Source organism: Streptomyces sp. NPDC005784, from assembly GCF_042871525.1.
In the GTDB taxonomy this organism is placed as follows: domain Bacteria; phylum Actinomycetota; class Actinomycetes; order Streptomycetales; family Streptomycetaceae; genus Streptomyces.
Map to the genome: position 1 here is coordinate 57,672 of NZ_JBIAIQ010000014.1, position 115,343 is coordinate 173,014.

Below are 115,343 nucleotides of genomic sequence, written 5' to 3' on the forward strand. Positions count from 1 at the left end.
CGACGGTCAGCGTGTCCGTGACGGCCGACGTGGTCACCACCTCCACCGTCCGCGCGACCGTCGACGGGTACTCGCGCGCCACGGTGCGGAAGAAGCCCCGCAGCCCCGCAGCCGCCGTGTTCGGCGTGTCCTCGCCCACTGCCCGCAGGGCCACCAGCCGGTGCGGTCCCAGGGCGAGGGCGGCCTTCAGGACGGGGAACGCGTCCGGAAGCACCGGCGCGCCACCCGTGGCGAGGTAAAGGACCCCGTCCACCCGGCCGTCGTCCTGGGTGAGCAGATGCTCCCGGTCGCGTGCGACGACGTCGGCGCCGTACGAGGCGAGCCGGGCGCCGATCTCGGGGGCGTCGCCGAGGACGGCCCACCGCGTCCCGGACAGTACGGCCGCCGGATCCGCGGCGTCGCCCTCCTGCCCGAGGGGCACCGACCGCAGCAGGTACCGCTTGGGCGCCTCGCCGCTTATCGTCGCGGCGTTCACCACATCGCCGTTCGCCGCTTGCACGGCCTCGACCGTCCCGGACGCCTCCGATGCCTCGACCGTCTCGAACGTCTCAGCCGACTCGGTAGCCGCGGAGGCCTCGGCCGTGTCGGCCGTGTCGGCCGCCGGGATCGTCCCGGCGTCCTCGGCGGGAAGCGTGGTCGGCTCGGCGGGGCCGGAGAGCCGCGCGGTCAGCCAGTCGGTCACCGCGGCGGCCGTCCGTGCCTTCGCGAGATCCTCCAACTCGGCGTCGTCGAGACCGGTGAGGTCGGCGCCGTCCCCGGCGCCGAGGCGCCGGGCCAGTTCGCCGGCTATCTCGGCCCGCTTGATGGAGTCGATGCTGAGATCGGCCTCCAGGTCGAGATCGGGCTCGATCATGTCGAGGGGATAGCCGGTCCGCTCGCTGATGATCTCCAGGACCACCTGCTGGACGTCGACGTCCTGAACCGATGCCGACCCGGTGGCGGGTGCCTGGTCCGCCGACAGCCCTGTGGCCCGGAGCGGTGGTGACATCGGCGGCTCCGCCTGCGGCGCGGCGGCCGTCGCGTCCCGCGGTGACGGCGGGGCGACGGGCGCGGGTGGCGCGGCCGCCCGTTCCCCGGCCACCGCTCCGAGGTAGGTCATCAGCACGTCACGCTGGGCGGCGACCATCTCGCGGCTGGTGCGCAGGAATTCGGTGATCACCGCGTCCTGGGCGTCCTGGCGGTCCTGGTAGTGCACGCCGTTGCTGCCGTTGCTGCCGTTGCTGCCGTTGCTGCCGTTGCTGTCGTGCATGCCGTGGCGGCCGTCCCGGTCGGACGGGACCGGGTGCGGGGGGTTCGTCGGCACAGTGGTCTCCACGACTCGTCGGGCCGGTGCGAGCGCACCGGGAAGGAGGTCTCCGGCGGCGGTGCGTACCAACTGTCCGTCGACCGTCCAGCCGGGCCGCTTCGGCACCGGCGAGCGCACTGCGTCGACGGCGTCGCGGCCCCGTAGCAGCCAGCCGGTGCGCACCGGCAGCCCGGCGACGGCCAGTCGGGCCAGGGCGTCCAGCCAGCCGCGCAGGCCGCTGTCCGGGCGCGGCTCACAGGCGACCGTCCGGTGCGGCCGGTCGCCGAGGATCTGTCCGACCAGCCCGCTCAGCACGGATCCGGGGCCGGCCTCGACGAAGATCCGCGCGCCCGCCTCGTACATCGCCTCGATCTGCTCGACGAACCCGACCGGGGCGCCGATCTGCGCGGCGAGTTCGGCCCTCACCGCGTCCGGGTCGGCGGCGTACGGCGTCGCGGTGCGGTTGGCCCACACCGGGAACTCCGGCGCGCGTACCGGACGGGCCGCGAGCGCCTCGGCGAACCGGGCGCCCGCACCGGCGACCAGAGGGCTGTGGAAGGCGCAGGCCACGGGGATGCGCCGGGCGTCGTACCCGGCCTCGCGCAGCAGACGCACGGCGTCCGTGACGTCGTCGGCCGAGCCGGATATCACCGTCTGACGGGGCGCGTTGCGGTTGGCGACGACCACGGCGGCCGGGGCCTCCATGGCCCGAAGGGCCCGAGCGACCTCCGCGGCGCCGGCCGTGACCGCGGCCATGGTCCCCGGATCCGCTCCGCGGTCCGCCCCGGCGGCCGCGAGGATGGCTGCCGCCCGTTCGGAGCTGAGCGCGAGCAGCGTCTCGGGGCTCAGGGCGCCCGCCGCGCTCAGGGCGACCAGTTCGCCGTAACTGTGCCCGGCGGCCATGTCGGGCCGCACCCCGGCCGTGGTGAGCAGGGCGTGGGCGGCGAGTCCGGTGATGCCGAGCGCGGGCTGTGCGGCCCGGGTGTCGGTGAGCGCCGCCCGCTGCCGGTCGCGTGCGCCGTCGTCGAAGGCGGCGGGCGGGTACAGCCGGCCGACGTGGTCGGCGCCGAGTTCGAGGTAGTGGCGCAGCTCGGGGAAGGCGACGAACAGGTCGGCGAGCATTCCGGGGCGCTGGCTGCCCTGACCGGGAAAGAGAAAGGCGACCTTGCCCTCGGCCGGGCCTTGGGCGAGATGGACGCCGTGCGCGGGATCGTGCTCCCCGGCCAGCGCCTGGCGCAGCCGCCCGGTCAGTTCGTCCACGTCGGCGGCCACGACCGCCACCCGCGCCGGATCCGGACAGACATCGGCCCGGCGGGCCGCGCTCAGGGCCAGGTCGCGCAGCCGCCACGGCCGGCCGTCGGCCTCGGCGGCCCCGAGTAACTCCTCGACGGCCCGGTGTGCCGCCGCCGTGTCCCGGCCCCGGAACACGAACAGTTCGGCGGGCCATTCGTCCAGCGCCTGCGCCGGTGCCCCGCCGTCCGCGTACGCGCCGAGCACCACATGGAAGTTGGTGCCGCCGAAGCCGAACGCGCTGACGCCGGCGAGCCGTTGCGGGGCCGGAGCCGCCCAGGGCCGGGCCCGGGCGTGGAAGACGAACGGGCTGCTCTCTTCGTCCCAGGCGGCGTTGGGGTGCTCCAGATGCAAGGTGGGCGGCCGGACGCCGGTGTACAGCGCCAAGGTCGCCTTGATCAACCCGGCCAGCCCGGCGGCACACTTGGTGTGCCCGATCTGCGACTTCACTGAACCGAGCACACAGCTCCCCGGTTTGGCCCCGGCCTTGCCGAACACCTCGCCCAGGACGGTCAGTTCGGTGCGGTCGCCGACCACGGTGCCGGTGCCGTGCGCCTCGACGAGACCGACGTCCGCCGGTGAGACACCCGCGTTGCGGTAGGCCCGCTCCAGCGCCGAACGCTGCCCTTCGGGGCGGGGCGCGGTCAGGCCCAGGGAGCGGCCGTCGCTGGAACTGCCGAGGCCCTTGATCACCCCGTAGATCCGGTCGCCGTCCCGTTCGGCGTCCGCGAGCCGCTTCAGGACGACGCAGGCGACGCCCTCGCCGAGCGCGATGCCGTCCGCCGAGGCGTCGAAGGAGCGGGAGCGCCCGGTGGGGGAGAGCGCGTGCACCGAGGAGAACAGGACGTAGTCGTTGATGCCGTTGTGCAGGTCGGCGCCGCCGCACAGCACCACATCGCTGGTGCCGCCGGTGAGTTCCTTGCAGGCCACGTCCACCGCGGCCAAAGAGGAGGCGCAGGCGGCGTCGACGGTGAAGTTGGCGCCGCCGAGGTCCAGCCGGTTGGCGATCCGGCCGGAGATCACGTTGGCGAGCATGCCGGGGAAGGAGTCCTCGGTCAGCCGGGGCAACTGGCCGTCGAGGCCCTCGGGGACGCGCCCGTGGTACGACGGGAGCACGGCGCGCAGCGTGGCCGCGTTGGACAGGTCGCTGCCCGCCTCCGCGCCGAACACCACCGAGGTGCGGGAACGGTCGAACTCCCTTCCCCCGTCGCCGTATCCGGCGTCCTCCAGGGCGCGCCGGGCGGCCTCCAGGGACAATAACTGGACCGGCTCGATGCTGCCGAGCGACGTCGGCGGGATGCCGTAGCGCAGCGGGTCGAAGGGGATACGGGGCAGGAAGCCGCCCCACTTGGAGGGAACGGCACCGTTGGAGGGGGAGGCGCCGTTGGAGGGGATGGCCCCGTCGTCGCCCCGCCCGTAGTGCACGGCCGGGTCCCAGCGCTCGGGCGGGACCTCACCGACCGCGTCCCGGCCACCCACGACGTTCGCCCAGAAGGTGGGGAGGTCGGGCGCCTGCGGGAACATGCAGGCCATCCCGACGACCGCGATGTCCAACGGAGGGGGCACCACCGGCTCGCGGGTCCCGGACCCGCCCGGCCGCTCGCCCAGCCGGTCGCGCAGCCCCGCCGCCCGCCGCGTGAGGAAGCCGGCGGCGCCGGAGGTCACCGACTCGTGCAGTGCCGCGACGGTGGTGGTGGCCGAGCGCAGCACGGCCACCTCCCCGGCCATGAACATGCCGTCGGTGAGCTGGCGTGCCTCGCCGACCGGCCTGAGCGCCCCGCCGCCGTCCCGTTCCACGCCCTTGCTCGCGAGGCGCAGCCGTCCGATGTTGAGCTGCTCCAGTTCCTCCCAGATCCGCCGGTCGGCCACGCCCGCGGACCGCAGCCGACTCTCGTGCTCGCGGTACCCCTCGGTGAACGAGCTCGGCAGGCAGCGGGTGGCGTGACCGGGGGCGGTCTCCAGGAGTGTGGTCCGCTCGGCGGCCCGCACCTGGCGCTGGAAGAGCGGCTGGATCGCGCCGCGCGCGACCGCCTCCTCGGTGAACAGGTACGCGGTGCCCATGAGGACCCCTACGGCGGCCCCGCGCGAGGTCAGCGCGGCCGCGAGCGCGGCGACCATCGCCGCCGAGCGCTCGTCGTGGACACCGCCGGCGAAGAACACCTCCAGCGCCTCCGCCGTGTTCCCGCCTTTCCCGGCGCCCGCATCCTCGCCGCCGCCCTTGCCGCCCGCGTCATTCCTGCCGTTCCTGCCGCTCTCGTCGGCCGCGTCGTCCAGGAAGTCCTCCAGGACCGCGAGTTGCGCCTCCCAGAGCGGGAAACTGCCGCGCGGACCGACGTGCCCGCCGCACTCGGAACCCTCGAACACGAACCGGCGGGCCCCGGCCTCCAGGAACTGCCGCAGCAGCCCCGGCGAGGGCACGTGCAGGAAGGTGCGGATCCCGTCCCGCTCCAGCGCCTGCGCCTGGGAAGGCCGCCCGCCCGCGATGACGGCGTGCGTCGGCCGCAGCTCCCGTACCGCCTCCAACTGGGCGGCACGCACCTCCTCCGGCGCGAAGCCGAGCACGCCGACGCCCCAGGGCCGCCCGGCCATGGCGGCCCGGGTCTCGGTCAGCATCGCCCGGGTGCGCGCGCCGTCCGCCAGCGCCAGCGCGAGAAACGGCAGCGCGCCGTCCTCGGCGACCGCCGCCGCGAACTCGGCGCGGTCGCTGACCCGGGTCATCGGTCCCTGCGCGACGGGCAGCCGGGTGCCGAGCGCCCGGCTCATCGGGGAGCCCGTGCCCAGTGCTCCGGCGGCCGTGTCGTCGCATGCGACGTCGCGCACCGCGTCCGTCAGAGCGCGCACCGTCCGGCGCACGTCCCCCCAGCGCCGCGCGAACCGGGCGGCCAGGAAACCGTCCTGACCCACCGGCAGCAACTGGGTACGCGGATCCTGTGCGCCCAGTGCCGCCGCCACCGTCTCCGGGTCGGTCCCGGCGATGCGCGGCGCGTCCGGGCCCCGCCGGAGCAGCACCCGGTGACCCGCCAGCACCGTCGTCTCCGAACCGTCCAGGGGACGCAGTTGCGCCGCGGCCGCCTCCGGCAGGGAGGACTCGGCCAGCAGCGCGAGCTGGCTGTCCAGCACCACCCCGGCCGCCCCGCCGGCCATCGCGGCGGCCGCCGTCCGGGAGCCGATTCCGCCACAGGCCCAGACCGGGAGCGGCATGTCGGGTGCGGCGAGCAGCCGCTGGAGCAGGACGAAGGTGCTCAACTCCCCGATCCGGCCACCGCATTCACTGCCGCGGGCGATCAGCCCGTACGCCCCGGCGAGCATCGCGGCCCGCGCCCCGTCGAGGTCCGTGACCTCGACCAGCACACGGTGGTCGGCGGTCACGTCGCCGGCCTGCCACGGCGCGTCGACCGCGAGGACCACCGTGTCCGGCCGACCGGCGTCACCGGTCCCCGGCGTGAGGTCGGCGGGGTCCAGCCGGCAGCGGGCGCCGATCCGCACCCCGAACGGGCCCGGTATCAGGCGGTGCAGGCGTTCCAGCGCGTCACGGGATCTTCGGCCCCCGTCACCCAGGTCGAGAACGCCGAGCCCGCCGGCCCGGCACACCGCCGCGGCGAGCCGGGCGTCGGGTTCGCCGAACGGGGTGATGCCGATGATCATGTCCTCGGAACGCACAGCAGACGTCATGATTCTCCGAATCAAGCTGAGACTGCATGGTGGGGGATGCGGTACGACAACGATGGCGGCGCGTCGGATTCCAGCGGGACCTGCGGAAACCCGGGAACATTGATCTATTGGGCCTGCTCGAAACGCGTTGAAAGGTAGCCCTGTTGTTACTGGCTGGTCAATGTTGAACCAGTGGGACGGTGTGCGGGCGTATTGATTCGGTCAACCGTGGACGCCGGAAGACGTGCCGGGATTCGGATCAATTCCTTGATGGTGGCGTCCCGTTCACTCCCCTCACACATCATCGAAACGTCAATAGGTGAATGAGAAACTTTCTCCGGTGCGGCATGTCCGAATCGAGGCGCACTTTCCCTTCGGGCGGCGGACACAGGAAAATTCCATGTGTCGATCTTGAAGTGACCGGGAAGGGTGCGTGCGGGGTTCCGCGGGCACCGTACGGGTTTCGCGCGGCCTCTTACGGACGCCGTACGCGTGGAGGTCGGGCGTACGGCGGGGTCTCGGCTTGCAGCGCGCACCGCCTTCCGGGTGTTTCCGCGGGCCTCGCCGCTCACACGCTGTGCCGCCCGCCTGGTCGACTCCGGGGAACTCGACAAGCGGCCCCTCGCCCTGAAGGGCGTTGCAGAGGGCTGTGAGCTGGGCGGTTTGGGCGGTTCCTCGCGTTCGGGCCGGCCGCACGTCCCGTCGATGCCGGGGACCGGCTGTGGATCGTGGACGGCAGGCTGGTCCCTGCCAGCGACCGCAAGGTCGGTGCCTTGAGCCACAACTCCCGGTTCTCCGCAAACTTGCAGGTCGTCATCGACGCCACCGTTCCACCCAAGAGATACCGCCAGGTGCGTGGCTGGATGGACGCCGGTGTCGCCCCCTCGGACATCGCGGTGCCGAAGTCGTCGCATGCGGCCGACTGTGGGCGTCTGCCGGCGTCTACCGCCTCCCCGACCGTGAGCTGGTGAGCCGTCACTACACCGTGTGCAGCACCTGCGGGCGCTAACGAGTTGGGGAGCGATTGACGTCAGGGCGTCCTCGGCCATTGCGTGCCGGGGCGCGAAGCCCGGTCCTGGTCTCTGAGCCAGCCGCTCGCGTGGCGTGGCGGCGAACTTAGACTCGGTGCAGTCCACACGTGCGCGTAGGGGAGACCGGGTGCCTGACAGCCGACCGAGCGTCCATATCGTCATTTTGCGGCTGCGCCCTGAAGCGAGCCGCGAGGCGTTCCTCGACGTCACGCGCCGGATGGTGGACTGGCTCCGGCTGCAACCCGGCTTCGTGGGCTACGAGCTCTACGAGGCGGAGGAGAATTGGGCCGACCGTCTTGAGTGGGAGAGCACCGTCCACGCCGAGCAAGGTAGGCGGGCGTTCGTGGGGACTGACATTTACGCCGAGATGATTGGGTACGTGGAAGACGACCACCACGGCATCATCGGCCGCAGCGTCCCGCTCTGATGCCCCGACCGCTCACGCCGTGGTGCCGAGAGGCGCGTGCGCGGCTCAGCGCTCCAACGACTTGGATGCGGAATCGCCGACTTGGCCGTGACGTGACAAGGGCCGCGCGGGTTGGGGATGTTGTGACGCATTCTCAGGCCCGCGCGGCCTGCTCCCATATTGCCCTGACGGGCTTGTCCCGCGCACGTCTCGGCGAGTTGATCGAAGAACTCGCTCCGAAGTGGACAGCTCGCTGTGACTCGGCCCTGCACGAGCGTCGGGGCGGGGCACGGCGTCGCGCCGTCGGCGCTGGACCGGATCATCGACTGGTGTTCGTGGACCGGGTGCTGGTGACGCTGGTGGTGCTGCGGCTCGCAGTGCCGCACGCGGCGCTCGCCGTGCTCTACGGCGTGGACCGCTCCACCGTCTCGCGGGCCGTGCGCGAGGTGCGGCCCCTGCTCGCGGCGCGGGGCTTCGCCGTTCCCGACCGGCCGGGAGTGCGGCTTCGCACTCTGGACGACCTGTTCGCCTACGTCGACGCGGAGCAGGTGCGCCTGCGGATGGACGGCACGGAAGTGCAGGTCCGCCGCCCCAGGGTCAACCGTGCCGGACGCCGCTCCTTCGTCTCCGGCAAGCGCAGGCAGAACACGATCAAGACCACGACGTTCTGCGACGAGCAGGGGCGCACGCTGTTCAGCGGGGTCGTGCGGCCGGGACGGATGCACGACCAGACCGCCGTTCGCACCGAGGGCATCGGCGAGCAGTTCCGTCTCCACCCCGAGGTGGCAGCCGACGTCGACGAGGGCTACCGGGGGCTGGCGAACGAGTTCCCGGACCAGGTCGGCGCCCCTCCGCGCAAGCCGAAGAAGGACTCCCCGGAGGGCGACAAGCTCGCCTGGCGCGAGCATCGGCGGCGGCAGTCCTCGCGACGTATTTGCGTGGAGCACGCCCAGGCCGAACTCAAGCAGTGGAGACCTCTCCAGCGGTACACCGGCCGCCGGGACGCCTATGCCGAGACCCACCTGGCCATCGCCGGGCTGGTATCCGACCGGGCAGCAGCCCGAGCCACCCGCCGCAAGACGAGCACCGAACTGGTGCTCGCCCGACGGGCCGCCTGCTGATCACACACCAGCCGAACCGCCAGGTGAGCACACCCCGACGTCAATCGCTCCCCGACTCGTAAGCGGAGGCCACCGAGCCCGTGGATCCCACCTGCACTGCCTGCGGCTCGGTGTCCACATCCTCGCCGCGTCGCTGTGTCGAGCCCGTCTATGGCTTCGTCGCCGCACGCGGGCCCCAGCGCCGCCCGGGCCGGACGCCGCCGCGCCGGTCCTGGTACGGCGATGTCCACATGTCCACATGTCCACATGTCCACCGATACCGCTGATGTGCAGGACGGGGCGACTGCCTTCGACTCCGGCCACACCACGCTCCGGTCGGCGGGAGCACGTGGCGTGATGGTCGTTGTCTCGGAAGGGCCGGGCGGTGCCGGTTACGAGATCTGCGACTGGTGCGGCTGGGGGCGACCACATGCCCGGGCGGGAAACCGGCGAGGTGGTCACCCACACCTGCTGAAGGACACGCAGTGCACCGGCCCGCTGCGGGTCGTCTCCCTCGCACACCGTTACCAAACCGACTTCCTTCAGGTTCACCTCGACCCGCTCACCGCCCTCTCGGCACCACCGGAGCGTCTCCGTTCCGGGGCCTAAGCCCTGCTGGAAGGCGCGGCCACGCATCTTGAGATCAGCCGTGACGACATCGACGGCACGGTCCACACGGGAACCGACGGGATGCCGTCGCTGTTGTTCTTCGACACCACGCCGGGCGGCGCGGGAAACGCGATCCGGGTTGGAGAGCATTTCGCACCGGTCATCGATGCCGCGCTCGCCCGCGTGGACGGTTGCGAGTGCGGCCTGGAGAGCAGCTGCTACGCCTGCCTGCGGACCTACCGCAACGAGCGCTTCCATGAACTGCTGAGTCGCCGTGAGGCCGTTGCGCTGCTCGATGCCTTGGCAGGCCGGATCGCCTGATGAAGGAGGGAGAGAGGTTTGCCTTGAGGCATGCTCCACCGGCACGGACGAGGGAGAACGCGAATGACACGTCATTGGGCAGCCGGAGTTCAATGGCCAGCTGGCGCGGCCCTCTGCGCCTACTCCAGGGCATGCTCACGTGACAGGGCTCTCAGTGTGCTTCTGAGCGCCGTTCCGTAGCCTGGTTCCGTCTGTTGCCCTCGCGGGCAGAGCCGATGTTCTGGGACACTTCCCCCTCTGCTCGGCGCTGGATCATGAATGACAGCAGCGGGAAATCAGTCTGAAACCAGCAGTTGTAGAGTGAAGACCGCCCTTGACCTGTACGAGCAGGCAGGGAGCCGACACTCCGGAGTTGCCCAATGCTGCGCACCATGTTCAAGTCCAAGATCTAGCATCTGGACATTTGTGCAGGTCAGGAGCCTTGTGGGGTGGCTCAGGTCAGCAAATGGTCAGCATCGGGCGCGGGAGCGTTCCGGTTTGCTGACTTGGTGGCTGCCGTGGCGGGGGCCTGGACACAGGTGCCTGGCTTCCGCCTGGGACGTTCACTGCGTTACTCGACAGCTCGTCCGCGGCGCGGGTCCTGAGTGAGTGGGCTGCGTTCGGGGCCGAAGCGGCGTGCCTTGTGGATGCCGCCTGCCCCCTCCGGTCGCTACTGCGACCTCGCCCGCCCTGGTGTCCTTCTCGTCCACTGTGCTGGCGTCATGGGCCTCGGCTTCGGCACCGTCGTCATTTCCGACACCGAGACCGAAGCCGCAGCCGACTCCACTGCGTCGGCCCTTCGCGTGACCTGCTGCGTCATGGTCACCCGCGCCCTCGAGCGGGGCTGGTCCCGGTCTGCAGGGCAGCGGCTGCCGCGCCACCCGGGGGCCTGCGCGGGTGGGTGATGACGTGCTGAGCGCGCCCACTGGGTGAGATGTCCGAGGGAAGGGCGGGCGGCGCCCGCCCCGTACGTACGGCAGGGACCCCTGTATCCGCCATGCCGCCGCCTCCCAGCAGCGATACTGGATGCATGGACACGAGGATCACCGCCCCCCGCGCCGAGGTGCTGCGGGACCGCTACCGCAGCCGACTGCCCGAGCGCCTGCAGGAGCTGGTCGGCCCCGTCGAGGGCAACGTGGACCTGCCGCTCCACATCGTCTGGTCCGGGCGGACGAGCTACAGCCTGGACCGTCCGAAGTCCCGCATGACGCTCTACCGGACCGTCCTCGCCGAAGGACTGAGTGAGGACCTGGTGGCCTTCCTGCACCATCGGTTGCTCACCGAGCAGTGGTCCGTGCTGCGACGCTTGATCAGTCCCTACATCCGCGAGGTCTGGGAGGACGCCTTCCCCGAGCTGCTCCGCACCGCTCCGGCCGGCACGACCGCCGCGTGAAGCTCACTCCGCTCCACGAGCGTCTCCTCGCCGACATCCTCGACCTCGGCTCCCCCTACCCTCTGGTCCTCACCGGCGGATACGCCGTGCAGGCCCATGGCCTGGTCGAACGCTTCAGCCGTGACCTCGACGTCGCCACCGAGAACCCCGCTCCGATGGAGGAGATCGTCGCCTCACTCACAGCAGGCCTCAGCGCACGCGGATGGCGGACCACGCACGTCCAGACCGATCCGCTCAGCGGTCGGTTCCTCGTCACCGATCCGGACACCAGCGAGGAGTGCGAGGTCGACATCCTCAAGGAGGCGTTCTGGGCTCCGCCTGCCCAGACCCCCTACGGTCCCGTTCTTTCCCTCGACGACGTGATCGGCACCAAGGTCCGTGCCCTCGCCGACCGCGGCACCGTCCGCGACCTCATCGACGTCCAGGCTGCCTCCCGCCACCGTTCCACCGCCGACCTTGAATCCCTGGGCCGCCGTCGCGCCCACGACGAGTTCAGCCTCGAAGACCTCCGGGACCGGCTGATCGGCGCGGACTGGTACGAGGACGAGGATTACACCGCGTACGGGCTCACCTCCCGGCAGATCGAAGAACTCAAGGCGTGGGCGCTGGAGTGGGCGGAGGATCTGGGTGCGCGGATCCATGACGAGAACGCCTGAGAGGCGGTCCTCGCGTCCATCCCCTCTACCGCCGTGGCAACGAGAGGACGCGGTGCAGCCGGCAGGTTCCAACCCGGAGCCGTCCACGGCGGGTGGCTGCCCTGCACGGCAGCCGAGGGGTATCCCGCAGTGGACTCACGGCGAAACCGGGCTGCGGTAACGGTCAAACACTGCATCCCGCTCCCACGTCCAGTCCGGGGCCCGACGGAGGAAGGGGCAAGGCCCAAGAACGACTCGGCGAAGGCGGCCGCGTTGTATTGGGCGCCCCTGTCCATGTGGAAAACGAGGCCGTGAACCCGGCCACCGCGGGCGGACACGGCCATTTCGATCGCGTCGGTTACCAGCGAGGTGCGCATGTGGTCGGTGATTGATCAGCCCACCATCTTCCTGGAGCAGATGTCGATCACCGTGGCGAGATAGAGTCGGATCGGGCCGACGGCTATGTAGGTGATGTTGCCGCACCACCTGGTATTCAGCGTGTCCGCGGTGAAGTCGCGCATCACCAGGTCCGGCGCGGGCGGCGCGGTCCTGTCCGCGATCGCCGTCCGCTTTTTCTGCAGGTGCCGGCCGACGACGTGGTTGATCCGTATCAGCCGGGTGACGCTCCCCCGCAAGCGGGGGTACTCCCAGCGGTTGATCCTCCGTCCCCTCGCACGCAGTTCGGCATGGACACGCGGGGCACCGTAGGCGCCATGATGCTCGACGCGGATGGCGCGGATCTCGCTCACGGTCCGCTTCTCCTCGGCCTGGCGCTCGGCGCCGGGGAACGCGCGGGTGAACCGCACCCGGGCCGGGTTCGGTTGTCGAGCGCATCTGCGGCTGGCTGATGCCCCACCGCCGTCTCGCACGCGACTGCCGGGTTTCACTTCTCCGCCCGTCGCAGGGTTTCACACACTTCGCCGAGCAGGAGGCCGATCGTGTGACGGTCGGGGTCATGGGGGCCCAGGGCGAGGTGGGCCTCGGTGAGGACGCGCGCCGACTCGCGGAGGTCGGCCGGGCGCGGGCGGGGCGCGTCGGTCCAGCGGCGGTACAGGGCGGAGCCCAGGTTCGCCAGGTAGGCGCCCCGGCGAGGGTGTGGCTGGGCGGTGCCGCGCCGCAGGTGCTCGATCGCCTCGTCGAGCAACGGGCTGTCACCGGGACCGCACTCGTACTGCCGCACGAGGGCGCAGCCGAGGTTGTTGCGGTGCGTGGCGAGGAAGGGGTGCCCGCCGGGGATGGCGGCGACCGCCCGGCGCAGCAGTGACACGGCCTCGGCGAGCTCGGCGGGCTTCCCGGTGTGCTCGTTCAGGACCCGGACGGTGGCCCCGAGCGCGCCCAGGACGAGCGGGCGGTCGGCGGCGTCGGCGGGGCACGCGGCCAGGGCCCGACGGCCGGTGTCGACGGCCCAGTGGATGTCGGCGGGCAGGCCGAAGTGCTCGAAGCGGGTGCGCAGGGCGAGAGAGACGTTGTTCAGCGCGCTGGCGCGGCCCACGTCCAGCGGCGGCCGACCGTCCGCGCCGCGCAGTCCCGTTTCGACGGCCTCGTCGAGGTCGGCGCGGTTTCCCCGGAACGTGTAGCGCGAGAGCAAGGCGCCGCTGAGGCCGACCAGGGCGTTCGAACGCTGCTGGTCGCCCGGAGGCAGGTGCCCGGCGAGCCCGCGGTACCAAGCGATACCGCGGTCCTCAAGGCCGGTGTCGCCATGGGCGCGGCCCTGGCCGCAGAGCAGGGTGGCGTACGACCGCCACAACTCGGCGGATTCCTTGGCGAGTTCACCGGCGCCGCCCCGCCACTTCGGGGGCACCGACCCCGGCCGCGTCCGGTGCACGAGCGCGAAGAGCACCACCGAGGCCTGGGCGGCTTCCACGGCCAGCGGTGCCTCGGGGCCGCGGCCGGCGTACTCCTGGGACCGGTAGGCGTGGAAGCGGGCGAGCAGGTGGAAGGCGTCCAGCACCGGTTCGTCCAGGCGCACTCCGGCAAGACCGCCCGTGCTCAGCGTGCGGTACGGCACGGGCGGTGCCGCCGCCGACAGCAGGGCCGCCGCGTGACCGGACGCCTCGGGGCCGATCAGGGCATCGGTGTCGCCGTCGACGTAACGGTCCATCAGCCGACGCAGCCGCGCGCTGCCGTCCAACTCGGCCATGGCTTCTCCCTCGGGTGCGCGTCAGGCGCCGACATGGACATGGGCGGCCCAGGCGGCTGGGTGCGCGGGCCGCCGGCCGCGCAGTTCCCGTACGGCGGCGTGCAGGGCGTACGGGCAGCCGCCGCTGTCGAGGTCCACCGCCCCGCCGGACGTCAGCATGTCGTAGACGGCGGCGGCGACCCGTGGGCCGGAGGCGTCGGTCATCTCCCACAGGGTGCCGACCACGTGCCGGTACCCGGCGAGGACCAGGGCGTTGGCGATGGTGAGGCACTCGTCGGCGAGCAGTGGGCCGCCGCGCGAGGTCGAACAGGCCGAGGCATAGGCGAGGTCGGCGTCCGCCAGGTCGAGCCGGGCGATCCGGCGCAGCGGCAGGAGCCCGTCGTACAGGCGCAGGGCGCCCTCACCGGGCCGACTCCGGTCCTGCTCGCCGTGGCAGGCGAAGTGGACCCAGGGGCGGGTGGCCACGAGCTTCACGACCTGCTCCACGACCGCGTCCGCTCCGACGAGGAACCGCCCGTCCGACCTGAGCCTCCTGAGGTGCTCCAGCTCGCGCCGGGCACCCGCCAGCGGCCGTGCGCCCGGGGTCGTCGGCAGCGCCACGACCAGGGGCGCCCCGTTCGCCGGGGAGCACCAGGCACGCGCACGCCTGCTGTGCACGAGGGCGCGCAGGGTCGGCGTGTACGACGACACGACGAGGTCGAGCGCACCGATACCCGTCCCGTCCTCGGCGTAGGGTCCGGCGGCGTGCAGGGGCAGCAGGGTGAGAAGGCCGGTGGGACACCACCACAGCCGGGGTCCGGGGTGGTCGGCCGCAACGGTTTGCGTGCACCCGATCGCGGTCAGCACCGGTTCGGCGACCGCGGTCCACAGCCAGGTGAGGGTGCCCAGGATCTCGCGTTCGGCGACCGCGAGCAGGTGGTCGTCGGCCGTCGTGTCCGCGGCCGTGCCCACGGCCTGCAGGAAGAGGTCGGTGCGGCGGTTGACCGCCGACCGGGTCAGGACGGGCAGCGGTACGGCGGTGACGGTGTCCGCCGTGACCACGAGGGCGTCGCAGCGCAGTTCGCTGACGTTGACGAGGACGACCGGGCCTTCGCGGCCGGCGGAGAGGAGTTCCGCCACGGCGGGCGGCCGTTGGAAGCGCTCCTGACCCGGCAGGGCACGGATCTCGCGCAGGACCTCCTCGCGTCTGCGGGCGAGTTCGGCCCATGCGCCGGCGTCCTGGGCCGCCGTACGGCGTGCCGTCACGTGCCCGTCGCCGGAGCCGGCTTCGGACGGGTGCTCCAGTTCCCTCGTCAGCTCGGCGTAGGCATCCGCGAGCGCCGGGTGCGCGGAGCGCAGGACGTCGAGGGAGGAGGCCGCGTCCAGGGTCTGCGTCAGCAGTACGCCACGGCCTTGTTCGAGCAGTTCCACGGCCCGCTCCCCGTGACCCTGGGCGATCACGCACGCTGCCGCGTCGCACGCCACACCCCCGAACTCCGACAGCAGCCGCTCCCGGTCCGGCCTGCCGAGCCCACGCCAGGCCACCTCGTCCAGGAGTTCCACGGCACGGGCGAAGTCCTCGCCCGCCGCCGGCACGTCACCGCACCGCAGGGCCAGTCGCCCCGCGCTGACGGCGGCCCGGGCCCGGTCCGGGGGCGCGGCGGACAGCGTGTCGTACGCCGCGCGATAGTGCCGTAGTGCCTCGGCCCGGTCCTCTGCGCTGTCCCGGTAGTTCAGCCTGTAGCACAGCGCCCCGCCCAGGCCGGACCGGACTGCCACCCATGCCGCACTGCCAGGAGCGTGATCCGCGAGCTCGCGCAGCCGCTCGATGGCCTCGTCCAGGGCCGCGGGGTCGGCCGTACGGACCGCGTGCTCGACGCGCGCGCCGGCGGCGTTGACCCATTGGGCGTGCCGGTCGGGGTCGTCCGCCGCCATGGCGGCGGCGGCCCGCTCGTGGACGTCCACGGCCTCGGCGAGGCGGTTGAATCCGCCGTCGAGGTCGCTCCACGTGCGCAGCGCCGAGCCAAGTGTGCTGAGCAGCCTGGTCTGCAGCATCGAGTCCGCCGGGGCCAGTTCTGCTCCCTCGCGAAGTACGGTAACCGCTGTCTCCGCGACCCTGGGGTCGGATGTGCGGCGGGCCAGCCGAAACAGGGCACCGCCGAGGTTGTGCCGGTGCCCTGCCCCGTTCGGATGCCCCTCGCCGGTGAGGCGGACCGCCTCCAGCAGCCGGTCCACGCCCTCGCGCAGGGCCTCCGTGTCGCCGGTGCGCTCGTACCGCCGGGTGAGCGCGTTGCCCAGGTTGGACAGCCGGGCAGGACGGGACTCCGGGTCGTCGGTGTCGTCCACGGCGATGCGGTAGCTGCGCACCGCCTCGTCGAGGGCCTCGTCGTCGTCAGCCCGCTCATGGAGTTCCAGCAGCGCGTTGCCGAGGCTGTCGGCGCACCAGGCCCTGATCATCGGTTCGGTGTCCGACGGCAGTTCGGCGAGGGCGGTCCGCAGGACCGTGACCGCCTCGTCGGAGGCTGCCAGGTCGCCCGCGCGGATGCCACGTGACATGAGGATGGTGCCGAGGTGGATGCGGGCGTGGATGTCGTCGAGTCGGGTACTGCCTGGCGGCTTCCGGTCCACCGCAGCCTGCAGCAGAGTCCGGGCACGCTCGAAGTCGGCCGGGTCGCCGTCGAGTTCGTAGCGCCGCTTGAGAGCATCGGCCAGGTCGGTGCGCAGGCCCGGTTCCGGGACGTCGCCGGGGCCGGCCGGCAGTTCCCGCTCCAGCGCGGCGACGGACGCGTCCAGGGCGGTGCGGTCGCCCGTCCGGTCGTAGTGCCGGCACAGGAGCCTTGTCAGCAGGGACACGAGGGCGGTGCGAGTGCCGTCGTCGTCCGGGTCCGCGGTATCGGGGGGCGCGCTGGGCCGGAGAACGTCGAGGGCTTCGTAAAGCAGTGCCGGGTCCCCTGTCGGACCGCCCGGGGCGGGGGCGAAGAAGCCGCCGGGCGGCAGGTCCGGGCCCGGCGGGCCGTCCCAGTCGAACCAACCGGTGTACCTGCTGACCACCATGGCGGCCAGCAGGAGCCCCGGGACGGGGTCCGGGCCGCCGGGCAGGTCCCGGGCGGCGGCGATCCGTACGGCCACCCGGCACTGGGCGATGGCGCGATCGAGATCGGCCGGGTCACGGGTGCGGCCGTGGCGGGCCTGCAGCGCGTGGACGAGGGTGAGACGGGGGCCGGGCTGTTCGTCGGGGTGTGCGTCGGCCGGCAGCGCGGCGGCGAGGAGACCCACCGCCTCGTCGAGGGACGTCTCGTCGCCGTCGTCCAGGAAGCGCTGGTACAAGGCTTGGCCGAGGATGATCCGGCTGCTGTCGAGCCGGTGGGGTGAGCGGCTGGGTCCGGTCGCCCGCAGGAGCGCGATCGCCTCGTCGAGGGCTTCCCGGTCGGGGCTGTGGCCGTGGCGGCGGCACAGCATCTCGCCGAGGGAGATGTGTACGTCCCTCAGCGCCTCGGAGTCGTCGTCCAGCTCCCGCAGCGCGGCGCGCAGGAGATGGATCGCGCGGTCGACGTCGGCGACGGCGCCCGTCCGGCCGGCCAGCTGGGCGGCGAGCAGGCCCAGCCCCAGCATCAGCGGTGGGCCGTCCGGGTCCGGGGGGCTCGCCGCGAGCGCCTTTTCGTGGACGTCGAGCGCCTCGCCGGCCGCCCCGTCGTCGCCCCGCTCACCCAGCGCACGCAGGGCCCCGGCCAGGCCGGTCAGCCACTCGGAGCGGAACGGGTCATCGGAGGGAGCCTCGGCCACCGCAACCCGCCGCGCGTCGACGGCGGCCCGTACATCGGCCGCGCCGCCGCCCCGCTCTGCGCGCCGCAGCAGTGCGCCGCCGAGGTTGGACAGCCGCAGGGCGCGGTCGTGGCTGCCGGGTTCCGCGGCGTCGGCGGCGCGGCGGAAGGCGGTGACGGCGTCGTCGAGGTCGGTGCCCTCCGGGCGGAACTCCACCCGGGTCACATGCACTTGGCCCAGGTTGTTGAGGGCGATGCCGCGGTTGCCGTCGTCCTCGACGGCGCTCGCCGCAGCCTCGCCCAGGGCTTCGGCCGCCTCGTCGAGCTGAGCCACCACCCGGGTCGACGCGGCCGCGGCGTGCAGGACGGTACCGAGTCCGGTGAGGCAGGAGGTGCGGCGGGGGCCGGGTCGGGCATGCCGGAGTGCCCCGCGCCAGAGGGCGATCGTCCCGGCCAGAACGTCCATGGCCCCGGTCGTCTGCCAGATCCCGAACAGCGTTCCGGTGAGCCGGTCATAGGCGTCCTCCAGGCCGCCGGGGTCCGCCGTGCCAGGCGGGGGATCGAGTACGGCGTCGAGGAGGATGTCGTACAGCGGTGGCAGCTCCCATGCGGATACCCCGTGCAGGTGTACGGCGAGACCGAGGCCGAGTGCGTGTTCCTCCGCCGTCGCCCGCTCCGCCGGCCCGGCCACGCTCTCCAGCGCACGGGCCCGTACGAAGCAGGCCCAGGACGCGAGGTGGGCGGCCCCGACATCGATCCCGAACCCCGCGCCGGGCCGTATTCCGACAGCGAGTGCGCGTACCAGACCAATGTCCTCGACGCACGCGGGATCGAAGAGTTCGGACGCGTCGCCGCTCCGCATGGCCAGGGTGAGCCGGGTCCCCAGGTCGGTGAGCACTCGTTCGCGGGCAGCGTGATCCGTCATACGGCATGTCCCCGTTAGGTCCCCAGGCGCCCGGACCGACCGCCCGTGAGCTGAATGGTAACGATCTGTCATGGGTAGTCAGCCATGCGTCAGATGGCGTATTCAGGATCCGAACAGCCGTCTTACGACCGTGAGGAGACCGATGGCCCCGCTCGACGCCGAGGACAAGGCTCACGCCCAGCAGGCCGTGAGCAGTTTGACCGAGCCGGACCCGGACACCGGGGAACTGCTCACCCTGACCGTCGAGCAGTGGCGTCGGCTCGGCGACCACCTCGCCGAACTGCGCAGGGCCGGGGAACGGGGTGACGTCTTTGGCTTCCGTTTCCACCTGGGCAGGATCGAGGTGCTTTCCCGGCGCGTCTCGGAGGTGCCCGGTCCGGGGGAGCTGCCCGCTCCGCCGGACCTCGTCGAGGAGCGCAACGCGCTCGTCACCGACCTGGATCTGGTTCTGGAGCCGGGACGGGGGGCCGGGAGCGGGGATGCGTCGCGTTCCGACGACCAGTAGGCCCGCGCTGCTCGTGGCCTGCTTCGCGCCCGCTCGTGCCGGGTCCGATGCGGCGCGGGCTCGCCTCGGCACGCTGTGGCAGGGCTGCCGCGCCCTCGGTATGACGGAGGCGCTGCCTGGCGCGGCCGTTGGCCCGGACCTGACCCTCGGGGCCGTACCACGCGTCGGCGTTCCGGCTCATCGCCACGGCGTGTCGGCCGCTCGGTGGCGGCGAGGTGTACGCGGCGTTCGTGTTCGTCGAGCACGATGTGCTGGGCCTGGTCGCGATGCTGGCGCCCAACGTCGAAGGCGGCGTGCTGGCCGACGGCTGGGCGGCCCTGCGTGACGAGTGGCGGGGGGCGGTGCCAAATCCTGCGGCGCCCATGAAGGGCTTACTCGGTGAAATCTTGCTCTACCAGGCGCTGTTTCGGCGGGGTCGTGAGGCGACGGCGGGCCGCCTGGACGCGTCGGTGCGTGCGGCGATGCCGGTCGCGCCGGGCTCCCTGCACGCGGGGCACGACCGTACGCGGGACGACTTCTTGCTCTGGGAGGCTACGGACACCGATGGCGTCGCCGTCCGCCGGACCCTCGCGGTGCTCGCCCCGGACACGGCGGAACGGGCGCTGGACCGGTGGATATGGGCCACGGCCGGGCACAACGGGCTGATGCCGTTCGCCCGGTACCTGCTGCACGCCTCCAAGGCCAGGCACGCGGCGCGGGTGCACCGGGCGTCGGCCGCCGCCGACGAACTCGTCGCATCCTCGGACGACGCGGTGCGCTCCGTCCTGGTCGGCGTACGCCCGGAGGACGCTGACTGGGCGCCGTCGCTGCCGGACCTGTCCCGGTCCCAACGGCGCCTGGACGCAGAGCGCTTGCGTCCGACGGGCCTGATCTGGCGGACCACCCGGCTGCGTCAGCTGCGGCGGACCGTCGACACGGCACTGGAGAACATGAGGCGCTACGTTCCCGAGGTCAGCCGGTACGGCGAAGGGCCCACACTGTTCGCCCGCGACAGCGGCGCCGCGCAGGCTCTGGCCCTCCAAGTGGACGGAGACCTGGTCCACTTGGAGGCGGCGCGGGAGCGGTCGGATGCGGCGCGGGGGGTGGTGGCGGAGGCGATCGACCGTGCCGTCCGTGAGCACCGCGAACGCATCACGCTGATCCAGACGTCCGTGCTGAGCGCGGTCGTCACCGCCCTCACCACCGTGCAGGCCTTCGCTTACCGGCTGCCCGTGCCGGCCGCGCTGCAGACCTGTCTCGTCGCCCTGTCGGCGGCACTGGCGTTCGCGCTCCCGCTGGTGCTGCTGCGCTGGGTCGGCGGCGTGCCGGCCGGTGCTCCGTACCGGTGGGTGGACGCGCTGGCGGGCGGCGCGCTGGGGGCCACGGCCGCCTGGACGGCGGTCACGCTGGCCGCCCGGCTGGCGGGGGACGGGGTGGCTCCGCCGGGGGTGAGCGTGCCGACGGCGCTGGGGGTCGGCGCCGGGGCGTGGGTGGTCACGTGGCGGAGGGGGCGGGCCGGATGAGCGAGCCGATCGCCTCCGTGTCCGCCGGAATCGGTTCGGCCGGACGGGGGCGGCCCTCCGCGCCGCGGTTCCGGGCTTTCACGGCCCGTGATCTCGACACGCTGGCGAAGCGCGCCGGCTTGTCCGCCATGGACCAGCTGGCTCTGCGGGCGGTGGCCGCGGTGCTGCCCTTTCGCACCAACTCCTATGTCGTCGACGAGCTGATCGACTGGTCGCGGCCGCTCGCCGACCCGGTCTTCCGCCTGACCTTCCCCCAGCCCGGCATGCTCTCCGCACCCGACCTGGCCCGAATGACACGGCTCGTGGCCGGGCAGGCCCCGTCGGCCGAGGTGCGGCGGGCCGCGAATGCGGTCCGGGCCGGGCTGAATCCACACCCCGCCGGACAACTCGACCTCAACGGAGCCACGTTGGACGGCAGGCCGGTGCCGGGAGTGCAGCACAAGTACGCCGAGACCGCGCTGGTGTTTCCCCGGCAGGGCCAGACCTGCCACGCTTACTGCACGTACTGCTTCCGCTGGCCGCAGTTCGTCGGGCAGCCGGAGCTGCGGATCGCGACCGACGACGCCGACGACGCCCTCGCCTACGTGCGGGCCCACCCCGAGATCACCAGCGTGCTGCTGACCGGCGGCGACCCTCTGGTGATGACGGCCGAGGTGCTGCGCCGGTACATCGAGCCGCTGCTGGAGATCGACTCGGTGCAGTCGGTGCGGGTGGGCACCCGGGCGCTGACCTTCTGGCCGTACCGTTTCGTCACTGATCCGGACGCCGACGCCCTGCTACGGCTGTTCGCCAAGGTGGTCCCGCGGGGTCGGCACCTGGCGGTGGTGGTGCACCTCACCCATCCGCAGGAACTGCGGCCGGAGATCGCGCGCACCGCGCTGCGTCGGATCCTCGACACCGGTGCCGTCGTGCGCTGCCAGGGCCCGGTGGTGCGCGGCATCAACGACGACCCGGCCGTGTGGGCGGAGCTGTGGAACACCGTGACCCGGCTGGGGGCGGTGCCGTACTACCAGTTCGTGGAGCGCGACACCGGCCCCCGGGACTATTTCGCGGTGCCGCTGGTCCGTGCCTACGAGATCTTCCGTGACGCCTACGCCCAGGTGTCGGGACTGGCCAGGACGGTCCGCGGACCGGTGATGTCGACGACCGCGGGCAAGGTCTGCGTCGACGGCGCCGCGGACATCGCGGGCACCCGGGTTCTCGTCCTCCACCTGGTCCAGGCACGTGTCCCGGACCTGGTCGGCAGGCCCTTCTTCGCCGCGTACGACCCCACAGCCATCTGGCTCACCGACCTCCGCCCGGCGTTCGGGGCGGAGGAGTTCCTGCCGGGGTTACCGACCGCCTGACCGCCATGTCGCTGGACGGGTGCATCGCGGACCCGGAGGCGGGGCGCGAACGCGGCTTCCCCCAAGACCGGGGAGTAGCCGCCGTCACAGCCCTGTCAGCTGGACGACACATCCGTCGGCGGAGCGCAGGATGGGTGGCCTCCCACCGCTGACCTCCTTCACCGACGGCCCCTTGTCGGCCGCGGCAGGCCGGCCAGCACGCGGCGCAGCCGCGCCGGGCTCCGTGCCCACGCCGGTGCTCAGCCGCCAGGGACAGCTCGACCAGCGTCTTCACCGGCCCGTCCGCGCACAGCACCGCGTCGGCGAGCTCGAAGAGCGCGTCCGCCCGCTTGTAGAGACACTCGTAGAACTCGACCCGAAAGCGGGACAACCGCCCCAACGCCTCGCTTCCGGGCACATCGACGGGCAGACTCATGGGCAGCGGCCGTTCTCTCGTGCTTTGTGACTCGACATCTCGAAGCGTGGAGAACGGCCGCCTTCGCTGTCCCGGGAAGAACCGCAGGTCAGCAGGCCGAGTGACCCGCGATGTTAAACGCCAACCTGAGTCCAGGTGATACCGACGCTTGGGTAGACCCCAGCGCGTCTGCTCACCGCGGCGATACCAAGTGAGTCCACCTCTCGGTCCCGCTCCAAGCTCGCACTCGTCTACGGGCAGGGGCCGAATCAACTCTGGGCGGGCCGCGTGCTACCGATCCCCAACTCGCCTAACGAGACGTCAGGTAAGTCAGCGTCCACTCAGCATCAGTCCCGCACGGTTCTTCGTATATGGCCGAGTCGGTGGTCCCGCGGCAGCCTGGTCGGCGCAGAAATGCGCAGGCGGGGTGCCTGGTCGCAGCAGCACACGATGTTCCTGGAAGTCTTCGAGTTCAAGGCGTGTCGATGTACAGTGTGGGACGCCTTTGACCTGCAAAAAGTGGGCAGGGAGCCGTCTTCCAGGAGTTCAACATGCTGCGCACCATGTTCAAGTCCAAGATCCACCGTGCCACGGTCACCCAGGCCGACCTGCACTACGTCGGATCCGTCACCATCGACGCCGATCTGCTCGACGCCGCCGATCTGCTGCCCGGTGAGCTCGTCCACATCGTCGACATCACCAATGGCGCCCGCCTGGAGACGTACGTCATCGAGGGGGAGCGCGGATCGGGGGTCGTCGGGATCAACGGAGCCGCGGCCCATCTCGTGCATCCCGGTGACCTGGTGATCATCATCAGTTACGCTCAGGTCGCCGACGCCGAGGCTCGGGCGCTGCGGCCGAGCGTCGTGCACGTGGACCGCGACAACCGGATCGTGTCCCTCGGCGCCGACCCGTCCGAGCCGGTACCGGGCTCGGACCAGCAGCGCAGCCCGCAGGCCGTCACCGCCTGATCCGCGACGGCAGCATCGCAGGACCCCTGGAACCGAGGACCCGAGGAGTGCCCGTGAGCGACATCGAGATCCGCGACGACCGGCCGGCCGGCCGCCTTGAGGCGTTCGCCGGTGACCAAGTGGTCGGGCACATCGAGTACTTCGTCCTGGAAGAGCCCGCGCGAGCCCTCGTCCCCGTGCACACCATCGTGGAACCGGCGCACGAGGGTCAGGGCATCGCCGGCTCGCTCGCCCGAGAGCTGTACGGCATCGCCGCACGCGAGGGCGTCGTCGTCGCGCCGCTCTGCCCGTACGTCGTGAAGTGGGCGGCGCGGCACCCCGAGGAGGCTCCGGCGGCCGACCCGGCGCTGCTGACCGCCGCGATGGAGTGGCTTGCGGCGCATCCGGGACGTTTCTGATGGCCGGGGCGCCGATCCCGCCCCGGTCCGGACCGCTCGCCCTGCTGCACACCTCGCCGACGCATGTCCCCGTCTTCGACGCGCTGCGCGACGAGGCCCATCCGGGCCTGGAACTGCGCCACTTGGTCGATGAGGAACTTCTCGCGAGGGCCCGGCGGGAGGGGCCCGAAGCGGTGGCCGACGACGTGCGGTCGCTGCTCGCCGGGGCTGTCGCCGACGGCGCGCGGGTCGTCCTCTGCACCTGCTCGACCATCGGCGCGGTCGCCGAGCGGGCCGACGCTGGGGTGCCCGTGCTCCGCGTGGACCGTCCGATGGCCGCCGCCGCGGTGGCCGCGGGCCCGCGGGTCGTCGTCCTCGCGACGGTGACGAGCACCCTGGAACCGACCGTCGCCCTGGTCGAGGAGGAGGCCCGCCGGGCCGGCCGCCCCGTGGACGTCCGTACGGCGCTGGTCGAGGACGCGTGGTCGCTGTTCGAGGCGGGTGACACGGACGGCTGCGCCCGCGCGGTGGCCGACGCCGCCGACGCGGTGACCGACGCCGATGCGATCGTCCTCGCCCAGGCGTCCATGACCGCGGCCCAGCGCTTCACCACCACCTCGGTGCCGGTGCTGTCGAGCCCGCGCCCGGGGCTCGCCGCGGCGGCGGAAGCGGTCCGCGCGGCGCATGCGGTGCACGCCGGGTAGGTGCTGCCCCGCCCGGTGGTGGGCCTTGCCCCACCACCGGGTTGTGGTCCGCGTGGTGCATGCGGCGCACGCCGGGTGGGCCCTGCCCCACCAGCTGGCGGGCTCTGCCCCACCACCGGGTTGCGCGCCGCGCGGCGTATGCGGCGCACGCCAGGTAGGCCCTGCCCCACCAGCAGGCGGGCCCTGCGCCACCACCGGGTCGCGCGCCGCGCGGTGCACGCCGGGTAGGTGCTGCCCCGCCAGCGGCTAGACCCCGTCCCACCAGCAGGTACGCCCGACGGCCCCACCAGCAGGTGGGCCCAGTCCCATCAGCGGTTCGCGCGCATCCCCAGTGGGCCGACCACACATTCGTGGTGCCGTTCGTGGTGCACCGGGTTGGCCCACCCGGTCGCCGTCTCTCGTACGACGGGGTGAGTGGGTGCGCCCGGGCCGGGTACGCGTGGGACAAGTCCAGAGCCGACGCATCGACTGGCTGGAGGACCACCATGACGCATCCGTATCCCGACCCCGTGAAGCCGGGACCCACCCCTGGACCGAGCCCCGACCGCCCGGAGCCCTTCCCGGACCCGACGCCGAAACCGGGCGGTCCCGATCCCGTCCCCGGTCCCAACCCGGATCCCGCCCCCGGGCCGGAGCCCGTCCCGTCGCCCTCCCCGATCCCGAAACCGCCGGGCCCCGACCCGGTACCGGAACCGCAGCCCCGGCCCGGACCGCTGTCCTGACGGACGTCCGGCGTTCGGCCTCTACGGGTGCCCGGCCGGAGGCGTGAGCGACAGGGGTTCACGCGCCCGGCCGGGGGCGCCGCCCGGATGCCACGCCTGCGTGCGAGTTCGCGGCCTGTCCGTCACGCGGGACGAGGGAGAGGGGGAACCGACCCCGATGACCAGGGCCCGCACCTGTTCAATACACTCCGCCGGTGAACAACATTCGGTGCACTCAGTGCGGTGTGGTGGGGCTGGAGCCGGGCTTCGTCGAGGACTCCGGACAAGGCGCTCGCGGGTTCGCCCGGTGGATCGAGGGCGCCCTTGAGCGAGGCCCGCTCGGTGGTGCCAAGAGGATGGGCCGACCGCACTGGCAGATAGATGCCTTTCGCTGCCCCAACTGCGCACACCTGGAACTGTTCGCCGCCCAGCGGGACTAGGTTCGCCCGACTGCACGTTCTGGAGGTGGCGAGGCCCCCGCCCCTGCCCGCTCTACCGCTGAACGGCGTCCCCTCTCCAACGGCCGGCGCGGTCGGCTCGGCGAGTATCTCAGCTCGGTGCCGCTCGACCGGCTTGTCCCGGCAGCGCCTGCCCAGTTCTGCAGCGACTCTGGGTTGACCGGCTGGTGACAACGTCCCCGGCTCGTCCGGCACCATGTCGGGAACCTGGCCCGGCGGCCGTGGGGAGCATGTCTCCGTGGCGGGAGGGGTGAGGGTGGTGCTGCGGTGGCGACGACGGCACGGTCGTGCCCCAATGGACTCATGGGTGAGTTCTCTGTGGCTGTCCATCGCGCCCACGATGCAGCGAGCCACACCTGGCGGAGTGTGCGGAAGGTGATGAACACCGCGGGGAAGCCATTGGAGGTCCCCGTGAGGCGGGACATGGAGGCGCGCTTCGGAGCGGACTTCTCCCGGGTGCGCGTACACACCGATGAGGCTGCGGCCGCGACGGCAGGTGGCCTGCGGGCCGCGGCGTACACGATCGGAACGCACATCGTGTTCGGCGCCGGCCATTACCGGCCCGGCTCGGCGGACGGCCTGCGGACACTCGCGCATGAACTCACGCATGTTCTCCAGCAGCGCTCTCCGGCTGCCGACGTGAGGACACCATTGGGTGTCAGTCATCCGCAGGATCCTGCTGAACGCGAAGCCGAGGCCATTGCGGAACGGATGGCCGGCAGCAGACGGACCACTCCGGCCGGGGCTGGCGTCAGTTCATCCGGCAGCCATGCTGTGACGGCCGTGTCGACCGACTGCAGAAGTCGGAACACGGTGCAGCGGTGCGGCCCGGTCCCGTGCGACTGCGCAACGGAGTTGCGGGTAGCCGCTGAGGCGCCTTCGGTGGTGTCTCGGATCGCGGAGGACGCCGCTACGCCCGTCGGGGAGAGTTCGGACACGGCCGACGCGGACCGGGAGGATTCAGTCCACGACGGGGACACCCCACCGGGCGGCCCGATCCTGCCCGTCCCCGACAGCCCCGATGAGCTCGTGTCACCCGAGCCCCTGACCGCCGAGGGCGGTTCCACGGCAGGACAACGCACGTCTCTGCCCGCGGCTCATGACCGGCACCACGACCCGGTCCCCTCAACCCGTAACCCGTGGATCAGCCGAATCGCGATCGACCTCACGAGCCAAACCATCCGGTACGAGTGGAACAACGGATCCCCGGGGAGAGGCAGTTCCATCTCGTCCGGGCGCGGACAGCCATGTACAGTGCACGATCCTTGCGCCGATCAGAACAACCTGAATTGCACTCCGACCGGGACCTTTTCTCCTGCATTCCTGGGCGGCCCTGGCTACACGAACAGCAAGGGCGATGCAATGGCCTGGTATGTCGATATCGGCACGGGCCGTGGCATCGGCATCCACGACTCCCAGCCAGTCCTCGGCCGGCCCGCCTCGCATGGCTGCGTGCGCGTGCCCATGGACGTGGCGCAAACCATCAACCAGCACGTCATCAGGCGTACCACGATCGTGATCTCAGGAAAGGCAGCCACTGTCCCCTGGCGGGACCGGACGTGCAGGTCGGGACCCCACCGGTGGCGATGAGTGAAGTGCAGCGGCTGTGGGCGGAGTGACATCGGTATCTTCTTGGTGGAAGGTCCTCACCTGCCCCGTCCCTGTGCCTCGGACAGGTCGGCCAGTTCGTCGAGGGAGGGCTGCAGGCATGCCGACACTCTGCCCTCCTCGCACGCCAAGGCCGCCACGATCCCCGCTCCGGGAACGTGACGGCTTCGGCAATGGTGGGGGGTCCGGGCCCGGCGACAGTCCTACGGCCCGGGCGGCAGCCCTACGACACGGGCGGCAGCCCTACGCCTCGACCTCCGACCGGTCGCCGCCCCACAGCGTGTGGAACGAACCCTCGCGGTCCGTCCTGCGGTACGTGTGCGCCCCGAAGAAGTCCCGCTGCCCCTGGGTGAGGGCGGCAGGCAGGCGTTCGGCGCGGAGGGCGTCGTAGTAGGCGAGGGCCGCCGAGAAGCCGGGGGTGGGCACGCCCTGGCGGGTCGCGGCGACGAGGACCTCGCGCCAGTCGTCCTGGGCCGCCGCGATCTCCCGCGCGAACGTCTCGTCCGACAGCAGGCTCGGCAGGTCGGGCCGGGCGTCGTAGGCGGCACGGATGCGGTCGAGGAAGGCCGCCCGAATGATGCAGCCGCCGCGCCAGATCGAGGCGACGGAACCGAGGTCGATGTTCCAGTCGTACTCGTCGCTGCCCGCGATGATCTCGTGGAAGCCCTGCGTGTACGAGACGATCTTCGACGCGTACAGCGCCTGCTCGACCCGGTCCGCGAAGGCCCCGGCCTCGGACGCGTCGAGCTGCCGCGCCTTCGGGCCGGCGAGGTCGCGCGAGGCGGCGCGCAGGCCGGCGTGTCCGGACAGGGAGCGGGCAAAGACGGCCTCGGCGATACCGGACACCGGCACGCCCAGGTCCAGCGCGATCTGCACGGTCCAGCGGCCCGTGCCCTTCTGCTCGGCCCGGTCCTGCACCACGTCCACGAACGGCTTGCCCGTCGCCGCGTCCACGTGCGACAGCACCTCGGCGGTGATCTCGATCAGGTAGGAGTCGAGCCGGCCGGTGTTCCAGGTGCGGAAGATGTCCGCGATCTGCGCGGGGGAGTACCCGGCGACGTCGCGGAGCAGCTGGTAGGCCTCGCCGATCAACTGCATGTCGGCGTACTCGATGCCGTTGTGGACCATCTTCACGAAGTGCCCGGCGCCGTCGGGACCGACATGCGTGACGCAAGGCGACCCGTCTGCCGCCTTCGCGGAGATCTTCTCCAGCATCGGGCCGAGCGAGGCGTACGACTCGATCGAGCCGCCCGGCATGATGCTCGGCCCGTGCAGCGCGCCCTCCTCGCCACCGGAGACGCCCGTGCCGACGAAGTGGATGCCCTGCTCGCGCAGCGCGCGCTCACGGCGCCGGGTGTCCGCGAAATGCGCGTTGCCGCCGTCGATGATCATGTCGCCGGGCTCCAGGAGCGGGGCGAACTCCTGGATCACCGCGTCGGTCGGATCGCCCGCCTTCACCATGATCACCAGACGTCGGGGCCGCTCCAGCGCCGCCACGAACTCCTTCGCGGTCTCGGCCGCCACGAACGTGCCCTCGTGGCCGAACTCCTCCACCAGCGCGTTCGTCTTCGCCACGGTGCGGTTGTGTACGGCGACGCCGTAACCGTTGCGTGCGAAGTTGCGGGCGAGATTGCGCCCCATGACCGCGAGACCCGTGACGCCGATCTGGGCTGAAGTGCTCATTCGGTTGGCTCCTAAGAAGTGCGGTAAGTCCGGTGGCCGATACGAAAAAATCCCGGTATCGGCGCCACCGGTCGTACTCGTCCGTGCTGCTCGCCAGTATTGCCCCAGGCCATCCTGACGTGTCGGAGGTGTCCACGCAGGAGAACGTCACGGCGCCGCGAGGGCGGATTTCGGACAGGCCGTACGGCGCGGCTGCCGCCGGCGAGGGACTCGGGCGCCCCGGACGCGGGTCCCGCTCACGCGAAGTCCCTTCCGCCGACTCGACCGGCTGCCCGTCGCCGGACAGGGGAATCCGATGTCGACAGGGGTCGGAGGGGCGCGCGGCACACCCCGGTCCCGCGGCGGCCCGGTCACCCACCGTGCGGAGCGCGTTCGCGCCGACGGCCGTACGGGAGTCGGCCAACTGCCGTTTCGGAGCGACCGGTTGCCGCCTTGTCCTGGCCAGTTCCCAGCGCTTACTTTTGCCGCTCCTGACGCATGTCTAGGGGGCTCCCTCATGGCCGTACGCGGTCGGCACCGCCGGTACCAGCCGAACAGGATCAACCGCGCCTCACTCACCGTCACGGCGGGCGGCGCCGGGATCGCGCTTCCGCTCGTCGGAGCCGGAGTCGCCCACGCGGCCGATGTCGGGACCTGGAACAAGGTCGCCGCCTGCGAGTCCAGCGGCAACTGGAGCATCAACACCGGCAACGGCTATTACGGCGGACTGCAGTTCACCCAGTCCACCTGGGAGGCGTACGGCGGCAAGGCCTACGCCCGGCGCGCGGACCAGGCCACGAAGGACCAGCAGATAGCTGTCGCCGAGAAGGTGCTGAAGGGCCAGGGGCCCGGCGCCTGGCCGGTGTGCTCGGTCCACGGCGGGCTGACCAGCGGCGGCGCGAGCCCCGACATCAGCCCGGCGGGGACCGCACCGCAGACGGCGAAGCAGCGCTCGGTGCGGGACGTGAAGCCGCAGACCACGCCGCAGTCGCAGGCCGGGACCGCCGAGATGTACACCGTCGTGCACGGCGACACGCTTTCCGGCATAGCCGACTCCCGGCATGTCCAGGGCGGCTGGCAGGGGCTGTACGCCGCGAATCACACCACCGTCGGCTCCGACCCGGACCTGATCCTGCCGGGCCAGCGGCTCACCCTGCGCGGCAAGGCCCAGGCGCCCGCGCACACGCAGCACGCGCCGACGAAGGCGCCCTCGAAGACCCCCACGCGGACGCCGGCGAAGAAGACCTCGACCCACACGACGTCCCCGCACAGGACCACCCCGCACCGGACCACCCCGGACAAGGCCGAGACGCACTCCCTCGTGGCCCCGGTGCAGGCGGCGACCGGCACGCCCTACCGTGCCACCGGCTCCCACTGGTCGAAGGGCTACCACACCGGCGTCGACTTCCCCGTGCCGACCGGCACCTCCGTCGCGGCGGTCGCGGCCGGTCATGTGGTCAGCTCGGGCTGGGGCGGGTCGTTCGGCTACCAGGTGGTGATCCGGCACGCCGACGGCCGCTACACGCAGTACGCCCACCTCTCCGCGATCTCCGTGAAGGCGGGGCAGAGCGTGGTGGTCGGCCAGCGCATCGGCCGCTCCGGGTCCACGGGCAACACCACGGGCCCGCATCTGCACTTCGAGGTGCGGACGGGGCCCGGCTTCGGCTCGGACATCGACCCGGTGGCCTACCTCCGGGCCGGCGGCGTCAGGGTGTGATGCGAGTGCGGTGCGTCAGGATTTGACGCGGGTGCGGTGGTGGTTGACGAACGGCATCGGCACGTAGGGCACACCGAGCATGGCGGTCAGGAAGGGCAGCTCGTCCCCGGCCGCGGGGTCCTGCGCGGCGACGACCTCCAGCGTCGGCACGGCAGCCGTGAGTGGAGCCGCTACGAACACGCCGCCGACGACAGGTTGCGGAGCCGGCACGAAGACGCCGCCGACGGCAGGCTGCGGAGCCGCCAGGAACACGCCCTCTCCGCCCGTCTGCGGAGCCTGTGGCACGACCCGTCCGGCACCCGGTTGCGATGCCGGTACGAACCCGTCGTCGCCCCCGGCGGGCTTGGGCAGCCCGGCCAGCAGCTTCTCCACGGTCGCCTCGGTGGCCGTGAGGACGCCGAGGTCGGACACGACCGCGACGGCCGGCTCCGGGAGTCGCGGGTCCGAGACGGCCGGGGCGACCGGCTCGACCGGCTCGGGGAACTGCGGCTCCGCGACGGCCACCGGAGCGTTGTCGGCGGGCCGGTGGGCGTTGTCGCCCGGCCGCCCGGCGTCCGCCTCTGGCGCGGCCGCGAGCTCCGGGGGAGCGGTCGCGGGTCGGTCGCTGCTGCCGATCCGCTCGATGGTGAGCAGGATCAGACCGCCCGCCGCGACGACGCCGCAGCCCAGCGCGAGCGCGGTGCCGGTCGCGCCGTAGCGGAAGGTCTCGCCGAACATCGTGATGCCGACCGCGGCCGCCACGACGGGGTTCACGACCGTCAGCGTGGCCAGCGGCGCCTCCAAGCCGGCTCCCCGGTAGGAGGCCTGCGAGATCAGCATGCCGGCCGTCGCGAAGACGCCTATGGCCGCGAGGCTCGACAGGTCGGCGAGCGACACGTGCTGCGACCAGTCCACCGCGACGGTCTTGGTGAACACGGACGACATGCTGAAGGCGATGCCCGCCGCGACCGCCAGCAGCACACTGCGCACCGCCGCGTGCCGGTACGCCGCGCGGCCCGCTGCCATGAGGGCCGCGACCGCGCCGCCCGCCACCACGGCCAGCGCCAGGCGCTGGGCATTGCTCAGGGACTGCGCGTCGGACGCGCCGACCAGGGCCAGCAGACCGGCGAGACCCACCGTGGCCATGATCGCGCCGCGCCAGGCGCTCGCCCCGGCCCTGCGGCCGACGAACAGGGCCGCCATCGGAAGCGCGAAGACTATGGTCAGCGCACCGAGCGGCTGTACGAGGCTCAGCGGGCCGAACGCGAGGGCGACCACATGCAGCAGCCCGCCCAGGCCCGTCAGCGCGACGGCGGCCCACCAGCCCGGCCTGTGCAGCGGTGCGTAGGTCTGGCCGGGAGAGGTCACGGCGACCTGCTCCTGAATGATCGCCCCGCCCGCATACGCGACGGCTGAGACGAACGACAGCACCACGGACAAAGCGAGGGCACTCATGAGTCCCTCCTCTGCGTACGGCGCGGAGCAGCACCCCGGCGCGACGAACGGTCGGCTTCCATGGAAACAACGATGCCGTGCGATTTAGTTCTCGTCGTCGTCCCTGAGCAGTCATTGGGTCCTACTGCCGATGGAGTACGAATCGCCCCTTGTCCTCCCCAGGGTGGGCGACACCACGGCCCGATCCACTGGTGGTTACCCTAGGGGGCTTGGTACTACTGCTCTTCGTGGACCTCGACCCCCAACTCGCGGCGCTCGACGCGCTCGGCGGATTCTTCGTACTACGCACCGGCGTACCGCCGCGCGGCCCCCTCCCCACCCTCGCGAGCGCCTGTGCGAACCCGCGATCCGAGACACCGGGAGAGGTTTACGGGGATCCGATAACTTTTCGCGTTCAGAATGTCGCGGAGAGTATCCGGGCGTCCGAGGCGCGGGTCGCCGCGTCGGTGGCGCAGCAGGGTCTCGCGGCCCGCTTCTGGTCGATCGCGCTCGGCGCCGCGGCGCTCTGCGGCCGGCTGCCCGACCTCGATCCGGAGCTGCTGCGCTGGGACCCGGACGCCAGTGCTCCGGACGACCTCTGGCTCACCGAGGTCCGCACCCGGCCCGTGACCGATCTCGACTCGGTCGTACGCGCCGGACTTCTCGTCCCGCTGAACGCGGCCCTGCGCTCGCGCCACCGCGTCTCACCGGGCCTGTTGTGGGGAAACGCCGGCTCCGCCCTGGCCGGTACGGTCCGTCAGCTGGACCGCTGGGCGCTCGCCCACGCCCGCCCGGACGTGGGGGAGCGGGCCAGGACACTGGCCGGTCGGCTCTTCGAGCACCCCGACCTCTCCGGCACCCTCGACCCGAGGACGCTCCGGCGCCGCAGCTGCTGCCTCTACTACCGGGTGCCCGGCGGCGGAGTCTGCGGCGACTGCTGCTTCGACCGGCCGCCGCGGCCCGCGCCCCGCCGGACCTGAAACAGGGGCGTCCCGCGTGGTCTTCCGTATCGGCTTCAACTGAGTGACCATGAGGGGCACCAGCCGGGCTACGACGGGGGTTCTGTGTGCGCGTGGGACTGCTGACCCGGGAGTACCCGCCGGACGTGTACGGCGGTGCGGGCGTCCATGTCGAGTTCCTCGCGCGGGAGTTGCGCGCTCTCACCGAGCTCGATGTGCACTGCTGGGGCGAGGGCGGCGCCGGCGGAGTCGTCCGGCACCGGCCGTGGAGCGCACTCGACGGCGCCAATGACGCCCTGCGCACCTTCTCCGTGGACCTCTCCATCGCCGCCGCGCTCGAAGGCCGCGAACTGGTCCACTCCCACACCTGGTACGCCAACCTCGCGGGACACTTCGGAAAGCTCCTGCACGGCATCCCGCATGTGATGACCGCCCACTCCCTCGAACCGCTGCGCCCCTGGAAGGCCGAGCAACTGGGTGGCGGCTACGCCCTCTCCAGCTGGGCCGAGCGCACCGCCATCGAGGCCGCGGACGCCGTGATCGCCGTCTCGGGCGCCATGCGTGAGGACATTCTCGGCTGCTACCCGGCCCTGGACCCGGCCAGGGTGCGCGTCGTGCACAACGGCATCGACACCTCCCTCTACCGGCCCGACCACGGCACCGACGTCCTGGAGCGGATCGGCCTGGACACCGGGCGCCCGTACATCCTGTTCGTCGGCCGCATCACCCGGCAGAAGGGCGTTCCCCATCTCCTGCGCGCGGTACGGGACATCGACCCGGCGGCGCAGGTGGTGCTGTGCGCGGGCGCCCCCGACACCCCGGAGATCGACCGGGAGTTCCGCGAGCTGTACCAGGAGCTGAGTGGGGTGCGTGACGGCGTGCACTGGATCCCGCAGATGCTGCCCCGGCCCGATGTCATCCAACTCCTCACGCACGCCGCCGTGTTCGTCTGTCCCTCGGTGTACGAGCCGCTCGGCATCGTCAATCTGGAGGCGATGGCCTGCGGGACGGCGGTGGTGGCCTCGCGCGTCGGCGGTATTCCCGAGGTGGTCGAGGACGGTGAGACCGGCCTTCTCGTGCCGCTCCAGGGCGACTTCGAGGCGGGGCTCGCGACGGCCCTGGACTCCGTGCTCGCCGACCCCGACAGGGCCCGTCGCATGGGCGAGGCCGGACGGCTGCGCGCGGTAAGGGAGTTCGGGTGGGACGCGGTGGCCCGAAAGACCGTCCAGTTGTATGAGGAAGTCCTCAAACCGGGGTAACCATCGGACAGGTGAGCTTCAGAAACACGGGGCGGGCCCGGGTGTCCGGGCGTGTCCCGACCGGGCGTAGAGGGGCGGCGGCATGCGGCGCGGTGGGCGCGGTGGACCTTCGGTGCTGGGAATCGTACTGGCGGGCGGTGAGGGCAAGCGGCTGATGCCGCTCACGGCGGACCGGGCGAAACCGGCGGTGACCTTCGGCGGCACGTACCGCCTCGTGGACTTCGTACTTTCCAATCTCGTCAACGCCGACATCCTGCGCATCTGCGTGCTCACGCAGTACAAGTCGCACTCGCTGGACCGGCACATCACCACCACCTGGCGGATGTCGAGCCTGCTCGGCAACTATGTGACGCCGGTACCGGCCCAGCAGCGGCTCGGGCCCCGCTGGTATCTGGGCAGCGCGGACGCGATCCTCCAGTCGCTCAACCTGATCCACGACGAACAGCCCGAGTACGTCGCGGTGTTCGGCGCCGACCACGTCTACCGGATGGACCCCCGGCAGATGCTCGCCCAGCACATCGAGAGCGGCGCGGGCGTGACGGTGGCCGGGATACGGGTGCCGCGCACCGAGTCGTCGTCCTTCGGCGTCATCAGCCCCGGCTCCGACGGCCAGAGCGTGCGGGGATTCCTGGAGAAGCCCGCCGACCCGCCGGGCCTCGCGGACGACCCCGAGTGCGTCTTCGCCTCGATGGGCAACTACCTCTTCACCACCAAGGCGCTGATCGAGGCGCTCCAGCGGGACGCAGAGGACGAGAACTCCGTGCACGACATGGGCGGTTCGATCCTGCCCGCGCTCACCGAGCGGGGCGAGGCGCAGCTGTACGACTTCAGCGACAACCACGTGCCCGGCGAGACCACCCGCGACCAGGGCTACTGGCGCGACGTGGGAACCCTCGACGCCTACTACGACGCCCACATGGACCTGATCGCCGAGCGTCCCGCCTTCAACCTGTTCAACCGCAGCTGGCCGGTCTACACGAGCTCCGGCCAGCTCTCGCCCGCGCGCTTCAATGCCGGAGGCATCGCGAGCGAGTCGATCATCAGCGCGGGGTGTCTCATCCGCGGGCAGGTGACGCGCTCGGTGCTGTCGCCGGGCGTGGTCGTCGATCCGGGTGCGGTGGTGCAGGGCTCGATCCTGCACGACAACGTCAAGATAGGCCGGGGTGCCGTGGTGCGCGGCGCGGTGCTCGACAAGAACGTCGAGGTACCGCCGGGCGGGACCATCGGCGTCAACCCGGAGCGCGACTCCGATCTCTACACGGTCTCCAAGGGCGGCGTGATCGCCCTGGGCAAGGGCCGGCTCGTGCCCTGACCGGCCGCCGCGGGCGGACAACGGCCTCGGAGACCCGGCCCATCGGGCAGGGCGACTCCGGGGCCGTTCGTCATGGCGTTTGTCATGTCCCTGGACAGTGGGTGGAATCCCGTGTTGTCATGCCAACTGCCGTGGATGACAACGTTGTACAGCGCTGACAACGATGTCATCGGCTGCGGCGGTATCGGACGTGCCGTGCCCGGACGCGACGCGTCCGGCGGGATCCCCTCCGGTTGCCCGGAAAGCCGGTCTCCCGCCCCGACCATGCATGAGGACAACGTTGTCGATCACCCACCGGAGGTCTCCCGCATGAGATGGACCCGGCGCCTGCGCCTGTGCACGGCCGGGCTGGTGACAGCCTCCGCGCTGTTCGCCCTGCCCACCGCACACGCCGCCGAGCCGCGCGACGGCCGACTCACCGATCTGGTCAACCCGTTCATCGGAACGGAGAACGAGGGCAACACCTATCCCGGCGCCGCCGTGCCCTTCGGCATGGTGCAGTTCTCGCCGGACACCGGCCACAACACCGGCTACGACCACTCCCAGAACCACGTCCGCGGCTTCTCCCTCGTTCACCTCTCCGGCGTCGGCTGCGGCCTCGGCGGCGACCTTCCCGTGCTGCCCACGACGGGGGACGTCACCCGGACGGACGACGCGCAGTACGCGGCGGAGTTCGGCCACGACACCGAGGAGGCGCACCCCGGCTTCTACCGGGCGGACCTCAAGAGCGGGATCGAGGCCGAACTGACGGCCACCGCGCGCACCGGGGTGCAGCGCTACACGTTCCCGGCCACCGACAAGGCCAACGTGCTGCTGAACGCGGGCCAGTCGCTGCACCGGACGGTCTCGACGAAGGTCGAGATCCTGGACAACCGGACCGTCCGCACGGCGATCACCGGCAGCGGCTTCTGCCAGGCCACCAAGCCGTACACGGTGTACACGATCACCCGCTTCGACCGGCCGTTCACCACCGCGGGCACCTGGAACGGCGACACCGTCACCGGCGCCAGGGTGGCGGCCGGCACCACCGGGCGCACCGGGGCCTTCGTGCGCTTCGACACCACCGAGGACCGCACGGTCGAGGCGACCACCGCACTCTCGTACGTGGACGCCCGCGGCGCGGCCGTCAATCTCCGCTCCGAGGGCGGCCGTTCCTTCGACGAGGTCCGCGAGGCCGCCCGCCGCGCCTGGGAGGACCGGCTCGGCGACGTACGCGCGCAGGGCGGCACCGACGCCCTGCGCCGCACCTTCTACTCGTCGCTCTACCGTTCCTTCCTCGCGCCCAACATCGGCAGTGACGCCGACGGCCGCTACACCGGCTGGGACCAGCGGATCCACCGGGCCAAGGGATTCACGTACTACCAGAACTGGTCGCTGTGGGACACCTACCGCACCCAGTCGCAGCTGCTCGCCCTGCTCGCCCCGCGTGAGGCGCGCGACATGGCGATCTCCGTGATCAAGATCGACGAGGAGAGCGGCTGGCTCCCCAAGTGGGGCTACGGCATGGCCGAGACGAACATCATGACCGGTGACCCGGTCACCCCGTTCCTCACCAACGCCTACCAGCAGGGTCTGCTCAAGGGGGCCGGCGGATACGCTGAGCGGGCCTACCGCGCTCTGAAGAAGAACGCCGACGGCGTGCCGTCCGCCGACTCGCCGGCGGTGGGCCGCGAGGCCAACAGGGAGTACATCGCGAACGGCTTCGCCCCCTACATCAAGGGCCGCCCGCACGCGAAGCCCGGCGACTCGGACTACGACCACGGCGCCTCCGTGACCCTGGAGTACGCCCTGTCGGACGCCGTGCTCGGCGAGATGGCACGGGAGCTGGGCCACGACGAGGACGCGGCACGCTATCTGGCGCGGTCCCAGAACTACCGCGCGATCCACGACCCCTCGACCGGCTTCTTCCGCGCCCGGGACGCCACCGGGGCCTTCACCGGCCCCGTCGACCCGGCGCAGAGCGTCGGCTTCCACGAGGGCACGGCCTGGCAGTACCAGTGGCTCGTGCCGCAGGACCTGCCGGGCATGATCGGCATGATCGGCGGCAAGCAGGCCGCGAACGACCGGCTCGACTCGTTCTTCGCCTACGGGCAGTTGCTGCGGGACCCCGCGAAGACCGCCCGCGAGGTGTGGGTCAACGGCCCGTACGCGTACTACAACGCGGACAAGTACAACCCGCAGAACGAGCCCGACCTGATCGCCCCGTACACCTACCTGTCGACCGGCCAGCCGTGGAAGACGACCGACGTCGTGCACGCGGCGCTGACCCTGTTCACGGACGCGCCGACCGGGATGACCGGCAACGACGACCTCGGCACGATGTCCGCCTGGAACGTCCTGTCCTCCATCGGCATCTTCCCGGTGCAGCCCGGCTACGACACCTGGGGTCTGTCCACGCCCGTCTTCGAGCGGGTCGACCTCACGCTCGACCGGCGCTACTACCCGCTCGGGGCGCTGACCGTCACGGCGCCCGGCACGTCGGACACCGATCGGTACATCCAGTCGGCTCACGTGGACGGATCGTCGTACGGTCGTACGTATCTGACGACCCACACCCTGCGGCGCATCCACGCGATCCGTTTCACGGTCGGCGCGGAGCCGTCCCAGTGGGGAACGGCGGCCTCCGCGGCACCCCCGGTCCTGAAATGACGCCCGGCGTGACATGAGGTGAGCGAGTCCCGTCCCTCCTCCGAGGGGCGGGACTTAATCCGCTGTTAACTGTGCGTAACTTGATCGTACTTGACCGTAATCACCAGTCCGGGTTTGACTGCAAGTTCACCCGTCGTCGACGCGAGAGCAAGCCTTTGATCTCCGACCTCCTCGCACCACTCGACCTGGCGTTCTGGAACATCGAGTCCGACCGGCACCCGATGCACCTCGGCGCCCTCGGTGTCTTCGCCGCGCATTCGCCCACCGCCGGCGCGCATGCCGCGGACCTGCTCGCGGCCCGCGCCGCCGCCGTCCCCGGGCTGCGCATGCGCATCCGTGACGTGTGGCAGCCGCTGGCACCCCTCGCCTTCGGCGGTGCGGCCCGCGAGCCCGCACCCGACTTCGAGCCGCTGGACCACGTCCTGCTGCACAAGCCGACCGCCGACTTCCACTCCGAGGCCGGTCGGCTGATGGAACGCCCGCTGGAGCGCGGCCGGCCGCCGTGGGAGGCGCACGTGCTGCCCGGCGAGGACGGCGTGTCCTTCGCGGTGCTCTTCAAGTTCCACCACGCGCTCGCCGACGGGCTCAGGGCGCTCATGCTCGCCGCCGCCATCATGGACCCGATGGACCTGCCGGAACCCCGCCCGCGCCCCGCGGAGCCGCCCCGGGGGCTCTTCCCGGACGTCCGCAAGCTGCCCGGCCTGGTCCGCGGCACGCTCTCCGACATGGGTCGCGCCCTCGACATCGGCACCTCGGTGGCCCGCGCCACACTCGGCGTGCGGTCCTCGCCCGCCCTCACCTCCGAGCCGACCGGCACCCGGCGCACCGCCGGTGTGATCATCGACCTCGACGAGGTGCACGTCGTCCGCAAGACCGTCGGCGGCACCGTCAACGACGTCCTGATCGCCGTCGTCGCCGGCGCCCTGCGCCGCTGGCTCGACGAACGCGGGGACGGCAGCGAGGGCGTCTCCCCACGCGCCCTGATCCCCGTCTCCCGGCGCCGGCCGCGTACCGCGCACCCACAGGGCAACCGGCTCTCCGGCTACCTGATACGGCTTCCCGTCGACGACCCGGACCCGCTCGGCAGGCTGCGTGCCGTACGGACGGCGATGGACCGGAACAAGGACGCCGGACCCAACCGGGGCGCCGGCGCCGTCGCGCTGCTCGCCGACCATGTTCCGCCGCTCGGGCACCGGCTCGGCGGTCCGGTCGTGGGCCAGGCCGCCCGGTTGCTGTTCGACATCCTCGTCACCAGCGTGCCGCTGCCCAGTCTCGGCCTGAAGCTCGGCGGCTGCCCGCTCACCGAGGTCTACCCGTTCGCCCCGCTGGCCCGTGGCCAGGCCCTCGCGGTGGCCGTCTCGACCTACCGGGGGAGCGTCCACTACGGGCTCGTGGCCGACGCGGAGGCCGTGCCGGACCTCGATCTGCTGGCCCGTTCCCTGACCGAGGAGGTGCGCGCACTGATCACCGCCTGCACGCCTTGATCATCACGGGTTTGGTGCCGCGCCGATTGGTCCGTAAAATTCCGCCTTCGAAAGCGAGCGCGGTTCGAACGCGGCGCACAACCCGAGGAACGGCAGCAGCGATGACGGTGACAGAGGACGGCCGGGCGACCCCCGCCGTGGACACGACAGATGTGGCGGCCGTCGCGTTCGGTCCCGGTATCGACCCCGAGCGACTGGCCGTCTGCCTGAGCGTGCTCGACGAACTGGAGAAGATCGACGTCGACCACCCCGACGCGATCGCCGTGCGACGCGCCACCGCGGGCGTCTACCGGACCGTGAAGCAGCGCCGTCGCCAGGAGCGCCGCGCGGCCAAGACGGCCCACGACAAGCAGGTCACCGAGTCCACCGCGACCGGCTCCGCCCAGCGCATCGACGACGAGACCGAGGGCATCCTGCCGTCGTCGGTGACGGAGGAGGGCAAGATCGCGGGGATACTCCAGCGCCCGCGCTCCTGCTACACCTGCAAGACGAGGTACGTCGAGGTCGACTACTTCTACCACCAGCTCTGCCAGGACTGCGCCGCCCTGAACCGCGACCGGCGCGACGCCCGCACCGACCTCACCGGCAAGCGGGCGCTGCTCACCGGCGGCCGCGCCAAGATCGGCATGTACATCGCGCTGCGCCTGCTGCGTGACGGTGCGCACACCACCATCACCACCCGCTTCCCGAAGGACGCCATCCGCCGCTTCAAGGCCATGGACGACTCGGCGGACTGGATGCACCGCCTGGAGGTCGTCGGCATCGACCTGCGCGACCCGGCCCAGGCCGTGGCGTTGGCCGACCAGGTCGCCGGGCAGGGCCCGCTCGACATCCTGATCAACAACGCGACCCAGACCGTGCGCCGGCTGCCCTCCGCCTACGCCGCGCTCGTCGAGGGCGAGAGCGCCCCGCTGCCGGCCGGCGAACTGCCCGCGAGCCGCGTCATCGGCGCCTTCAACTCCGGCGCGGTCGACGGACTGACCGCGCTGCCCGTCGGCGTCTCGGGGCTGGACGCGCAGAAGGTGGCCGATCTCGCCCTGGTCGCCGGCAACGCCAGTGTGGTCCGCCACCGCGACGGCACCGCCATCGACGCGGGCGGTCTGGTCCCCGACGTCGTCGACAGCAACACCTGGGTGCAGACCATCGAGCAGATCTCCCCCGTGGAACTGCTGGAGACCCAGCTGTGCAACTACACGGCACCGTTCATCCTGATCAGCGCGCTGCGGCCGCAGATGGCCGAGGCCGCCCGCAAGGCGCCGGCGGGGCGCGCCTACATCGTCAACGTCTCGGCGATGGAGGGTGTGTTCGGCCGCGGCTACAAGGGCGCGGGACACCCGAACACGAACGCGGCGAAGGCCGCCATGAACATGGTGACCCGCACGAGCGCCCAGGAGATGTTCCAGACCGACGGCATCCTGATGACCTCGGTCGACACCGGCTGGATCACCGACGAGCGCCCGCACTACGACAAGCTGCGCCTGGCCGACGAGGGCTTCCACGCCCCCCTCGACCTCGTCGACGGCGCGGCCCGCGTCTACGACCCGATCGTCCGCGGTGAGCTGGGCGAGGACCTGTACGGCGTCTTCATGAAGGACTACGCGCCCGGCAAGTGGTGAGCGGGGGACGGGAGGGGAGCACGCGCGAACCAGGTGCTCCCCTCGTGCGCCCTTGTGCGCGACAGGCAATCCCGCCACCCTCGGTTTTCTGACGACGCTTCAGGGTCGCCGAGTAGCATGGCGCCATGACCGAGTTGTTCGCGTTCATCGATGACGCCATGTCCCGCTCGCAGGATCCGGAAAAGATCATCGTGACAGTGTGCGAGAACGGCTGGCTGCGCGAGCACCTCATGGCAGCGTTAAAGGACAGGACGCTTCTTTCCGGAACGCTTTGTTATCGGCACCCGAACGGCTTCTACAAAATAAAGCTGCTTTCTCCGGGCGCTGATTCATGGGCCCTCCGGCTTCACCTCTGGGACGGTCCCGTGGCGCAGTCCGACGTTCATGACCACCGGTGGGACTTCTCTTCGTACATCGTGTGGGGCGGATTGCTGGAGTCGCAGTTCGTTCTCGAACGCGGCGCGGGTTCGACGCCGGTCTTCGAGCTGGCGCAGCGTCCGTCGTCGGGGGAGTACCGCTATACGCCCGACGGGGTGGGGCGCCTGCGGGAGACCGCCCGCACCCGGCGGGTCGCGGGTGAGTCGTACACGCTCGACCACCGTGTCCTTCACCGCGCCGACCCCGATGGCACGTACCCCGTTGTCACGGCTGTGCTGCAAGGACGGGATCTCAGGACCAGTACCGTCGTCGTCCCCGCGGCCGAGCGCGACACATCGGCCGCGGTCGGTCTGCTCGATTCCGACGGCGTCGCGAATCTCATGGAACGGGTGGCAGAAAGGCTGGCCGCATGACCAGTTCCGCTTCCGGCGGCATGGACGGCGTTCGAATATTCGCAAAGTACGCGCGGCTCTGGGCCGTTGTTGTGATGCTGGCCTCCACCGTGGTGGGGGTTCTGCTCATTTTATGGGGGGTCTTCTTCGATCTGGACAAGGATCTCTCGACTGCCCTGGCGGCGATCGGTGAATCCGTCATCGCGTCGGTTCTCGTCTATGTCATGGTTTCGCTGTTCCTGGATCCCGTGCGGCAGCGGCTGCAAGCCCAGGAACTCGCCGGTTATGCGATCGACGTAGCGCATTCCCAGTTCCAGGAGCGCTTCGAAGTCTCTTTGCCGAGCGAGGTCTTCGAGTCGGCCGATGTGCCGAAGGTGGCCTTCCGCGAGGCGTTCGAGGCGCTCCTCGTCACGTCCACGCGCTACGACAGCAAGGGTTCGGCGGCCGAGTTCGCGACCTTTCGCCTTGCTCTGGGCAGTCAGAAGCGCGCCTTTCGCCGACTCGACCAGATCAGGCTCTGCCTTCTCGATCCGCGGGCCGAGGACAGCCTTCGGGCCCACGTGATCATGCGCCAGCGCGAACACCACGGCAGAAGGCCACTGCCCACCGTCGACCAGGGTATCGAGGCCCTTCAACGGCAGATCTTCATCTCGCTCACCGCCCTGCACGACCTGCGCTCGTCGCTCCCGACCCATGTGTATCTGCACCGTGACCTGCCGTTCTTCCGGTGCGAGATGTTCGACGGGGGCATGTTCCTCACCTACAACCTCGACGGCACGGAATACCCCGAGAACCTGCAGTTCTCCTCGCGGACCCGTCCCTATCGGGCCTATCACGCGAGCCTCGACATGACGCGGCGCTTCGCCTCCAGGGAGATCCGCTTCGGATCGGAGTCGGCGCTCGGTGTCGACTCCGATCCCCGCTTCCTCGAGCTGCTGGCGGAACTGGGCTGCCGGCTGCCCCTGGACGAGCTGCGAGCGGCCCGCGACGAGCGATTCCGCCGATTCCGCGCGCAATTGCGCGCTGCCCGGATAGACGAAGGGGACATTTTCTGAGGCGCCGGCGTGGCGAGGTGTTGAGGAGCAGGAGCAGGAGCTGAGGCGGCGAGGTGGGCGAGGTCTTGAGGAGCTGAGGCGGAGCAAGGCGGGCGAGGTGGTGAGCGCTGAGGCGGTTCGGTGCCAGGTGCTGTGCGTCCGGCCGAGCGTCCGGGATCACCGGCCGGCGCGCGGACCCCAACCGTCGGGTTTCCGTGCCCGCAGACGTTCGTGGACGGCGTGCGCGGGGGAGCCCGGGTACGCCGCCCTCACCCGCGTTCCCCCGTCGACCAGCAGGTCGGCCCCGGTGATCCACTCGGCCGCGTCGGACGCCAGCCAGGTCACGGCACGGGCGATGTCCTCGGGTCGTCCGACACGGCCGAGCGGGAGTCCGGCGCCCAGTTCGTCCTCGGAGTGCTCCCATACGAAACGGGCCATCTCGGTGCGGACAAGACCGGGGGAGACCGAGTTGACCCGTACTTTCGGGGCCAGCTCGCCGGCCAGCTGCTGAGTCAGATGGAGCAGGGCGGCCTTGCTGGTGCCGTACGCGCCGACCTGTGGCCCGACGTGTCCGGCGCCCTCCGTGCAGACGTTCACCACAGCCCCGCCGTGCTCGCCCATCCAGGCCCGCCAGGCGCACTGCACCAGCCGCAGCGGCGCCTCGACGTTGACGGCGAACGCTTCGCGCCAGCGCTCCGGTTCGGCGTCCATCAGGGGGCCGTAGGGCAGGTTGGTCGCCGCGTTGTTGACCACGATGTCGACGCGCCCGAAGGTGCTGAGCGTCAGCGCGGTCAGTTCCGTCAGATGCGCCCCGTCGGCGACGGAGCCCGCGAGCCCGATGCCGCCGACCCGCTCGGCGGCGCTTCGTACCGCGTCCGGATCCCGCGCGGTCACACACACCCGCGCACCCGCTCCGGCGAGCGCCTCGGCGACGGCGAGACCGATCCCGCGCGAGGCCCCGGTGACAATGGCGGCCCTGCCCTCGAGTCCGTACGGCGACATCATCCGCGTACCGTCTCATGACGGACCGTCAGCCGACAGACCCCGGCGACGACCGCTGCTGCCGCCCGCCCGCCGGGCGTGACGGGTGAGGGGTGAGCGGAATCGCTCCCGTGCGGAGTCCGTGCGGAGTCCGTGCGGGGTGGGGATGGTCTCGTGCCGTGGTCCGTGCCGGAGGAAGCCGCCCCGCCGTGCTGCGGACGTTCCGGAGCGAGACGTCGGTTTCGGCGGTGGCGCCCGTAGCGAGCGGTCCGGCACGGTTGGCGCCAGGGCCTGTCCGACAGTTCCCGCCGGGACCGCGGCGCCTGGCGCCGCACTCCCCCAAGCTCTTCGAGCAGGGGGGACCCCCACGCGGCGTTGTCGGGCACGCCCGAGTACGCCCAGTACGAGGGCGACCCTCCGCCTTGCGATGCACGGCACCGGACGCCGCGGCCTGATCCGACGCGAATCGGCAGACGGGCCCTAGTCCACGGCCCCGAGTCGCGAGGAACGTTCCGCCACCAGTTCCAGCACTGTGCGCCAGTCCTCCATGACCCCGGCGTACAGGCCGACGACCTTGCCGGCGTCGTCCGCCTGCCGCAGGGTCACCGCGTCCTCGGCCAGCGGGTCGTGCTCGAACGCGGCCGCCTCGCGCGGGGTCATCGCGCCACCCTGAGCGGTCAGGGTGAGCGTGCTCTGCGGTGACAGCCCGCGGCCCGGCGACGTGGTCGCCAGATAGCGCTTCGCCGCCACGTGCAGGCGTACGAGACGGGCGACCCGCTCGCCGAGCAGCGGTCGTACCGCGTCGGCCGCGTGGTCGGCGTGCCCGGCGTCGTCCCCCGGCCTGAGCAGATGGCCGATGTCGTGCACCAGGCCCGCGACCTGGAGTTCCTTGTCGCTGGGATGGCCCCTGCGCAGCAGCGCGGCGGTCTGCAGAGCGTGGTCGTGCAGATCGACGGGGTCTCCAATGGGGGTCCCCCCGCTCGAGCGAAGCCGAGAGTGGGGGAGATCCGGGGTGTCCCAGGCGCCCCGGCAGGCGTGCAGTAGATCCATCAGCTCCTCGACGCTGCGCAGCTCCATGCGTCAGTCCTCCCGCGAGAAAAGCCGTTGCCGCGCGACAGCAGATCATGGCCTCCTTGCGAACCGGCCAACGGGAACTGAACTGCGTGCCGTCTTCGGTGCCGGACGCGTGCGACGACCTTCGGTCCACGGTGACTTCAGCCATACCTGTGGCCGGTCCCGACGGCCCGCCCAGGGGCGATATTGAGCCGAATGGGTGGTCGCGAAGAGGGCATCATGTTTCAAATCGCCGCAGATCGGGGCCTGATGAGTCCTGGATGACGTGTGACAGTAACCTCAAGTTTTCAGCCCCATAGAGCGGGGGCATGCTCATTTGGTTACGCTGTAGCCGACGGGCAGCCTTACTGGGGGTCCACCCACACCCACGGTCCGTCCCGGGACAAGCCGGTCACCACGGCCTGCTCTCACATGAGTTACCGGCGCCACCGCGTCCCTAACTGCTTCGACTCAAACCCGAGCGGACGTCAGGCGACCCGAGAGCACCGGGCCCTAGCGTCCCGAGGGTGACCCGACACATAAGGAGTGCGCGGTGACACCAGAGAAGACGAATCTCGATCAGGGCCCCAAGGAACACACGGAGCGCCTGGGCGGTGGGTCCGACACCAAGCTCGGAAGCCTGGACGTGTGGGCCAGGTCCGCCCCCATCCGCCTCGCGGGCTACGAGGACGACCTCGCCGAGCCCCACATCCTGCCCAGCGTCGACTGACCGACGCCAGGATCCGGCACGATCGACGACGGCATGGGTGTGCCGGACCGGCGCCCATGCCGAGCCGAAGAAGCCGCGGCCGACGACCGGCCGCGGCTTCGGCATGTGACGACAGCCTCCAGCCGGACGGCAGGCCCTAGCCGAGCGGTGCGGTACGCCGCCACGGGTGCAGCACTTCCAGCTGTCCGGCCACGTCGAGCAGCGCCGCCTCGGAGCCGGGCAGGCCGACGAGCTGGACGGCACACGGGGCACCGTTCGGCAGTTTCCCGAACGGGACCGACATCGCGGGCCAGCCGGTGAGGTTCCACGGCGGAGTCATCGGCGAGTAGTTGGTGTTGGCCAGAACATTGCGCAGCCAGCCCCGCTTGTGCCAGTCGACGGCGGCGGGACTGCGCCGGGCGAGCGCCGGGGTGAGCAGCACGTCGTGCTCCGCGAAGAACACCGCCAGGCGCCCGCGCAACTGCTCGCGGCGCGCCCCCTTGCGTACGCCGGTCACGAAGCGGCGTCCGACCGTGGCATGCACCCGGGTCCGCCGGGCCAGTCTGCGCGGGTCGAGATCCTCCGCGTCCACCGCTGTGCCCGCCGTCCAGTGCGCGAGTGAGGTCGTGCTCAGCCAGAGCGGGTACGGCGGGTTCGCGGACCGCACCTGATGGCCCGCCTCGGCCAGTAGGGCGGCGGCCTCCCGGGCCGCGTTCGTATACGGCCGGGTGACGCGAATACCGGCCAGGGGGCTGCGTACCGACACGGCGATTCTGCGGGTGGCAGGCTCCGTGTGCGGTGCCGGCTCGATGTCCGCGAGGAGCGAGAACATCAGCCGGGCGTCCTCGACCGTCGTGGCCAGCGGGCCGTTCTCCGACATCCCGAACCAGTCGCCGTGACCGATCCCGGCGGGGATCACGCCGTGGCCCGGCTTCAGGGTGACCAGACCGCAGTTGGCGGCGGGGATGCGCAGCGACCCCATTCCGTCGTTGCCGAGCGCGATCGGCACCATCCCGGCGGCGACCGCCGCCGCGCTGCCGCCCGAGGAGCCGCCCGCCGTGCGGGACAGGTCCCAGGGGTTGCGGGCGTTGCCGTACACGCCCTCCGTGGTGCCGAAGACGCAGAGCTCGGGCACGTTCGTCAGGCCCACCACGATGGCGCCCGCCGCACGCAGCCGGGCCACGGTGACGTGATCCTCGGCGGCGGGCGTGTCCGGGGTCGCGGCGGAACCGTTGCGGTTCGACTCGCCGCGCACCGCGAGGTTGTCCTTCACCGCCACCGGCACGCCCGCGAGGGGGAGTTGGCCAAGGTCCCTGGTGGCCAGTTCGTCGGCCTCCGCGAGGGCGGCCTCGGCACGGACCGTGCGGAAGGCGCCGACCCGCTCGTCGAGGCGTTCGATCCGCGCGAGGTGTTCGGCCACCACCTCGCGGGGTGTGACCCTCTTCTCGCGTACGGCTGCGGCGATCTCGGTGGCGGTCCGGCCGGCCCAGGTGGTCACGGGCGCTCCTCACTCGTGTCGTACTGGTGAGTAGTTACGGGGAGCACTCTGCCCGCAGTGGGGCGCCGCGTCGAGAGCCGTCCGGCGTGGACATCGGGTCAGGCACTCGGTCGCGGCCCTCGTCCCGCCCCGCAGGGCCCGGTGCTCTCCCGCTCGATCAGCCGCGGCACCGGCACCCGCACCGTCCGAGCCGGGCCGCCGTCCAGGAGCGCGGTCAGTTCCTGGGCCGCAGTGCGGCCGAACTGGACCGTGTCGCGGGAGAGCGCGGACAGCCAGGGCCTGACCATGCGGCACAGCGGGGAGTCCTCCCAGGCGACGACACTCACGTCACCCGGGACGGTGTACCCCAATTCGGTCGCGGCGGCGACGCCGGCGAGGGCCATCACGTCGTTGTCGTAGACCAGGGCGCTCGGCGGGCGGTCGCCCTCCAGCACCCGGCGGGTGACCGCGGCGCCCTCGGCGTCCGAGTAGTCCGTGGTCACCGAGCGGACCTCGGCCAGGCCCCGCCGCTCCGCCTCCGCCCGCAGCGTCCGGATACGGCGCTCGGTGTGGGAGAGGCCCGGCAGACCGGCGATGTGCACGATCCGGCGGTGGCCCAGGGCGTACAGCTCGTCGACGACCGCGGCCATCGCACCGGCGTCGTCCGCCCAGACCGTGGACAGTCCCGGATGCCGGGCGTCCGGCGCCCCGCCGATGACCACGGCGGGCAGACCCAGTTCGTCCAGGAGCCCGGGACGTGGATCGTCCACGCGGGGGTCGACGACCAGCACGCCGTCCACGCGGTGCTCGGCCCACCAGCGCCGGTACACGGCGCACTCGGCGTCGACGTCCTCGACCACCTGGAAGAGCAGGCCGAGATGACGCTCCGCCAGCACCTCCTGGTTCCCCGAGATCAACTGCAGGAAGAACGAGTCCACGCCCAGGGTGTCCGCGGGGCGTGCCACCACCAGACCGACGGTGGCCGCGCCCTCGCCGGACAGCTGGCGGGCCGCCGTGCTGGGCCGCCAGCCGAGCTGTTCGGCGACCCTGCGCACCCGGTCGCGGGTCAGCTCGGAGACTCCGGGCCGGTCGTTGAGCGCGAAGGAGACCGCGCTCTCGGAGACCCCGGCGCGGCGCGCGATGTCCTTCATCGTCGGGCGGCGCGCCGGGGACCGTTTGGCCGGCATGGTGGCTCCCCATTTCTCCGAGACATGCACTAATGCGCTTGAGCGATGGAAGCCTAAAGCGCATTAGTGATCGTGTGCAAGCAGTAGTTGATAATGCTCTGACCTGCACTAATGTTAGGCGGATTCCTTTAGTGGGGCCGAATGCATTGACTTCCCCGAAGCTCGCCGGGCATGGTCGCTGGCGCCACCATCTGCCGACGCAGCAAGGGAGCCGTGTCACCGTGCCCATACCCCGCAGAGCACTTGTCGCCGCCGCCGTCGCCCTCGTCCTGCCGCTCAGCGCCTGCGGCTCCGGTGACGGCGGCGGATCGACGGACGCCTCCGGCAAGGTCGAGGGCGACATCACCTTCCAGACCTGGAATCTGAGGGCCAACTTCAAGGCCTACTTCGAGGGGGTGATCGCCGACTTCGAGAAGAAGTACCCGGGAACCCACGTGAAGTGGATCGACCAGCCCGCCGAGGGCTACGCCGACAAGATCAGCGCGGACGCGGCGGGCGGCACCCTGCCCGACGTCGTCAACGTCTCGCCCGACCTCGTCGCCCCGCTCGCCAAGGCGGGCCTCGCCCTCGACCTCGACAAGTCGGCCGCCCAGTACAAGAAGGAGTACCTGGACGGCGCCTGGGCCGGCCACCGGATCCCGGGCATGACCGGCACGTACGCCTTCCCCTGGTACCTCAACACCGGCCCGCTGTTCTACAACAAGTCTCTCTTCAAGGAGGCCGGCCTCGACGCGTCCCGGCCGCCGACGACGTACGACGAACTCTTCTCGGACGCCCTCCAGTTGGCGAAGGAGAGCGACGGCGAGGTCGCCACCCTCGCCAACGTGCCCACCGTCGAGGACTTCGGCCGCTACGGCGTCGAGCTGATGAACGAGGCGGGCACCGCGTTCTCCTTCAACGACGTCAAGGGGGTCGAACTCCTCACCAGGTACAAGGAGTTGTACGACGCGAAGGCACTCGACGCGCAGGCGCTGACCGCCACCCCGGAGTCGTCCGGCAAGAAGTTCCTCACCGGCGCCGTCGCCATGAACCCGGGCAGCGCCCTGGACCTCGGCAACTTCAAGAAGCAGGCGCCGAACCTCTACAGGAACATCGGCATCACGGACCAGATCACCAGCACCGGAAAGGTGAACATGTACGTCATGGGCGTGATGGTCAACTCGCGCACCAAGCACACACCGGCCGCGGTCGCCTTCGCGCACTACGTCACCGACGCGCGGAACCAGATGTCCTTCGCCAAGAAGGTCGCGATCTTCCCGAGCACCGCGGGCTCCCTCGACGACCCGTACTTCACCCAGGAGGACGGCACCGACGAGACGCGCGTGCGGATCGCCGCCGCCAAGTCGCTGAAGAACGCGGTCAATTACACACCGGTCCTGTTCAGCGAGCAGATGAAGACCGCGCTGCGCAACGAGGTCGCCAAGGCGCTCCAGGGCAAGGAGAGCCCCAAGGCGGCTCTTGACAACGCTGTCAAGGCCTGTGACACGCTGCTCCAGCAGCAGGGCTGAGCGGACGTGGCGAGTTCTTCCGGCACCGTGCGGGAGCCCAGGTCCCATGCCCGGGGGTCGCGGCCCCATGGCCCGGGGCGCCGGGCAGCTGCCCGGGGACGACGGCCCGACACCCGAGTGAGGCGCCAACTGGTCGGCAGTCCCTGGCTGTTCGCCGCTCCGGGACTCCTGGTCGTGGCCGTGTTCATCCTGTATCCGTTCGTGTCGACGGTGATCAACTCCTTCACCGACCGCCGCACCCTGATCCCCGGCGAATTCGTCGGCCTGGCCAACTTCCGGGAGCTGCTGCACGACGAGATGTTCTGGACCGGACTGCGCAACAGCACGCTGTACGTCCTCGGGGTCGTCCCCGCGCTCGTCCTGCTGCCGCTGCTGCTCGCCCTCCTCGTCCAGAAGAACATCCCCGGCATCACCTTCTTCCGGTCGGCCTTCTACACCCCGGTCGTCGCGTCGATCGTCGTGGTCGGGCTCATCTGGGTGTGGCTCCTCGACGAACGCGGCCTGGTGAACTCGCTGCTGGAGGCGATCGGGATCGGCAAGGTCGGCTTCCTGAGCGACCAGTGGCTGCTCCTGCTCAGCGCCATGGCCGTCACGGTCTGGAAGGGCCTCGGCTACTACATGATCATTTACCTGGCCGCGCTTGCCAATGTGCCCCGCGAACTGCACGAAGCCGCCTCGGTGGACGGCGCGGGCGCGGTGCGCCGCTTCCTCACCGTCACCGTGCCCGCCGTCCGCTCCACCATGGTGCTGGTCGCCGCGCTCTCCTCCGTCGCCGCCTTCAAGGTGTTCTCCGAGGTGTACCTGATGGCGGGCCCGGACGGCGGTCCGGCAGGCGAGGACACCACCCTCGTCATGCTCGTCCAGCGCACCGGCACCGGACTGACCGGCCGGGTCGGCTACGCGTCCGCCATCTCGGTCGTCGTCTTCGTCGTCACCGTCGCACTCATGCTGCTCGTGCTGCGCGCGGACCGGAAGGAGGACGCGTGAGCGTGCTGGAGAAGGTACGTCCTGTCGAGCGGCGACCGGAGACGGAACGCCGGCCGCGCCGCCGCGGTGTCACCGACGAACACGGACGCCGTATCCGCGCATGGGAACTCGCCCTGCGCTACCTGTTGTTGCTCGGCGTCCTCGCCCTCACCGTCGGCCCCTTCCTGTGGCAACTGTCCACCTCGCTCAAGGGACCGACCGAGGACGTCTTCAGTTCGCCGCCGAAGTTCCTCCCCGGCCGTCCGACCCTGCACAACTACCAGCGGGTCGCCGACACCATCCCCGTGTGGGACTACGCCCTCAACTCGCTCAAGGTCGCGGGCGCAGGCGTCGTCAGCAACTGCGTGGGCTCGGCACTCGCGGGCTACGCCCTGGCCCGGCTGCGCTACCGGGGCCGGCGCGTGGCCACCCTGGTGTTCATCCTCGCCATGCTGGTGCCCGTCGAAGGCATCATCATCGCCCAGTTCACCACCATGCGGGAACTCGGCCTGAACAACACGCTCATCGGGGTCGTCCTGCCCGGCTGCGTCGGCGCGATGAACGTCCTGCTGATGCGCAACGCCTTCCTCAACCTCCCGTACGAGATCGAGGAGGCGGCCTTCGTCGACGGGGCCGACGTCTGGCAGCGGTTCCTGCGGATCGCGCTGCCCTCGGTGAGGGGCACCCTCGCCGTCGTCGCGATCTTCGCCTTCATGGGCGCGTGGGACGACTTCCTGTGGCCGCTCATCGTGCTCAGCGATCCCTCGAAGTTCACCCTGACCATCGGACTCAACTATCTGCACGGCACCTTCGCCAACGACGAACGGCTCGTCGCCGCGGGCACGATCATCGCCGTGGCACCGCTGATCGTCCTCTTCGCCTGTCTCCAGCGGTACTTCTTCCGCGGGGTGGGCGAGGGAGCCGTGAAGGGCTGACGCGGGCCGGCAGTTCGCCGCCGGTCCTGTCCCTCCGTATCTCCGTGATGCCGTATTCCCGCATTCCCGTACTTCCGTATTCCCGCATTCCCGTACTTCCGTAGTCCCGCACTCCCGTACTTCCGATTCGCAAGGATCCTGTATGCCCTCTGCCGTGCGCTTCGGCGTCAACTACACCCCGAGTGCCGGGTGGTTCCACCACTGGCTCGACTTCGACCTGGACTCCGTACGCGCCGATCTCGACTCCGTCGCCGCGCTCGGCCTGGACCACATCCGGGTCTTCCCGCTGTGGCCCTACTTCCAGCCCAACCGGACGCTGATCCGCCCGCGGGCCGTCGAGCAGCTGGTCGCGCTCGCCGACGCGGCCGGCGAGCGGGGACTCGACGTCGACGTGGACGGTCTGCAAGGACATCTGTCGAGCTTCGACTTCCTGCCGGCCTGGACCCAGACCTGGCACCGGCGGAACATCTTCACCGATCCCGACGTGGTCGAGGCGGAGGCGCGATACCTGCGGATCCTGGCCTCGGCCCTCGCCGACCGGCCGAACTTCATCGGCATGACGATCGGCAACGAGGTCAACCAGTTCGCGGCCGGACCGCACCCCGACCCCGACCGCATCACGCCCGCCCAGGCCGAAGCGTGGCTCGCACGCCTGCTGGCCGCCTGCGAGGAGGGCGCCCCGGGCAAGGCGCATCTGCACGCCTCCTACGATGCCGCCTGGTACCAGGACGGCCAGCCGTTCACGCCGGAGCACTCCGCCCGGCTCGGCGCGATGACCGCCGTGCACTCGTGGGTGTTCAACGGGACGGCACAGCGCCACGGCCGTACCGGCGTCGCCACCGAGCACCACGCCGCCTATCTGATCGAGCTGTCCAAGGCCTGGGCGGACGACCCGCACCGGCCGGTCTGGCTCCAGGAGGTCGGCGCGCCCGCTCCGCTGATCCCCGCCGAGCACGCCGCCGCCTTCACCGAGGCGACGGTCGCGGGCGCCCTGGACTGCCCCGATCTGTGGGGCGTGACCTGGTGGTGCTCGCACGACGTCAGCCGTGACCTCGCCGATTTCCCCGAACTCGAATACAGCCTGGGCCTGTTGACCAACGACCGGCGGACCAAGCCGGCCGGGGAGAGCATCGCGAGGATCGTCAAGGAGGGCCGCCCGGACGCACCCGCCCAGCGCACCACCGCGCTGGTCGTCGACACCACACCGGGCCGCTCGGTCTGCGCGCCGGGCGGCCCCGTCTTCGAGGCCTTCGCCCGGCTGACCGCCGACGGCGTCCGCCCCACCACCGTCCTCGCGAGCCGCGCCGCAGACAAGGAACACCTCGCCGCCCGCGGCATCACCGAGGTCGTCACACCGGGTCAGGCCACCGCATGACCCCGGCACCGAAGTCCGTCCCCCGGGGCCTCACATCTGGTCCCCGGCACCGAAGTCCGTCCCCCAGGGACTTACATCCTGACCCCAGCACCGTAATCCGTCCCGCAGGGACTCACCGCACGACCCCAGCACCGTAATCCGTCCCCCAACGATACGGAGCACACCGTGAACCTCAGCAGACGCACCGTCCTGCTCGCCGGAGCCGGCGCCGCCGCCGGACTCCTCCCCGGCCTGCCTGGCACGGCCGCGGCCGCCACCCGCGACCTCCAGCCCTATGCCTCCTACTGGTACCCCGACTCGCTGCCCTCGGGCACCCCGGGCGCCGGCATCACCTGGCGCGGCCTGACGGCATGGAGCGCCGAGAGCGACGCGGACCTGGCCTTCAACGCGGCCACCGTTCCGCTCGCCACGCGCTTCACCCCGGTCCCCGCGAACACCACGGCCCGCTCCGGTCAGGCCCGGGTCCAGTCCCTGGTCTCCTTCGGCCCCACATCGAGCAACCCCGCCCAGGGCGCGGCCACCGCCGACTACTACGCGCTCACCCACTGGTCGTACGTCGACGAACTCGTCTTCTGGGGAGGCTCGTCGGGCGAGGGACTGATCCTCGCGCCCAACGCGCCGATCGTCGACGCCGCCCACCGCCACGGCGTACCCGTCCTCGGCAATGTGTTCCTGCCGCCCGTCGCCTACGGCGGCCAACTGCGGTGGACCCGCGACCTGGTGCAGAAGGACTCCGCCGGGCACTTCCCGCTCGCAGCGCAACTCGTCGCGGTCGCCGCCGCGTACGGCTTCGACGGCTGGTTCATCAACGCCGAGACCGGCGGCGGGAACACCGCGCTCGCCACCGACATGCTCGGCTTCGTGGGCGAACTGAGGTTGCTCGGCGCGGCCGAGGGACAGCGCGTCACCTGGTACGACGCGATGACCGTGAACGGCGCGGTGAGCTGGCAGGGCGCGCTGAACAACCAGAACAAGGCGTTCTTCCAGGCCGCCGACACGATGTTCCTCGACTTCCGCTGGTCCCGGAGCAGCCTCGCCTCGTCCGGGACGACCGCCCGGCAACTCGGCCGCGACCGCTACGAGTTGTGGGCCGGCGTCGACGTCGAGGCGAACGGCCCGAACGCCTCGGTGAACTGGGACGCCATCGTGCCGACCGGTACGGCGCACATCACCTCCATAGGCTTCTACCGGCCGGAGTGGACCCGCAACCACCTCCCGGCGAGCCGCACGCCCGGGGACTTCCACGCCGCCGACGACGCGTTCTGGACCGGCGCCTCCCTCGACCCCGCCGCACCCGACCCGACGGCGACCTGGCGCGCACCCGCCGTCTCCGTCGCCGACCGCTCCACCGTCACCTCCGTCCCCTTCGCGACCGTCTTCAACACCGGCCACGGCCTGAAGTGGTACGAGGACGGGAAAGCCACGTCCGACACCGCCTGGAACCATCTCGGACTCCAGGACCGGCTGCCCTCGCGCCGCTGGGTGGTCCGCACCACCGGCCAACGACCCTCGGTGACCTTCGACTTCGCGGACGCCTGGCGCGGCGGCAGCAGCCTCCTCGTCTCCGGCGACCTCGACGAACCGGCCACGCTGGACCTGTACGCGACGCGGCTCCCGCTCGGCCCGGACACGGTCGTCGAGCTGACCCACCGCACCGACGCGGGCGACGCGTCCCTGGAACTCGCCGTCGCCACGGCCGACCCGGACGCGGCCGGCACGGCGCCCCCGTACACGTACTTCCCGCTGACGTCGGTCGACGGGCTGCCGTCGGGCGACGGCTGGCAGACCACCACCGTGCCGCTCGGCGGGCTGTCGGGGACCGTACGGGCCCTGGGCGTCCGGCTGACCGGGGCCGGAGCCCCGGTGCGCTGGCGGCTCGGCGGTCTCGCCGTGCGCGACGCGGTCGTGACCCCCACCGAGCCCACCGGCCTGCGCGTCACCGACGCCGAGCCCACCGGCCTGCGCCTCGCCTGGCAGGCCGCCCCCGGTCCGGCCGACGACGCGACGGCGGGAGCCACCCGCCACTACGAGCTGTACCGGATCCTCCCCGACGGCACACGCCGCTTCCTCGGCGGAACCTGCCAGAGCGCCTTCTACGTCGGCGGTCTCGCCCCCGAACAGGACGAGACGGCCGCTGTGTTCGAACTGCGGTCGGTGGGGGAGCTGTTCACCGTCTCGACCCCCGCGACGACCACCCACACCTGGTAGCCCTCACCCCTCACCCCTCACCCCACGGAGCACTCGCATGCATGACGACCGCACTCTGGTCGAAGCCCGTCTCAAGCGCGTCCTGGACGAACGCGTCCGTCCGGCCGTGTACCCCGAGTCGATACCGCTGGACGTGGCGGTGTGGAACGCGCCGGACGAGCCCGTCCCGGTCGCCGAAGGCCTCGCCGCCCCGCCGAAACCGATCGAGGTGGGGGCGCGCTGGGGTGCTCCGTGGGGCACCAGCTGGTTCCGGGTCACCGGCACCGTCCCCGAGGCGTGGGCCGGCCGGACGGTGGAGGCCCTGCTCGACCTCGGCTTCGACGAGAACATGCCGGGCTTCCAGTGCGAGGGCCTCGTCCACCGGCCCGACGGCACTCCCGTGAAGGGCCTCAACCCGCGCAACCAGTGGGTCCGGATCGGCGCCCCGGTCGAGGGCGGCGAGCGGGTCCAGCTGCACATCGAGGCCGCCTCCAACCCGGTGATCCTCGACTACCACCCCTTCCTGCCGACCCGGTTGGGCGACAAGGAGACGGCGGGCAGCGAGCCGCAGTACCGGCTGGGGCGGATGGATCTCGCCGTCTTCGACGAGACGGTGTGGCAACTCGTCAACGACCTGGAGGTCCTCGGCGAGCTGATGGCCGAACTTCCGGTGGAGTCCGCGCGGCGCTGGGACATCCTGCGCGCGGTGGAACGGGCCCTGGACGCGCTGGACCTCCAGGACGTCAACAGCACGGCGGGAGCGGCGCGTTCACAGCTCCGGGACGTCCTGGCGGCGCCCGCCGTGCCGTCGGCGCACCGGATCAGCGCCGTCGGGCACGCGCACATCGACTCGGCCTGGCTGTGGCCGCTGCGCGAGACCGTCCGCAAGGTGGCCCGCACGACCTCCAACATGACCGCGCTGCTGGAGGACGAGCCCGACTTCGTCTTCGTCATGTCCCAGGCCCAGCAATGGGCGTGGGTCAGGGACCACCGGCCCGAGGTGTGGGCCAGGGTGAAGAAGGCGGTCGCCGACGGGCGGTTCGTGCCCGCCGGAGGCATGTGGGTCGAGTCGGACACCAACATGCCGGGCTCGGAGGCGATGGCCCGTCAGTTCGTGCACGGGAAGCGGTTTTTCCTCGACGAGTTCGGCATCGAGAACGAGGAGGCCTGGCTGCCCGACACCTTCGGCTTCGCCGCCGGCCTTCCGCAGATCATCAAGGCGGCCGGCTCCAAGTGGCTGCTGACACAGAAGATCTCGTGGTCGCAGACCAACAAGTTCCCGCACCACACCTTCCGCTGGGAGGGCATCGACGGCACCAGGATCTTCACGCACTTCCCGCCCGTCGACACCTACAACTGCTCGATGAAGGGCAGCGAGATCGCCCACGCGGCGGACAACTTCAAGGACAAGGGCGTCGCCCGGCACTCCCTCGCCCCCACCGGCTGGGGCGACGGGGGCGGCGGCACGACACGCGAGATGGTCGCCAAGGCGGCCCGGCTGCGCGACCTCGAAGGCTCCGCGACCGTGGTCTGGGAGACCCCCGAGGAGTTCTTCAGGAAGGCCGAGGCCGAATACCCCGACGCCCCCGTGTGGGTCGGTGAGCTGTACCTGGAGCTGCACCGCGCCACCCTCACCAGCCAGGCGAGGACCAAGCAGGGCAACCGGCGCAGCGAGCACCTCCTGCGGGAGGCCGAACTCTGGGCGGCGACCGCCGCCGTACGCACCGGATTCCCCTACCCGTACGAGGAGTTGGACCGGCTGTGGAAGACGGTGCTGCTCCACCAGTTCCACGACATCCTGCCCGGTTCGTCCATCGCCTGGGTGCACCGGGAGGCCCGCCGCACCTACGAGCGGGTCGCCGTGGAGCTGGGCGCCGTCATCGACGCCGCCCAGCGCGCACTGGCCGGCGACGGCTCGACCGCGCTGGTGTTCAACTCGGCCCCGCACAGCAGGGACGGGGTCCCGGCGGGCGGCGCCGCAGCGCCACGCGTCGAAGGCGAGGTGAGTCTCGCTCCGCGTACGGGCGGCGGCCACGTCCTCGACAACGGCCTGCTGCGCGTGGAGATCGACGAACGGGGGCTCGTGGTCTCGGCGTACGACCTCGAAGCGGACCGCGAGACGATCGCACCCGGCCGGGCCGCCAACCTGCTCCAGATCCACCCCGACTTCCCGAACATGTGGGACGCCTGGGACGTCGACGAGTTCTACCGCAACACGGTCACCGATCTGGTCGACGCGGACGAGGTCGCGCCCGCCGAGGACGGCGCGGCGGTCCGTGTCGTCCGGTCCTTCGAGGCGTCGCGGGTCACCCAGGTGCTGTCGCTGAGCCCGGGGGAGCGTCGGCTCGGCATCGACACCGAGGTGGACTGGCACGAGACCGAGAAGTTCCTGAAGCTCGCCTTCCCGCTCGACGTGCACGCCGAACGGTACGCGTCCGAGACCCAGTTCGGGCACTTCCACCGGCCCACGCACACCAACACCTCATGGGAGTACGCCAAGTTCGAGGCGTGCAACCACCGCTTCGTGCACATCGAGGAACCGGGATGGGGCGTCGCCCTCGTCAACGACTCGACGTACGGCCACGACGTCACCCGCGCCGTGCGGAGCAGCGACTCGGGTACGACCACGACCGTGCGTGTCTCGCTGCTGCGCGCCCCGCGCTTCCCCGACCCCGAGACCGACCAGGGGACGCACCGCTTCCGGCACGCGCTGGTGCCGGGCGCCGCGATCGGCGACGCGGTGCGCGAGGGCTGGCGGATCAACCTGCCCGAGCGGCGGGTGACGGGTGCGCGGGAGGTCGCGGCGCTGGTCACCGTCGACCGGGACGCGGTCGTCGTGACGGCGGTCAAACTGGCCGACGACGGCAGCGGGGACGTCGTCGTCCGCTTCCACGAGTCCCGGGGCGGCCGTACGAGGGCCACTCTGACGGCCGGGTTCAGCGTCCGGGACGTCACCGTGACGGACCTGCTGGAGCGACCCCTCGCGGACGTTCCGTCCCCGGCCCGGGAGGGCGGCCGGATCAGTCTGCGGCTGCGCCCCTTCGAGCTGGTGACACTGCGGCTGAAGCGCGCCTGACGCCCGGAGGCGGCGTCGTTCCCGGTTCGAGCCGCTACGGTGCGAGGTGGGACCGCAGCCACTGCTCCACCTCACCGATGTGCCCGACGAGGACCGACCGAAAGGCCTCCCGTGTCCCCGAGCCCCGCCCGTGTCACCGCGGTCGACACCTACGACATCCGCTTCCCCACCTCGCGCGAGCTCGACGGCTCGGACGCGATGAATCCGGATCCCGACTACTCGGCGGCGTACGTCGTCCTGCGCACCGACGCTGCCGACGGAGCCGAGGGGCACGGCTTCAGCTTCACCATCGGGCGGGGCAATGATGTCCAGGTCGCCGCGATCGACGCGCTGCGGGGGCACGTGGTCGGACGGTCTCTCGACGAGCTGTGCGCCGACCCCGGCTCCCTCTCCCGGGACCTGGTCGGCGACAGCCAGCTGCGCTGGCTCGGACCCGAGAAGGGCGTGATGCACATGGCGATCGGTGCCGTCGTCAACGCCGTGTGGGATCTGGCCGCCAAACACGCCCGCAAACCGCTGTGGCAACTGCTCGCGGACGCCGACCCCGGCTGGCTCGTCGGCCAGGTCGACTTCCGCTACATCACCGACGCGCTGACGCCCGAAGAGGCGCTGGAACTGCTGCGCCGGGGCCGGGAAGGGGCCCCGGGACGCGCCGCGACCCTGCGCGCACGGGGCTATCCCGCGTACACCACCTCGCCCGGCTGGCTCGGCTACAGCGACGAGAAGCTCACCCGTCTCGCCGTCGAGGCGGTCGCGGCGGGATTCCGGCAGATCAAGCTGAAGGTGGGAGCGGACCTCGCGGACGACCTGCGCCGTTGCCGCGTCGCCCGTGCGGCGGTGGGCCCGGACATCCGCATCGCGATCGACGCCAACCAGCGCTGGAACGTGGACGAGGCGATCACCTGGACCAAGGCGCTCGCCGAGTGCCGGCCGTACTGGATCGAGGAGCCGACCAGCCCCGACGACATCCTCGGCCATGCCGCCGTGCGCAGGGCGGTGGCCCCCGTCAAGGTCGCCACCGGCGAACACGCGCAGAACCGCGTCGTCTTCAAACAGCTCCTCCAGGCCGGCTCCATCGACATCCTCCAGATCGACGCCGCACGCGTCGCAGGTGTCAACGAGAACCTCGCCATCCTGCTCCTCGCGGCCAAGTTCGGCGTGCCCGTCTGCCCGCACGCCGGGGGAGTCGGCCTGTGCGAACTCGTCCAGCACCTCTCGATGTTCGACTTCGTCGCCCTGTCCGGCACCACCGACGACCGCGTCATCGAGTACGTCGACCATCTGCACGAGCACTTCACCGAACCGGTCGTGATCCGCGACGGCCACTACACGGCACCCACCACGCCCGGCTTCTCCGCCGAGATGCGGCCCGAGTCCATCGCGGAGTTCACCTACCCCGGCGGCGCCTTCTGGGCCGCCGACCTCGCCCGGCGGAACGTCGACGACCCGAAGGGAAGGACAGCATGACGGACTCTCAGGACTTCGACGGACTCAGGGCGCTGGTGACGGGAGGCGCCTCCGGGATCGGCAGGGCCACCGCCGACCTCCTGGCCGCCCGCGGCGCCCGGGTCGCCGTCCTCGACCTCGATCCCTCGTCCGTCGACAAGCCGCTGACCGGCCACCGCGCCGACGTCACCGACGACGCCTCCGTACGGGCGGCCGTCGCCGCCGCGGTCGCGGACCTCGGCGGCCTCGACATCCTGGTCAACAACGCGGGCATCGGCGCCCGCGGCACCGTCGAGGACAACGACGACGAGGAATGGCACCGGGTCCTGGACGTCAACGTCCTCGGTGTGGTGCGGACGACCCGCGCCGCTCTGCCCCACCTCCGGGAATCCGCGCACGCGGCGATCGTGAACACCTGCTCGGTCGCGGCCACCGCCGGCCTGCCCCAACGGGCCCTGTACTCGGCGTCCAAGGGCGCCGTCCACGCCCTCACCCTCGCCATGGCCGCCGACCACGTCCGCGAAGGCATCCGGGTCAACTGCGTCAACCCCGGCACGGTGGACACCCCGTGGGTCGGCAGGCTCGTGGACGCCGCTCCCGATCCGGCCGCCGAGCGCGCCGCCCTGGAGGCCCGCCAGCCCACCGGCCGCCTGGTGTCGGCGCCCGAAGTCGCGGGAGCCATCGCCTACTTGGCGAGCCCGCTGTCCGGCTCCACCACCGGTACCGCCCTCGCGGTGGACGGCGGGATGCACGGGCTGCGGCTGCGCCCGGCGGGCCGGTGAACTCCCTCGGCAGGAGCGGTGTCCCCGTCAGCGCGCTGTCCTTCGGCGCGGCAGGCATCGGCAACCTGTTCTCCGAGGTCACCGACGAGCAGGCGTACGAGGCGGTCGACGTCGCCTGGACGAGCGGCATCCGCTACTTCGACACCGCCCCGCACTACGGCCTCGGCCTCTCCGAACGGCGCCTGGGCGAGGCCCTGCGCGACCGGCCCCGCGCCGAGTACACCGTCTCGACCAAGGTGGGCCGCCTCCTCGAACCCGTGGAGACGGGCGGCGACGACCTGGCCGACGGCTTCGCGGTGCCCGCCACGCACCGCCGTGTCTGGGACTTCGGCGCCGACGGTGTACGCCGGAGTCTGGAAGCCAGTCTGGAACGGCTCGGCCTCGACCGCGTGGACGTCGTCTATCTGCACGACCCCGACGACCATGCCGAGCAGGCCTTCCGCGAGGGCTACCCGGCGCTGGAGGAGCTGCGCTCGCAGGGCGTGGTCGGCGCGATCGGCGCGGGCATGAACCAGACGGAGATGCTCACCCGGTTCGTCCGCGAGACGGATGTCGACGTGGTGCTCTGCGCGGGCCGCTACACCCTCCTGGACCACAGCGCCCTCGCCGAGTTGCTGCCCGCCGCCCTGGACCGCGGCACCTCCGTCGTCATCGGAGGCGCCTTCAACTCCGGCCTGCTGGCCGACCCGCGTCCGGGAGTGACGTACAACTATGCCGTGGCGCCCGGAGAGTTGTTGGAGCGGGCCGTGCGTCTGAAGGCGATCGCCGAGCGGCACGGCACCACCCTGCGCGCCGCCGCCCTGGCCTTCCCGGCCGCCCACCCGGCCGTGGCGAGCGTGCTGGCAGGCGCCCGCTCGGCGGCCGAGGTCCGCGACTGCGCCGAGCGGTTCGCGACGCCCGTGCCTCCGGAGTTCTGGCGCGAACTGCACACGGAGGGCCTGCTGCCCGCCGCCGCCCCCCTTCCCGTACGGGAACTGCCGTGACGGTCGACGCCCACCACCACGTCTGGGACCTGTCGGTCCGCAACCAGGACTGGATCACCGGACCCGAACTCCGGCCCCTACGACGGAACTTCGGCATCGCGGACCTCACCCCTGAGGCGGACTCCACCGGGGTGGACCGCACCGTCCTCGTCCAGACGGTCACGGTGGCCGAGGAGACCCCGGAGCTCCTCGCGCTAGCGGAGCGCAGTGCGCTGGTGGCGGGCGTGGTCGGGTGGACGGACCTCACCCGGCCGGACGTCGCCGACGACCTCGCGCGCCTGCGGGAGATGCCCGGCGGCCGTCGTCTCAGGGGCGTCCGTCATCAGGTGCAGGGCGAGCGCGACCCCCGATGGCTCCTGCGTCCGGACGTGCGGCGCGGACTGGCCGCCGTCGCGGACGCGGGGCTGGTCTACGACCTCGTCGTGCTGCCGCGCCAACTGCCCGCCTGTGCGCGGGCGGCCGCCGAACACCCCGGACTGACCTTCGTGCTGGACCACTTGGGAAAGCCGCTCGTCGCCACCGGTGCCCTGGACCCCTGGGCGGGCGCGGTCCGCGAACTGGCCGCGCTGCCCAACACGGTGTGCAAGCTCTCCGGGATGGTCACCGAGGCGGACCCCGCGCGGTGGACCGTCGACGACCTGCGGCCGTACGCCGACACGGTCCTGGAGGCCTTCGGTCCCGACCGGACGATGTTCGGCTCCGACTGGCCGGTCTGCACACTCGCCGCGACCTACGCCCAAGTCGTCTGGACGGCCGAGGAGTTGACGGCTGCCCTGAACGAGAACGAGCGCCAGGCCGTCTTCACCGGCACGGCCACCCGCGTCTACCGCGTCTGATCGGTGGAGCCCGTCGCGGGGCGGCATCTCCCCGGTCTCCAGAGCCTTTCGACGATTCCCGCCATTCCCATACCCGTCTGAGTCCGGGAGGAGTCTGACCCACCCCATCGCCCACGCACAGTTCGGATCGCGGCCTCTGGCGCGATGGCCACCGGCTCACTCGCCGCCCGTGATCACCGATCGCTTCGGAACCAGGCGGCTAGTACGGGACCCGCCGCTCGGCCCCGCCGTCCAGCCGGGTCGGCGGAAGGAAGTCGCGCACATACGTCCGGTGCCAGCACGCGCCCGTCTCGCGGAGTTCGCGCCAGGTCGTGTACCGGTAGCGGAAGAGGCGGGCGCGAATGTAGCGGGGCGGCGCGTCGGCGGGGAACGGGGAGCGGCGGAGCAGTCGCAGGGTGTCACGGTCGTTCTCCAGGAGTCGCTCCACCAGACCCGAGAACCATGTTCCGGCGTATCCGGGAGAGAGCGCCACGAACCACATCAGCCAGTCGAGCCGCAGATGGTACGGCGCGAACTGGCGCGGCCAGTACCGCGGATCCCCCGGTTTGCCCTTGAACTCGTACTCCCGCCAGTCCGCGTCCTCGCGCGGCACCTCGTCCGCGGTGCCCTCGACGACCACCTCGTGACGCACCCGGCTGACGCTGCCGAACGCCCCGTAGGTGTTGACCAGATGGAGCGGGTCGAAGGAGCGGTTCATGACCTGGCGCGGGGAGATCAGATTGCGTGCCGGACGGTAGCTCAGGGCCAGCAGGCCGGCGGCCACCACGAGGACGACCACCTCGTACCAGAGCGGCGCGGCGGCGACATGCGGCGCGGTGGTGGGCAGTTCGGTCACGCTCAGGGCGAGCACGATCGTCGTCCAGTTCAGCCAGGAGAAGTTGCCGGACAGGACCAGCCACAACTGGGTCAGGATCATCAGCGAGGCCGCCGCCGTCGCGACCGGCTGCGGGGTGAACAGCAGAACGGGCAGCACGAGTTGGGTGAAGTGGTTCGCGGCCACCTCGACCCGGTGGAACGGCTTGGGGAGATGGTGGAAGAACCAGCTCAGCGGACCCGGCATCGGCTGGGTCTCGTGGTGGAAATAGAGGCAGGTCAGCTTCCGCCAGCAGGCGTCGCCCCGCATCTTGATCAGCCCCGCGCCGAACTCGACGCGGAACAGCACCCAGCGCATGAGGAACAGCACGACGACCGGCGGTGCCACCTCGTCGTTGCCGAGGAAGACCGCGAGGAAGCCCACCTCCAGGAGCAGGGACTCCCAGCCGAACGAGTACCAGGTCTGGCCGACATTGACGATCGACAGATACAGGGCCCAGGGGACCAGCCACAACAGCATCGCCCCCCAGAGCGGCAGCCGCCCGTCGAGGCCCGCGATCAGCGCCACCGACACCGCGCAGCCCGTCCAGCACCAGCCCGCGAAGAAGCGGTCCGAGTAGCGCAGATGGAACACGCTCGGCGCGTCACGGAACGCGACCCGCCGCACGAAGCGGGGCACCGGCAGCATCCCGCGCTCCCCGATCAGCGCACGGAACTGCAGGGCCGCGCCCAGGAACGCGACGAGATACAGCACGGCGAGCGCCCGCTGGAAGACCAGCCGGCTCAGCCAGTAGTCGGGTGCGACGAACCACTCCATGGCGCGTGCTCCTCTCCCCTCCATTGTGACGCTGGGTGACCGATCTCCGCTTGCGTGCGCCAAGAGGGTGACGCAGAGAATGGTGCACGAATTGCCCGGGACGAACGGGAGAACGTGGTGCACATACCCACCAGGACCCACGTCGCGGCCTGCGCGCTCGCGGCGGCACTCCTCGTCGTCGCAGGGTGTGGCGGCGGCGACAGGGGCAAGGCATCGAACGGATCGACCGGCGGCGAGGTGTTCCTCCAGCCCGCCGCGGTCCAGGGCCCCGACCCCTTCACGGAGTCCACCGACATCTCCACCAGGACCCGGCCACCTGTCACCCGAACGCCGCAATCCACGCCCGCCGGAACGCAGGAGGTACGCTCGTTCTCGGGCGCCACACCGGGCCTCTACGGCGGCACCCGGAACGCCGGCAGCTGCGACATCGAGAAGCAGATCCGGTTCCTGGTCGCCGACCGGGACAGGACCAGCGCCTTCGCCGAGGTCTCCGGCATAGCGCCGGGATCCGTGCCGGACTACCTGCGCCAGCTGACCCCGGTCGTGCTGCGCGCCGACACCGGCGTCACGGACCACGGATTCGGCGACGGACAGGCGACCGGCTTCCAGGCCGTGCTCCAGGCCGGTACGGCCGTCCTCGTCGACAACCGGGGCGTACCCCGGGTCCGCTGCGCCTGCGGCAACCCGCTGGGCCGCCCCACCCCGCTCGACGGGAACCCGGACACCCGGGGCAGGCCCTGGAGCGGCTACCGGCCCGCCCGGGTCGTCGTCGTGACCCCGGCACCCGTCGTGATCACCGACATCACGATCGTCGACGTCGCCGACGACACCTGGATCGAACGGCCGGTCGGCCACGACGGCCACCGTCACGACCAGGTCGTACCGCCGCCCGACGGCCGGACCCCGACCCCGGGGCCGCACGATTCTGCGGCCCCGCACGACCCCTCCGCCAGCGCCTCGCCGGGCGGGCGGAGCCCGTCCCCGGACGCCTCCGCCACCGACTGCGTCACGCCCACCGCGACGGAGACCGCGACACCGGGGAACGGGGAGAGCACCCCGGGCGAGACCGCCGGGTCCGGCACCGCGCCCACCGGCACGCCGACGGACGGCGCCGCCATGGACGTATCCCGGCCGGACCGGTCCTCGCCCCCGACGACCGAGCCCCCGCACTGCCCCACGGCCACCGTCACGGCACCGCCGACCACGGAACCGGGGACCACGCCGGCCCCCTCGGGCGGGAACACCGCCCGCTCCGGCTCCCAGGAGCCCTCGTCACCGCAGTCCCGGTCCGACGAACCGGGCACGCCGGAGGACACCGCCCCGGACAGCCCCGACGCCCCCGACGGCGGCGGCTTGATCCCCGACGAGCCGACCGGTCCGGACAGCGTCTTCGACGTCTCGACCGATGTCCTCGACGGCTGAACGCCCGCTCTTCCGGGGAGCCCGGAAAGGGGCTCCCCAGAAGTCGAATAATCGGGCAAATGCTGGCATGGTTGCCCCATGGTTGATCGGGGAGCGAGCGCCCTGTCACTCCCGGACGACTGGCCCGCCCACCCGGATCCGATCCTGGCGCTCAACCGCATGGGCAGCTTCGACTGGGACCTGGACACCGGTCTGATGCAGATGGACGCCCAGGCCCACGAGGTCTTCGACGTGCGCCCGGACGAATTCGACGGGAACCCCGCCACCCTGGGCATACGCGTCCCGCAGGCCGAGTCGCTCCGTCTCGACACCATGGTGTCCCACGCCCTCAAGGACGGCAGCGAGAACTACGGTGCCTATTTTCGCATCCGCCGCCGCGACGGCACCCTGCGCTGGACCCACACCCAGGGCTATATCCGCCGCGACGAGACCGGCCGGCCGCGCCGGATCATCGGCATCGTCCGCGACGCCACCGACGAGCTCGACGACAGCGCGGCGCGCCGTGAACAGGCCGCCCAGAACGAGGTTCGGCGCCAGCAGACCAACGTCGTCCAGCTGACCACGGCCGCGCTGGCCCACGCCCGCACGGTCGAGGACGTCATCGACGTCCTGCAGGACACCCACGGCCTCACCCATCTCGGCGCGGCCAGCCTGGTCATGGGCCTGGTGGAGGCGGGCCGCATCCGCATGGTCGCCACGGGCCCCCAGCACAGCTACGTCCCCGGCACCCGGGTCACGCGGCTGGACGCGCAGTACCCGATGAACGAGGTCGTACGTACCCTCGCGCCGCACTTCATCGAGTCGCCCGAGGAGTTCGCCGAGTCGTACCCGCTCCTGTGGCCGAACATCACCGGCCTGAAGATCACCTCGGCCGCGTATCTGCCGCTCATCGTGCAGGCCCGCCCGATCGGAGCGATCGGCCTGCTCTACAACGACCGGCACGGCTTCTCGGAGGACGAGCGCAACGTCCTCGTCGCACTCGGCAGCAGCATCGCCCAGAGCCTCCAGCGGGCCATGTTCTACGAACAGGAGAAGGACCTCGCCCAGGGCCTCCAGCAGGCCATGCTGCCGCGCTCCATCCCCAGCGTCGCCGACGCCGACGTGGCCGTCCGCTACCGCTCCGCCTCCCTCGGCCGGGACATCGGCGGTGACTGGTACGACCTGATCCCGCTGCCGGGCGGCCGCGTCGGCGCCGTCATCGGCGACGTCCAGGGCCACGACACCCACGCCGCCGCCGTCATGGGCCAGCTGCGCATCGTCCTGCGCGCCTACGCCGCCGAGGGCCACACCCCGCCCACCGTGATGGCCCGTGCCTCGGTCTTCCTCGACGAACTCGACACCGACCGCTTCGCGACCTGCCTGTACGCCGAGATCGACCTGTCCACCGGAGTGGCCCAGATGGTGCGGGCCGGCCACATCGACCCGCTCGTCCGGCACACCGACGGAACGTCCCGCAGGCTGCCCGTCGAAGGCGGCCTGCCGCTCGGCCTGTCCGCCGAGTTCGGACGCCTCGAATACCCGGTCTCCACCGTCGAACTCGACCCCGGCCAGACCCTGCTGCTGTGCACCGACGGGCTCGTCGAGGAGCCGGGCGTCGACCTCGACGAGGGCATGCGCATCCTCGGGGAAATCATCCGCGGCGGCCCGGAGGACGTCAGCGACCTCGCCGACCGGCTCATCGAGATGGCCGAGGAGCGCGGCGGGGACGACGACGTCGCCCTGCTGCTCCTGCGCCGCCACGGTGTGATCGACCAGCGCTCCGGCGGGCGCCTCCAGCAGCACGTGGCGCCCGGCGACCCGGAAGCGCTCATCGAGGCCCGCCACATGATCCGGGCCGCGGTCCGCGCCTGGGGGGCCCGTGAACGGGCCGACGAGATCGAGCTGGTCGCCGACGAACTGATCACCAACGCCCTCATGCACACCGAGGGCTCCGCCATCGTCACCCTGCGCGTCCTGACCGGATCTGACCGCAGACTGCGCGTCGAGGTCGAGGACTCCTCCAGCGCGCTGCCGCGCCGCCGCGAGGCCGGCGAGTCCGGTGTCTCCGGCCGCGGACTGCTGCTCGTCGACCGCCTCACCGACGTGTGGGGCGTCGACGCCCGCGGCGGCGGCAAGTGCGTGTGGTGCGAGTTCATGGTCCGGGAACGGAACTGATCCCTCGCGCCGTCGGCGCCGGATGGCACTCTGGACGTATGCCGGAACTGCCCGAGGTCGAAGCGCTCAAGGACTTCCTGGCCGACCATCTCGTCGGCCGCCGGGTCGTGCGCGTACTGCCCGTCGCCATCAGCGTCATGAAGACGTACGACCCTCCCGTCTCCGCCCTGGAGGGACGCGAGGTCACCGCTGTCGGCCGGTTCGGCAAGTTCCTCGACATCGACGCTGACGGCCTGCACTTCGTCACGCATCTGGCCCGCGCGGGCTGGCTGCACTGGAAGGACACACTCCCCGACGGCCCGCCCAAGCCCGGCAAGGGCCCCCTCGCGCTGCGCGTCGCGCTGGAGACCGGTGAGGGCTTCGACCTCACCGAGGCGGGCACCCAGAAGCGGCTCGCCGTGTACGTCGTCGAGGACCCGCAGCTGATTCCCGGTGTCGCCCGGCTCGGCCCGGACCCGCTCGCCGACGACTTCGACGAGAAGCGGTTCGCCGGACTGCTCCAGGGCGAGCGGCGCCGGCTCAAGGGCGCGCTGCGCGACCAGAGTCTGATCGCGGGCGTGGGCAACGCCTACAGCGACGAGATCCTGCACGCCGCCCGGATGTCCCCCTTCAAGATCGCCTCCTCGCTGACCCCCGAGGAGACCCGGCGGCTGTACGAGGCGCTGCGCGGCACGCTCGCCGAGGCGGTGGAGCGCTCCCACGGGCTGGCCGCCGGACGGCTGAAGGCGGAGAAGAAAAGCGGCCTGCGGGTGCACGGGAGAACGGGGGAGGCCTGCCCGGTGTGCGGCGACACCATCCGCGAGGTCTCCTTCAGCGACTCCTCGCTGCAGTACTGCCCGACCTGCCAGACCGGCGGCAAGCCGCTGGCGGACCGGCGGATGTCCCGGCTGCTCAAGTAGGCGGGCGCCGCTCAGGGGGAGTTGAGCGTCACGAGGTGTTTGCCGTCCGCCGTGCGCACCTCGAACTGGCGGATCTCGTCGGTCCGCATCGACGAGCCGCCCTGCATGGTGATGGCGGCGCCGTTGTGCGGGGGCTCCATCCAGCTCGTCACCGACTGCTCCGAGCCGTCATCGCCGATCGCGACGAGCTCGCAGGAGCGGGGGCCCTTGGCGTCCTTGACCTGGACCTCGATCTCACTGCCCCAGACCCGGTCCCGGGTCGTCACCTGGGCCCAGACCCCGGTCTCCGCGTCGGTCCTGGCCATCTGGCTCGCCGGGGGGTCGGCCGCGGCGACATGGTCCGAGGGGGAGCCGTGCGCGGTGACGACGGCGATCGTGGGACCGCCCGCCGCGAGCACCACGGAGGCCGCCAGGGCGTACAGGAGGCGTCGGCGGCCGGCCCGGTTGCGCGTGGCCACCTCACCGAGCAGCCGGTCGAGCAGTCGCGGACCGGGAGCGGCGAAAGGGTGCACGCTGCGCGGCGTCGACCGGCGGTACAGCATCAACTGCCGTGTGGCGGGGCGGAACTCGCTGACGTACGCCGTGCACCGAGGGCACTCCATGAGGTGGTCCTCGAAGCGGAAGGCTTCCGCCTCGCCGAGCACGCCGAGCGCATAGGCGCCGACGTCGCGATGCCGTTCCAGGGACCTCATACCGAATACCGAATCCTCGTGGCGTTGGTGCGGACTGTGAGTGGTGTTGCTGTTGCCCACGGGTACGCACCAGACCGTCGAATCACTCAAGACTCGTCCGGAATCGGGGTCAGGACATTCGGAGCACGGGCGCTCGCGGATTGGTGCGAGCTCGAAAAAACTGTTCCTGGCGCGGTCGCGGCCGCGTCGGAAGAGTTCCCGGCGCGGTCACGGCCGCCGTCAGAAGAGGTGGATGGCCAGATGCCCGAGCGGCAACCCCAGCCGCCAGGCCGCCGTCCACACTTTCGGACCGTCGTCCTCACCTGGTACGGAGCCGCCGCCGGGCACTGCGTCCAGGTCCGGAGCGAGCAGTTCCGTCTCCTCCAACCAGCGCCAGGCCGCGGAGGCCAGCCGCAGATCGGGATCGGGCGCGGCGGATCCGGTGGCCTCGGCCGCGCGCAGCGCCAGGTGTTCGCGCACCCACGCGTGCCATGGCTGGTCGTACGCCGTCAGCGAAAGCCAGGTCTCCAGTTGGGTGATGACCCGGATTCCGGAGAGTTCGCCCCCGCTGTCGGACAGGAAGATGGTCAGCGCGAGGGCGTCGCGCCCGGCGCGGAACTCGAAGGAGGTGGGCGGCATCAGGTCGCCCGTACGCAGCAGTTCGTCGGCGATGTACTCGGCGTACAACCAGGCCATGGGGACGGTGAGTTCGCCCCCGTCGGTGCCGTCCGTGCTCTCTTGCCCTCTGTGCAGCATCCCTTCCTGCCTTCCTCCGGTGCGTGCGCGTCGCCCGACCCCGGGCCCCAGTCCGGAACACGGATGAGGCAAGCTGATTGCTCAACCATGGTCCTCAGCAAGGCGCTTTACGGAGGTTTGACTAAGCCTTCGGTTTCACCGCAGGTCGGCCGCGTATCCCGGAAGAACCCGGCGCAGGGCGCGCAGCGCGTAGTACGCGCGGGACTTCACGGTACCGGGCGGAATCCCGAGTGCCGCGGCGGCCTCCGCCACACTCGCCCCCTGGAAGTACACCAGCACCAGGACTTCACGGTGTTCGGGAGTGAGTGTCTTCACAGCCTCCCGCACATCGAGCGTCGCCGCCGACCGTTCGGCGTGATCGGCACAGACCCGCGCGTTGTCGAGGACCGCGTCCCCGACCTCCGGAGGCCGTGCCTGCCGGGCCCGGCGTGCGTCGATGGCCAGCCGCCGCCCCACGGTCAGCAGCCAGGGCCGTACGGAGTCGAAGTCGTCGGCACGCAGGGCCTCGGGATGCTGCCAGGCACGTACGAACGTCTCCTGCAGCAGGTCCTCGGCGCGCTGGCGGTCGCCGTCGGACAGGCGCAACAGCAGGGCGAAGAGGGGGCGGCCGTGCTCGCGCTGCAGCGCGGCCAGCTCGTGCTCGGCGGTCGTCCCGTGGGTGATGGTGGTGGTTCCGGCCGTCATGGCGTGTATGTCAGCGTGCCGCGCCCCTCGCGGACAGGCCGGGAACACGGCTGTGCGGTGGGCGGTCGAAGCCGTCGGTGAACGGTGCGCCGAACGGTCCGCCGAGGTGGAGCCCCGGATTCCGGGGGCACCGCCGTCGCACCACTGTTCACCCCGCTGTTCGTCCCGACGGGCAGGTCCGTGAGCGCCGAACGGGCTAGCGGCGGTGGTGTCTCCTTGACTGCCGACTGCCCGTGTACGTGGATGCGTATCAATTAGTAAGTAAATACGACGGTATGGGGCCCGGCATGATCACACGCGCGCGACAGATCAATCTGGCCCTCGCGGCCGCCCTCATCGCGGCCGCGGCGGCCTGCCAGGCCCACGACTTTGCCGCGCACCCGCGAAGCGGGCAGCCCGCCCCCGCGGCCGCCCGCGGCTTCACACTCGTCGCCGGCGGCGACGTCCTGCCGGACCGCTCGGTCGTCGAGCGGGCGAACTCCGACGCGGGAGGCAGCGGATACGACTTCCGGCCGATGCTCGCGGGCGTCCGCCCCGTCGTGTCCGGGGCCGACCTGGCGATCTGCCGGATGGAGACCGTGTACGACGCCGACTACACCGGCTCTCCCGCCTTCAAGTCCCCGCCCCAGGTGGCCGAGGGCCTCGCCGCGACGGGCTACGACTCCTGCTCCACCGCCTCCGACCACACCCTGGACGACGGCGCCGACGGCGTCCGGCGCACCCTGGACGCGCTGGACCGCGCGGGCGTGCGGCACGCCGGATCGGCGCGCACCGCGCAGGAGGCGAACGGCGCCACCCTGATGCGGGCGGGCAGCGCCCGGGTCGCCCAACTCGCTTACACCGACAACGCGAACGGGCTTCCGCTCCCGCAGGGGCAGCCCTGGGCCGTCGGCCTGATCGACCCCGACCGGATCCTCGCGGACGCCCGTGCCGCCCGGAAGGCGGGCGCCGACGTGGTCGTCGTCTCCCTCGACCGGGGCACCGCGTGGCAGGACGAGCCCGACGAGCGGCAACTGCTGCTGAGCAGACAGCTGACCGCGTCCCGCACCGACGGGCGGCCCGACATCGACCTGATCCTCGGCACCCACGCCCACGTCCCGCAGGCGTACGAGAAGGTCAACGGCACCTGGGTCGTCTACGGCACGGGTGACCAGATCGCCGGCGAGATGTACAACGACCAGGGCGTCCAGGACCCGCGCGGCGACGAAAGCACGATCGGACGCTTCACCTTCGCCCCGCCCGCGCGACGGGGAGAGCGTTGGGAAGTGACGAAGGCCGAGTTCATCCCGCTGGCCTTCGACCTCGACGCCGGCCGGGTCGTCGATCTCAACGCCGCGCTGGAACAGGGGGCCGCGGTCGGCCCTGTCCGCGACCGGATCCGGAACGTCGTCCTCGGCCGGGGCGCAGGTCGGGCCGGCCTCGTCATGGGGAAGTGACGCGAGAGCGGGAAGTGACGCGGGAGCCGCCCTACGGCACGACCGTGACCGGCCAGCGCCCCGCCTTCACCAGCCGGATCGCCACCGAGCCGACGATACGGTGCCCGGCCTGCTCGGAGGCCCCGACCACCACGGCGTCCGCCTTCAGCTCGTCCGCGGCCGTGACCAGGCCGTTGTAGGGGTCGCCGTGGAAGGTGTGGAACTCCCAGCGCACATCGAATATGTCCTTCACCCGCTCGGTCGCGTCGCGGATGTACTGGATCAGATCCTCGGCGATCTCGTCGGTCGTCTCCGCGACCGGCACCCCGAGCGCCGCCCCCGCCGCCATCACCGGCTTGATGTAGACGACCGCGAGCAGCGCCCGCTGCCGCCGCGCCAGGCCCCCGGCGTACGCCGCGGCGCGCAGCGAGGAGTCGGAGCCGTCGACACCGACGACGATGACCTTGGGACCGTCCGTCCCGCGCTCGAATTGATGCGCGTGCTGCTCTTCCGTCACGGCTGCGAGGCTATCGGAACCCGCGGCTCCACCGGCCTCGGGGGAGCGGGGAGGTTCGCTCGACGGGCGGGGCGGCGCCGCTCTTCCTACAGTCGGAACCATGAGTGCCACCGTGGAGGCCCGCCCGCCGAAGACCACCACCGGCCCCAAACGGCCGCCCCGGGACGGCTTCCTCAGCAAGGTGCCCGAAGGCTTCGCGACCTTCTTCGGCGCCATCGGCCTCCTCTGCACCCTGCTCGCGTTCATCCCCCCGGTGCGCGCCCTGCTGCGCCCGGTGGTGCGCTTCCTCGACCTTCTGATCATCCCTGTCAGCGCCAACCTCGCGTACGCCGTCTTCCTCTTCCTGCTCGCCGCCGCGACGGCCGCCCGCAAGAGGATCGCCTGGTGGCTGGTGGTCGTCTACCTCGGCCTGCTGGTCCTGACCGACGCCCTCGGGGTCGCCGTCGGCCTGTACGCCGCCTCGATCCCCTCGCTGATCGTCTGCGGACTGCTGCTCGCCCTGCTGATCGTGGCCCGCCGGGAGTTCTACGCCGACTCGCGGCGCGCCGCCGTACGACGGGCCCTGCTCGTCCTGTTCACCGGACTCGTGGTGGCGATCCTGGTCGGCTGGGGCCTGGTCGAGCTGTTCCCCGGCACTCTGGCGGAGGGCCAGCGGCTGCTGTGGGCCGCCAACCGGGTCTGCGGCGGACTCGTCTCAGGACGGTCGTTCGACGGCCGCCCGCCGCGCTGGCTGTTCTTCGTCCTCGGCCTGTTCGGCGCCCTCGCCCTGCTCAACGCCGCCGCCGCGCTCTTCCGTTCCCAGCGGCTGGTCGCGGCCCTGCACGGCGACGAGGAGGCCCGGATCCGGGCCCTGCTCCAGGCGTACGGCGGTGACGACTCGCTCGGCTACTTCGCCACCCGCCGCGACAAGGCCGTCGTCTTCTCGCCCAGCGGCAAGGCGGCCGTCACCTACCGCGTCGAGGCCGGAGTGTGCCTCGCCAGCGGCGATCCCGTCGGCGACCGGGAGGCCTGGCCGCACGCGATCGGCGCCTGGCTGGACATCGCCCGCCGCTACGCCTGGGCGCCCGCCGCGATGGGCGCCTCCGAAGAGGGCGCCAAGGCGTTCGCGCGCTCCGGGCTCGGCGCCCTGCAGCTCGGCGACGAGGCGATCCTTCAGGTCGCCGGCTTCGACCTCTCCGGCCGCGACATGCGGGTCACCCGCCAGGCCGTCAACCGCGTGAAACGCACCGGCGCCACCTGCCGGGTACGCCGGCACTCCACCCTGTCCGAAGCCGAGATGGAGGAGATCGTCTGCCGGGCCGACGCCTGGCGAGACACCGAGACCGAGCGCGGCTTCTCGATGGCCCTCGACCGGCTCGGTGACCCCGAGGACGGCGACTGCCTGCTCGTCGAGGCGATGGGGTCCGACGGCAAACTCCTCGCGCTGCTCTCCTTCGTGCCCTGGGGCCGCGACGGCATCTCCCTCGACCTGATGCGCCGGGACCGCAGCGCGCCCAACGGCGTCATGGAGTTCATGGTCGCGGAGGTGTGCGCGGTCGCGGGGAAGTTCGGTGTCCGGCGCATCTCCCTCAACTTCGCCGTGTTCCGCTCGGTCTTCGAGGAGGGCGCACGCATCGGCGCGGGCCCGGTGCTCAGACTCTGGCGCAGGCTGCTGCTGTTCTTCTCCAAGTGGTGGCAGCTGGAGGCCCTGTACCGCTCCAACGCCAAGTACCACCCCGAGTGGTACCCGCGCTTCATCTGCTACGGCGACACCGGCGCCCTGGCCCGTATCGGCATGGCTTCCGCCATCGCCGAGGGCTTCGTTTCCGTGCCCTCGCTGCGCACGCTGTGGGGCAAGGGGCACGCGAAGGGCGGACCCAAACCCGCCACGACCGCGGGGCTGCCCTCGCTGACGGCCCTCGGACTCGGCACGGGGGACGGGGCCGAGGCAGGCGATCCCACCACCGGTCTGCCCGACCAGGTCCGCGTGCGGCACCGCAAACTCGACCGGTTGCGCGCCGACGGCACCGACCCCTACCCGGTCGGCATCCCGCCGCGCACCCATGTCCTGGCCGACGTGCGCGGTGGCGAGGACGTGACCGTCGCCGGACGCGTGATGCTCGTACGCGACTTCGGCGGCATCCTCTTCGCCGTGCTGCGCGACTGGTCGGGCGATCTCCAGATCGCCCTCACCCGCAAGGAGTCCGGCCCCGCGCTCGACCGCTTCCGGCACGTCGTCGACATCGGCGACCACATCAGCGCCGACGGTCTCGCGGGTGCCAGCGACACCGGCGAACCCACGGTCTTCGTGGCCTCGTGGCAGCTCACCGCCAAGTGCCTGCACCCGCTGCCCGACAAGCGCAAGGGACTCGCGGACCCCGAGGCCAAGGTCCGCCGCCGCTATCTCGACCTGGTGTCCAGCACCGGCGCCCGAGATGTCGTACGGGCCCGCTCCACGGCCGTCCAGGCGCTGCGTCAGGGCCTGCTCGACCGCGGCTACCTGGAGGTCGAGACCCCGATGCTCCAGCAGATCCACGGCGGCGCGAACGCCCGGCCCTTCACCACCCACATCAACGCCTACGACCTGAACCTGTATCTGCGCATCGCACCCGAGCTCTACCTCAAACGGCTGTGCGTCGGCGGCATGGAGAAGGTCTTCGAGATGGGCCGCACCTTCCGCAACGAGGGCGTCTCCTACAAGCACAACCCCGAGTTCACGATGCTGGAGGCCTACCAGGCGTTCGCCGACTACGACGTGATGCTCGACCTCGCACGCGAACTGATCCAGGGCGCCGCGACCGCCGCTTTCGGCTCGCCGATCGCCCGCAAGGACGGCACCGAGTACGACATCTCCGGGGACTGGCCCGTCAAGACGGTGTACGGGGCGGTCTCCGAGGCGCTCGGGGACGAGATCGACGCCGACACGTCGCTGGAGGCGCTGCTGCGGCTGTGCGACCGCGCGGGCGTGCCGTACACGGCGGACGACGGACGCGGCGACGTCGTACTGGAGATGTACGAACGTCTGGTCGAGGAGAAGACGCGGCTGCCCACGTTCTACAAGGACTTCCCGACCGACGTCTCCCCGCTCACCCGGCAGCACCGCACCGACCCGCGGCTCGCGGAACGCTGGGACCTCGTCGCCTTCGGCACGGAACTGGGCACTGCCTACTCGGAGTTGACCGACCCGGTCGAGCAGCGGCGGCGGCTCACCGAGCAGTCGCTGCTGGCCGCCGGGGGAGATCCCGAGGCGATGGAACTCGACGAGGACTTCCTCGACGCGCTGGAGTACGCCATGCCGCCCACCGGCGGGCTCGGGATCGGCGTCGACCGGCTCGTCATGTTCCTGACCGGGCTGACGATCCGTGAAACGTTGCCGTTCCCGCTGGTGCGCCGCCGCTGAGAGATGGTCCAGCCGGGTGCTTTCGTGACGCCTCACCGGTGTTGCTCGGCCGAGTGGCCCCTCCGCCGGGTGAATGATTGGTCATGAAAAAGGATCAGCCTATTACCCGGCGTCGGGCGTTGATCGCCGGCGCCGCCCTCCTGGGGGCGGCCGGGGCGGCGGGCACAGCCCGTGTCCTGACCGCCGACCAGGCCGCGAAGCCGGCGCGGAGTCTCCCGCTCTCCGGCCCGCAGGCGTCCCGCGCCCTCAAGCCGTCCGTCTATCGCCTCCAGCCGATCGCCGGGTACGGTCCGCCGCCGAGCAGCACGCACCTGCGGACCTTCGTCCGGCACGAGCCGTTCATGCGCATGTCCGGACGCGGCCGCAGCATGGTGCTGACCTTCGACGACGGCCCCGACCCGCACTACACCCCCGAGATCCTGCGCACCCTGCGCGAGTACGACGTGCACGCCATGTTCTTCGTGTGCGGGGCGATGGCCGGCGACAACAAGGACCTGCTGAGCGAGATGGCCGACGACGGACACGTCGTCGGCAACCACACCTGGAGCCATCCGCTGCTGACCAAGCTCTCGCGCTCCGCGATCCGCTCCGAGATCGAGCGCACCAGCGAGGTCATCGACGACGCCTACGGTGAGCCGCCGGTCTGGTTCCGCGCGCCGTACGGGGAGTGGAACCGGGCGACCTTCCAGATCGGCGCCGAACTCGGCATGGAGCCACTGGCCTGGACGATCGACACGCTCGACTGGTCGATGCCGGGCACCCGTTCGATCGTCGGTGTGGTCGAGAAGCAGGCCGCCCCGGGCGTCGTCGTCCTCTCGCACGACGCGGGCGGCGACCGCTCGCAGAGCGTCCAGGCGCTGCGCGCCTATCTCCCGCACCTGCTCGACTCCGGCTACCACATCACGGTGCCGCGCCGGAAATACGCCTAGAACCGAAGTCGGGCCCCGCGCACCATGTGTCGCGGGGCTTTCGGCCGGACCGGCCGGCGGGAGGCGGAATGCCGCGCCGACCGGCTTTCCGCCCGCCCGGTCCGGGAACGCTCAGCGCACCTCGGACAGGCGGGCGAAGACGACCACGTTTCCGTCGTATCCGTGCTGCTTGGAGAAACCGCCTCCGCACGTGATGACACGCAATTCGGGGGTGCCCTTGCTGTTGTACACACGGTCGCCGGGGAAATCGCTCTTCGCGAAGACCTCGATGCCATAGATCTCGAACACCGCGGTCTTCCCGTCCTTGCGCAGGACCTCGATCCGGTTCCCCTTCTTGAGCGCCCCGAGCCCGTAGAAGACGGCCGGGCCCCGCATGTTGTCGACATGGCCCACGATCACGGCCGTGCCCTTCTCGCCGGGCGAGACCGCGCCGGTGAACCAGCCGGCGAGATTCGGGTCGTCGGGCGGCGGCGCGTCGACCCATCCGTCCAGGTCCAGGCCCACCGGCATCACCGGGGCGTCGACCCGGATGGCCGGGATCCGCACCCGGTCGACCACGGAGTACGGCAGCGGGTCGGGCGCGTTCGACAAGGTGCCACCGGGCGTGCGGCTGTCCGCCGCGGCCGCCGAGGCGGGCTGCGGGGGGCCCACGTCGAACTCACCGGAACCATTCCGAATGAGTGCGAGGCCGGTCAGCAGAACAAGCGCTATCACGCCCCAAGGAGCGCGCTTCCTCTGCCGCTCCTCCTCTTCGGCCAGCTCGGACGCAGACATTCGCAATCCCCTCTCGACGCGGCCGTCGCCTCGTCATCCGCGCATATGAGCACGCTAATGGCAGCGGGACCGCCCGGCGACGGGGCGCGGGCGAACGGGTGGCGGATCGAATGCCCCGTGCGCCATCCGAGTTGCCGTGACCAGGAATTTTCTGACGGTCCGTGACCTGCGGCAATATCCGATTGTGTGGAATTCCTTCGGCGTGTCTTCTCACCAGGACGGACCATTCCCGAAATGCGGCCCCGTGCCCGGCATCTGAGGGTCTGTCTGGGAGGCGCTTTCTCGCCGATCCACCGGGGACGGTTCCCGGGGCGCCCCCGCGGAGGATCACATGCGTACTACTCGTGCCCTGGCGGTGTCTGCCGCCGCGGTCGCCGCCGTGGGGCTCGCCGCCCCGATGGCCGCGGCGTGGAACACCCCGAGCAACATCGTCGCGATGCCCAGCGTCATCGCCCGCGGCGGCCAGCTGACCGTGACGGTCGACGGTTGCCCGAGGGGAGGCACCATGACCTCGCCCGCGTTCCGTCAGGCGAGGCTCTCGCCGCTCCTGGGCAGCCACAACGAGTCGTCCAGCGGTACGGCCACCATCAACCAGGACGCCCGTCCCGGCTCGTACGACATCACCGTCAACTGCGACGGGACGGGTCCGCTGACCCGCCCGGCCGCGTTCACCGTCATCGGCGGTGTGCGCGGTGGTCTCGGCGGCAGCAGCTCCACCGGTGCCACGCCCACCGACATGGCGATCGGCGGCGGTCTGGTGGCCGCGGCGGCCGTCGGCGGCGGGGTGTTCTGGATGCGGCGCAGGTCGGAAAGGCACATCTGAACCGTTCCGCCGGCGAAGCGGCCGGTCCCGCCCCCTTCGGAGGCCGGCCGTCCGCCGCGCGGAGCGCCCCTGACAGCCCTTCGCTCCGGACCCGCCTGACACGGCCCGGGGCGAAGGGCTGTGCCGGCCCGTCAGGATTCGTCGGACGTGGTGCGTCGGCGCGACAGGTACCAGGCGGCGCCGACGGAACCGGCGATGAGCGCGGCTCCTGTCCCGATCTCCTTCAGGTCGAAGCCGCCGACGCTGCCGCCGACTCCGGCCCGGACGCCCCGCTGCAGGGGGATCGGGGTCGGAGTGACCGGCCGTCCGCCGGCGATGGTGAGACCGGTGCTGCCGCTCGCTCCGCCGCACGAGAACGTCACGTCGTACACGGCCCCGGGTCTGGCGTCCCAGTCGACCATGGCGGTGGCCGAGGACTGCCCCGGCGGGATGCTGACGGTGTCGAAGACCCTGGAGGTGACCGTGGCGGTTCCCCTGCACCCGCCGTCCCGCTTCAGGAGCAGCGACACCTGACCGCCCGCGGCGATGGTCGACGGCTGCACGCTGAAGGCGAACGGGGTGATGTCGTGGTCCCCGTCACCGGCGAAGGCGGCGGGTGCGGTGAAGGTCAGGGCGGATATCCCCAGCAGTGCGGCCGAAGCGACGCGTATCGCGCGCATGATGAGCCTCCAGGTCCCCGAGGAGCCTTGCCGCGGACCTTTTCCGCTTGCGCCAGAAATGCACCTCGATGATCGAAACGCTAGGAAAGGGTGAACGGGGGCGCGATCCCAGTAGCGCGAACGGGGCAATCCTGTGGGCCGTTCGAGGGATGTCGTACGTGCGGACGGGGGACGGACGCGGCGTGGCGTCCGTCCCCCGTCCGCCGGGTCTCCCCAGTGGATCCGTTACCCGGGAAGCTGCGGGAACAGCGCCGTGAAGGGCTCCGCCGACGCCGTGATCCCGCGGCTGTAGGGCGCGTCGAAGTCCCAGATCAGGAAGAGCAGGAAGGCGATCAGGGCGGAGAACAGCCCGGCCAGGATCAGTTCCCGGGCGGTGCGCCGGATCTGCAGCGCGAAGATCATCCCGACCGTGACCACGGCGCCGGTGATCAGCCCGAACCACACCACCCCCGGCATGGTCGCCCCCGTGGAGTCGGCGCGGGCGCTGCGCGCGGTGTCGGCCGCCGTCACCTGGTCGAGGAGCGGCTGGTACGCCTGCGCCTCGAAGTCCGACTTCGGCTGGTAGTCGGTGACGTCGTGCCGGATCCGGTCGAGGAGCCGGCCGCCCTCGGCGGTCACCCGGCCCTGCTCGGCCATGGTCTTCCACTCGGTGGTGACCACGTGGTGGACGTACGTGTCGACGTCACCGCGGATGCGGTCGCGCACCTCGGGCGGGTAGACCCGGACCCGCTCGGAGATCTCGTGCAGGGCCTGCGCCTCCGCCTGCACATGGTCCTGGGCGCCCCCGCGGGCCTCCCAGACACCGGCGATGGCCAGACCGAGAACGATGGCGTACACCACGCCGATCATCATCGTCATGTACTCGATGACGTCCGGGGTCTCGGTGGGGTCCTCGTCCTCGCGGGCCCTGCGATGGCGTACGAGGGTCACGATGAGGACCACGAGGCACGCGGCCGCCATCGCGAGGGCGAGAACAAGCCAATCCGACAAAGTGTGCCTCCAGGGGTCAGCGCGGGCGCAGCGCGGCGACGGCGAGCACCGCGGGCGCCGTGATGAGCAGGGTGAACGAGACCAGCGACGGACCGCTGCGGGGTTGGTGCTTGTGCGGCGGCGTGCGGTACGCCGGATAACTGACCGGAACCGGCGGGGGAGCGGGACGCGCGCTCGGTGTCGGCCGGGGCTTCGGCGTGGGTCTCGGCGCCAGGACGGGCGCCGGCCGCGGCGGCAGGGGCCTCGGTTTCGGCGCGGGCGGAGGAGGCGGCGGTGGGGGCGGTGGCGGAGGCGGCGGTACGGGCTTCGGCGCGTGGGTGGGCGGAGGGGGCGGCGTCGGCTTCGGCTTCGGCGGCGGAGGGGGCTCGGGGGGCGGCGGCGGGGTCGGTGTGGGTGTCGGCGGGCAGGGCGGGGTCGGGGTCGGGCACCGGGTGGTGCTTCCGGCGACGGCGACCGCCCCGCTGCCCGCCACGGCCACCGCGGTGATCCCGTCGCCGCCGGGGCCCGTGGAGGCGTACGCGCAGGCGTCGGCCGCGGCCGTTCCGCTCGGCGCGCCGACGAGGAGCCAGGTGAGCGCCGTCAGCGCCAATACGCGTATGACGAGGGCGGATCGGGTCCGCTGGGGTGCGTGCACGACGGAGATCATGAGTCGCGGGGGCCCCGGCCACGCCGGAGTGTCCGGGATTGCCCCCGAAGGGGGTACCTCCGGCTCCCGGCGGCTTGACGTGCGGGGCGGGAAGCGCGGGGCGTGGATCGAACATGTGGGCGAGTGGCGCCGTATGCGTCACAGTATTCCGAAAGAAATTTGAGGCCCGTTTGAACACTCCTGCCCCTCCCGCCCGTACCTAGGGCCATGCGCGGCGCTGCAGGGCGCTGCAACACTTATGCGAACAGCGGGAGTTACCAATGAAGACCTCCTGGCGGAGCGCCTCACTCGTAGCGTCAGCTGCGGCCGTGCTGGCGCTCACGACGGCGTGTGGTCAGGAACAGAGCACCCCTTCGACCGGTGCTCAGAACGTGGGTGCCACCTCGGTGGCGGGAGGTTACGGGGCGACCGCCACCGCCGCCGCGGGCAATGGCTACGGCGCCGATTCCAAGGACCAGAGCGCTGCCGCCAAGCCGGAAGTCGCGGGCCAGCTCGCCGTGACGGAAAGCGTCAAGCTCGGCAAGGTGCTGACCGACGGCGCCGGATTCACCCTCTACCGCTTCGACAAGGACACCGCCGAACCGCCGAAGTCGAGTTGTGACGGCGCCTGCGCCACCGCCTGGCCGCCCGTGCCCGCCGAGGGTGCCGAGGCCGCCACCGGCGTCGACAAGGCGCTGCTCGGTGAGGTCACCCGGACCGACGGTACGAAGCAGCTGACCATAGGCGGCTGGCCCATGTACCGGTTCGCCAAGGACACCAAGGCCGGTGACGCCAACGGTCAGGGTGTGGGCGGTACTTGGTTCGCCTCGGCGCCCAACGGCAAGAAGGCGACGCTGGCCGCCCTCCCCGGTCTGTCGGTCCGCAACGACCCGAAGCTCGGCGAGATCGTCGTCGACAAGAACGGCATGACCGTCTACCGCTTCATGAAGGACCAGGCCTGGCCCGTCTCGAAGTCGGCCTGCACGGGCGCCTGCCTGGAGAAGTGGCCCGCCGTTGCTCCGGTTCCCTCGAGCGACACCAAGGGCGTCCAGAAGAAGGGCCTGATGGGCTTCACCCGCCCGGACGGCGTGAAGCAGATGACGGTCAACTGCTGGCCGATCTACACCTTCTCCGGTGACAGTGCTCCCGGTGACACCAACGGTCAGGGCGTGGGCGGCACGTGGTACGCCGTCTCGCCCGACGGAAAGCCGGTCGGCGCGGCCAAGTAGGGCATCGACTCCCCACGGTCGGTCAACTCCCCACGGTTCTGATCAGCACCCCACGGTTGATCAGCTCGCCCGAACAGCGCCAAACGCGTCGCCAAGGGTCCGCCCCCTCCACACGGAGGGGGCGGACCCTTGTGCGTCCGCGCGCCGAAGAAGCATTCCGGCCGTCGTCGGAACGTGAAAGATCCCGGCGGCGGCCCGGATGTGAAAGAACGCCCCGGCCCGACCGGCGACTTGGCCACGCTTCGTGACCCCGCGGAGCTTTTTGGAATGCTTCGGAGTGATTTCGCAGGGGCGGTGCGTGGCGTGCCCGGGATACGTTCGCAGTTGCCAATTGGGCACTTGCCCGAGGCAGTGACCGGGAACGGACGGTCAATTTCCGTTTTGACTCGCCCCTTTGGCAGGCGATCAGTAGCCTCTGCTCGAACACCGGATCGTCTATGTCGTCGCCTACGCCTTGGAGAGATAGATGGAGCGTCCCGCCTGGGCCCCTCGCAGCATTGACATCTCAGTGCCGAGCGTGTCCCGGATCTACGACTATTACCTGGGCGGTTCGCACAACTTCGAGGTCGACCGGGAAGCGGCACGCAAGGCGATGGAGTTCATGCCGGGCCTTCCCAAGGTCATGCAGGCGAACCGGGCGTTCATGCGCCGGGCCGTTCGTTTCGCGGCCGGCGAGGGCATCGACCAGTTCCTCGACATCGGTTCCGGCATCCCGACGTTCGGCAACGTCCACGAGATCGCCCAGAACACCCGGCCCGGCGCACGGGTCGTCTACGTCGACCACGACCCGGTTGCCGTCGCACACAGCCAAGCCGTGCTGCGGGACAACGAGGACGCGGACGTGGTCGCCGCCGATCTGCTCAAGCCCCAGGAAATCCTGGCGAGTCAGCAGGTTCAGCGACTGATCGACCTGAACCGTCCGGTCGCGCTGCTTCTCGTTGCCATACTTCACTTCGTGGAAGACGCGGACGACCCGTACCGGGCAGTGGCCGAACTGCGCGACGCCCTCGCGCCGGGAAGCGTGCTCGTCGTCACGCACGCCGCGTTCGAGGGAATTCCGCTCTCCCGGGAGCAGGCCGAGGGCGCGGTCGACGTCTACAAGAACATCCGCAACCCGCTGATCATGCGCACGCGCGAGGAGATCGCGCGGTTCTTCGAGGGGTACGACATGGTGGAACCCGGACTGGTGCCGATGCCGAACTGGCGGCCCGACACGGCACCCGAGGACGAGGATCCTTATTCCTTCTCCGCGTTCGGCGGCGTGGGACGCACGGCGTGACCGCCGAGCCGGACGGGCCGGAAGACAGACTGCGCCGGTTCGCGACGATCTGGAGCCGCGCGGTCTTCCCGGTCACCTCCACCTCGCTGACCCGGCCCGAGTTCGAGGAACAACTGCTGCCGCTCGCCCGGCGGTTGAGTGAGGCCCTGCGGGCCAGGAACTTCGAGGCGGCCGCGGGACGGACCGTCGGCGCCGCACTCGTCGCCGCCCACTGCACCGACCCCGAGGCGCTCAGCCGGGCCCTCGACTGCGTCGACGCCTACCTGGTGCTCTACTGCGGCGAGGACGGGCCCGGGGAGGCGCTGCGGACCCGCTCCGCACGACTCCAGCACGCGATGGCCGCCGGGTACGCCGAGGCGCTGCGCGAGCGGACGCTCGCCGAACAACAGGCCATCTCGCAGGCCGCGTTGACCGCGCGCAGCGCCGTCGCCGAAGCGCTGCACGACAGCGAGGCCCGCTTCCGCGCGGTTTTCGAGGGCGCGGCCATAGGAATCGGCATCGCCGACCTCGACGGCAACATCCTCCAGGTCAACGGGGCCCTGCTGCGTATGTTCGGCGGCTCCGAACAGTCCATGCGCGGACGCAAGGTCCCCGAGTGGACGCACGCCGAGGACGCCCCTCAAGTGTGGCGCCTGTACGAGGAGTTGGTGCAGGGCCAGCGTGAGCACTACCACGTCGAGAAGGCCTTCTACCGTCCCGACGGCACCGCCCTGTGGACCAATCTGACGGTCTCGCTGCTGCGCGACGCGGACGGCGAACCCCAGTACCAGCTGGCGCTGATGGAGGACACCACCGAGCGGCGGCTGCTCAATCTGCGGCTGCGCTACGAGGCGACGCACGACGCGCTCACCGGACTGCCCAACCGGACCCTGTTCTTCGAGCGCCTGGAGAAGGCGCTGGCCGCGGGCGAGGGACAGCGCTTCGGGCTGTGCTACCTCGACCTCGACGGCTTCAAGACCATCAACGACAGCCTCGGGCACGCGGCCGGCGACCGGCTGCTCGTCGAGGTCGCCGACCGCCTCCAGTCCTGCGCGACCGCCCCCGGCGAGATGGTCGCCCGGCTCGGCGGCGACGAGTTCGTGGCCCTCACCACCGGCCCGAACACCGAGCGCGAGGTCGACGAGCTGGCCGGGCGCATCATGAACGCGCTCGTCACCCCGATCAGCATCGACGGCCGTGACCTGACCGTGCGCGGCAGCGTCGGCATCGTAGAGGGCCCGGCCGGGGAGCGCGGCGCCGCCGAGGTGCTGCGCAGCGCCGACATCACGATGTACCGGGCCAAGTCCGCGGGCGGCAACCGCTTCGAGCTGGCCGACCCCGAGGCCGACGCCCGCGCCATCACCCGGAACGGACTCACCACCGCGCTGCCCGCCGCCCTGGACCGGGGCGAGTTCTTCATCGAGTACCAGCCGCTGGTGCACCTCGGAGACGGCAGCGTGCGCGGCGCGGAGGCACTGGTGCGCTGGCTGCACCCGCAGCACGGCGTCCTCGGCCCCGACCGTTTCATCCCGCTCGCCGAGCACACCGGACTGATCGTGCCGCTCGGCCGCTGGGTCCTGGAGCAGTCGGTGCGGCAGGCCCGCACCTGGCAGGAACGGCACACCGGCGCGGGCCCGCTCCGCGTCAACGTCAATCTCTCGCCGTGCCAGCTGACCCATCCCGGCCTGGTCCAGGACACGGTCGACATCCTGGAACGCGAAGGTCTCGACGCCCAGGCGCTGTGCCTCGAGGTCACCGAGTCCGCGCTGATCGGCGCGGACGACGACCTGCTCAAGCCGCTGCGCAGGCTCGCCGAGATGGGCGTCGACATCGCCCTCGACGACTTCGGCACCGGTTACTCGAATCTCGCCAACCTCCGCCGCCTGCCGGTCAGCATCCTCAAGCTGGACCGGTCCTTCACCCGGGGCATGCAGCAGTTCCCGGCGGATCCGGTCGACCTGAAGATCGTCGAGGGCATCGTCTCCCTGGCCCACAGTCTCGACCTCGCGGTCACGGTCGAGGGCGTGGAGACCGGCGCCCAGGCCGAACAGCTGCGGATACTGGGCTGCGACACCGCCCAGGGCTGGTACTACGCCCGTCCGGGCCCGCCGGAGCGGCTGCACGACCTGGCGCTCGTCGACGCGGTCGGCTGAACGCCTTCGCGCGGCGCGGCCTCCGCAAGCGGAGAGCGCGTCGCGCTGTCCGGCTGTCGGCCTGCCCTCACGCCGTTCGGCTTGCGCCGCGCGGTGCCGTGGTGCCGGACCGTCGGCGTGCCCGACCGGCCGATGGTGTGCCGCCTGGCCGGACGGCTTGTCCCCGGCCGGGCGATCCGCCACCCGCGCCGGGTGTCGCGACCGACCCGGCGTGCAGCCCTACTACGACTCACCAGGCGTACAAGCCCTACCGAGACTCGCCAGGCGTACAAACCCCACCGCGATTCGCCCGGCGAACAGGCTGCGCCGCGGCCCACCTGGCGTACGGGCGTCACCGCGCCCGTCCGGTCCGCCGATCGGGCCGGTCCCCGATCAGCCCCCTGCGCGGCCGTCAGCCACGTCCGGCGGGCCATGCCGGGTACGGCCTGCGTCGGCCGGCCTGGGATCCGCTCCCGGGACGCCTCGCGCGCCCGGCCCTCCCTGTGCCTCACTGGCCCTATCACTCACTGACGGAACGCACCTCTCACAGATGGAGCCCAGACGGATGAGTACGGAACTTCAGGGCAGGACCGCCGTCGTCACCGGAGCCAGCAAGGGCATCGGGCTCGCGGTCACGGAGGCGCTGGCCGGCGCGGGCGCCACGGTGATCGCCGGCTCCCGCGGCACGTCCGAAGGCCTCGACGCCCTGGTCGGAAAGGGGAACGTCACCTGGGTGCCGGTCGACCTCGCCGAATCCGACGCCGCCGGGCGGCTCGTGGAGGCGGCGGGCGGACGGATCGACGTGCTGGTCAACAATGTGGGGTCGGCCCCCGCCCGCACCGGTGGCTTCCTGTCGGTTACCGACGAGGAATGGCGGCGCACGGTCGATCTGAACCTGCTCGCGGCCGTACGGGTCACCCGTGCGGCCCTGCCGTCGATGCTGGCCGCCGGGCAGGGCTCGGTCGTGACGATCGGCTCCGTCAACGCGACCCTGCCCGACCCCCTCGTGATCGACTACAGCGCGGGCAAGGCGGCCCTGGTCGCGTTCTCCAAGGCGCTGTCGAAGGAGGTCGGACCGAAGGGCATCCGGGTCAACACCGTGAGCCCCGGCCCGGTGGAGACCGACCTGTGGCTCGGCGGCGGGGGAGTGGCGGCGACGGTCTCGGCCGCCGCGGGACTCACGCCCGACGACGTGGTCGCCCAGGCGTCGGGCGCGACCGTCACCGGCCGCTTCTCCAAGCCGTCCGAGGTGGCCGACCTGGTCCTCTTCCTCGCCGGAGACCGCTCGCGCAACATCACCGGCAGCGACTTCGTCATCGACGGCGGCTTCATCCCGACGTGGTGACCCCGGCGTGGTGACCCCGGCGTGGTGAGCCTCGATGCTGTGAACCCGGCGGGGTGAACCGGGCCGGGCGCGCTCCGCGGCGCAGCGCGCCCGGGTCCGCCCGCCGTCAGCGTTCCAGCAGCATCCGCTGAAGCTCCCGGGCCGCCCGGGGCGGCGCCACGTCGCTGCGGTGCGCCAGCGCGATCGTCCGCTCCAGACCGGGCCGGGCCAACGGGGTCACCCGCAGGCCCGGCCCGGACCGGGCGGCCACCATCCGCGGTACGACGGCCACGCCGAGGCCCGCCCGGACGAAGCCCAGGACCGCGTCCATCTCGCCGCCCTCGACCGCGAAGTCGGGTTCGAAGCCCTCGGCGCGACAGGCCGCGACGGTCAGTTCACGCAGGTCGTAGCCGTGCCGGAACATCACCAGACGCTCGCCCTCCAGATCGGCGACGCGCACCGTGCGGCGGCTGCCGCCACCACCGGGCGCGGGGGCCTCCGGCGACGACACCACGACGAGGTCCTCGCGCAGCAACTCCACCGTGGTCAGCGCGGGGGACGGGGTGGGCAGGGGCAGGACGACCAGGGCGAGGTCGAGGGCGCCGCGCGCGAGTTCCCGTACGAGATCGTGCGAGCCGCCCTCCTCGATCAGCAGACGGATGCCCGGATAGCGGTCGTGGAAGGCGCGCAGCACGTCCGGCAGCAGGCCCGTGCACAGGCTGGGGGTCGCGCCGAGCCGCACCCGGCCGCTGCGCAGCTGGGCCAGCTCCTGCACCTCGTGCCGGGCCGTGTCCGCGTCGGCGAGGATGCGCCGGGCCAGTGGCAGCAGCGCCTCGCCCGCGTCGGTGAGCGTGATGTTCCCGCGCGCCCGCAGGAACAGATCCGCCCCCAACTCCCGCTCCAGCGCCTTGATCTGCTGGGACAGCGAGGGCTGCGCGACATGCACCAGGTCGGCGGCCCGGGTGAAATGCCGGGTCTCCGCGACGGCCACGAAATACTGGAGCTGCTGGAACTGCACCCCTCGACGATAGCTCATGCCTATGGAAACGAGCCGGACCATGTCTTGGACCGATCGGTTCCCGCGTCCTAGCGTTCTGTCCCATGGCTTTGGCAACGCGGACGGACCGACGGCCGTCCATGGCACGCACGGTGTGGGACAGCTCCGTCGGCAAGAAGACCGTGATGGCCGTCAGCGGCCTGATCATGCTGCTCTACCTGGTCGCCCACATGATCGGGAATCTGAAGATCTACTTCGGCGCGGGCGAGTTCAACCACTACGCCCACTGGCTGCGCACCGTCGGCGAACCCTTCATGCACTACGAGTGGACGCTGTGGATCGTCCGCGTGGTGCTGGTCCTCGCCGTGGTCGCGCACGCCACGTCCGCGTACCAGCTCAGCCGCCGTGACATCAAGGCGCGCCCCAGCAAGTACGCGCACAAGAAGCGGGGCGCGAGCTACGCCACCCGCACGATGCGCTGGGGCGGGATCATCCTCGGCCTGTTCATCGTCTGGCACCTCCTCGACCTGACCACCGGCACGGTGCACCCGGGCGGCTTCCAGGAGGGCCACCCGTACCAGAACGTCGTGGACACCTTCTCCACCTGGTACGGCAACGTCGTCTACATCGTCGCGATGCTCGCGCTCGGCCTGCACATCCGGCACGGCTTCTGGAGCGCCGCCCAGACCCTCGGGGCCGGCAGCCGCACCCGCGACCGCGCCCTGAAGACCGTTGCGAACGTCCTCGCGCTGCTGCTCACGGCGGGCTTCGTCGCCGTACCCGTGGGCGTCATGACCGGAGTGGTGAGCTGAACATGACCGCTGAATACGCCCACTTCACGACCGGAGAGCCGGTCGCCGACACCAAGGCGCCCGCAGGCCCGGTCAACGAACGCTGGGACACGCGCCGTTTCGAGGCCAAGCTGGTCAACCCGGCCAACCGACGCAAGCACACCGTGATCGTCGTCGGCACCGGGCTCGCGGGCGGCTCCGCGGGCGCAACGCTCGCCGAACAGGGTTACCACGTCGTCCAGTTCTGCTACCAGGACTCCCCGCGCCGCGCCCACTCGATCGCCGCGCAGGGCGGCATCAACGCCGCGAAGAACTACCGCAACGACGGCGACTCCGTCCACCGGCTCTTCTACGACACCGTCAAGGGCGGCGACTTCAGGGCCCGCGAGTCCAACGTCCACCGCTTGGCGCAGATCTCGGTCGAGATCATCGACCAGTGCGTCGCCCAGGGCGTGCCCTTCGCCCGCGAGTACGGCGGCCTGCTCGACACCCGTTCCTTCGGCGGTGTCCAGGTGTCCCGCACCTTCTACGCCCGCGGCCAGACCGGTCAGCAACTCCTCCTCGGCGCCTACCAGGCGCTGTCCCGGCAGATCGCCGCCGGCAACATCGAGATGCACCCGCGCACCGAGATGCTGGACCTGATCGTGGTCGACGGACGGGCGCGCGGCATCGTGGCCCGCGACCTGATCACCGGCAGGATCGACACGTACTACGCGGACGCCGTTGTCCTGGCGAGCGGTGGCTACGGCAACGTCTTCTATCTCTCGACGAATGCCATGAACTCCAACGCCACCGCCGTCTGGCGGGCCCACCGGCGCGGCGCGTACTTCGCCAACCCCTGCTTCACCCAGATCCACCCCACCTGCATCCCGCGCACCGGCGACCACCAGTCGAAACTGACGCTGATGAGCGAGTCGCTGCGCAACGACGGCCGGATCTGGGTGCCCAAGGCGCACGGCGACACCCGCCCGCCGAACGAGATCCCCGAGGACGAGCGCGACTACTACCTGGAGCGCATCTACCCGTCCTTCGGCAACCTCGTGCCCCGCGACATCGCCTCCCGCGCCGCCAAGAACGTCTGCGACGAGGGCAGGGGCGTGGGTCCCGGCGGCCAGGGCGTCTACCTCGACTTCGCGGACGCCGTCCGGCGCATGGGCCGCGAGGCGGTCGAGGAGAAGTACGGCAACCTCTTCGACATGTACGCCCGGATCACCGCCGAGGACCCGTACACCGTGCCCATGCGGATCTACCCCGCCGTGCACTACACGATGGGCGGACTGTGGGTCGACTACGACCTCCAGACCACCGTCCCCGGCCTGTTCGCCGTCGGCGAGGCCAACTTCTCCGACCACGGCGCGAACCGGCTCGGCGCCTCCGCCCTCATGCAGGGGCTCGCCGACGGGTACTTCGTCCTGCCGTCGACGATCAACGACTACCTCGCCCGCAACCCGCACCGCTCCAGCGACGACGACCTCGGCGACGAACACCCCGCCGTACAAGAGGTGTTGGCGGAGACCGAGGACCGGCTGCGACTCCTCCTCGCCGTCGACGGCGACCGCACCCCCGACTCCTTCCACCGCGAACTCGGCGAGCTCATGTGGGAGTTCTGCGGCATGGCCCGCACGGAGAGCGGGCTGCGCAAGGCACTGGAACGCATCCCGCAGATCCGCGAGGAGTTCTGGCGGCGCATCAAGGTGCCCGGCAGCGGAGAGGAGTTCAACCAGTCGCTGGAGAAGGCCAACCGGATCGTCGACTACCTGGAACTCGCCGAGCTGATGTGCCTCGACGCGCTGAACCGGGCCGAGTCCTGCGGCGGCCACTTCCGCGAGGAGTCCCAGACCCCGGACGGCGAAGCGGCCCGCCGGGACGAGGAGTTCTCGTACGCGGCCGCCTGGGAGTTCACCGACACCGGCGCCGCGCCCGTCCTGCACAAGGAAGACCTGGTCTTCGAGTACGTCCACCCCACCCAGCGGAGCTACGCATGAAGCTCACCCTGCGCGTCTGGCGGCAGAAGAACGCCGACGCCGACGGAGCGATGTCCACGTACGAGGTGGACGGCATCTCGGCCGACATGTCCTTCCTGGAGATGCTCGACACCCTCAACGAGGAACTCATCCTGAGCGGCGACGACCCCGTCGCCTTCGACCACGACTGCCGCGAGGGCATCTGCGGCGCGTGCAGCCTGGTCATCAACGGAGACGCGCACGGACCCGAGCGCACCACCACCTGCCAGCTGCACATGCGCTCCTTCCGCGACGGCGACACGATCGACATCGAGCCGTGGCGGGCCGCCGCCTTCCCGGTCGTGAAGGACCTCGTGGTCGACCGCTCCGCCTTCGACCGGATCATCCAGGCCGGCGGCTACATCACGGCCCCGACCGGCGCCGCGCCCGAGGCCCACGCCACCCCGGTCCCCAAGCCCGACGCCGACTTCGCCTTCGAGCACGCCGAGTGCATCGGCTGCGGCGCCTGCGTGGCGGCCTGCCCGAACGGCGCCGCGATGCTGTTCACCTCGGCCAAGATCAACCACCTGAACGTGCTGCCGCAGGGCGCCCCCGAGCGGGAGACCCGGGTGCTCGACATGGTGGCGCGGATGGACGACGAGGGCTTCGGCGGCTGCACCCTCACCGGCGAGTGCGCGACCGCCTGCCCGAAGGGCATCCCCCTCTTTTCCATCACCAGCATGAACAAGGAGTGGCTGCGCGCGACCCGCAAGGCGGGCAAGCGTTAGGCACGAAGTCGTTCGCCGTACGGTGCGGACGGGCGGGACCGGGTGTGGTGCTCAACCCCCGGTCCCGTCTCGCTTTTCGGGTCACCCCTGTCATTCAACAACCTCACATCCGCCCTCCTGGCACTGGTCACGCGCACGCCAACCGGCGTCGGAAGAACAGGAGCGCGCAGACCGTTCGGATCCGGCCTGCCTCCCCCGAGCTACCGATTCCGTTCGAGCAGGGGGTACCCCCTCCGCCGAACCGGCCCGTGACCAGGAGAGTGCCATGACCGGCGTTTCCACCCTCGACAGCCCGACCCAGCCCGTCGCCCCCACCCGCTACACCGTCACCCTGGCCCGCGACGAGGCCGATGTCCGGGCCGCACAGCGCCTCCGCCACGACGTCTTCGCCGGGGAGATGGGCGCCCTCCTGAACACCCCGCAGCCCGGTCTCGACATCGACGCCTTCGACGCGTACTGCGACCACCTGCTGGTCCGCGACACGGAGACCGGCCAGGTCGTCGGCACCTACCGGCTGCTGCCGCCCGAGCGTGCCGCGATCGCCGGACGGCTCTACTCGGAGAGCGAGTTCGACCTCGGGCCGCTGGCCGGAATCCGCTCCGGGCTGGTCGAGGTCGGCCGCTCCTGCGTCCACCCCGACCACCGCGACGGCGCGGTCATCGGCCTGATCTGGGCCGGGATAGCCCGCTACATGATCGACGGCGGTCACGAATGGCTCGCCGGCTGCTGCTCCATACCGCTCACCGACGGCGGCACGCTCGCCGCCGGCACCTGGGACCGGGTCCAGGCCAAGCACCTGGCCCCGGAGGAGTTCCGGGTCCGCCCGCTGCTGCCCTGGAGCGCGGAGGGCGTCGCCCGCCCCGCCCGCACCGAACTGCCCCCGCTGCTGCGCGGATATCTGCGCCTCGGCGCCTGGGTGTGCGGCGAGCCCGCGCTCGACGCGGACTTCGGCGTCGCCGACATGTACGTGCTGCTGTCGATGAGCCGGGTCAACCCGCGCTACCTCCGCCACTTCCTCTCGCTCGTCCCCGCCTGATGAGCACGCCCCGCACCGGAGCGCCGCGTCTCACCGTCGTCCGCCGTCCCCGGTTGGGCGGGGGGCCGGGCGCGGCGGTGCTCCCCGGAGCCGTCCCCGCGCCACGGCGGCCCTCCGCCGGCCCCGTCCGGGGGACCAGCGCATGGCTGCCCACCGCGCCCTGCTCGCCGCGCGGCTGCGTGGAGTCCGTACGGCCCTGGACGGGCGTGCCGCGTGCTGTCCTGCGGCTGACGGCGCTCCTGGTCGTGGTCGTCCTCGGGGTCGCCCTGATCCCGCTGGCCGGACGGCTGCGGGCTGGGCGGCGGGACCGGTGGATCCGCCGCTGGTGCCTCGCCGTGGTGCACACGGCCGGAGTCCGTACGCGGATCACGGGGGCCGCCCGGCCCACCGGCGGAGTGCTGATCGTGGCCAACCACATCTCGTGGCTGGACATCCCGCTGCTCGCCGCCGTCCGCCCGGCGCGGATGGTCGCCAAGACGGAGGTGCGCGGCTGGCCCGTGGTCGGCGTGCTGGCGGCCCGCGGCGGCACCCTCTTCATCGACCGCGACCGGCTTCGTACCCTGCCCGGCACGGTGGAGCGGATCGCCGGGACCCTGCGCGGCGGGTCGGCCGTCGCCGCCTTCCCCGAGGGCAGCACCTGGTGCGGCCGGGCCCAGGGGCGCTACCGCCGGGCCCTCTTCCAGGCCGCGCTGGATGCCGGTGTGCCGGTCCAGCCGGTGCGTATCCAGTACCGGTTCGCGTACGGACCGGCGAGCACCGCGCCCGCCTTCGTCGGCGAGGACTCGCTGCTCGCCTCGCTGTGGCGGGTGGTGTCGGCGCGCGGCCTGGTGGCCGAGGTGAGTCTGCGGCCCCCGATCCCGGCGGGCAGCCATCCCGACCGCCGGTCCCTGGCCGAGGCGGTACAGGGGTGCGCACACGGCCCCGGCTCACGATCCGGGGCGCACCTCTGAGATCCGGGGGCACCCTCCGGTCCGTGTCGCGAGGGACCTCGGGCCAAGAACCGGTTCACCGCCCGGGAGCGGGTCCGGGGTCCCGGACGTGCGCGCCGGCTCCTGTTCCGGTGGCGGGACCCCTGAGAACCAGGGGTCCCGCCACCAGGGCCGTCCGAGCGCGCGGGCGGGGTGGAACGGGACCGCCCGGGCACGGAGACGATCTCCTTGCCCGCTTTCCGCCATGGAGGCCTGAAGCCGGAGTACGTCGGTGCTTCGGCGTCCTTCAGCCGGTGCGTATCCGCCTGCGGTACGAGGCGATCACGGTCAGCGCGAAGACCAGCGGCAGGCCCGCCCCCATCACCGCGAACGGCTGCAGCATCGACTCCAGCCATCCGGGCATGTCCACGAAGGCCGGCAGCAGCATCAGCACCGTCAGCGGGACGAATGCCAGCATCGCGTTGGCGAAACCGGCCGTGATCGCGTCCCGGCGGAGTTTGCGCCGGTCGATGCGGACTGCGGCCTCGGGGTTCGGTGCCCAGTCCGCGCCGCGGAGTTCCTCCCACGCCTCCACCAGTGCCCCGACTTCGCGCTCGACGTTCACGTTCAGGTTGTCGAGGAAGGGCAGCAGCATCTTGCGGCTGTCCAGGCTGTAGGCGTACACCAGCACGTCGGGCGCGGTGTCCTTCCGCGCCGCGGCCGGATTCGCCTCGGCCCTGATGTCCTGGATGTCTTCCCAGGCCAGTCGGCGCTTCTTGAATACGCCACGTACGTGGATCGCCTTGAGGTCCGCCGTGGTGGAGCAGTGCAGGATGGTGTAGAAGATCCAGCCCATCAGCGCCGCCCACGCGACGAGGAAGGGGTACGTGAACGAGAGGGGCACGCCGTCCGTGGTCAGCAGGCCTCCGGCCAGGCTCACTGTGGCCGTCGCGATCACCCCGAGGGACGCTCGCATTCTGGACCGGCTCAACCGGTACTCGCGTGGCAGCCCCTCGTACCCCATGCCCACCGACCCGCTCCCCACTGTCCGGCCCTCGTCGACGCACCATGGTGTTGTCCCGACTCCGGTGTGTCGAGCGCTATTTGACGCTCGGCGGCCGCGCCGCGACGGCCGCTGAGCACCATGGTCACCGCCGACACACTTGAGTGCTCCGACAATGCTTGCCCCCCCGCGTTCTCCTTCAGGACGGCACGTTCTCCAGGTCCAGGAGCTGTCGCTTGCGCTCCAGGCCCCCGGCATAGCCGGTGAGCGCGCCGCTCGCGCCGATCACGCGGTGGCAGGGGCGGACGATCAGCAGCGGGTTCGCCCCGATCGCCGTACCGACGGCACGGACCGCGGCCCTGGACGCGCCGATCAGCGCGGCGATCTCTCCGTAGCTGAGCGTGGTGCCGTAAGGGATGGTCTCCAGGGCCTGCCAGACGCGCCGCTGGAAGTCGCTGCCGCTCGTCACGTACTCGATGTCGAAGGCGGTCAGCCGGCCGTCGAAGTACGAGCGCAGCTGGGAGACGATCTCCCGGAAGGCGTCCGCGTCCTCGCGCCAGCCGTCCTGGACGACCGCGCCGTACTTCTGGTCCGGCACGGACAGCGCGGCGAGCGCGGTGCCGCCCTTCGCGGTGACCGACTCCTCACCCACCAGCAGCAGTCGGCCGAGCGGGCTGTCCATGGTCGTGTAGACCGTCATCGGTCCGGTCCTTTCCGAGGTCTCTCAGCACTCTCACAGCGTGTTCACCGTCAACAGTGCGCCCCGCGCGGCATTCCGTCCGGCGGGATTCGGACAGAGCGCTGAGCGGGCGCTGCGGGGGCGTCGTACGGGACACGGTCCCCACCTGTTGAGGTCGCGCCGCGGACGGTACGGGCACACGATCGAAGTCGACCACTCCGCACGGCCCAGGAGTTCACATGGTCTGGATCCCGCAGATCCCCGACCTCGTCGACCGGCTCGGCGCCGCCGAGCTCGCCGACGCGCTGCGCGACCCGGCGTCGGCCGACGTGCCCGTCGCCCTCGACGACCCGGAGGCGGGCCGGATCAGCGGTGTCGGTGTCCTGGCCGCCTGGCTGGCCGTGCAGGACACCTGGCGGGCGGAGCGGAAGGTGGAGATCGAGGAGGTCGCCACCACGCTCGGTGAGCGGCGGGCCGTGGGTGAATGGATCGTGCACCTGGAGGGCCCGGAGGGCGAGCGCATCGGGCTGCCCGTGGCCGCCGCCGTGGATCCCGCCTCCACGCTGCCGGTGCGGATCCACCACTCCCGCCTGCCGCTGCTCGGCCGGCATGTCGTGCGCCGCCCGATGGTGCCGCCGGACCCGCAGGCACACGCCTCCGGCGCGGTGGGCGCCTACAAGGCCGCGCTCGACGCGGGGGACACGGCGGCCGTCGTCGCCGCGTTCGCGCCGGACGGCTCCTTCCGCGGGCCCACCGGTGACGCGCACCGGCACGCCGGGACCAAGGAGCTGACCGAGCTCTACGACGCCTTCTTCTCCGCGGGCGGCGGCATCCCGCTCAAGCTGTGCACCGTGACCGAGGACGGCACCCGCAGCGCGTTCGAGTACATCTGCGACCGCTGGGGCGACGCCGATCTGCCGCCCCAGCCGGGCCTCGCGGTGTGCGCCCGGGGCGGCGATGGCCTGATCGTGTCGGCGCGGGTGTACGACGACGTGGAAGCCCCCGTGGAGTAGGGCTGCGAGGCGCTGGTGGCGGGCAGGGATCTGTCCTCGGATCTCCCCACCCCCACTGGCACGAATCCAGGAGTGAGCATGCAGTACGTGAAGCTCGGTTCGACGGGTCTGGACGTCTCCCGGATCTGCCTGGGCTGCATGAGTTTCGGCCTGCCCGACCGAGGTGTCCACGAATGGACCCTCGACGAGGAGGCCTCGCGCCCGTTGATCCGCCAGGCCCTGGAGGCCGGGATCACCTTCTTCGACACCGCGAACGTGTACTCGGACGGCACCAGTGAGGAGATCGTCGGCCGGGTGCTCGCCGAGCACGCGCGCCGCGACGAGATCGTCATCGCCAGCAAGGTCAACGGCGCGATGCACGAGGGCCCCAACGGCCGTGGTCTGTCCCGCAAGGCGATCATGACGGAGATCGACAACAGCCTGCGCCGCCTGGGCACCGACTACGTCGACCTCTACCAGATCCACCGCTTTGACCGCGGCACCCCCGTCGAGGAGACGATGGAGGCCCTGCACGATGTGGTGAAGGCGGGCAAGGCCCGTTACATCGGGGCGAGTTCGATGTACGCGTGGGAGTTCTCCAAGGCCCAGTACACGGCCGAGCTGCACGGCTGGACCCGGTTCGTCTCCATGCAGAACCACTACAACCTCCTCTACCGCGAGGAGGAGCGCGAGATGCTGCCGCTCTGCGCCGACCAGGGTGTCGGCGTCCTGCCGTGGAGCCCGCTCGCCCGCGGCCGGCTCACGCGCGACTGGGACACGGCCACCGAACGGAGCCGCAACGACGAGTTCGGCCGGAACCTGTACCAGGACGGCGACCGCGAGATCGTCGACGCGGTCGCGCGCATCGCCGCAGAGCGGCAGGTGCCGTGCGCCAGGATCGCGCTTGCCTGGCTGCTGGGGCGCAGCACGGTGACCGCGCCCATCGTCGGCGCCACCAAGCCGCTGCACATCGAGGACGCGGTCGCCTCCCTCGACGTGGAGCTCTCGGACAAGGAGATCGAGGAGATGGAACAGCCGTACACGCCCCGGGCGATCAGCGGTCACTGACGAGCAGGAGCGGCCACGGCGCCGACCGCGCCCGAGCCCGGCCACGACCGGGTCGGCCGTCACCGATTCGGTCGACGCGGCGCCCGCGCACCCGGCACCTGCCATGCCCGCGCTCGCCATGCCCGCGCTCGCCATGCCCGCGCTCGCCATGCCCGCGCTCGCCATGCCCGCGCTCGCCATGCCCGCGCTCGCCATGCCCGCGCCCTCCATGCCCGCGGCCGGCCGTCACCGCGCCCGCCGTCATGGCGCCCGTCACCCCATCGGCCCACGAAGGCGGGCGTCTTCGGGACGGGTGGCACGGTCGCGATGGACGGCGTGCCGCGAAGGCGCCGCGCCGTCCCGTCGGAACCCCGGAGATCGGCGCCCGAGCGACAGGAATTCCGTGCGGAAAGGCGCTCGGATGAGCGCATGAGAGCGCTCCCATTGTGGAGACTTCGGACGGATGGTGGATCCTTCGGGTTTCCGAATTCCTTTTAGCGCGGGCTTGACTGACATTTGGTCAATATTCGGGGCGGCGCCGCATTAAGGGAAAACCAGGGATCGCTTGTTCCCGCTCGCCGCCCTGTGCAAAGGTGTGCGTTGTCGGCGTGCAGACAATATTCGCTTCGTTCTGCGCGCGTGCGGCGCGCCCGTTCCCCCTCGCCCGAAAGGGCTGTCAGAGGTGGTCGTTCGCGGCGTCACCCCCCATGGGTAGACCCTCCGGCTCCGTCGGGCGGTCTACATACCCATTGGTATGGACTATTTGCCACGCTACCTTTGGGAGGAAAGCGGACGTGAATGACGGAACGCTGTCTCATTCGTCTGACCCCGACCGCTTGTTCGAGGTGTCGGATGAGCGGCTCGCGGCCGAGCTGAAGAGCCAGGGAGGCACGCCCGCGAACTATCCCGTCGGAGAACTGCTGGACCGCCACTGGGAGGCGGTGTTCTCTTACGCGCGGCTGTGTACCGACGGCGTACGTCCCGCCGGAATGCTCACCACCGCCTCATTCACGCGCCTGTTCGGGGATTCTCTGCACCAGGGCGGCCCGAGCGCGGCGTGGCGGCCCCAACTGCTCGTCACCGTCCGCCGCATAGCGGCCGAGTGGCTCATGGACCCGCGGCGCGAACTGCTCGATCCCGGACTCCTCGCCGAAGCGGACCGGGAGGACCGTGAGGACCGGGCGACGGCACGACTGCTTCCGCCGGAGGGCAGGCGCCTGATCTCCCGGGCGTTCCAGCGGCTGCCCGAACCGGCCCGCTGCCTGCTGTGGCACGGGGAGGTGGAGGCCGAACAACTGGACGTGCCCGCCGCCCTGTTGGGGATCTTCCCGGAGGACGCGGTCACCGAACTGGAGCGGGCCAGGGAACGCCTGCGCCAGGGCTGCCTGGAGATCCACCACGAACTGGCCCCCGGGGACGAGTGCCGCCGCTACCACCGCATGCTCGACGTCTCCTTCCGGCGCGGCGGCGCCCACCTCGACCCCGACCTGCGGCGCCACATGGACGAATGCGGCCACTGCCGGTACGCGGCCGACCAGTTGAGCCAGTTCAACGGCGATCTCGCCGTCCCGCTCGCCGAGGCGGTACTCGGCTGGGGTGCCCGCGACTACGTGGCTTCCCGGCAGGCGCGGGCCGCGGCCGGCGCGGAGGCGGCCCCAGAGCCGGGGACAGGCCGGACGGACCAGGACACGAGTTTCGCCGACGGAGCGACGGCCGCCGGGAGTTGGCCGAACGCCGAGACCGCCCGCATCGTCGAGTTCCAGCCCGAGGCCGACGGCGTACGGCCGCCGGGCCTTCCCCCGCGCACCCCGCCGAACGCTCCGCCGCACACCGACACACCGCCCACCGCTCAGGCGGACGCGCCGCAGCCTGCCGCCCCCTCCCACCGGGGCGCGCCCGCACCCGGCGGAGGCACCCGCCCCTCCCGCCGCCGAACCACCCCGCTCTCCGGCGTCGGCAGGCGCTCCTCCCGCGGAGCCACAGGGCACAAGGCCCCCCGGCGCGCTCCGGGACGCCGAAGCGTCGCCCTCGCCGTGCTGACCGTCAGCGCCCTTGTCCTGGTCCCGCTGGTCCTGTGGACATCCGACGCGCACCCCGGCGGCCAGAGCGGTACGGCCGACGGCAGCCACTCCTCCGCGGCACCGAGTCGGCGCGACAACCCGTCCTGGGTCGGGACCGGCGAGCAGAAGGACGGCAGCGTGCGCGGCCGGCTGCGCAACACCGCGACCGGGCTGTGCGTCGGTATCGCCGGAACCGCGCCCGCGAGCGGTGTGGAGACCCGGCTCATCCCTTGTTCGTCGGAGTCTGCGACGGAATGGTCGTACGCGGCGGACGGGCTGTTGCGCGACGCGGCCCACCCCGACCTGTGCCTCGACTCGCACCTCGGCTACTCCGTCCAACTGGCCCCCTGTACTGGCCCGTCGCAGCCCGCCGCCAAGAACGTCCGCTACGACTTCACCCTCCAGGGCATGCTGGTGCCGCGCTGGAACCAGGACCTGGCCCTCGCCCCCGCGTCGGCCAAGGGGGAGTCGGCGCTCGTCCTCAAGCTCCGTACGGACGAACCCGTCCAGCACTGGACGCTCGACACCTCGTCGCCCTCGCTCCAACTGGAAGTCGTCAACTGGGACTCCACGACCGGCGACGCGAAGGGCTCCACGAGCCGGGCGCAGCCCACGCCCTCGACGGCACCGGCACCCAGCGCCACCCGGACGCCCACCGCGACACCGTCGACCGCGGGTCGGACCGCGTCGACCGCGGCTCCGTCCGACGGCTCCTGCTCCTCCCTCTCCGCCTACTGTCCGGGGGACGGGCACAACGGCTCGGTCCGGGACGGCGGATACGGTACGGGCTCCGGTGCCGACGGCTACGGATCGTCCGGCGCGGGAGGCCAGGGAGGCCGCCGGTGACGCGACGGCTCCGAGGGGCCCCTGGCGGGCCCCGGCCTTCGGGCCGTCAGGACGCCGCGGTGCCGGGGGACTTGGCGGCCGAACCGGCCGTGCCCAGGAACTCGTCCCAGCCGCCGAGCGGCGACTGCCCGGGGCTGAGCGTGCGCAACTTCCGCAGGACCGCGGGATCCTGGGCCTCCAGCCACCGCACGAGCTGGCGGAAGGAGACCATGCGGACATCGTCGTGGGCCGCCATACGGGAGATGGCCTCCTCGACGGCGTCCATGTAGATGCCGCCGTTCCAGCGCTCGAAATGGTTCCCGATGAAGAGCGGGGCCCGGTTGCTCTCGTAGGCCCGCCGGAAGCCGGCGAGGTAGCTGTCGCGGGCCTGGGCGCGCCAGGCGTCGTACCGGGTGCGGTCGCCGAGCGGGTTGGCGTTCGACTGGTTGGCCATCAGGTTGTAGTCCATCGACAGGACCTGGAAGGAGTGGCCGGGGAAGGGAATGGACTGGAGCGGGAAGTCCCAGATCCTGCCGCCCTGTACCTTCCCGGGCCACATCTGGAGTCCGCCGGGCGAGCTGGCGTCGTACTTCCAGCCGAGAGCGGCGGCGGTCGGCAGCAGATTCGACTGGCCCTCCAGACAGGGGGTCCGGCCGCCGGTCAGCTCCTTCTCGTAGTCGAAGGGCAGCGGTTCAAGATCGGTGAAGCCGGTGTTGGTCCGCCACTCGGTGACGAACTTCTTCGCCTGCTCGATCTCGCTGCGCCACTCGGCGGGCGACCAGCGGCGGACCCCGTCCGGCCCGCAGAAGTGACCGTTGAAGTGGGTGCCGATCTCGTGGCCCTCCAGCCAGGCCGCGCGTATCTGCTGGAGCGTCGCGTGGATGTGCCGGTCGGAGAGATAGCCGATCGCGGAGGCGCCGACGGGGTGCTGCGGCGGGTGGTAGAGGTGCTTCTTCGACTCGGGCAGGGCGTAGATGCCACTGAGGAAGAACGTCATCGACGCCCCGTGGTCGGCGGCGACCTTGCGGAAGCGGGAGAACAGCTTGTTGCTGAGTTCGCCCGCGCCGTCCCAGGAGAACACGACGAACTGCGGGGGGCGTTCGCCGGGCTTGAGGCGCTCGGCCTTCGGCTGCCTCGGCTGGACTCCGGTGTCCGCGGTGGAGCCGTCGCCTATCTTCCTGACGGGCCGGGGCGGCGCCGAGCCGGCGCCGCCGCTTCCCACGGACCAGTCGTTGGCCGAGCAGGCGGTCAGTGCGCCCAGCGCGCCCGCCGACGCCGTCGCGGCCAGCAGCCGCCTGCGTGAGAAACCGCTCATGATTCATCCCCCGTTGTTCTTGGTACCGGTCCGGGTCGTGCGGCCGGCGCCTTCGTCCGTGCGACGCGCTGTTCACCGGGCGCGTCAAACGGTGGGATGCGCGAAGTTCCGGAAAGGGTCGCGCGAACCCGGACGTGTAGCCGTTCCGTGACAAACCCCGCCACCTGGGGGACGGGTGGCGGGGCCGGGGGGAGCGGGACGGCAGTCGTGGGCCTACGGTCAGACGCCGCTTCCGGGGCGGACGACCGTCAGGGAGACCGACGAGGCGTTGCCGGACACGGGCACCGCGCCCCCCGACCACGTCACGGTGAGGGAGTCCTTCTCGTCGGGCGGTGTGACGATCAGCGAGGCGGGTGTCGCCGTATGGGCTCCACTGATCCCCGGGTTGGAGAAGGTCAGACCCGACCACGCGCTGTGGCCGGGCGCGAGCACGACCGTCGTCGGCGTGCCGGAGGACCGCAGCGGGTCGGGGCCGAGCTGCTTGCCGGACGCGTCGACGAACGCCGCTCCGGGGTAGCCGCGCACGGTGCAGGTGCGCCCGGAGCTGTTGGTCAGCACGACGGGGAAGTTCTCCTGCCCCGCTCCCGGGTCGTTTCTGCCGACGGAGGCGCGCAGTTCCGAGGTGTGGCAGCGGCCGCCGCCGGCGGCGGCGCTCCCCGAGGAGGCTGCGGCAGAGGCGGTTCCGGTCCCTGTTCCCGTCCCGGTTCCTTTCTTCTTCGAGGGGGCGCTCGCGGCCGGGCTCGACGGGCCGGTGGAACCCGCCTTCGTGCTCGTGTCGCCGGAGGCCGGTCCGGCTGTCCCGGGAAGGGTCTTCGGCGAGCTGTTCGGGGTGCCGTTGCCGCAGGCGGTGAGCAGGCTCAGCAGTGCGACACCCGCGAGCAGCGCGGCCCGCCGGGCGGCGGGTGAAGCGTGGTGCGTGGACACCGAGCCGGACCGGTCCGGGTTCGCCACCGTGCGCGGGAAGGTCGACATGTCACCACTCCTTGGATGTATCCGCACGAGCTCATCGCCCGTGCGCTGGGCACGTTGTGCCCGTCACTACTCTCGGATGCGCCCGGGGCCCGAAAAGTTCGCGGGACCGCCGACGAATTCCGCCGGGATCGCCCGCCCGGGATCAGGCCTTGAGGCGTACGGAGCCGATGACGCTGTCGGCCGTGTCGTCGTCGCCGCTCTCCTGGCGGATCTGGACGTACACCTGGGGCTGCCCGGCGCCGCCCGCCGCGGTGAGCGCCGCCTCGGTGAGCGACCCGTCCTTGCCCGGACAGTCGTCCCAGGTCCGTATCAGTCCGTGCCAACGCGCGCCGGAGTAGGACCGGCTTCCGGCGTAGTGGCACCCGGGGTGCGTGACGGCGCGGATCTCGCCGGTCAGGTCGCCGTGTTCGCTGAGTCCGACGAAGGCTCCGTCGACGCCGGAGCCGAGGTCCTGCCAGCGCGCCAGGTCGTCCGCGACGACGAGACCCGGTTCCGTGCCGTCCCGGAGTCCCAGCGTCCGTGGATTCCACCCGGAGTCGCGCAACTGCCCGCCCCAGCCGGCCGGTACCTCCACCGTGATCCTGCCCGTGCTGTCCGCGACCTGGAGGGTCTTCGCGGCGGGTTCGCGGGTCAGCAGTACGGCGCTGGCGCCGACGGCGCAGGCCACGACGACGGCGGTCACTGCCAGGAGCGCGCCGCGCCGACGCCGCCGGGACGCGGGGGCACCCCCGTCGGAGACCTCCTCGGCCAGCCGGTCGAGCTCCGCGGCGAAGGCGGCCGCGGTCGGCCAGCGCCGCTCCCGGTCGGGTTCCATGGCGCGCAGCAGCGCCCGCCCGACGTCCGGGCCGACGTCCGTACGGAGCCGGTCGGGGCGTTCGACCTCGCCGGGCGGGCCCGGAACCGAACCGGTGACGAGATGGTGGCCGAGGGCGCCCAGGCTGTACACGTCGGCCCGCTCGTCGATCCCGGAGCCGGGCCGGGCCGCCTCGGGCGGGGTGTAGCCGGCCGAACCCGCCGCGATGGTGAGTCCCGAGGCCTGGGCCAGGCTCTTGGCCAGCCCGAGGTCGGCCAGCAGCACCCGGTCGACTCCACCGGGCGTGGTGCGCAGCAGCACGTTGGACGGCTTGATGTCGCGGTGCACGATCCCGGCCTCGTGCAGCGCTGCCGCGCCCCGGGCCGCCAGGGCCGTCAGGCGCAGCGCCTCGGCGACGGGCAGCGGTCCGGCCTCGATCCGGTCGGCGAGGGTGCCCCCGTCGGCGTACTCCATGACGAAGTAGGGCCTGCCGTCGGGGAGTTCACCGATGTCGTAGACCTGGACGACCCGGTTCGAGTCGGCCTTGCGCAGGAGTCGGGCCTCGGAGAGGAAGCGTTCCCGGATGTCCAGGCGGTCGATCCAGTTCTCGGAGAGCACCTTGACCGCGACCGTCGCGTCGAGGACGTCGTCATGGGCGAGCCAGACCACGCCGAAACCACCGGCGCCCAGGCGTCGTTCCGGACGGTAGCGGCCGATCCGCTCAAGGGGATCCCTCAGCACGGACGCTCCGTCGAACGGCCTGCCGAAGGGCCCGTCGACCGGTGGGATCGGCAACGGCCGGGGTGGTTCTCCGTCGGCGCGCTGCCGGTGACGCCGGACGAACACCCCCGAGGCGCGCGTCGGCACGTGTTCTCGGTCGCTCGATGCCGGGAGGGGTGTTCACAGCGGTCGGGTCCTGTTGGCCGTGTCCGTGAAGGCTTACGGCTCCTGTGTTCACCGACGGGCATGTGCTCTCCAGGGCGGGGCGGATGCCACGAGCGCCAGGCCGTGGCTGCGGTCCGTGTGCGGACGGCTGCTCGTGGTGGCGCTCGGACCACTGAAGCGTACCGGTCACGTTCGTCACCGAACACGCCGCTCGCCCTGAAGGTGGTTCCCTCGGTCTCGTGATCCGGCCGGCGGCCACCGGGGCCACCTGCTCCCCGCAGGCGGCTTTACGGGAGCCGAGGGCGACCGGGGCCGTCGAGCCGGTGGTGAGTCCTTGCCGTCGGTCCGGTGGGCCTGTCGGCCGGACCGGTTCTCAGTCCGGCTCCATGTAGGGGCGGCGGAAAACCGGTGCCTGGCGGGTGCCGTACGGCCGTACGGCTGCGAGGGCCTGGGCGACCGCGGCCTCCAGAGGGCCGTCGGTGTCGATGGCGACGGCGTCGTCCCACGGCGGCTCAACCGCTGCCATCGCGGCGGCCACGCCGAGGTCGGCGTCGGACGCCCCGGGACCGCGGGTGCTCAGGCGGCTCGCGGTGACGTCCTTCGGCACCTGGCAGTGGAGGGTCACCAGGTCGGTGCTGGTGCGCTCGGCCACGTGCCGGCCGGCCTCGCGCAGGCCGGCATCGGACCAGCTGGCGTCCAGGACGACGGACTCGCCCGCGGACAACAGGGCGGACGCGCGGTCCAGGAGGGCCGCGTAGGTCTTGGCGGTTCACTCCGGGGTGTACAGCCCTTCGCCGTATCCGGCCGCCGCCGACTTCTCCGCCGGGATGCCGGCCAGCTCCTTGCGGAGACGGTCGCTGCTGAGCAGCGTGACGCCCAGGCGATCGGCCAGTGCGCCGGAGACAGTGGACTTGCCGCTGCCGGGCAGCCCGCCGACGAGTGTGAGGCCGATGCTGGAGGTGCGCAGGTGGCGCAGCGCCGTCGTCACCAGCCGGCTCGCGGCCGCCTGCGCGCCCGGTGCGCCTTGGCGAGCCTGGATCAGGGAGACCTTGGCCCGGACGAAGGCACGGTAGGCGACGTAGTGGTGCATCAGGGAAGGAGGCGCGGGGTCACCGGAGTACTCGGTGTACTGGGCGAGGAAGTACGCCGCGGCGTCCGGGGCGCCGAGCTGTTCCAGGTCCATGGCCAGGAACGCGGCGTCGTCGAGGCCGTCGACGTAGCGCAGATGGTCGTCGAACTCCAGGCAGTCCAGGACGCGGGGACCGTCGTCGAGGCAGAAGATGTCCTCGGTGAGCAGGTCGCCGTGACCGTCCACGACCCGCCCGTGCGCGATGCGCGTCTCGAAGAGCTCGCGGCGGCCGGCCAGATAGCGGCGCACCCGCAGCTCGGCCTCCGCCACGCCGTCGGGCACCGGAGCGTCGTCGGCCGACGCGCGGACCTGGGAGAATCCGGCTTCCCAGCGTGCCGACAGGGCGTCGCGAGTGCCCTGCTCGTCCACCGCAGGGGCACGTTGCGCATCGGCGTGACAGGCCGCGAGCTGCCTGGCGACGGCGCGCAGCGCGTCATCGACCTCGGCCCCTTCTCGTACGAGCCGGGAGAGGCGGCGCTCCGCCGGCATGCGTCGCATCACGACGACGGGTTCGGGCACGTCGGAGTCCGGGCTGCGGACTTCCCCCATGCCCAGGTAGACATCGGGAGCGAAGCGACGGTTGAGCGAGATCTCCCGCTCGCACGCGGTCCGTCGAGCCGTGACGGTCGTGTAGTCGAGGAACTCCAGATCGAGCGGCTTCTTGACCTTGTAGGCGCGGTCGCCGACGAAGAACACGATCGCGGAGTGGGTCTCGCGCACCTCCGCGCGAGGGAGCGGCGGAACGCCGACGCCCGTGCCGGTACGGAGCAGGGACGCGTCGGTCCGATGCACCGGCTCCACCGGTTCCCCGCCGTGGTCCGGCTCAGTCATGGGGGACGACGGCGACGGCGCAGCGGGCGTGATGGACGGCGGCCTGGGCCACGGGCCCCAGCCGGCCTGTCGGGTGAGGATGGTGCCGGCGTCGGCCGACCGCCAGCAGCCCGGCACTCTCGGCCTCCCGCAGGACGGCCTTGGCGGGGCTTTCGAGCCGCACCACATCGGTCACCGCTACACCGGGGAACTTCTCGCGCCATCCGTGGAGTACCTGGTCCATCTGCTCCTGTGCGTCCTGGGCGATCTCCTCGGCCACGCCGTGGTGAGTGCCCCAGGGAACGTGTGCGTGCAGGGGCAGGCTCCGGCCGTGGACGACCCGGAGGGGCGCGTTCCACGCCTCGGCGGTGACGAACGCGAAGGAGAGCACGTCCTCGCACGGGCCGTGCAGTTGCACGGCCGCGACCACGGGGTCTGCCGTACGGGGAGTGGGCCGCGGGCTCGCCTCGTCCGTTTCCGGGCGGATCAGCACCACTGCGTGCTCGGCCCGTGCCGCGATGGGCATGCTGATGTCGCCGAGGAAGTAGCTCTCGACGGATCCCAGCCCACGCGAGCCGAGCACGACCATCTCGGACTCCGCGGCAGCTTTCAGCAGGGCCTGCTGGGCGTCGTCCGCGACCAGCTCGCCGACGACGGAGAGCCCCGGGTGACGTGCCTGAAGTTCCGACAGTGCGTCGTCGACGATCCGCTTGGCCCAGTAGTTCTGATCCACTTCTGCGGGAAGAGGCGCCGGTTCGGGCACCAACAGGGGCCATGCGTGCAGCAGACGCAGTGTGAGCTTCCTCCGCTGGGCTTCTTCGGCGGCCCAGTGGGCGGCGGCAAGACTCCCGGGTGAGCCGTCGAGGCCCACTGTGATGGCTGACTTCATGGCGGCTGCCTCCGTCTCGTACGAAGCTTGAGTGACGATGAACCCGTCCCCTCGTCCAGCCTGCGCCCGTATGCCGCCTACGGCCTGTTCTCGACAAGGTGAGGAGGCACCGCCAAGGCCCCGTGCGGCACCTGCCGGCCCTTGCCGGAGCTGGGCTCACCCCGATGCGGAGTCCCGTCGCGAGGACCGGGTGAGCGGAGTGAGGATTCCCCGGGTGGCCGTGGTCCCGGGACCTTCGGCCCTTTGACCGGGAGCCACGGACCGTCCGATCGTGGACGGGAACCCGACCGGCGAACTCCGGAGGCCAGGTCATGAGTGCACACGGCGGGCTCGGGCGTCCGTCCCGTGCCCGTCCACCGCACCAGGACCACTCCTCTCCGGGCGCGGACCCGCCGCGGCGGGTCCGCCCGACCGGGTCGCGTCGTGCCGCCGGGCGGGGGGGCGCACACCGCGCGCTCACGGCGACGCGCGGTCGGCTCTCCCCGGGGACACGCTCGCGGGGCGCCGCGTGCGGCGGCATCCCGTGCGTGCCACGTTGGTTTCACCACCCTCTCCTCAGGAAGCGGAGGCGATCATGAGAGCTCATCTTGGAGATCACCTCGTCATCGACGGTGTGACGACGGGAGACACCCGGCGCGACGGAGAGATCGTCGGCCTCCACCACCCCGACGGCACACCTCCCTACGACGTACGTTGGTCGGACACGGACGAGGTGACGCTGGTGTTCCCGGGACCGGACGCCCATGTCCGTCCCGTCGAGTACCCGCCCGGGTCCCCCGACACCTCCCGGGGGGAGGAAACGAGTCGCCAGGCCGCCCCGAGTCCGCCGCACGCACCCGCCAACCCCGGTGACATCGGCCGGCGCCTGACCGCCGAGCGAGAGCGGCAGGGGATGACCCGGACCGAGACGGCACGTCGCGCGAGGATGGCACCGGACTACCTGGCATATCTCGAAGAACGCCAGGCCGATCCGAGCCTGGCGAGCCTCATCAGACTGGCCGACGCGCTCGGCGTCAGCGTCGAGACACTGCGCGGAGGCGGCGGCGACCTGCCGCCCGGCCAGGGGCAGGCGCTCCTTCATCCCCGGTTGCGGGACCTGGGACCCGACGAATGCCGCGCCCGGCTCTCCACGCACGGTGTGGGCCGTATCGCGGTGTCGGGGCCCGAGGGCCCATCGGTCGTCCCGGTGAACTACGAGGTCGTGGACGACGCGATCACCCTCCGGACCGCTCCCGGATCAGTGGTGGCGCAGGCGGTGGGAACGGAGGTCGCCTTCGAGGTCGACCATCTGGACGAGGCGATGAGCCAGGGTTGGAGCGTGCTCGTCGTCGGTGCCGCGTCGAGCGTCACGGAACCCGAGGCTGTGCGACGGCTGGCCGACCGCGCCCACACCGAGCCGTGGGCGGGCGGTGACCGTCAGATGTGGGTGTCGATCCGGCCCGAGCGCATCACCGGGCGCCGTATCACCGCGGCCGATCACTGACGGGTCGCGGCCCGGTCGCTCCCAGGGGCCCGCCGACGCGCACAGGATGCCCACGACCACCGACGAGACAACCGAAGAACGGACGAGACAACCGAAGAACGGTCCCGACCCCCCGGGGCCGCCGACTCGCGAAGGGAGGCTCCCGTGAGCACTCGGACACCGACCGACGAGTGGGTGGCGGCCCTGGTCCACGATGCCGCCGCCGCCCCGTCGATGCACAACGCACAGCCCTGGCGTTTCGCCTACTTCCGGGGCAGCCGCACGGTACACGTGCGAGCCGACTTCGACCGCGCCATGCCGCACGCCGACCCCGACACCCGGGGCCTTCACATCGGTTGTGGCGCGGCGCTGCTGAACCTGCGGGTCGCGGCGATGCACGGGGGCTGGTCCCCGGTGACCCGCCTGCTGCCCGACCCCTCCGATCCAGGACTGCTCGCGGCCGTGCGGCTGACCGACTCCGGCCCGAGCGGGAGCGACCTCGCCGCGCTGTACCCGGCGGTAGACCGGCGGCACACCAGTCGCTTCCCGTTCGACGCGACAGAGATTCCTGAGGTCATCCGTACGGCGCTCGCTGACGCGGCCCACCGCGAGGGAGCCGCCCTGGAATTTCCCGACGTGTGGCGGCTGGAGGAAGTACTGGAACTGATCGAGGAGGGCGAGGCGCGCAATCTGACCGACCGGGGCAGGAGCGAGGACCTGACCGCCTGGACCCGTCTCGACTCCCCTGCCGGGACCACGGCTTCCGACGGGGTCTCGGAGCAGGCCTTCGGTCCGCTCCGGCATGGCGGCAGGGCCCCCATGCGCGACTTCGCCGGAAACGAACCCGTGGCACGGCGCGAGGCACGCGAGTTCGAGCGCTCCCCTCAACTGGCGCTTCTCAGCACGGCCGAGGACCGTCCGGCCGACTGGCTGCGCGCCGGACAGGCCATGGAGCGAGCACTGCTGCTGGCCACCCTGGAGGGCCTGTCCAGCTCGTTCGCCACTCAGGCCCTGGAGTGGACCGACCTGCGCTGGCCGCTTCGCGACCCGGTGTCGGGGAAGGGCAACGTGCAGATGGTGCTGCGCCTCGGGTACGGCCCCGACGGTCCGGGCGCACCGCGCCGTCCGGTGTCGGACGTACTCGACATCCGGCCCTGACCCGTCCCCGAGTGACGGAGCACCGCCGGCGGGCCACCGCGGAGCGCGGGGTACCGCGGTGTCCGTGCTGCCGGAAACGTGCTGGACAGGGGCGTTCGACTATCATGCCTGGCCTCTGATCGACAGCGAGGGGAGCGCCCGGTGCGGGACGCGGCGGAGACCGAGGAGCTGGCCCTGCGGGCGGCCGCCGGTGACCGGGCGGCACTCGACGTGCTGCTCCGGCAGGTCCGGCCCGAGGTCGTGCGGCGATGCGGACGCTTTCTCCCGTGCCGGGAGGACGCCGAGGAGGCGGCCCAGGACGTCCTGTTCCAAGTGGCCCGCGGGATAACGGCGTTCGAGGGACGCAGCCGCTTCAGCACCTGGCTCTACACGGTGGTCGCCAACTGCGCCCGGCAGAAGTACCGCGAGCTGAAGCGGCGCGCCGCCGAGCGGCCGGAGACGATCGACGCCGCGCAGTACGTCGATCCGCGCACCACGAGTGTCATCGCGGGTTCCCGGATCGACCTCCTGGAGGCGCTGGAACGCCTGGAGCGCGAACACCCGCATCTGGTGGCGCCGTTGGTCTACCGGGACATCTGTCAGCTGGAGTACGCGGAGGTCGCCGAGCGTGTCGGCATTCCGCTCGGCACGCTCAAGTCCCGTCTGCACGAGGCGCGCAGAAAGGTCAGGCCCTGGCTGTCCGACGCCTCCTGACGGGTGGCCGACCAGGGTCCACCGCGGCCCGGCGCACGCGGTGACCGCCTGTCGAGCCCGCATCCACGGACTCAAGTGGCCTTGGATTCAGGCGAGTCGGGACAGTGGTCGGGTTCCCCGCCGAATCCGGGAATCCGGCGGGGAACGAGTTCGGTGCCTGCCCTCCGCTCAGCGCTGGGTGTAGATGAAGCCGATCTTGTCGACCTCGTCGCCCGCGCGGCCGTGGAAGCCGGCGATCTGCCGGCCGGCCGGCGCGGTGCGGGTCACGCAGTCCGACGTCGTCGTGCCGCCGGCCAGGGTGCGGCCGAGGTTCGTGGTGAACTTCGTGTAGAAGATCCGGGTGTGACTGTCCTTCACGCCATCGCACAGCTGCGCGGAGGTGACGTACTCACCGCTGCCCAGCGTCAGTGAGGCGGCGGTGCCGCCCGTGCCGCCGTGCGCGAACGTCGTACCATCGCTCAGCGTCAGCCCCATCCGGTCGACCCGTGCGCCGCTGCTCAGGGAGACGGTGGTCGCGCGGGCGCCGGCCGGCACCCCGGTGATGTCGTTGAAGTAGTCGCCGTGCGGCCCGCCGAACTGGTCGCTGAGCTGGAAGTCCGTGTTGCGCGACCAGGTGAACGACGCGGTGATCGGGTCGTGGTCGGAGAGCATCAGGCCGTCTGAGGTCAAGAAGCGCGTGTGCTCGTTGTTGTAGTTCGTGGCGTTGAGCGTGACGAGCTTGCTGCCGCGGTAGAGGATCTTGTCTACGACCTCGCAGGTGTTGGGCACGGTGGTGCCGCTCTGGTCGCAGACGAGCGCGTCGCTTCCCTTGGCCGGCGGGGTGCCGCCCCGGACGATCTGGACCCAGGCGTCCGTCAGGCCGTTGGCCGCGGCGAACTCCGCGATGGTGTCGCCGGAGCGGGTGTAGCGGGTGTTCGTGTCGCCCATGACGACGACGGCGTTGCCCGCGGAATGGGTGTTGATGAACGCGGTGAGCTGGTTGAGGTTGTCGGCGCGGGAGGCGAGGTCGCCGTCGTTGGTGCCCGCGTTGGTGTGCAGGTTGTAGAAGTCGACGTAGACGCCCTCGGCGAGGCGTTCCCGCATGAAGGTGAAGCCCTTGGGCGTGAGGCAGTCGCCGGAGTCGACCTGGCAGGAGTTCCAGCCGACCCGCTCGAAGTCGTCGGTGTCGTAGGAGACCTTCGAGAGGGTGTTGAGGCCGCTGCCGATGCCGGCGCCGCCGCTCGTGGGGGTGCGGTACGGGTGCGCGGTGTCGGCCGCGTACAGGGCCGCGTGGTAGTTGAAGTCCTCCTCGACATGGACGATGTCGTAGGGGGCGATCAGCCCGCCGATCGCGGTCGTACTGGACGCGCGGGGTGTCGGGGCGCTGGAGATGCCGTCGGGCAGCCCGGCGACGTTGTAGCTGAGCACACTGAACGTGCCCGAGTCGGCGGCCTTGGCGGGGGACGCGGCCGCGGTGAGTCCGCCGAGTGCGGCGGCGGCTGCCGCCGCACCGGCGAGAAGTCTGCGAAGAGGGGACATCGGGGGGTTGTCTCCTGGGGACGAAGGGACGTCAAGAACCGACCGAGAAGGTGGCGTCGGCCTTGTCGGTGGAGGTGGAGATCGGATCGATGCGCAGCACGAAGTCTGCGTGCCTGAGGTAACGGTCCGGTTGGTTGTAGGAGCGGAAGGATGACCACGACGTGTCGGCCAGGCCCGCCGTCCGGTAGAACGTGGCGTCCTGCGCGAACGTCGTGGTCCCGTCGTTGACGTCGAGCGCCATCTGGTAGCCGCTGTGCCGCAGATAGCGCGTCGGGTAGTTGACCGACCGGAACGAGATCCCCGCGGTGTCGGCGAGTCCGGGCACCAGCGTCCACTGCGAGTCCGTGTACGGGTCGAAGGGGTACTCGTCGATCCGGCCGACGTAGTTGGAGTGCCGGACGTAACGCGCCGGATAGTTGTAGGACTTGAGCCGGTTCCAGGCGGGAGCGCCCCACTTCGCGAGGAGGTTGGCGTACTCCGTCGTGGTGATCGGCTGGATGCCGGCGTGCTTGGAGTTGAGCGGCTGTGTGTAGAGCCGCTGGTCGACCGCCGTCCAGGTGCCGCTCGCGAGGTCGGCGGACTGCCAGGCGTAGAACACCCCGTTGGGTGTGTACGTGTCTCCCCAGAGGAACCAAGTCCCGGTCGACTGGGCCTTGATGAGGATCGGGGCCTCGGTGCCGCCGTGTGCGACCGGGGTGCTGAACACGGTGAAGCTGCCGGGGTCCAGGGACGTCGACCTGGCGCCCACCAGGGTCTGGTCCTTCTTGAAATAGAGGTAGTTCACTCCGCCGACGCCGACGGCCAGATCGCCGTCGATCACGTCGTAGCCGGGGTCGAAGAAGACCTGCGCCGCCGACGCGGTCACGAAGTCGGACGTGTAGTTGACCATGATGACGTTGTGGCCGCTGGAGTCGACCGCGGAGTAGATGATCCCGTACTGGCCCCGCCCCGCGTCCCAGTACGCCTCGGGCGCCCAGCTGTGCGTGGCCATGTCGTGCAGCTTCAGCCGACGGTAGCCGCTGAAGGACCGCAGATCGGCCGAGTCCCAGACGTGGATGTACTGGCTCTGCAGACTCCAGTCGGTGCCCTTGAGGTCCGTGGCGAGCACCACGAACGTGCCGTCCTGTCTGCGCAGGACGAACGGGTCGCGCAGACCGCCGGTGCCGCCGGTCGGGGTCACGACGGGCTTGTTCTGGTTCAGCGGCGTCCACTGCAGGGAGTCGGCGCTGACGGCCAGATGAAGGCCGTAGTCCGCTCCGTCGCCGTTCGGGGACTCGGTGAAGTAGCCCATCACATAGGCGGTTCCGGCCGCGGCGCGGGCGGCCGGGGTGCCGAGGGCGAAGGCGGCGGTGAGGCCGGCCATCGCGCCCAGAGCGACGCGCCGGGAGGACTGAAGGGGCCTGTCGTTCATGCAGGTCTCCTCGATGGGCGTGACGCCGTGTCGGGTGTGGTCATGTGCGGCTCTCCTCGGATCGGTCACGGGGCCGGCGAGAGGGGGTCAACCAAGAAGGGCGGGGGTTCACCCGGACCTCCGCATGCCGAAGAGCGGGGCGGTGGGTCCCTCCACCAACCCTCTCCTGTTCGAAATACCGAATGCCGTGCGACATGCTGTGCGAGGCATTACGGTAAGGGCTTGCCAGGTGATGTGAACAGGGCCCGTGGGGACGGAAGTTGAGCGTGTCGACGCGTGGGGCCGGGTGCCGTGGCGCGCCCGGTGTCGGTGCCGCTCTCTAGGCTGGTCCGCGTGAAGGAGCAGAGCAGCAGGCCACTTGCCGTGTTCGACCTGGACGGCACCCTCGCGGACACCGCGCACCGGCAGCGGTTCCTGGAGCGCGTGCCGCGGGACTGGGACGGGTTCTTCGCGGCGGCGACCGAGGACCCGCCGCTCGCGGAGGGCGTCGCGCTGGCGCTGAGCAGCGCGCGGGAGTGCGAGGTGGTCTATCTGACGGGCCGTCCCGAGCGGTGCCGGCGGGCGACCGTGGACTGGCTGGCCGCGCAGGGCCTGCCCGAGGGGCGCATCTGGATGCGGCGCAACGACGACCGCAGGCCCGCCCGCCGCACCAAGCTGGAGATCCTTCGCCGGCTCGCCCGGGACCGGGAGATCCGCGTCCTTGTCGACGACGACGAATTCGTCTGCGAGGAGGCGGAGCGGGCCGGCTTCACGGTCGTACGGGCACGGTGGGCGGCCGCGTCAGCGGCGCTGAAGGACGCGCAGGGGCGGGAGGGGCGGACCTGAGGGGTTCTCGGCGGGTGGCGGACCCGTGAAAGCGCGAATCGGGTCAGTCGGAGTCCTCCAGCCGGAAACCGAGCTTCAGACCGACCTGGTAGTGCTCGATCCGCCCGTTCTCGATCTGGCCCCTGACCTGCGTGACCTCGAACCAGTCGAGGTTGCGCAGGGTCTGTGAGGCCCGGGTGATCCCATTGCGAATGGCCTGGTCGACGCCTTCATGGGAGGTTCCGACGATCTCGGTGACCCGGTAGGTGTGGTCGGACATGCGGGTGCTCCTCTCCGCCGTGGCGCGAATGCCACGCGTCATTCCACGGTGCCCCAGGGTGCGGCGCTCCGCGAGACGGCGGGGTGACCCGAGTGACGTCGGGGGACGGTGGGCCCTTGACGGAGCCGATTGGTCCATACCAAACTCCAGAGGCCCGTTCGAGCGACCGGCTCGTCCCCCCACGTCGGGCCCCTTGCCCCTGTCCGCCAGACAGAACAGGACCCTCGTGAACGTGAAACGCCGCCTTTTCGCCGTCGTCTGCGTCACCGCCTCCTTGCTCACCGCCTGCGGTACCCTCCCCGGCACCGGCGCGCACCGGCGGACCGTCACGGTGTGGCTGATGAAGGACAGCGCCTCCAAGGAGTTCCTGAAGCGGTTCACCGAGGACTTCGAGCACAAGCACGGTGACCTCCGGCTCGACATCCGCATCCAGGAGTGGACCGGGATCGGTGCGAAGGTGCAGGCGGCGCTGAAGCGGGACGACCCGGCCGCGCCCGATGTCATCGAGGTCGGTAACACCCAGGTCGCGCAGTACGTCGACGGGGGCGGCCTGAGCGACATGACCCTGGAGTCGATGCGCGACTGGGGCATGGACCACTGGCTGCCGGGCCTCGCCACACCCGGCCGGTTCGGACCCCATCAGTACGGCATCCCCTGGTACGCCGCCAACCGCGTCGTCATCTACCGCAAGGACCTGTTCACCGGGGCCGGCATCGAACAGCCGCCGAAGACCCGCGAGCAGTGGCTCACGGACACCGAGCGGCTCAACTCCGGTGGCGACCAGGGCATTTACCTGGCCGGTCAGGACTGGTACACCCTCGCTGGGTTCATCTGGGACGAGGGCGGCGACCTCGCCGACGAGTCGAGTTCCGGGAACTGGCGGGGCACGCTGAACACTCCGGCCGCGCTGCGCGGCATGGATTTCTACCGGCGTCTCCAGGCACTCGGCCAGGGGCCCGCGGGCGCCGACGAGGAACACCCGCCGCAGTCAGGGGTGTTCGCCAAGGGCCGGGTCGCGCAGATCGTGGCCGTGCCCGGACTCGTCCAGGCCATCGAGCGGACCAACCCGGACCTCAAGGGCAAGCTGGGCTTCTTCCCGGTCCCCGGCAAGACGGCCGCGAAGCCCGGCGCGGTGTTCACCGGCGGCTCCGATCTCGTGGTGCCCGAGAACACCGACGACCGGCCCGGCGCCACCGCCGTCGTCGCCGCCCTCGTCGGCGTCAAGTGGCAGACCGAGCTGGCCCGGACGATGAACTACGTGCCCAACAAGACGACGCTCGCCCACGCCGTGGCGGGCGAGGCAGGAGTCGCGGCCATGGCGGCGGGCGCCGCGCAGGGCCGGGCGACACCGTCCTCGCCCCAATGGGCCGCGGTCGAGGCCCACAACCCGATCAAGGACTGCATGACGAAGATCCTGGGCGGCGCCGACCCGTCGACG

84 protein-coding genes and 5 pseudogenes (2 of these 89 cut by a window edge) are annotated in these 115,343 nt (G+C 71.4%); 58 read left to right on the top strand and 31 right to left on the bottom strand.

Translation table 11 applies throughout. The features are described 5' to 3' along the window. A protein-coding gene (locus tag ACFYR3_RS22630) for an SDR family NAD(P)-dependent oxidoreductase (RefSeq protein ID WP_389284529.1) crosses the window boundary here: on the bottom strand, positions 1-6,247 show its 5' portion. It extends 1,034 nt beyond the left edge of the window; 6,247 of the gene's 7,281 nt are visible here — the first part of the coding sequence; the start codon lies at positions 6,245-6,247; its stop codon lies beyond the left edge, outside the window. A gap of 638 nt (positions 6,248-6,885) precedes the next feature. Here ACFYR3_RS22630 and ACFYR3_RS22635 point away from each other — a divergent pair. From ACFYR3_RS22635 to ACFYR3_RS22660, 6 genes and pseudogenes are all read left to right on the top strand, one after another. Further along, positions 6,886-7,050 (top strand): annotated as a pseudogene (locus ACFYR3_RS22635) (IS5/IS1182 family transposase); the annotation flags it as partial. A 334-nt stretch (positions 7,051-7,384) separates the two neighbouring features. Beyond that, positions 7,385-7,684, top strand: coding sequence for a hypothetical protein (locus ACFYR3_RS22640; protein WP_355859016.1), 300 nt, complete (start codon positions 7,385-7,387; stop codon positions 7,682-7,684). A gap of 122 nt (positions 7,685-7,806) precedes the next feature. After that, on the top strand, positions 7,807-8,784 hold the full coding sequence (locus tag ACFYR3_RS22645) for a transposase family protein (RefSeq protein ID WP_389284532.1): 978 nt from the start codon (positions 7,807-7,809) through the stop codon (positions 8,782-8,784). Positions 8,785-9,420: 636 nt separating this feature from the next. Then, positions 9,421-9,693: a DUF1998 domain-containing protein gene (locus ACFYR3_RS22650; protein ID WP_355847108.1), complete on the top strand. Its 273-nt coding sequence runs from the start codon at positions 9,421-9,423 to the stop codon at positions 9,691-9,693. A gap of 1,009 nt (positions 9,694-10,702) precedes the next feature. Beyond that, positions 10,703-11,065 carry a hypothetical protein gene (locus ACFYR3_RS22655; RefSeq protein WP_355846889.1) on the top strand — a complete coding sequence of 121 codons (363 nt, stop codon included), beginning with the start codon at positions 10,703-10,705 and terminating at the stop codon, positions 11,063-11,065. After that, positions 11,062-11,721: a nucleotidyl transferase AbiEii/AbiGii toxin family protein gene (locus ACFYR3_RS22660; RefSeq protein WP_355846892.1), complete on the top strand. Its 660-nt coding sequence runs from the start codon at positions 11,062-11,064 to the stop codon at positions 11,719-11,721. Before ACFYR3_RS22655 ends, ACFYR3_RS22660 begins: the two co-directional genes overlap by 4 nt. A 233-nt stretch (positions 11,722-11,954) precedes the next feature. On the opposite strand, the pseudogene ACFYR3_RS22665 reads toward ACFYR3_RS22660, so the two are convergent. The 3 genes and pseudogenes from ACFYR3_RS22665 to ACFYR3_RS22675 all read right to left on the bottom strand — a co-directional run. Next, positions 11,955-12,476, bottom strand: a pseudogene (locus ACFYR3_RS22665) (DDE-type integrase/transposase/recombinase); the annotation flags it as partial. 107 nt (positions 12,477-12,583) lie between these two features. Further along, a complete protein-coding gene (locus tag ACFYR3_RS22670) occupies positions 12,584-13,840 on the bottom strand; it encodes a hypothetical protein (RefSeq protein ID WP_389284534.1) in 1,257 nt (418 codons plus the stop codon). A 21-nt stretch (positions 13,841-13,861) separates the two neighbouring features. Then, complete coding sequence (locus ACFYR3_RS22675; RefSeq protein ID WP_389284536.1) at positions 13,862-18,505, bottom strand: CHAT domain-containing protein; 4,644 nt, start codon at positions 18,503-18,505, stop codon at positions 13,862-13,864. A gap of 142 nt (positions 18,506-18,647) precedes the next feature. Here ACFYR3_RS22675 and ACFYR3_RS22680 point away from each other — a divergent pair, with 142 nt between their 5' ends. The 3 genes and pseudogenes from ACFYR3_RS22680 (at position 18,648) to ACFYR3_RS22690 (ending at position 21,858) form a co-directional block, all read left to right on the top strand. Next, positions 18,648-19,010: a CATRA system-associated protein gene (locus tag ACFYR3_RS22680; RefSeq protein ID WP_389284538.1), complete on the top strand. Its 363-nt coding sequence runs from the start codon at positions 18,648-18,650 to the stop codon at positions 19,008-19,010. Further along, positions 18,985-20,512: pseudogene (locus ACFYR3_RS22685) on the top strand (CATRA conflict system CASPASE/TPR repeat-associated protein). The gene ACFYR3_RS22680 and the pseudogene ACFYR3_RS22685 overlap by 26 nt, the downstream one beginning before the upstream one ends. After that, positions 20,509-21,858 (top strand): KamA family radical SAM protein, encoded by a 1,350-nt coding sequence (locus tag ACFYR3_RS22690; RefSeq protein WP_389284540.1) that lies wholly within the window; start codon positions 20,509-20,511, stop codon positions 21,856-21,858. Before ACFYR3_RS22685 ends, ACFYR3_RS22690 begins: the two are co-directional and overlap by 4 nt. A gap of 220 nt (positions 21,859-22,078) precedes the next feature. Here the strand turns inward: ACFYR3_RS22690 and ACFYR3_RS22695 are convergent. Next, positions 22,079-22,273: pseudogene (locus ACFYR3_RS22695) on the bottom strand (transposase); the annotation flags it as partial. Between the two features lie 530 nt (positions 22,274-22,803). Between ACFYR3_RS22695 and panD the strand changes: the two are divergent. The 5 genes from panD to ACFYR3_RS22720 all read left to right on the top strand — a co-directional run bounded on the left by panD (position 22,804) and on the right by ACFYR3_RS22720 (position 27,053). Next, positions 22,804-23,223, top strand: a complete 420-nt coding sequence (gene panD, locus ACFYR3_RS22700; RefSeq protein WP_355846909.1) for an aspartate 1-decarboxylase — start codon at positions 22,804-22,806, stop codon at positions 23,221-23,223. Between the two features lie 53 nt (positions 23,224-23,276). Then, a complete protein-coding gene (locus tag ACFYR3_RS22705) occupies positions 23,277-23,621 on the top strand; it encodes a GNAT family N-acetyltransferase (RefSeq protein WP_355846912.1) in 345 nt (114 codons plus the stop codon). Next, positions 23,621-24,304: an aspartate/glutamate racemase family protein gene (locus ACFYR3_RS22710; protein WP_389284542.1), complete on the top strand. Its 684-nt coding sequence runs from the start codon at positions 23,621-23,623 to the stop codon at positions 24,302-24,304. Before ACFYR3_RS22705 ends, ACFYR3_RS22710 begins: the two co-directional genes overlap by 1 nt. 916 nt (positions 24,305-25,220) lie before the next feature. Further along, entirely contained in the window at positions 25,221-25,445 is a 225-nt protein-coding gene (locus tag ACFYR3_RS22715) for a hypothetical protein (RefSeq protein ID WP_261706625.1), read from the top strand. Between the two features lie 396 nt (positions 25,446-25,841). After that, the gene (locus tag ACFYR3_RS22720; protein ID WP_355847111.1) at positions 25,842-27,053 is read left to right on the top strand and encodes a DUF4157 domain-containing protein; all 1,212 of its coding nucleotides are present in this window, start codon (positions 25,842-25,844) and stop codon (positions 27,051-27,053) included. Positions 27,054-27,314: 261 nt separating this feature from the next. Here the strand turns inward: ACFYR3_RS22720 and gndA are convergent, their stop codons facing one another. Further along, a complete protein-coding gene (gndA, locus tag ACFYR3_RS22725; protein ID WP_389284544.1) occupies positions 27,315-28,754 on the bottom strand; it encodes an NADP-dependent phosphogluconate dehydrogenase in 1,440 nt (479 codons plus the stop codon). 496 nt (positions 28,755-29,250) lie between these two features. Here gndA and ACFYR3_RS22730 point away from each other — a divergent pair, with 496 nt between their 5' ends. Then, complete coding sequence (locus tag ACFYR3_RS22730) at positions 29,251-30,450, top strand: transglycosylase family protein (protein WP_355846921.1); 1,200 nt, start codon at positions 29,251-29,253, stop codon at positions 30,448-30,450. Positions 30,451-30,465: 15 nt separating this feature from the next. On the opposite strand, the gene ACFYR3_RS22735 is transcribed toward ACFYR3_RS22730, so the two are convergent. Then, positions 30,466-31,884: a DMT family transporter gene (locus ACFYR3_RS22735; protein ID WP_389284546.1), complete on the bottom strand. Its 1,419-nt coding sequence runs from the start codon at positions 31,882-31,884 to the stop codon at positions 30,466-30,468. 209 nt (positions 31,885-32,093) lie between these two features. Here ACFYR3_RS22735 and ACFYR3_RS22740 point away from each other — a divergent pair, with 209 nt between their 5' ends. From ACFYR3_RS22740 to ACFYR3_RS22775, 8 genes are all read left to right on the top strand, one after another. Then, a complete protein-coding gene (locus ACFYR3_RS22740) occupies positions 32,094-32,843 on the top strand; it encodes a (2Fe-2S)-binding protein (RefSeq protein ID WP_389284548.1) in 750 nt (249 codons plus the stop codon). 86 nt (positions 32,844-32,929) lie between these two features. Further along, positions 32,930-34,081, top strand: coding sequence for a glycogen synthase (glgA, locus tag ACFYR3_RS22745; RefSeq protein WP_355846930.1), 1,152 nt, complete (start codon positions 32,930-32,932; stop codon positions 34,079-34,081). 82 nt (positions 34,082-34,163) lie between these two features. Then, positions 34,164-35,393 carry a glucose-1-phosphate adenylyltransferase gene (gene glgC, locus ACFYR3_RS22750; protein ID WP_389284550.1) on the top strand — a complete coding sequence of 410 codons (1,230 nt, stop codon included), beginning with the start codon at positions 34,164-34,166 and terminating at the stop codon, positions 35,391-35,393. Between the two features lie 309 nt (positions 35,394-35,702). Further along, positions 35,703-38,042, top strand: coding sequence for a GH92 family glycosyl hydrolase (locus tag ACFYR3_RS22755; RefSeq protein WP_389284552.1), 2,340 nt, complete (start codon positions 35,703-35,705; stop codon positions 38,040-38,042). Positions 38,043-38,197: 155 nt separating this feature from the next. Then, positions 38,198-39,526 carry a wax ester/triacylglycerol synthase family O-acyltransferase gene (locus ACFYR3_RS22760; protein WP_389284554.1) on the top strand — a complete coding sequence of 443 codons (1,329 nt, stop codon included), beginning with the start codon at positions 38,198-38,200 and terminating at the stop codon, positions 39,524-39,526. A gap of 101 nt (positions 39,527-39,627) precedes the next feature. Further along, positions 39,628-41,142 (top strand): SDR family NAD(P)-dependent oxidoreductase, encoded by a 1,515-nt coding sequence (locus tag ACFYR3_RS22765; RefSeq protein WP_355846942.1) that lies wholly within the window; start codon positions 39,628-39,630, stop codon positions 41,140-41,142. A gap of 125 nt (positions 41,143-41,267) precedes the next feature. After that, positions 41,268-41,933 carry a hypothetical protein gene (locus tag ACFYR3_RS22770; RefSeq protein ID WP_389284557.1) on the top strand — a complete coding sequence of 222 codons (666 nt, stop codon included), beginning with the start codon at positions 41,268-41,270 and terminating at the stop codon, positions 41,931-41,933. Continuing rightward, the gene (locus ACFYR3_RS22775; RefSeq protein WP_355846948.1) at positions 41,930-42,967 is read left to right on the top strand and encodes a hypothetical protein; all 1,038 of its coding nucleotides are present in this window, start codon (positions 41,930-41,932) and stop codon (positions 42,965-42,967) included. Before ACFYR3_RS22770 ends, ACFYR3_RS22775 begins: the two co-directional genes overlap by 4 nt. A gap of 156 nt (positions 42,968-43,123) precedes the next feature. Here ACFYR3_RS22775 and ACFYR3_RS22780 read toward each other — a convergent pair whose 3' ends face one another. Next, complete coding sequence (locus ACFYR3_RS22780; RefSeq protein ID WP_389284559.1) at positions 43,124-43,951, bottom strand: SDR family oxidoreductase; 828 nt, start codon at positions 43,949-43,951, stop codon at positions 43,124-43,126. Positions 43,952-44,407: 456 nt separating this feature from the next. Then, positions 44,408-45,004, bottom strand: a complete 597-nt coding sequence (locus ACFYR3_RS22785) for an HD domain-containing protein (RefSeq protein WP_355846954.1) — start codon at positions 45,002-45,004, stop codon at positions 44,408-44,410. Between the two features lie 529 nt (positions 45,005-45,533). Between ACFYR3_RS22785 and ACFYR3_RS22790 the strand changes: the two genes are divergently transcribed. Then, positions 45,534-45,710, top strand: coding sequence for a hypothetical protein (locus ACFYR3_RS22790; RefSeq protein ID WP_328552138.1), 177 nt, complete (start codon positions 45,534-45,536; stop codon positions 45,708-45,710). 136 nt (positions 45,711-45,846) lie between these two features. Here ACFYR3_RS22790 and ACFYR3_RS22795 read toward each other — a convergent pair whose 3' ends face one another. Continuing rightward, the gene (locus tag ACFYR3_RS22795; protein ID WP_355846957.1) at positions 45,847-47,187 is read right to left on the bottom strand and encodes an amidase family protein; all 1,341 of its coding nucleotides are present in this window, start codon (positions 47,185-47,187) and stop codon (positions 45,847-45,849) included. A gap of 98 nt (positions 47,188-47,285) precedes the next feature. Then, entirely contained in the window at positions 47,286-48,353 is a 1,068-nt protein-coding gene (locus ACFYR3_RS22800; protein WP_389284562.1) for a LacI family DNA-binding transcriptional regulator, read from the bottom strand. A 221-nt stretch (positions 48,354-48,574) separates the two neighbouring features. On the opposite strand from ACFYR3_RS22800, the gene ACFYR3_RS22805 reads away from it, so the two are divergent. From ACFYR3_RS22805 to ACFYR3_RS22850, 10 genes are all read left to right on the top strand, one after another. Then, positions 48,575-49,861: an ABC transporter substrate-binding protein gene (locus ACFYR3_RS22805; protein WP_389284564.1), complete on the top strand. Its 1,287-nt coding sequence runs from the start codon at positions 48,575-48,577 to the stop codon at positions 49,859-49,861. 117 nt (positions 49,862-49,978) lie between these two features. Beyond that, the gene (locus ACFYR3_RS22810) at positions 49,979-50,848 is read left to right on the top strand and encodes a carbohydrate ABC transporter permease (RefSeq protein WP_389284566.1); all 870 of its coding nucleotides are present in this window, start codon (positions 49,979-49,981) and stop codon (positions 50,846-50,848) included. Then, entirely contained in the window at positions 50,845-51,762 is a 918-nt protein-coding gene (locus tag ACFYR3_RS22815) for a carbohydrate ABC transporter permease (RefSeq protein ID WP_389284568.1), read from the top strand. The genes ACFYR3_RS22810 and ACFYR3_RS22815 overlap by 4 nt, the downstream gene beginning before the upstream one ends. Before the next feature lie 142 nt (positions 51,763-51,904). Next, positions 51,905-53,137 (top strand): glycosyl hydrolase, encoded by a 1,233-nt coding sequence (locus ACFYR3_RS22820; protein WP_389284570.1) that lies wholly within the window; start codon positions 51,905-51,907, stop codon positions 53,135-53,137. Positions 53,138-53,302: 165 nt separating this feature from the next. Then, a complete protein-coding gene (locus tag ACFYR3_RS22825; protein ID WP_389284572.1) occupies positions 53,303-55,345 on the top strand; it encodes an endo-beta-N-acetylglucosaminidase in 2,043 nt (680 codons plus the stop codon). 37 nt (positions 55,346-55,382) lie between these two features. Further along, positions 55,383-58,400, top strand: a complete 3,018-nt coding sequence (locus ACFYR3_RS22830) for an alpha-mannosidase (RefSeq protein WP_389284574.1) — start codon at positions 55,383-55,385, stop codon at positions 58,398-58,400. Positions 58,401-58,511: 111 nt separating this feature from the next. Next, complete coding sequence (locus tag ACFYR3_RS22835; protein ID WP_389284576.1) at positions 58,512-59,867, top strand: L-fuconate dehydratase; 1,356 nt, start codon at positions 58,512-58,514, stop codon at positions 59,865-59,867. After that, the gene (locus ACFYR3_RS22840) at positions 59,864-60,628 is read left to right on the top strand and encodes an SDR family NAD(P)-dependent oxidoreductase (protein WP_389284578.1); all 765 of its coding nucleotides are present in this window, start codon (positions 59,864-59,866) and stop codon (positions 60,626-60,628) included. Before ACFYR3_RS22835 ends, ACFYR3_RS22840 begins: the two co-directional genes overlap by 4 nt. Continuing rightward, on the top strand, positions 60,625-61,611 hold the full coding sequence (locus ACFYR3_RS22845) for an aldo/keto reductase (RefSeq protein WP_389284580.1): 987 nt from the start codon (positions 60,625-60,627) through the stop codon (positions 61,609-61,611). The genes ACFYR3_RS22840 and ACFYR3_RS22845 overlap by 4 nt, the downstream gene beginning before the upstream one ends. Next, a complete protein-coding gene (locus ACFYR3_RS22850) occupies positions 61,608-62,447 on the top strand; it encodes an amidohydrolase family protein (protein WP_389284582.1) in 840 nt (279 codons plus the stop codon). Before ACFYR3_RS22845 ends, ACFYR3_RS22850 begins: the two co-directional genes overlap by 4 nt. 199 nt (positions 62,448-62,646) lie before the next feature. On the opposite strand, the gene ACFYR3_RS22855 is transcribed toward ACFYR3_RS22850, so the two are convergent. After that, positions 62,647-64,077: a lipase maturation factor family protein gene (locus tag ACFYR3_RS22855; RefSeq protein WP_389284584.1), complete on the bottom strand. Its 1,431-nt coding sequence runs from the start codon at positions 64,075-64,077 to the stop codon at positions 62,647-62,649. A 117-nt stretch (positions 64,078-64,194) separates the two neighbouring features. On the opposite strand from ACFYR3_RS22855, the gene ACFYR3_RS22860 reads away from it, so the two are divergent. The 3 genes from ACFYR3_RS22860 to ACFYR3_RS22870 all read left to right on the top strand — a co-directional run bounded on the left by ACFYR3_RS22860 (position 64,195) and on the right by ACFYR3_RS22870 (position 68,552). Further along, positions 64,195-65,499 (top strand): DUF6777 domain-containing protein, encoded by a 1,305-nt coding sequence (locus tag ACFYR3_RS22860; RefSeq protein WP_389284586.1) that lies wholly within the window; start codon positions 64,195-64,197, stop codon positions 65,497-65,499. A gap of 78 nt (positions 65,500-65,577) precedes the next feature. Continuing rightward, positions 65,578-67,653 carry a SpoIIE family protein phosphatase gene (locus ACFYR3_RS22865; protein WP_355847013.1) on the top strand — a complete coding sequence of 692 codons (2,076 nt, stop codon included), beginning with the start codon at positions 65,578-65,580 and terminating at the stop codon, positions 67,651-67,653. A 38-nt stretch (positions 67,654-67,691) separates the two neighbouring features. Further along, positions 67,692-68,552, top strand: a complete 861-nt coding sequence (locus ACFYR3_RS22870; protein WP_355847016.1) for a DNA-formamidopyrimidine glycosylase family protein — start codon at positions 67,692-67,694, stop codon at positions 68,550-68,552. Positions 68,553-68,563: 11 nt separating this feature from the next. Here ACFYR3_RS22870 and ACFYR3_RS22875 read toward each other — a convergent pair whose 3' ends face one another. The 3 genes from ACFYR3_RS22875 to ACFYR3_RS22885 form a co-directional block, all read right to left on the bottom strand. Beyond that, the gene (locus ACFYR3_RS22875) at positions 68,564-69,244 is read right to left on the bottom strand and encodes an anti-sigma factor family protein (RefSeq protein WP_389284589.1); all 681 of its coding nucleotides are present in this window, start codon (positions 69,242-69,244) and stop codon (positions 68,564-68,566) included. 219 nt (positions 69,245-69,463) lie between these two features. Continuing rightward, the gene (locus ACFYR3_RS22880; RefSeq protein WP_355847022.1) at positions 69,464-69,979 is read right to left on the bottom strand and encodes a hypothetical protein; all 516 of its coding nucleotides are present in this window, start codon (positions 69,977-69,979) and stop codon (positions 69,464-69,466) included. Positions 69,980-70,114: 135 nt separating this feature from the next. Beyond that, positions 70,115-70,663: a sigma-70 family RNA polymerase sigma factor gene (locus ACFYR3_RS22885; RefSeq protein ID WP_355847025.1), complete on the bottom strand. Its 549-nt coding sequence runs from the start codon at positions 70,661-70,663 to the stop codon at positions 70,115-70,117. Positions 70,664-70,950: 287 nt separating this feature from the next. Here ACFYR3_RS22885 and ACFYR3_RS22890 point away from each other — a divergent pair, with 287 nt between their 5' ends. Further along, on the top strand, positions 70,951-72,099 hold the full coding sequence (locus ACFYR3_RS22890) for a CapA family protein (RefSeq protein WP_355847028.1): 1,149 nt from the start codon (positions 70,951-70,953) through the stop codon (positions 72,097-72,099). A 31-nt stretch (positions 72,100-72,130) separates the two neighbouring features. On the opposite strand, the gene ACFYR3_RS22895 is transcribed toward ACFYR3_RS22890, so the two are convergent. Next, positions 72,131-72,595 carry a universal stress protein gene (locus ACFYR3_RS22895; RefSeq protein WP_355847031.1) on the bottom strand — a complete coding sequence of 155 codons (465 nt, stop codon included), beginning with the start codon at positions 72,593-72,595 and terminating at the stop codon, positions 72,131-72,133. A 100-nt stretch (positions 72,596-72,695) separates the two neighbouring features. Between ACFYR3_RS22895 and lysX the strand changes: the two genes are divergently transcribed. Together lysX and ACFYR3_RS22905 are read left to right on the top strand one after the other, a co-directional pair. Further along, complete coding sequence (gene lysX, locus ACFYR3_RS22900; protein WP_389284592.1) at positions 72,696-75,974, top strand: bifunctional lysylphosphatidylglycerol synthetase/lysine--tRNA ligase LysX; 3,279 nt, start codon at positions 72,696-72,698, stop codon at positions 75,972-75,974. Positions 75,975-76,057: 83 nt separating this feature from the next. After that, the gene (locus tag ACFYR3_RS22905) at positions 76,058-76,903 is read left to right on the top strand and encodes a polysaccharide deacetylase family protein (protein ID WP_355847037.1); all 846 of its coding nucleotides are present in this window, start codon (positions 76,058-76,060) and stop codon (positions 76,901-76,903) included. A gap of 111 nt (positions 76,904-77,014) precedes the next feature. Here ACFYR3_RS22905 and ACFYR3_RS22910 read toward each other — a convergent pair whose 3' ends face one another. Then, positions 77,015-77,677 carry a class F sortase gene (locus ACFYR3_RS22910; RefSeq protein WP_355847040.1) on the bottom strand — a complete coding sequence of 221 codons (663 nt, stop codon included), beginning with the start codon at positions 77,675-77,677 and terminating at the stop codon, positions 77,015-77,017. A gap of 331 nt (positions 77,678-78,008) precedes the next feature. On the opposite strand from ACFYR3_RS22910, the gene ACFYR3_RS22915 reads away from it, so the two are divergent. Then, positions 78,009-78,500, top strand: a complete 492-nt coding sequence (locus ACFYR3_RS22915; RefSeq protein WP_355847042.1) for a hypothetical protein — start codon at positions 78,009-78,011, stop codon at positions 78,498-78,500. 131 nt (positions 78,501-78,631) lie between these two features. Here ACFYR3_RS22915 and ACFYR3_RS22920 read toward each other — a convergent pair whose 3' ends face one another. The 3 genes from ACFYR3_RS22920 to ACFYR3_RS22930 form a co-directional block, all read right to left on the bottom strand. Beyond that, the gene (locus ACFYR3_RS22920; protein WP_355847045.1) at positions 78,632-79,159 is read right to left on the bottom strand and encodes a hypothetical protein; all 528 of its coding nucleotides are present in this window, start codon (positions 79,157-79,159) and stop codon (positions 78,632-78,634) included. A gap of 225 nt (positions 79,160-79,384) precedes the next feature. Next, a complete protein-coding gene (locus ACFYR3_RS22925; RefSeq protein WP_355847048.1) occupies positions 79,385-80,149 on the bottom strand; it encodes a hypothetical protein in 765 nt (254 codons plus the stop codon). Positions 80,150-80,165: 16 nt separating this feature from the next. After that, positions 80,166-80,783 (bottom strand): hypothetical protein, encoded by a 618-nt coding sequence (locus ACFYR3_RS22930; RefSeq protein ID WP_355847051.1) that lies wholly within the window; start codon positions 80,781-80,783, stop codon positions 80,166-80,168. Between the two features lie 272 nt (positions 80,784-81,055). Here ACFYR3_RS22930 and ACFYR3_RS22935 point away from each other — a divergent pair, with 272 nt between their 5' ends. From ACFYR3_RS22935 to ACFYR3_RS22950, 4 genes are all read left to right on the top strand, one after another. Further along, complete coding sequence (locus ACFYR3_RS22935) at positions 81,056-82,003, top strand: SCO0930 family lipoprotein (RefSeq protein WP_355847054.1); 948 nt, start codon at positions 81,056-81,058, stop codon at positions 82,001-82,003. Positions 82,004-82,469: 466 nt separating this feature from the next. After that, a complete protein-coding gene (locus tag ACFYR3_RS22940; protein WP_355847057.1) occupies positions 82,470-83,282 on the top strand; it encodes an SAM-dependent methyltransferase in 813 nt (270 codons plus the stop codon). Further along, positions 83,279-85,414 carry an EAL domain-containing protein gene (locus tag ACFYR3_RS22945; RefSeq protein ID WP_356783645.1) on the top strand — a complete coding sequence of 712 codons (2,136 nt, stop codon included), beginning with the start codon at positions 83,279-83,281 and terminating at the stop codon, positions 85,412-85,414. Before ACFYR3_RS22940 ends, ACFYR3_RS22945 begins: the two co-directional genes overlap by 4 nt. A gap of 544 nt (positions 85,415-85,958) precedes the next feature. Further along, positions 85,959-86,738 carry an oxidoreductase gene (locus ACFYR3_RS22950; RefSeq protein WP_355847063.1) on the top strand — a complete coding sequence of 260 codons (780 nt, stop codon included), beginning with the start codon at positions 85,959-85,961 and terminating at the stop codon, positions 86,736-86,738. Positions 86,739-86,844: 106 nt separating this feature from the next. On the opposite strand, the gene ACFYR3_RS22955 is transcribed toward ACFYR3_RS22950, so the two are convergent. Beyond that, entirely contained in the window at positions 86,845-87,735 is an 891-nt protein-coding gene (locus tag ACFYR3_RS22955) for a LysR substrate-binding domain-containing protein (protein ID WP_355847066.1), read from the bottom strand. A gap of 119 nt (positions 87,736-87,854) precedes the next feature. Between ACFYR3_RS22955 and ACFYR3_RS22960 the strand changes: the two genes are divergently transcribed. The 5 genes from ACFYR3_RS22960 (at position 87,855) to ACFYR3_RS22980 (ending at position 93,222) form a co-directional block, all read left to right on the top strand. Further along, on the top strand, positions 87,855-88,526 hold the full coding sequence (locus ACFYR3_RS22960) for a succinate dehydrogenase (protein WP_355847069.1): 672 nt from the start codon (positions 87,855-87,857) through the stop codon (positions 88,524-88,526). A 2-nt stretch (positions 88,527-88,528) separates the two neighbouring features. Beyond that, on the top strand, positions 88,529-90,490 hold the full coding sequence (locus tag ACFYR3_RS22965; protein WP_356783642.1) for a fumarate reductase/succinate dehydrogenase flavoprotein subunit: 1,962 nt from the start codon (positions 88,529-88,531) through the stop codon (positions 90,488-90,490). Further along, on the top strand, positions 90,487-91,236 hold the full coding sequence (locus ACFYR3_RS22970; RefSeq protein ID WP_355847075.1) for a succinate dehydrogenase/fumarate reductase iron-sulfur subunit: 750 nt from the start codon (positions 90,487-90,489) through the stop codon (positions 91,234-91,236). Before ACFYR3_RS22965 ends, ACFYR3_RS22970 begins: the two co-directional genes overlap by 4 nt. 265 nt (positions 91,237-91,501) lie before the next feature. Beyond that, positions 91,502-92,272, top strand: a complete 771-nt coding sequence (locus ACFYR3_RS22975; protein ID WP_355847078.1) for a GNAT family N-acyltransferase — start codon at positions 91,502-91,504, stop codon at positions 92,270-92,272. Further along, positions 92,272-93,222, top strand: coding sequence for a lysophospholipid acyltransferase family protein (locus ACFYR3_RS22980; protein ID WP_389284599.1), 951 nt, complete (start codon positions 92,272-92,274; stop codon positions 93,220-93,222). The genes ACFYR3_RS22975 and ACFYR3_RS22980 overlap by 1 nt, the downstream gene beginning before the upstream one ends. A 265-nt stretch (positions 93,223-93,487) precedes the next feature. On the opposite strand, the gene ACFYR3_RS22985 is transcribed toward ACFYR3_RS22980, so the two are convergent. Together ACFYR3_RS22985 and ACFYR3_RS22990 are read right to left on the bottom strand one after the other, a co-directional pair. Continuing rightward, complete coding sequence (locus ACFYR3_RS22985) at positions 93,488-94,156, bottom strand: PH domain-containing protein (protein WP_389284601.1); 669 nt, start codon at positions 94,154-94,156, stop codon at positions 93,488-93,490. A gap of 226 nt (positions 94,157-94,382) precedes the next feature. After that, positions 94,383-94,883 carry a methylated-DNA--[protein]-cysteine S-methyltransferase gene (locus ACFYR3_RS22990; protein ID WP_355847084.1) on the bottom strand — a complete coding sequence of 167 codons (501 nt, stop codon included), beginning with the start codon at positions 94,881-94,883 and terminating at the stop codon, positions 94,383-94,385. A gap of 218 nt (positions 94,884-95,101) precedes the next feature. On the opposite strand from ACFYR3_RS22990, the gene ACFYR3_RS22995 reads away from it, so the two are divergent. The 3 genes from ACFYR3_RS22995 to ACFYR3_RS23005 all read left to right on the top strand — a co-directional run bounded on the left by ACFYR3_RS22995 (position 95,102) and on the right by ACFYR3_RS23005 (position 99,807). After that, on the top strand, positions 95,102-95,875 hold the full coding sequence (locus tag ACFYR3_RS22995; protein WP_389284603.1) for a nuclear transport factor 2 family protein: 774 nt from the start codon (positions 95,102-95,104) through the stop codon (positions 95,873-95,875). Positions 95,876-95,953: 78 nt separating this feature from the next. Then, complete coding sequence (locus ACFYR3_RS23000) at positions 95,954-96,922, top strand: aldo/keto reductase (RefSeq protein ID WP_389284605.1); 969 nt, start codon at positions 95,954-95,956, stop codon at positions 96,920-96,922. Positions 96,923-97,746: 824 nt separating this feature from the next. Then, entirely contained in the window at positions 97,747-99,807 is a 2,061-nt protein-coding gene (locus tag ACFYR3_RS23005) for a ricin-type beta-trefoil lectin domain protein (protein WP_389284652.1), read from the top strand. A gap of 46 nt (positions 99,808-99,853) precedes the next feature. Here ACFYR3_RS23005 and ACFYR3_RS23010 read toward each other — a convergent pair whose 3' ends face one another. From ACFYR3_RS23010 to ACFYR3_RS23030, 5 genes and pseudogenes are all read right to left on the bottom strand, one after another. After that, complete coding sequence (locus ACFYR3_RS23010) at positions 99,854-101,101, bottom strand: hypothetical protein (RefSeq protein ID WP_356786744.1); 1,248 nt, start codon at positions 101,099-101,101, stop codon at positions 99,854-99,856. 219 nt (positions 101,102-101,320) lie between these two features. Further along, positions 101,321-102,073 (bottom strand): DUF4232 domain-containing protein, encoded by a 753-nt coding sequence (locus ACFYR3_RS23015; protein ID WP_389284607.1) that lies wholly within the window; start codon positions 102,071-102,073, stop codon positions 101,321-101,323. Between the two features lie 142 nt (positions 102,074-102,215). After that, entirely contained in the window at positions 102,216-103,607 is a 1,392-nt protein-coding gene (locus ACFYR3_RS23020) for a serine/threonine-protein kinase (RefSeq protein WP_389284609.1), read from the bottom strand. A 517-nt stretch (positions 103,608-104,124) separates the two neighbouring features. Further along, a pseudogene (locus tag ACFYR3_RS23025) lies at positions 104,125-105,600 on the bottom strand (AAA family ATPase). A 103-nt stretch (positions 105,601-105,703) separates the two neighbouring features. Continuing rightward, a complete protein-coding gene (locus ACFYR3_RS23030) occupies positions 105,704-106,579 on the bottom strand; it encodes a universal stress protein (RefSeq protein WP_389284611.1) in 876 nt (291 codons plus the stop codon). Between the two features lie 574 nt (positions 106,580-107,153). Between ACFYR3_RS23030 and ACFYR3_RS23035 the strand changes: the two genes are divergently transcribed. From ACFYR3_RS23035 to ACFYR3_RS23045, 3 genes are all read left to right on the top strand, one after another. Next, complete coding sequence (locus tag ACFYR3_RS23035) at positions 107,154-108,062, top strand: DUF1918 domain-containing protein (RefSeq protein ID WP_355858617.1); 909 nt, start codon at positions 107,154-107,156, stop codon at positions 108,060-108,062. A gap of 144 nt (positions 108,063-108,206) precedes the next feature. Beyond that, positions 108,207-109,199: an Acg family FMN-binding oxidoreductase gene (locus ACFYR3_RS23040; protein WP_389284614.1), complete on the top strand. Its 993-nt coding sequence runs from the start codon at positions 108,207-108,209 to the stop codon at positions 109,197-109,199. A 141-nt stretch (positions 109,200-109,340) separates the two neighbouring features. Further along, positions 109,341-109,892 carry an RNA polymerase sigma factor gene (locus ACFYR3_RS23045; protein WP_355858611.1) on the top strand — a complete coding sequence of 184 codons (552 nt, stop codon included), beginning with the start codon at positions 109,341-109,343 and terminating at the stop codon, positions 109,890-109,892. Between the two features lie 168 nt (positions 109,893-110,060). Here ACFYR3_RS23045 and ACFYR3_RS23050 read toward each other — a convergent pair whose 3' ends face one another. Together ACFYR3_RS23050 and ACFYR3_RS23055 are read right to left on the bottom strand one after the other, a co-directional pair. Next, positions 110,061-111,410 carry a jacalin-like lectin gene (locus ACFYR3_RS23050; protein ID WP_355858608.1) on the bottom strand — a complete coding sequence of 450 codons (1,350 nt, stop codon included), beginning with the start codon at positions 111,408-111,410 and terminating at the stop codon, positions 110,061-110,063. Between the two features lie 31 nt (positions 111,411-111,441). Further along, complete coding sequence (locus ACFYR3_RS23055; RefSeq protein WP_389284617.1) at positions 111,442-112,821, bottom strand: glycoside hydrolase family 43 protein; 1,380 nt, start codon at positions 112,819-112,821, stop codon at positions 111,442-111,444. Positions 112,822-113,154: 333 nt separating this feature from the next. Between ACFYR3_RS23055 and ACFYR3_RS23060 the strand changes: the two genes are divergently transcribed. Next, complete coding sequence (locus tag ACFYR3_RS23060; protein ID WP_355858602.1) at positions 113,155-113,646, top strand: hypothetical protein; 492 nt, start codon at positions 113,155-113,157, stop codon at positions 113,644-113,646. Between the two features lie 43 nt (positions 113,647-113,689). Here ACFYR3_RS23060 and ACFYR3_RS23065 read toward each other — a convergent pair whose 3' ends face one another. Continuing rightward, the gene (locus ACFYR3_RS23065) at positions 113,690-113,905 is read right to left on the bottom strand and encodes a dodecin (protein WP_355858599.1); all 216 of its coding nucleotides are present in this window, start codon (positions 113,903-113,905) and stop codon (positions 113,690-113,692) included. Between the two features lie 232 nt (positions 113,906-114,137). Between ACFYR3_RS23065 and ACFYR3_RS23070 the strand changes: the two genes are divergently transcribed. Continuing rightward, on the top strand, positions 114,138-115,343 hold the 5' portion of the coding sequence (locus ACFYR3_RS23070; RefSeq protein WP_389284620.1) for an extracellular solute-binding protein. 57 nt of this gene lie beyond the right edge of the window; the window shows 1,206 of its 1,263 coding nt (coding positions 1-1,206); it begins with the start codon at positions 114,138-114,140; its stop codon lies beyond the right edge, outside the window.

Excerpts from the sequence above, each read along its gene's own strand:
- ACFYR3_RS22655 (WP_355846889.1), top strand. The coding sequence starts at position 10,703 with ATGGACACGAGGATCACCGCCCCCCGCGCCGAGGTGCTGCGGGACCGC.
- ACFYR3_RS22670 (WP_389284534.1), bottom strand. The coding sequence starts at position 13,840 with ATGGCCGAGTTGGACGGCAGCGCGCGGCTGCGTCGGCTGATGGACCGT.
- ACFYR3_RS22675 (WP_389284536.1), bottom strand. The coding sequence starts at position 18,505 with ATGACGGATCACGCTGCCCGCGAACGAGTGCTCACCGACCTGGGGACC.
- ACFYR3_RS22680 (WP_389284538.1), top strand. The coding sequence starts at position 18,648 with ATGGCCCCGCTCGACGCCGAGGACAAGGCTCACGCCCAGCAGGCCGTG.
- ACFYR3_RS22690 (WP_389284540.1), top strand. The coding sequence starts at position 20,509 with ATGAGCGAGCCGATCGCCTCCGTGTCCGCCGGAATCGGTTCGGCCGGA.
- panD (WP_355846909.1), top strand. The coding sequence starts at position 22,804 with ATGCTGCGCACCATGTTCAAGTCCAAGATCCACCGTGCCACGGTCACC.
- ACFYR3_RS22710 (WP_389284542.1), top strand. The coding sequence starts at position 23,621 with ATGGCCGGGGCGCCGATCCCGCCCCGGTCCGGACCGCTCGCCCTGCTG.
- ACFYR3_RS22720 (WP_355847111.1), top strand. The coding sequence starts at position 25,842 with ATGAACACCGCGGGGAAGCCATTGGAGGTCCCCGTGAGGCGGGACATG.
- gndA (WP_389284544.1), bottom strand. The coding sequence starts at position 28,754 with ATGAGCACTTCAGCCCAGATCGGCGTCACGGGTCTCGCGGTCATGGGG.
- ACFYR3_RS22730 (WP_355846921.1), top strand. The coding sequence starts at position 29,251 with ATGGCCGTACGCGGTCGGCACCGCCGGTACCAGCCGAACAGGATCAAC.
- ACFYR3_RS22735 (WP_389284546.1), bottom strand. The coding sequence starts at position 31,884 with ATGAGTGCCCTCGCTTTGTCCGTGGTGCTGTCGTTCGTCTCAGCCGTC.
- glgC (WP_389284550.1), top strand. The coding sequence starts at position 34,164 with ATGCGGCGCGGTGGGCGCGGTGGACCTTCGGTGCTGGGAATCGTACTG.
- ACFYR3_RS22755 (WP_389284552.1), top strand. The coding sequence starts at position 35,703 with ATGAGATGGACCCGGCGCCTGCGCCTGTGCACGGCCGGGCTGGTGACA.
- ACFYR3_RS22765 (WP_355846942.1), top strand. The coding sequence starts at position 39,628 with ATGACGGTGACAGAGGACGGCCGGGCGACCCCCGCCGTGGACACGACA.
- ACFYR3_RS22770 (WP_389284557.1), top strand. The coding sequence starts at position 41,268 with ATGACCGAGTTGTTCGCGTTCATCGATGACGCCATGTCCCGCTCGCAG.
- ACFYR3_RS22775 (WP_355846948.1), top strand. The coding sequence starts at position 41,930 with ATGACCAGTTCCGCTTCCGGCGGCATGGACGGCGTTCGAATATTCGCA.
- ACFYR3_RS22780 (WP_389284559.1), bottom strand. The coding sequence starts at position 43,951 with ATGATGTCGCCGTACGGACTCGAGGGCAGGGCCGCCATTGTCACCGGG.
- ACFYR3_RS22785 (WP_355846954.1), bottom strand. The coding sequence starts at position 45,004 with ATGGAGCTGCGCAGCGTCGAGGAGCTGATGGATCTACTGCACGCCTGC.
- ACFYR3_RS22800 (WP_389284562.1), bottom strand. The coding sequence starts at position 48,353 with ATGCCGGCCAAACGGTCCCCGGCGCGCCGCCCGACGATGAAGGACATC.
- ACFYR3_RS22820 (WP_389284570.1), top strand. The coding sequence starts at position 51,905 with ATGCCCTCTGCCGTGCGCTTCGGCGTCAACTACACCCCGAGTGCCGGG.
- ACFYR3_RS22830 (WP_389284574.1), top strand. The coding sequence starts at position 55,383 with ATGCATGACGACCGCACTCTGGTCGAAGCCCGTCTCAAGCGCGTCCTG.
- ACFYR3_RS22840 (WP_389284578.1), top strand. The coding sequence starts at position 59,864 with ATGACGGACTCTCAGGACTTCGACGGACTCAGGGCGCTGGTGACGGGA.
- ACFYR3_RS22855 (WP_389284584.1), bottom strand. The coding sequence starts at position 64,077 with ATGGAGTGGTTCGTCGCACCCGACTACTGGCTGAGCCGGCTGGTCTTC.
- ACFYR3_RS22865 (WP_355847013.1), top strand. The coding sequence starts at position 65,578 with ATGGTTGATCGGGGAGCGAGCGCCCTGTCACTCCCGGACGACTGGCCC.
- ACFYR3_RS22870 (WP_355847016.1), top strand. The coding sequence starts at position 67,692 with ATGCCGGAACTGCCCGAGGTCGAAGCGCTCAAGGACTTCCTGGCCGAC.
- ACFYR3_RS22875 (WP_389284589.1), bottom strand. The coding sequence starts at position 69,244 with ATGAGGTCCCTGGAACGGCATCGCGACGTCGGCGCCTATGCGCTCGGC.
- ACFYR3_RS22880 (WP_355847022.1), bottom strand. The coding sequence starts at position 69,979 with ATGCTGCACAGAGGGCAAGAGAGCACGGACGGCACCGACGGGGGCGAA.
- ACFYR3_RS22885 (WP_355847025.1), bottom strand. The coding sequence starts at position 70,663 with ATGACGGCCGGAACCACCACCATCACCCACGGGACGACCGCCGAGCAC.
- ACFYR3_RS22890 (WP_355847028.1), top strand. The coding sequence starts at position 70,951 with ATGATCACACGCGCGCGACAGATCAATCTGGCCCTCGCGGCCGCCCTC.
- lysX (WP_389284592.1), top strand. The coding sequence starts at position 72,696 with ATGAGTGCCACCGTGGAGGCCCGCCCGCCGAAGACCACCACCGGCCCC.
- ACFYR3_RS22905 (WP_355847037.1), top strand. The coding sequence starts at position 76,058 with ATGAAAAAGGATCAGCCTATTACCCGGCGTCGGGCGTTGATCGCCGGC.
- ACFYR3_RS22910 (WP_355847040.1), bottom strand. The coding sequence starts at position 77,677 with ATGTCTGCGTCCGAGCTGGCCGAAGAGGAGGAGCGGCAGAGGAAGCGC.
- ACFYR3_RS22915 (WP_355847042.1), top strand. The coding sequence starts at position 78,009 with ATGCGTACTACTCGTGCCCTGGCGGTGTCTGCCGCCGCGGTCGCCGCC.
- ACFYR3_RS22920 (WP_355847045.1), bottom strand. The coding sequence starts at position 79,159 with ATGCGCGCGATACGCGTCGCTTCGGCCGCACTGCTGGGGATATCCGCC.
- ACFYR3_RS22935 (WP_355847054.1), top strand. The coding sequence starts at position 81,056 with ATGAAGACCTCCTGGCGGAGCGCCTCACTCGTAGCGTCAGCTGCGGCC.
- ACFYR3_RS22940 (WP_355847057.1), top strand. The coding sequence starts at position 82,470 with ATGGAGCGTCCCGCCTGGGCCCCTCGCAGCATTGACATCTCAGTGCCG.
- ACFYR3_RS22950 (WP_355847063.1), top strand. The coding sequence starts at position 85,959 with ATGAGTACGGAACTTCAGGGCAGGACCGCCGTCGTCACCGGAGCCAGC.
- ACFYR3_RS22960 (WP_355847069.1), top strand. The coding sequence starts at position 87,855 with ATGGCACGCACGGTGTGGGACAGCTCCGTCGGCAAGAAGACCGTGATG.
- ACFYR3_RS22965 (WP_356783642.1), top strand. The coding sequence starts at position 88,529 with ATGACCGCTGAATACGCCCACTTCACGACCGGAGAGCCGGTCGCCGAC.
- ACFYR3_RS22970 (WP_355847075.1), top strand. The coding sequence starts at position 90,487 with ATGAAGCTCACCCTGCGCGTCTGGCGGCAGAAGAACGCCGACGCCGAC.
- ACFYR3_RS22975 (WP_355847078.1), top strand. The coding sequence starts at position 91,502 with ATGACCGGCGTTTCCACCCTCGACAGCCCGACCCAGCCCGTCGCCCCC.
- ACFYR3_RS22980 (WP_389284599.1), top strand. The coding sequence starts at position 92,272 with ATGAGCACGCCCCGCACCGGAGCGCCGCGTCTCACCGTCGTCCGCCGT.
- ACFYR3_RS22985 (WP_389284601.1), bottom strand. The coding sequence starts at position 94,156 with ATGCGAGCGTCCCTCGGGGTGATCGCGACGGCCACAGTGAGCCTGGCC.
- ACFYR3_RS22990 (WP_355847084.1), bottom strand. The coding sequence starts at position 94,883 with ATGACGGTCTACACGACCATGGACAGCCCGCTCGGCCGACTGCTGCTG.
- ACFYR3_RS22995 (WP_389284603.1), top strand. The coding sequence starts at position 95,102 with ATGGTCTGGATCCCGCAGATCCCCGACCTCGTCGACCGGCTCGGCGCC.
- ACFYR3_RS23000 (WP_389284605.1), top strand. The coding sequence starts at position 95,954 with ATGCAGTACGTGAAGCTCGGTTCGACGGGTCTGGACGTCTCCCGGATC.
- ACFYR3_RS23010 (WP_356786744.1), bottom strand. The coding sequence starts at position 101,101 with ATGAGCGGTTTCTCACGCAGGCGGCTGCTGGCCGCGACGGCGTCGGCG.
- ACFYR3_RS23015 (WP_389284607.1), bottom strand. The coding sequence starts at position 102,073 with ATGTCGACCTTCCCGCGCACGGTGGCGAACCCGGACCGGTCCGGCTCG.
- ACFYR3_RS23030 (WP_389284611.1), bottom strand. The coding sequence starts at position 106,579 with ATGAAGTCAGCCATCACAGTGGGCCTCGACGGCTCACCCGGGAGTCTT.
- ACFYR3_RS23035 (WP_355858617.1), top strand. The coding sequence starts at position 107,154 with ATGAGAGCTCATCTTGGAGATCACCTCGTCATCGACGGTGTGACGACG.
- ACFYR3_RS23050 (WP_355858608.1), bottom strand. The coding sequence starts at position 111,410 with ATGTCCCCTCTTCGCAGACTTCTCGCCGGTGCGGCGGCAGCCGCCGCC.
- ACFYR3_RS23055 (WP_389284617.1), bottom strand. The coding sequence starts at position 112,821 with ATGAACGACAGGCCCCTTCAGTCCTCCCGGCGCGTCGCTCTGGGCGCG.
- ACFYR3_RS23065 (WP_355858599.1), bottom strand. The coding sequence starts at position 113,905 with ATGTCCGACCACACCTACCGGGTCACCGAGATCGTCGGAACCTCCCAT.